At 36.4% G+C, this 115,343-nt stretch carries 66 protein-coding genes, 4 tRNA genes and 1 pseudogene (2 of these 71 only partly in view); 40 read left to right on the top strand and 31 right to left on the bottom strand.

Annotation, left to right across the window (positions count from 1 at the left end):
• On the top strand, window positions 1-1,282 hold the 3' portion of the coding sequence (gene porW / locus AC3HD6_RS07775) for a type IX secretion system periplasmic lipoprotein PorW/SprE (RefSeq protein ID WP_488895824.1). It extends 1,313 nt beyond the left edge of the window; the window shows 1,282 of its 2,595 coding nt (coding positions 1,314-2,595); its start codon lies off the left edge, out of view; it ends in the stop codon at window positions 1,280-1,282.
• A gap of 66 nt (window positions 1,283-1,348) precedes the next feature.
• Here the strand turns inward: porW and tsaB are convergent, their stop codons facing one another.
• From tsaB to rpiB, 8 genes and pseudogenes are all read right to left on the bottom strand, one after another.
• Entirely contained in the window at window positions 1,349-2,023 is a 675-nt protein-coding gene (tsaB, locus tag AC3HD6_RS07770) for a tRNA (adenosine(37)-N6)-threonylcarbamoyltransferase complex dimerization subunit type 1 TsaB (protein WP_488895823.1), read from the bottom strand.
• 85 nt (window positions 2,024-2,108) lie between these two features.
• A complete protein-coding gene (locus AC3HD6_RS07765) occupies window positions 2,109-2,858 on the bottom strand; it encodes an SDR family NAD(P)-dependent oxidoreductase (protein WP_488895822.1) in 750 nt (249 codons plus the stop codon).
• 123 nt (window positions 2,859-2,981) lie between these two features.
• Window positions 2,982-3,353 carry a YraN family protein gene (locus tag AC3HD6_RS07760; protein ID WP_488895821.1) on the bottom strand — a complete coding sequence of 124 codons (372 nt, stop codon included), beginning with the start codon at window positions 3,351-3,353 and terminating at the stop codon, window positions 2,982-2,984.
• Window positions 3,354-3,392: 39 nt separating this feature from the next.
• Complete coding sequence (locus tag AC3HD6_RS07755) at window positions 3,393-4,322, bottom strand: S66 peptidase family protein (protein ID WP_488895820.1); 930 nt, start codon at window positions 4,320-4,322, stop codon at window positions 3,393-3,395.
• Window positions 4,319-5,005: a LysE family translocator gene (locus AC3HD6_RS07750; RefSeq protein ID WP_068941197.1), complete on the bottom strand. Its 687-nt coding sequence runs from the start codon at window positions 5,003-5,005 to the stop codon at window positions 4,319-4,321. Before AC3HD6_RS07750 ends, AC3HD6_RS07755 begins: the two co-directional genes overlap by 4 nt.
• Window positions 5,006-5,244: 239 nt before the next feature.
• Entirely contained in the window at window positions 5,245-7,398 is a 2,154-nt protein-coding gene (rnr, locus tag AC3HD6_RS07745) for a ribonuclease R (protein WP_488895819.1), read from the bottom strand.
• A 637-nt stretch (window positions 7,399-8,035) separates the two neighbouring features.
• Window positions 8,036-8,287 (bottom strand): annotated as a pseudogene (locus tag AC3HD6_RS07740) (thrombospondin type 3 repeat-containing protein); the annotation flags it as partial.
• A 361-nt stretch (window positions 8,288-8,648) separates the two neighbouring features.
• Window positions 8,649-9,083 carry a ribose 5-phosphate isomerase B gene (gene rpiB / locus AC3HD6_RS07735; RefSeq protein WP_066695165.1) on the bottom strand — a complete coding sequence of 145 codons (435 nt, stop codon included), beginning with the start codon at window positions 9,081-9,083 and terminating at the stop codon, window positions 8,649-8,651.
• A 647-nt stretch (window positions 9,084-9,730) separates the two neighbouring features.
• On the opposite strand from rpiB, the gene AC3HD6_RS07730 reads away from it, so the two are divergent.
• Together AC3HD6_RS07730 and AC3HD6_RS07725 are read left to right on the top strand one after the other, a co-directional pair.
• Complete coding sequence (locus AC3HD6_RS07730; protein ID WP_488895818.1) at window positions 9,731-10,921, top strand: phosphoglycerate kinase; 1,191 nt, start codon at window positions 9,731-9,733, stop codon at window positions 10,919-10,921.
• 391 nt (window positions 10,922-11,312) lie between these two features.
• Window positions 11,313-13,211 (top strand): glycoside hydrolase family protein, encoded by a 1,899-nt coding sequence (locus AC3HD6_RS07725; RefSeq protein WP_488895817.1) that lies wholly within the window; start codon window positions 11,313-11,315, stop codon window positions 13,209-13,211.
• A gap of 929 nt (window positions 13,212-14,140) precedes the next feature.
• Here AC3HD6_RS07725 and AC3HD6_RS07720 read toward each other — a convergent pair.
• The 6 genes from AC3HD6_RS07720 to AC3HD6_RS07695 form a co-directional block, all read right to left on the bottom strand.
• Complete coding sequence (locus AC3HD6_RS07720) at window positions 14,141-14,962, bottom strand: class I SAM-dependent methyltransferase (RefSeq protein WP_488895816.1); 822 nt, start codon at window positions 14,960-14,962, stop codon at window positions 14,141-14,143.
• A gap of 260 nt (window positions 14,963-15,222) precedes the next feature.
• A complete protein-coding gene (gene mnmG / locus AC3HD6_RS07715; RefSeq protein ID WP_488895815.1) occupies window positions 15,223-17,085 on the bottom strand; it encodes a tRNA uridine-5-carboxymethylaminomethyl(34) synthesis enzyme MnmG in 1,863 nt (620 codons plus the stop codon).
• Between the two features lie 145 nt (window positions 17,086-17,230).
• A complete protein-coding gene (gene ybeY / locus AC3HD6_RS07710) occupies window positions 17,231-17,650 on the bottom strand; it encodes an rRNA maturation RNase YbeY (protein ID WP_488895814.1) in 420 nt (139 codons plus the stop codon).
• Window positions 17,651-17,654: 4 nt separating this feature from the next.
• Complete coding sequence (locus AC3HD6_RS07705) at window positions 17,655-19,811, bottom strand: patatin-like phospholipase family protein (protein WP_488895813.1); 2,157 nt, start codon at window positions 19,809-19,811, stop codon at window positions 17,655-17,657.
• A gap of 2 nt (window positions 19,812-19,813) precedes the next feature.
• Window positions 19,814-22,258: a bifunctional UDP-N-acetylmuramoyl-tripeptide:D-alanyl-D-alanine ligase/alanine racemase gene (locus AC3HD6_RS07700; protein WP_488895812.1), complete on the bottom strand. Its 2,445-nt coding sequence runs from the start codon at window positions 22,256-22,258 to the stop codon at window positions 19,814-19,816.
• A gap of 176 nt (window positions 22,259-22,434) precedes the next feature.
• A complete protein-coding gene (locus tag AC3HD6_RS07695; protein WP_068941178.1) occupies window positions 22,435-23,022 on the bottom strand; it encodes a thymidine kinase in 588 nt (195 codons plus the stop codon).
• A 61-nt stretch (window positions 23,023-23,083) separates the two neighbouring features.
• Between AC3HD6_RS07695 and AC3HD6_RS07690 the strand changes: the two genes are divergently transcribed.
• From AC3HD6_RS07690 to fabG, 4 genes are all read left to right on the top strand, one after another.
• Window positions 23,084-24,571, top strand: a complete 1,488-nt coding sequence (locus AC3HD6_RS07690) for a DUF8457 domain-containing protein (RefSeq protein WP_488895811.1) — start codon at window positions 23,084-23,086, stop codon at window positions 24,569-24,571.
• Window positions 24,572-24,573: 2 nt separating this feature from the next.
• Window positions 24,574-25,248: a 16S rRNA (cytidine(1402)-2'-O)-methyltransferase gene (gene rsmI / locus AC3HD6_RS07685; protein ID WP_488895810.1), complete on the top strand. Its 675-nt coding sequence runs from the start codon at window positions 24,574-24,576 to the stop codon at window positions 25,246-25,248.
• Window positions 25,249-25,294: 46 nt separating this feature from the next.
• Window positions 25,295-26,767 (top strand): WG repeat-containing protein, encoded by a 1,473-nt coding sequence (locus AC3HD6_RS07680; protein WP_488895809.1) that lies wholly within the window; start codon window positions 25,295-25,297, stop codon window positions 26,765-26,767.
• A gap of 171 nt (window positions 26,768-26,938) precedes the next feature.
• Entirely contained in the window at window positions 26,939-27,682 is a 744-nt protein-coding gene (gene fabG / locus AC3HD6_RS07675; RefSeq protein WP_068941170.1) for a 3-oxoacyl-[acyl-carrier-protein] reductase, read from the top strand.
• 78 nt (window positions 27,683-27,760) lie between these two features.
• Here fabG and AC3HD6_RS07670 read toward each other — a convergent pair whose 3' ends face one another.
• Window positions 27,761-28,801, bottom strand: a complete 1,041-nt coding sequence (locus tag AC3HD6_RS07670; RefSeq protein ID WP_488895808.1) for a GMP reductase — start codon at window positions 28,799-28,801, stop codon at window positions 27,761-27,763.
• A gap of 61 nt (window positions 28,802-28,862) precedes the next feature.
• On the opposite strand from AC3HD6_RS07670, the gene AC3HD6_RS07665 reads away from it, so the two are divergent.
• The 3 genes from AC3HD6_RS07665 to AC3HD6_RS07655 are packed head-to-tail and all read left to right on the top strand — an operon-like array spanning window position 28,863 to window position 31,260.
• A complete protein-coding gene (locus tag AC3HD6_RS07665; protein ID WP_488895807.1) occupies window positions 28,863-29,615 on the top strand; it encodes a prolipoprotein diacylglyceryl transferase in 753 nt (250 codons plus the stop codon).
• Window positions 29,612-29,839, top strand: coding sequence for a hypothetical protein (locus AC3HD6_RS07660; RefSeq protein ID WP_068941164.1), 228 nt, complete (start codon window positions 29,612-29,614; stop codon window positions 29,837-29,839). Before AC3HD6_RS07665 ends, AC3HD6_RS07660 begins: the two co-directional genes overlap by 4 nt.
• Window positions 29,840-29,856: 17 nt before the next feature.
• The gene (locus tag AC3HD6_RS07655; protein ID WP_488895806.1) at window positions 29,857-31,260 is read left to right on the top strand and encodes a radical SAM protein; all 1,404 of its coding nucleotides are present in this window, start codon (window positions 29,857-29,859) and stop codon (window positions 31,258-31,260) included.
• A 262-nt stretch (window positions 31,261-31,522) separates the two neighbouring features.
• On the opposite strand, the gene surE is transcribed toward AC3HD6_RS07655, so the two are convergent.
• Together surE and AC3HD6_RS07645 are read right to left on the bottom strand one after the other, a co-directional pair.
• Window positions 31,523-32,296 (bottom strand): 5'/3'-nucleotidase SurE, encoded by a 774-nt coding sequence (gene surE, locus AC3HD6_RS07650; RefSeq protein WP_488895805.1) that lies wholly within the window; start codon window positions 32,294-32,296, stop codon window positions 31,523-31,525.
• A 268-nt stretch (window positions 32,297-32,564) separates the two neighbouring features.
• The gene (locus AC3HD6_RS07645) at window positions 32,565-32,735 is read right to left on the bottom strand and encodes a lmo0937 family membrane protein (RefSeq protein WP_185246363.1); all 171 of its coding nucleotides are present in this window, start codon (window positions 32,733-32,735) and stop codon (window positions 32,565-32,567) included.
• Window positions 32,736-33,069: 334 nt separating this feature from the next.
• On the opposite strand from AC3HD6_RS07645, the gene AC3HD6_RS07640 reads away from it, so the two are divergent.
• Window positions 33,070-35,199 (top strand): carboxy terminal-processing peptidase, encoded by a 2,130-nt coding sequence (locus tag AC3HD6_RS07640; protein ID WP_488895804.1) that lies wholly within the window; start codon window positions 33,070-33,072, stop codon window positions 35,197-35,199.
• 55 nt (window positions 35,200-35,254) lie between these two features.
• Here AC3HD6_RS07640 and AC3HD6_RS07635 read toward each other — a convergent pair whose 3' ends face one another.
• Window positions 35,255-35,758 carry a superoxide dismutase family protein gene (locus AC3HD6_RS07635; RefSeq protein ID WP_488895803.1) on the bottom strand — a complete coding sequence of 168 codons (504 nt, stop codon included), beginning with the start codon at window positions 35,756-35,758 and terminating at the stop codon, window positions 35,255-35,257.
• Window positions 35,759-36,014: 256 nt separating this feature from the next.
• On the opposite strand from AC3HD6_RS07635, the gene AC3HD6_RS07630 reads away from it, so the two are divergent.
• From AC3HD6_RS07630 to AC3HD6_RS07590, 9 genes are all read left to right on the top strand, one after another.
• Window positions 36,015-36,653: a 4'-phosphopantetheinyl transferase family protein gene (locus AC3HD6_RS07630; protein ID WP_488895802.1), complete on the top strand. Its 639-nt coding sequence runs from the start codon at window positions 36,015-36,017 to the stop codon at window positions 36,651-36,653.
• Window positions 36,654-36,838: 185 nt separating this feature from the next.
• Complete coding sequence (locus tag AC3HD6_RS07625; protein ID WP_488895801.1) at window positions 36,839-37,405, top strand: hypothetical protein; 567 nt, start codon at window positions 36,839-36,841, stop codon at window positions 37,403-37,405.
• Between the two features lie 214 nt (window positions 37,406-37,619).
• Window positions 37,620-39,389: a fibrobacter succinogenes major paralogous domain-containing protein gene (locus AC3HD6_RS07620; RefSeq protein ID WP_488895800.1), complete on the top strand. Its 1,770-nt coding sequence runs from the start codon at window positions 37,620-37,622 to the stop codon at window positions 39,387-39,389.
• Between the two features lie 430 nt (window positions 39,390-39,819).
• Entirely contained in the window at window positions 39,820-84,051 is a 44,232-nt protein-coding gene (locus AC3HD6_RS07615; RefSeq protein ID WP_488895799.1) for a non-ribosomal peptide synthase/polyketide synthase, read from the top strand.
• A 59-nt stretch (window positions 84,052-84,110) separates the two neighbouring features.
• Window positions 84,111-84,833, top strand: coding sequence for a thioesterase II family protein (locus tag AC3HD6_RS07610; RefSeq protein WP_488895798.1), 723 nt, complete (start codon window positions 84,111-84,113; stop codon window positions 84,831-84,833).
• 29 nt (window positions 84,834-84,862) lie between these two features.
• Entirely contained in the window at window positions 84,863-86,077 is a 1,215-nt protein-coding gene (locus tag AC3HD6_RS07605) for a TCR/Tet family MFS transporter (RefSeq protein WP_488895797.1), read from the top strand.
• A 66-nt stretch (window positions 86,078-86,143) separates the two neighbouring features.
• Window positions 86,144-87,046 carry an AraC family transcriptional regulator gene (locus AC3HD6_RS07600; RefSeq protein WP_488895796.1) on the top strand — a complete coding sequence of 301 codons (903 nt, stop codon included), beginning with the start codon at window positions 86,144-86,146 and terminating at the stop codon, window positions 87,044-87,046.
• A 263-nt stretch (window positions 87,047-87,309) separates the two neighbouring features.
• Complete coding sequence (locus AC3HD6_RS07595; RefSeq protein WP_488895795.1) at window positions 87,310-89,556, top strand: TonB-dependent receptor; 2,247 nt, start codon at window positions 87,310-87,312, stop codon at window positions 89,554-89,556.
• A gap of 49 nt (window positions 89,557-89,605) precedes the next feature.
• Window positions 89,606-90,265 carry a hypothetical protein gene (locus AC3HD6_RS07590; protein ID WP_488895794.1) on the top strand — a complete coding sequence of 220 codons (660 nt, stop codon included), beginning with the start codon at window positions 89,606-89,608 and terminating at the stop codon, window positions 90,263-90,265.
• 141 nt (window positions 90,266-90,406) lie between these two features.
• Here the strand turns inward: AC3HD6_RS07590 and AC3HD6_RS07585 are convergent, their stop codons facing one another.
• Window positions 90,407-90,568, bottom strand: coding sequence for a hypothetical protein (locus tag AC3HD6_RS07585; protein WP_167386963.1), 162 nt, complete (start codon window positions 90,566-90,568; stop codon window positions 90,407-90,409).
• 304 nt (window positions 90,569-90,872) lie between these two features.
• On the opposite strand from AC3HD6_RS07585, the gene AC3HD6_RS07580 reads away from it, so the two are divergent.
• The 6 genes from AC3HD6_RS07580 to AC3HD6_RS07555 all read left to right on the top strand — a co-directional run bounded on the left by AC3HD6_RS07580 (window position 90,873) and on the right by AC3HD6_RS07555 (window position 94,797).
• Window positions 90,873-92,204 carry a 2TM domain-containing protein gene (locus AC3HD6_RS07580; RefSeq protein ID WP_488895793.1) on the top strand — a complete coding sequence of 444 codons (1,332 nt, stop codon included), beginning with the start codon at window positions 90,873-90,875 and terminating at the stop codon, window positions 92,202-92,204.
• Window positions 92,191-92,499, top strand: a complete 309-nt coding sequence (locus AC3HD6_RS07575) for a 2TM domain-containing protein (RefSeq protein WP_488895792.1) — start codon at window positions 92,191-92,193, stop codon at window positions 92,497-92,499. Before AC3HD6_RS07580 ends, AC3HD6_RS07575 begins: the two co-directional genes overlap by 14 nt.
• Window positions 92,500-92,565: 66 nt before the next feature.
• A complete protein-coding gene (locus AC3HD6_RS07570; protein WP_488895791.1) occupies window positions 92,566-93,135 on the top strand; it encodes a methyltransferase family protein in 570 nt (189 codons plus the stop codon).
• Window positions 93,136-93,411: 276 nt separating this feature from the next.
• Window positions 93,412-93,705, top strand: a complete 294-nt coding sequence (locus AC3HD6_RS07565) for a 2TM domain-containing protein (RefSeq protein WP_488895790.1) — start codon at window positions 93,412-93,414, stop codon at window positions 93,703-93,705.
• Between the two features lie 18 nt (window positions 93,706-93,723).
• The gene (locus tag AC3HD6_RS07560) at window positions 93,724-93,996 is read left to right on the top strand and encodes a 2TM domain-containing protein (RefSeq protein WP_488895789.1); all 273 of its coding nucleotides are present in this window, start codon (window positions 93,724-93,726) and stop codon (window positions 93,994-93,996) included.
• A gap of 57 nt (window positions 93,997-94,053) precedes the next feature.
• Window positions 94,054-94,797 (top strand): LytR/AlgR family response regulator transcription factor, encoded by a 744-nt coding sequence (locus AC3HD6_RS07555; protein WP_488895788.1) that lies wholly within the window; start codon window positions 94,054-94,056, stop codon window positions 94,795-94,797.
• 95 nt (window positions 94,798-94,892) lie between these two features.
• On the opposite strand, the gene AC3HD6_RS07550 is transcribed toward AC3HD6_RS07555, so the two are convergent.
• From AC3HD6_RS07550 to AC3HD6_RS07540, 3 genes are all read right to left on the bottom strand, one after another.
• Window positions 94,893-96,128, bottom strand: a complete 1,236-nt coding sequence (locus tag AC3HD6_RS07550; RefSeq protein ID WP_488895787.1) for a DUF6051 family protein — start codon at window positions 96,126-96,128, stop codon at window positions 94,893-94,895.
• 159 nt (window positions 96,129-96,287) lie between these two features.
• Window positions 96,288-96,494, bottom strand: a complete 207-nt coding sequence (locus tag AC3HD6_RS07545) for a hypothetical protein (RefSeq protein ID WP_488895786.1) — start codon at window positions 96,492-96,494, stop codon at window positions 96,288-96,290.
• 109 nt (window positions 96,495-96,603) lie between these two features.
• Window positions 96,604-97,500 carry a hypothetical protein gene (locus AC3HD6_RS07540; RefSeq protein ID WP_488895785.1) on the bottom strand — a complete coding sequence of 299 codons (897 nt, stop codon included), beginning with the start codon at window positions 97,498-97,500 and terminating at the stop codon, window positions 96,604-96,606.
• A 114-nt stretch (window positions 97,501-97,614) separates the two neighbouring features.
• On the opposite strand from AC3HD6_RS07540, the gene AC3HD6_RS07535 reads away from it, so the two are divergent.
• Together AC3HD6_RS07535 and AC3HD6_RS07530 are read left to right on the top strand one after the other, a co-directional pair.
• Complete coding sequence (locus AC3HD6_RS07535) at window positions 97,615-98,367, top strand: glycine-rich domain-containing protein (RefSeq protein ID WP_488895784.1); 753 nt, start codon at window positions 97,615-97,617, stop codon at window positions 98,365-98,367.
• A gap of 27 nt (window positions 98,368-98,394) precedes the next feature.
• The gene (locus AC3HD6_RS07530; protein ID WP_488895783.1) at window positions 98,395-98,748 is read left to right on the top strand and encodes a hypothetical protein; all 354 of its coding nucleotides are present in this window, start codon (window positions 98,395-98,397) and stop codon (window positions 98,746-98,748) included.
• 87 nt (window positions 98,749-98,835) lie between these two features.
• Here the strand turns inward: AC3HD6_RS07530 and mnmA are convergent, their stop codons facing one another.
• Complete coding sequence (mnmA, locus tag AC3HD6_RS07525; protein ID WP_488895782.1) at window positions 98,836-100,023, bottom strand: tRNA 2-thiouridine(34) synthase MnmA; 1,188 nt, start codon at window positions 100,021-100,023, stop codon at window positions 98,836-98,838.
• Window positions 100,024-100,229: 206 nt separating this feature from the next.
• Between mnmA and AC3HD6_RS07520 the strand changes: the two genes are divergently transcribed.
• A complete protein-coding gene (locus AC3HD6_RS07520; protein ID WP_488895781.1) occupies window positions 100,230-100,757 on the top strand; it encodes a hypothetical protein in 528 nt (175 codons plus the stop codon).
• A gap of 274 nt (window positions 100,758-101,031) precedes the next feature.
• On the opposite strand, the gene AC3HD6_RS07515 is transcribed toward AC3HD6_RS07520, so the two are convergent.
• Window positions 101,032-103,575, bottom strand: a complete 2,544-nt coding sequence (locus AC3HD6_RS07515) for an ATP-dependent Clp protease ATP-binding subunit (RefSeq protein WP_488895780.1) — start codon at window positions 103,573-103,575, stop codon at window positions 101,032-101,034.
• 151 nt (window positions 103,576-103,726) lie between these two features.
• Here AC3HD6_RS07515 and AC3HD6_RS07510 point away from each other — a divergent pair, with 151 nt between their 5' ends.
• The 5 genes from AC3HD6_RS07510 (at window position 103,727) to AC3HD6_RS07490 (ending at window position 107,456) form a co-directional block, all read left to right on the top strand.
• Entirely contained in the window at window positions 103,727-103,951 is a 225-nt protein-coding gene (locus AC3HD6_RS07510) for a uroporphyrinogen decarboxylase (protein WP_068941119.1), read from the top strand.
• Window positions 103,951-105,063 (top strand): glycosyltransferase, encoded by a 1,113-nt coding sequence (locus AC3HD6_RS07505; protein ID WP_488895779.1) that lies wholly within the window; start codon window positions 103,951-103,953, stop codon window positions 105,061-105,063. Before AC3HD6_RS07510 ends, AC3HD6_RS07505 begins: the two co-directional genes overlap by 1 nt.
• Window positions 105,064-105,164: 101 nt before the next feature.
• Window positions 105,165-105,584: a SufE family protein gene (locus tag AC3HD6_RS07500; RefSeq protein ID WP_068941115.1), complete on the top strand. Its 420-nt coding sequence runs from the start codon at window positions 105,165-105,167 to the stop codon at window positions 105,582-105,584.
• Window positions 105,585-105,586: 2 nt separating this feature from the next.
• Entirely contained in the window at window positions 105,587-106,552 is a 966-nt protein-coding gene (locus AC3HD6_RS07495; RefSeq protein WP_488895778.1) for a glycosyltransferase family 9 protein, read from the top strand.
• Between the two features lie 4 nt (window positions 106,553-106,556).
• On the top strand, window positions 106,557-107,456 hold the full coding sequence (locus tag AC3HD6_RS07490) for a glycosyltransferase family 2 protein (RefSeq protein WP_488895777.1): 900 nt from the start codon (window positions 106,557-106,559) through the stop codon (window positions 107,454-107,456).
• Window positions 107,457-107,562: 106 nt separating this feature from the next.
• Here AC3HD6_RS07490 and AC3HD6_RS07485 read toward each other — a convergent pair.
• The 5 genes from AC3HD6_RS07485 to AC3HD6_RS07465 form a co-directional block, all read right to left on the bottom strand.
• Window positions 107,563-107,637: transfer RNA gene (locus AC3HD6_RS07485), tRNA-Val, on the bottom strand.
• Window positions 107,638-107,669: 32 nt separating this feature from the next.
• Window positions 107,670-107,744: transfer RNA gene (locus AC3HD6_RS07480), tRNA-Val, on the bottom strand.
• A 33-nt stretch (window positions 107,745-107,777) separates the two neighbouring features.
• Window positions 107,778-107,852, bottom strand: a tRNA-Val gene (locus AC3HD6_RS07475).
• A 33-nt stretch (window positions 107,853-107,885) separates the two neighbouring features.
• Window positions 107,886-107,960, bottom strand: a tRNA-Val gene (locus AC3HD6_RS07470).
• A 49-nt stretch (window positions 107,961-108,009) separates the two neighbouring features.
• The gene (locus tag AC3HD6_RS07465) at window positions 108,010-109,254 is read right to left on the bottom strand and encodes a bifunctional folylpolyglutamate synthase/dihydrofolate synthase (protein ID WP_488895776.1); all 1,245 of its coding nucleotides are present in this window, start codon (window positions 109,252-109,254) and stop codon (window positions 108,010-108,012) included.
• 185 nt (window positions 109,255-109,439) lie between these two features.
• Here AC3HD6_RS07465 and AC3HD6_RS07460 point away from each other — a divergent pair, with 185 nt between their 5' ends.
• The 5 genes from AC3HD6_RS07460 to AC3HD6_RS07440 are packed head-to-tail and all read left to right on the top strand — an operon-like array spanning window position 109,440 to window position 113,642.
• Window positions 109,440-110,765 (top strand): TolC family protein, encoded by a 1,326-nt coding sequence (locus tag AC3HD6_RS07460; protein WP_488895775.1) that lies wholly within the window; start codon window positions 109,440-109,442, stop codon window positions 110,763-110,765.
• A gap of 1 nt (window position 110,766) precedes the next feature.
• Window positions 110,767-111,357, top strand: a complete 591-nt coding sequence (locus AC3HD6_RS07455; RefSeq protein WP_488895774.1) for a SprT-like domain-containing protein — start codon at window positions 110,767-110,769, stop codon at window positions 111,355-111,357.
• A 2-nt stretch (window positions 111,358-111,359) separates the two neighbouring features.
• A complete protein-coding gene (locus AC3HD6_RS07450; RefSeq protein WP_488895773.1) occupies window positions 111,360-112,442 on the top strand; it encodes a mannose-1-phosphate guanylyltransferase in 1,083 nt (360 codons plus the stop codon).
• A gap of 32 nt (window positions 112,443-112,474) precedes the next feature.
• Window positions 112,475-113,140: a hypothetical protein gene (locus AC3HD6_RS07445; protein ID WP_488895772.1), complete on the top strand. Its 666-nt coding sequence runs from the start codon at window positions 112,475-112,477 to the stop codon at window positions 113,138-113,140.
• On the top strand, window positions 113,109-113,642 hold the full coding sequence (locus AC3HD6_RS07440) for a GNAT family N-acetyltransferase (RefSeq protein ID WP_488895771.1): 534 nt from the start codon (window positions 113,109-113,111) through the stop codon (window positions 113,640-113,642). Before AC3HD6_RS07445 ends, AC3HD6_RS07440 begins: the two co-directional genes overlap by 32 nt.
• Before the next feature lie 68 nt (window positions 113,643-113,710).
• Here the strand turns inward: AC3HD6_RS07440 and bcp are convergent, their stop codons facing one another.
• Window positions 113,711-114,160, bottom strand: coding sequence for a thioredoxin-dependent thiol peroxidase (bcp, locus tag AC3HD6_RS07435; RefSeq protein WP_488895770.1), 450 nt, complete (start codon window positions 114,158-114,160; stop codon window positions 113,711-113,713).
• A 33-nt stretch (window positions 114,161-114,193) separates the two neighbouring features.
• Between bcp and AC3HD6_RS07430 the strand changes: the two genes are divergently transcribed.
• Window positions 114,194-114,814, top strand: coding sequence for an endonuclease III domain-containing protein (locus tag AC3HD6_RS07430; RefSeq protein ID WP_068941102.1), 621 nt, complete (start codon window positions 114,194-114,196; stop codon window positions 114,812-114,814).
• A gap of 196 nt (window positions 114,815-115,010) precedes the next feature.
• Here the strand turns inward: AC3HD6_RS07430 and AC3HD6_RS07425 are convergent, their stop codons facing one another.
• Window positions 115,011-115,343 carry the 3' portion of a DinB family protein gene (locus AC3HD6_RS07425; protein ID WP_488895769.1) on the bottom strand. 114 nt of this gene lie beyond the right edge of the window, so the window shows 333 of its 447 coding nt (coding positions 115-447); the start codon falls outside the window, past its right edge; the stop codon is at window positions 115,011-115,013.

Genomic DNA, 115,343 nt, shown 5'->3' with positions numbered 1-115,343 from the left:
CTATTATCTGATCAAAAAGAATGACAGTATTCTTTCTTTAGCTAAGATGGATAATGCTCAAAGAACAGACTTTTTCACAAAATATATTGCTAAACTAAAGATCAAAGAAGAGAAAGAGGAACAGGAAAGAAGACGTGCAGAACGAAACAAAGGATTTGATACCGGAGATTATAATGCGAATTCTATTTTTGCCAATAATAACTCTAATTCTTTTGAAGATTTTGGGGTTACTACAAAAGGTTTTTATTTCAACAATACCGGAACAGTAAGCAAGGGAACTTCTTCATTTAAGCAGGTATGGGGTGAAAGAGCGCTTTCTGACAACTGGCGTTTTTCTAAAAAAATGGCTTCTATTGAAGATATGAAAAGTGAAGCGCTTGGGGTAACCGCTGCTCCTAATCCGAGACGTTTTGAACCGGCTTATTATATTGAGCAAATTCCAACCAATCAGGAAAAACTGGGACAGCTTAAAAAGGATAGAGATACCGCCTCTCTAGGATTGGGTATTATGTATCAGAACTATTTTACCAATACTCCCCTTGCCACCAAAACGCTGTATGATCTTGTAGATGTAAAACCGGAAGAAAAGGTAATGCTTCAGGCTTTGTATGAGATTTTTGCTATGAATTATGAGAAAACTCCTCAGTCTGCTGAAAGAGCCAAACAAATTCTATTAACTGATTATCCTTACACTTCCTACGCTGAATTTGCAAGAAACCCTAAAAACAATTCATTCGTAAAATCAACTGAGGATGTTGAAAATGAATACAAGAAAGCCTATGCTTTATACGAGTCTGAAAAGTTTACGGAAAGTAAGGAAGTCATTGATCAAACTATTCAGAAGTATCCGAAAGATGCACTGGTACCTAAATTATACCTCCTAAATGCTTTTAATACAGGAAAATCCAGTGGAAAAGAAGTAATGATCTTACAGCTTGAACAAATTGCTTTAAATTACGCTAAAACTCCGGAAGGGATAAGGGCTAAAGAAATGCTGAATTATCTGAAAAGTGATCTCAGCTTCCAGGCTACTGACAATAAAGGAAACTCGATCTCTCAACAGCCTGGCACTCCTACCCAACCGACCGTTAAAAGCAAGAATATTCCGCAAAATGCGCCTGGACAGCTCAATAGCCAAGGAAACTTAAATGTTACTCAGGAAATAAAACAGGATTCATTCCCACCGGGAAATAATAATATGAATAATCCTCCTCAACAACAAAAAACAGACAAACCTAAGGCAAGAAACAGGAATGTTCCTGACGGGCCACAAAAACAATAAACAAAAAAGCGAAGATGTATTCTTCGCTTTTTTTATGTAAATTATCTTTTTCAGAGGAAATAGAATCTATGATCCTCTTTTCTTTACCCCATGGAAGTCTTTAAGATAAAAGGGCTCAAAATAAGCCATGTCTTCAAATTCTTTGTTTTCTATTTTCTTAAGTGTCTTTTTAATCAGGTATTGGGCAGACGGATAAATATCTTCTCTAAAATCTGCATCTGGCAGATTTAAAATATCTTTAGCTTTCTTAGCTCCATCTCCTACAAAGACTACTTTTTTACCTTTAAATTCTTCAAAAGAATTTTCATCCAGGATCTTTGCTTCCGTTGCAGAAATTTCTTTTCCCGTAAAACCGTCATAAACGGCCGTATATACCTCCATTCTCCTTGCATCGATCAATGGCACTATCAATTCATAGTTTTGCCCTAAAACAGGCTCTAACATGCTTTCAAGAGAATTAACGGCAATAAACGGAATTTTCAGCCCATAACAGAAGCCTTTTGCAGAGGCAGCCCCAATTCTTAATCCGGTATAAGAACCCGGTCCTTTACCCAGAGAAACTGCTTCAATATCCTGCAGTGATATACCTGCCCCTTCTAAAGCCCATTCTACATAAGTATGAAGACTTTCAGACTGCTTATAGTTTTCAGAAACTTCTTCGCACAGACACAGCAGCTTTTCGTTATCTGATATGGCAACTGAACAGTTTTTAGACGATGTTTCGAGATATAGAATTTTCATTTTCTTATTTTACGCTAAAATATAATCTTGCGGAAAAGCAAAATCATTTTAAAATTTTCCACAAATTTAGTCCTTTATTTTGACACTATTTTTTATAGATTGTTCTTGGTTCAGCCTGAGCGCTTGGATAGATACACATATCGGCAATGGTAACATGTTTTGGAGCATTTACACAGTATGCAATTGCATCAGCAATATCTTCAGCTTTTAATGCCTCATATCCTGCATAAACCGTTGCAGCCTTTTCGCTGTCTCCTTTGAATCTTACCAATGAAAAATCTGTTTCTACAGCTCCAGGTTGGATGTTTGTTACTTTAATCCCGAATTCAGTAAGCTCTAATCTCATTCCTTCAGAAATAACATCTACTGCTTTTTTGGTAGCACAGTACACTACTCCATTTGCATAGGTTTGTCTTGCTGCCACAGAACTGATGTTCACAATATGACCTAAATTTTTAGTTTTCATTCCAGGGATAATCATTTTGGAAACATAAAGAAGTCCTTTTACATTCCCATCAATCATCGAATCCCAGTCGTCAGTCTTTCCTGATGACAATGGATCTAACCCGTGTGCATTCCCGGCATTATTAATCAGAACATCAATATCTTTCCATTCTTCGGGCAACGAATTAACCGCAGTTTCCACCTCTTGAAGATTCCTCACATCAAACTTTAAACTAAATATTTCGGTATATTGAGATAGTTCGTCATTTAAAGATTTAAGTACATCTTCTCTCCTCCCACAAACGATAATTCTGTTTCCTTGTTTTGCCAGAAGCTCTGCGGTGGATTTACCAATACCGGAAGTAGCTCCGGTGATGAATATTGTTTTCATACAACTGATTATTATTTTAAAGCAACAATACATCAGTCTAGCAATATATCAATGTCTGATCTTTATTATTGCATTGATAGGTCGCTAAACTGATACATTATTTATTGTTATTTTTTTATTTGATTAATTGGCATCCAAAGCCTCGAAAGCATCACTTATATGATCAATAATTAAGTTCTTCTTTTCATCAGGCAAAACAGAAATAATATCAAATCTCACCTCATTCTGCTTATTGAATTCTTCCAAATAATGGTTTGCTGCCAAGACAATAGACTTGATTTTTGTTTTGGTTACTGCTTCCTGAGGCAGAATGAAAAAATCGGTAGATCTTGCCTTAACTTCAACGATGATAATCAGGTCATCTTTTTCAGCAATAATATCAATCTCTGCTTTCTGAAATCTGAAGTTTCTGGCCAGGATTTTATATCCGTTTTTTTGAAGATAACCGGCAGCCATATCTTCAGCTATTTTTCCAAAGTCATTATGATCTGCCATAATCCAATTTTTAATAAATGAATAGGAGAGTGATCCTCCTTAAAATTCAATCTTAACCTTAGTACCAACTTTTACTTTAACCGTTCCCCCAATTAAAAGAGGTCGATTGTCTTTGATGTGTCCGTTTGGAAAACCAAATACGGTAGTGAATTTGTATTTCGAAATTCTATCTGAGATCAATTTATAGGCAAATTCATCAAAGCTGGCTTCATACTCCTTATTGTCTTTTTCATCACCCATATTAGTCATTCCACCTATGATAAGCCCTTTGATCTTGTTGAAAACTCCTGCCAGTTCCAGGCTCATGATCATACGATCCAGTGCATAGAAGTTTTCCCCGATATCTTCAATGAACAAAATTTTATCCTTAAAGTCAAAAGAATACTTGGTCCCCAATAGGGCGTAGATAAGGGCTAAATTCCCTCCAATCAATTCTCCTTCAATATTCCCTTTTCTATTTAATCGGTGAGATTTTAAGCTATATTTAGGTGTTTTTCCTTTTAAAATATCAAAGATCAGATCGTAGCTTTCATCAGTAACTCCAAAACTGGATGTTTTGATGGTCTGCCCGTGAATGGAAGCAAAGCCTTTTTTCAATAGATAGCTTTGTATAACGGTATTATCAGAATATCCGATATACCATTTCGGATTTTCTGTGAAGTTTTTCAAATTTAAATGCTGAATCAGATGCTGGCATCCGTAGCCGCCTCTTGAAGCCCAGACTGCCCCAATCTCTTTATCATTTAAAGCCCAGTTGATATCTTTTATTCTTTCCTTTTCTGTTCCGGCGTAATTATAACCGTTTGAAAATTTGGTGTAAAGATGTTCGCCTAAAACAGGTTCGAATCCTTTACTTTTAATTAATTTTATTCCCTTTTCAAGTTGTGCAGCATCTACAGCTCCAGCAGGGGAAATAACAGCTATTTTAGCTCCTTTTTTAAGAGCTTTTGGAAAGATAATTTTTTTCATTTTGTTTGTTGATATTTTACTTCTTTTTTCTCAGCTTCTTCGAGTTGTCTGTCAAACTGATTGAACTTCTTAAAGCTCTGCAGGAAGATAAAGAAACTGAAAACAATAAGAATCACTCCTACAACTCTTCTGATCCTATTGGCCAGCTTTTGGGTAAGTTTATCGTGAAACTGCTTAGCTAAAAATATCTTGGCAAGGTCAATGCCCAGATAAGTTCCTATTACAATGCTTATATATAAAATAAAACTGCTGGTGTCCGGATATTGATTCCTTACGGAAATTACCGTTACCAGCCAGAAAAGGATGACTCCAACATTTAAAAGATTAAAGAAAAAACCATTGAAAAAAGTCTTAATATAATTTTGACTAATAATCTTCTCTTCACCAGGCATGTGCATTTTGGTTTTCGTTACCAGCATTACAATTCCGTAAATAAAAATCAGGATGGAAGTGATCCTGTAAAAGCCCGGATGCTTATCTATTAGGGTGACAATATCTGCACTGGCATAATAAGCTGCTACAATACACAATAAATCTGCAGTGATAACGCCAAGATCCAATGATAGGGCATGCTTTGGCCCTCTTGAGAAACTGGTCTCTATTAACAGGAAGAAAATAGGTCCTATAAAAACCAGACTCAACATGAATCCTAAAACAATAGCAGATAGTACAAGTTCAAGCATTAAGTGGTGTTTTAAAATGAAAAAGATTTCATTTCGTTTTATACAAAGTTATACTTTATGATTTAATTATTCAATAAAGATGTGATATATCAACTTTTATTTTGGCTGCTATTTTGGACATGGTTTTTAGAAAGGAAGCTGGAAGCGGGGAGAAGGAAGTTGTAATAGTATGAAAAAATAAAGAGGTTATTCCATTTCGGAACAACCTCTTTATTTTTGTTATTTTTTTGATTGCTTTATTACTCAACAATCTTAAAGTCCAATTGTTTCTGGATCAGATTCGCTTTTACTACTTTGATCTGAACCTGGTCTCCCAGCTGATATTTATTTCCGTGTCTCACTCCGTATACAGCATGTGTTTTGGCATCATACATATAAGAATCGTCTACTAAATCTCTTAATTTGATAAGGCCTTCAGCACCGTTTTCAGGAATTTCTACCCAGAATCCAAATTCTGCCACTCCGGAAATAACTCCAGTGAAAGTTTCACCAAGATGTTTTTCCATAAATTTCACCTGCATATACTTGATAGAATCCCTTTCTGCATCAGCTGCTAATCTTTCCATAGAACTGCAGTGTTTTGCTTTTTCTTCCAATTCTGGTCTGCTTGGAGATTTTCCTCCATCCAGATAATGTTGGAGAAGGCGGTGGGCAAGCAAATCCGGATAACGACGGATAGGAGAGGTGAAGTGGCTATAATACGCAAATCCAAGGCCGTAGTGTCCGATAGGTTCCGTAGAATATACCGCCTTACTCATACTTCTCATCGCAAGGGTTTCAATCATATTTTCTTCTCCTTTTCCTTTTACATCATGAAGGAGTTTATTCAAAGATTCTGCAACCTTTTTGGTATTAGCTAAATTCATCTTATACCCGAATGTAGAAACGAAGTCTCTTAATGATTCCAGCTTGGCAGGATCCGGATCATCGTGAACCCTGTAGATGAAAGTATTATTAGTAATTTCTCCTTTTCTTGTTAAAGAAATAAATTCAGATACTTTTTTATTAGCCAGAAGCATGAATTCCTCAATCAGGTGATTGGAGTCTTTACTGATTTTAAAGTAAACCCCAACTGGCTCATTATTTTCATCCAGGTTGAATCTTACTTCACTTCTGTCAAAAGTAATGGCTCCGTTTTTAATACGATCATTACGCATGATTTTTGCTAGCTTATCAAGAGTATTGATCTCTTCAGCCAAATCTCCCTGGCCTGTTTCAATACGTTCCTGAGCTTCTTCATAGGTAAATCTTCTGTCTGAATGAATTACTGTTCTTCCAAACCATTGCTTCTGGATTTCAGCCTGATCATTCAGCTCAAAAACTGCTGAGAAGGTATATTTATCTTCGTGTGGACGAAGGGAACAAACATCATTACTTAACACTTCAGGAAGCATCGGTACTACTCTGTCTACTAAATACACTGAAGTGGCTCTCTGATACGCTTCATCATCAAGGATTGTTCCCGGGACTACATAATGCGATACATCGGCAATATGAACTCCTATTTCCCAGTTTCCGTTTTCCAGCTTTCTTATGGATAGAGCATCATCAAAATCTTTAGCATCTTTAGGGTCGATAGTAAACGTACAGATATTACGCATATCCCAACGTTTTGCTACTTCTTCATCAGTGATGCTTCTGTCTATTTTATCAGCATCTGCTTCCACTTCCTGTGGAAACTCATAAGGAAGACCATATTCTGCAAGAATAGAGTGGATCTCTGTTTCATGTTCTCCCGGAGCACCCAATACCTGTGTGATTTCTCCTTCAGGATTTTTATCTCCAGGTTTCCATTCTGTCATCTTTACAATGACCTTATCTCCATCCTCTGCATTATTGAATTTTCCCTTCGGAATAAAGATATCTGTATTGATTGATTTTTTATCACAAACCACAAATCCGAAATCCTTGTGAGCCACCTTCTGAAAAGTCCCCACAAATTCGGTTCTGTTTCGCTCTAAAACCTCCAAAACGGACCCTTCCAGCTTCTTTCCTTTATAATGATAAGTTATAATAAGAACCTTATCTCCCTGCAGGGCATCCTTTACATTTTTAGAATGAACAAAGACATCATCTTCTAATCCTTCTACATTTACATAAGCATTTCCGCTTTGGTTGAAATCAATAATTCCGGTTAGAGTTCCTGCAATTTTCAGGTTTACGATATACTTTCCTCTTTCTACTTCTTTAATCTTTTCAGATCCCTGAAGTTTATGCAGTGCCTGGATGACAAGTTCCCTTTGTCTTGGATTTTTATAATCTATTCCATCGGCAATCTGCTTATAATTATAAATTTTTGATGCATTCGCATTCATGAAACGAAGAATCAATCTTCCGATTTCCATCAGTTTCAAATCATTTTTATGACTTATATATTTTCTTTTTTTTGGCATTTTAATTTTTTTAATTAATTAAGTCGCTATATTCTGAAGGTGAAATTTCCTTAATTCCGGACTTCTTATATTCAAAATAATAGTCTTTATTATTTACCCAAACGCTAACTTTATTTTTATTCACTTTAATAGACAAAGCTATAAAATCTTTATCAGGACTTTGGATGTCTTCTATATTATGTATGTCTTTTGCAAAATTTCCTTTTGCGTTATATAAAACGATATTATCCAATTTCATTGTAGGGATTCCTTTGAAATCCACCAAAGATAACATCTTCCCATAGCTATCTCTATCAAAATAGCTGTTAGTTCTTGGTACTGGAATAATCGTTTTTTCAGGAAACAATTCAACCAGTTTTTTAAAATTCCTTTTATCCCAGAAAGCCCTGGTAATTAACTTATTTATGGCATTTATTGCAGAATAATCATGACCATCTGAACCACATCCTGGAAGAGCAATATCCCAAATAGTAATATATGCTACTTTATTATCTAATTTTTTATCTAGGATCTTTTTAAAAATAAGATCTGCTAGGGTATGATAGTTATTATTTTTAGTATCCGCTATAAAATCTTTTTCAATTTTTTTAATATCTTCTTTCGAATATGAAGGATAATTATGCCTTATAATAGCTTTACAACCATTATTTTCCGGAACTCCAGGAATAGTAGGACAACTATCATCCTTATCTAGGATCCCGTCACCATCTGAATCTGGCCAGGGGCAGCCATTATTTTCTAAGGGCCCCGCTACAGTAGGGCATGCATCTTCATTATCAAGTATGCCATCACTATCTGTATCCGGCCAGGGGCAGCCATTGTTTAGTTGTGGTCCTGATATCTCAGGGCATTGATCAAGATAAAATGGAACTCCATCATTATCCTTATCAGAAAGGCAGATCTTTTTACTGAACTCTTCCCTGCATTTTTTAAACGCATTACGATCAGTAATCTCTTGACCATGGAAGCTATTTATCATCAAAAATAACAGAGCAGATAATTTTATTCTCATCAAACCTTAATGTTTAATTTAATCTTGTTTTTTCTAAATCTACTTTATAACGGAAGCTTTAGTTTTGTATAAATTTACTACAAATCTGGAGAAGAAAAGAGAAAAACCTTCTATAAAAATATCTTTTAAATATTACAAAGGTTCAGGAGAAGTATAGAATTTAATTTCTATTGAACACTGCAAATGTACAAATAAAAAATAAATAAGGCCTGCAATCAAATTACAGGCCTCAGTATATTTAGCAAACAGCAATCTTATCAACTCTGTTCTGGTGTCTTCCACCTTCAAATTCTGTAGAAAGAAATTTGTCAACAATTTCAATCGCCAGTTCTTTGGATATAAACCTTGCCGGCATAGAAATCATGTTGGCATCATTATGCTGTCTTGCCAGTGTTGCAATCTCCGGCATCCAGCAAAGTGCGCATCTGATTTTCTGATGTTTGTTCGCAGTGATCTGAACCCCATTTCCGCTTCCACAGATCAAAATTCCCAGCTCGTTTTCTCCGTTTTCCACAGAGGTTGCCGCAGGGTGGACAAAGTCTGGATAATCCACACTGTTTGTGGAAAACGTTCCAAAATCCTGAACTTCAAACTTTTCTGAAAGGTAGTTCTTAACAATCTCCTTATATTCATAGCCTGCATGGTCCGCTGCGATAGCAATTTTTCTTTTCATAATACTCTTATTAAGCTTTTTTAGATTTTATTTCCTTACAAAGGTAAGAATAATAACAATTCGTGTTAGTAAACCGTGAGTTAATTGTGAAAAGGTATGTTAATAAGTGTGGAAAACTTTTTTCAACTTTCTATTTTCAAACCTGAATTTATTTCGTAATAGAAAATCTGTTCCAAACTTTTCCCCACAACTTTCCAGATCTTTTCTTCAGCTATCCCCAAGTTTTTCCATAATAAAATAACTAATAATGCCTTGTGGGTAAAGTTATCAACAATTGTGAATAAGTGTGTGAAAATGCATGTTTACAGAGATTTACATTGTGAGTTATTTATGAATTGAGTACCAGTTGAGTATTATCAACTTTATGCCTAAAACTTATCCCCGTTACTAACAATACATAACAACAACTACATTATTTTTTTTTATAAAGAGAAAAGATTTGTTGATTAATGGGTGATTGGGTTCGGGGAAAGTTTTTGAAAACTTTTATTTCGATCAATCTGTTGAAAAAGTTTAAAACCTTACATTTGTGAAACGAAAAATCAAAAAAGTTTATGGAATTGACTCTCCCGAAATTTGCTGGAATGTAACCTGGGCCAAGAGGGCGATTACCTTAAATTTGTTAAAAAATAAATTTAAAGATAAAAATGAAAACAATTAACGACTTCAATTTTAAAGATAAGAAAGCTCTTGTAAGAGTTGACTTCAATGTTCCACAGGATGACCAGTTGAATGTGACTGACAATACCAGAATTGTTGCGGTGAAACCAACCGTTGAAAAAATCCTTCAGGATGGTGGTTCTGTTATTTTAATGACACACCTTGGAAGACCGAAAGGAGAAGTGAAGGACGAGTTTTCTTTAAAACATATAATTGGTGAAGTTTCAACTGTTCTTGGAAAGGAAGTGAAATTCGTTGAAGAGTGCATTGGAGAGAAAGCTGAACAAGCTGCTGCTGATTTGAAGCCGGGTGAAATTTTATTATTGGAGAATGTTCGTTTCCATAATGAAGAAGAAAAGGGAGATGAAGGTTTCGCTGAAAAACTTTCTAAATTGGGTGATGCTTATGTAAACGATGCTTTCGGAACAGCACACAGAGCTCATGCTTCTACAGCTGTTATTGCAAAATTCTTTCCATCAACTAAATTCTTCGGTTTACTAATGGGTAAAGAGCTTCAGGCAATTGATAAAGTTTTGAAAAGTGGAGAGAAACCAGTGACTGCTATCTTAGGTGGATCTAAAGTTTCAACTAAAATTACTATTATAGAAAATATTCTTCCGGCAGTAGACAATCTGATTATTGGTGGTGGAATGGCTTTCACATTTATTAAGGCATTAGGAGGAAAAATCGGAAACTCGTTGGTTGAAGATGATAAGCTTCCTTTGGCTTTGGAAATTTTAGGAAAAGCTAAAGAACATAAAGTAAAAGTATATCTTCCTTCTGATGCGATCATCGCTGAAAGTTTCAGTAATGATGTTGAAAGAAAAGAAGTAGATATCTATGCTATCCCTGAAGGATGGATGGGATTGGATGCTGGTCACAAATCAAGAGATCAGTTTAATGATGTATTGTTAAATTCAAGAACAATTCTTTGGAATGGTCCGATTGGTGTTTTTGAAATGTCTCATTTTGCAGGGGGAACTATTGCTCTTGGTGATAGCATTGCTGAAGCAACAAGATTGGGAGCTTTCTCTTTAGTAGGAGGTGGTGATAGTGTTGCATTTGTGAAGCAATTTGGATATGCTGATAAAGTAAGTTATGTTTCTACAGGTGGTGGAGCAATGCTTGAAAGTCTTGAAGGACTTGAGCTTCCTGGTGTAGCTGCAATCAATAATTAATAGAGAATAAAATTCAATATTTCTAAGCCTGCTAATTATATTAGCAGGCTTTTTTGTTCTTTAAACTTCATTGAGAAATCCTTAATTGATCGAGTACTTTTTTGTTTCTTGATATAACTTATGGTTATATTAAATTGTGGCCTTTTGATTTAGTGTTAGTTACGTTTTAATGCCCGTTAATAAAGAAAAATTTACACTTTTATATATTAATAAATAAGAGAAATTAGAAGGATTTATTCATATTCTTTCATCTACCACTTATGGAATATTTGGTTTGATTTTTATAATTTTTGGAATGTTGAATAATTAGGTTTTGGAATGAAAAAAATTTTTTTTACGTCAAGTTTTGACGCTGGCAGGGAATACATTTGCTATACTAAATTACAATTTTATGATGTATACAAATGAGTTTTTTACGGTAGGAAATACGGCTCCCAATGATGATCTTGTTCAGCTAATTGATAGCTTTACGGGAGAGAGTGTCAATTTTAAAAAAGTAAGTACGTGGATTGATGAAACCTTACTTGTTCCTAATGATTCCAGGGTGTTAAATGATGAAATTATTTACCGCTCGAGGGGGAATGATTATTATGCGAATACAGTAGTTTTTTCTACAAAAAGAGTCTATGTAACGACTTTTGGTGCAAAGTCTTCATATACTGTAGATCAAAGACCTGCTATTCAGAAGGCCTTTGATATTACTTCTCAACTAGGCTTGAAGCTTGTTTTTCCCAGTGGACATTATCTTGTTAATTCTTATACTGATAATGTAGCTACACGAATACACTCGAATATTTTTGAATTAAGATCTTACTTAGATATAGAATTCGAGGACTACAGTATTCTAAAAGTTGGGGCATACTTTGATGATAAACCTTTCTTATTATTTTCTGGGCTAAATGCTAAAGAAGTTATTGATTTTATGCCTATTTACAATATTACACTGAAAGGTAGGGGAATAATTGATTTTAATGGTCAGTTTTCGCAAATGAGAACCTCTTATATGCGTAGAATTGGGTTTGAGGGAGGAAATTGTACAAATGTTGATATTGATGGATTGTATTGGACAAATGGTGATTTATCTAATTGTATAGGAGTAGGCTGGGTAGGAAATGGAAATAAAGCAACCATTCAAAACTGTATTTTTGAAGATCTTGCTAAAAGTGTTGAAACAATTAATTACGATCATTCCACTATTTATGGAAATGCTAATTTTTTATCAGTTCACAATAATACTTTTATCGGAAATGAACAAATGAGATTAATTGGATGTGCATGTGAGATCCATGCTAGTAATAGTTCTTTTTCAAATAATAAGGTTTATAATTATACGAGAATGAATTTTGTTGCTGGAATTGGAACGGAGAAAGGAAATATTACTAATATTTCAATTTCAGATAATATTGCTGAAATTGTTAATTCCGGAGTCTATATCTGGCCGGATAAAAACTGTACTATATCAAACGTATTAATTACTTCTAACAATATTAAACACATTCATGTACAGGGAAAAAATAATATGTTGTATAATGGAGGTCAGGCTTTATTTATTGTCCAAGGAAAAGGTGGAAATTGTAAAAGAATTATAGTGAAAGGCAATACATCGCATATTCTTTATACTGAAGGTGATTATTCGAGAGTTGCAGCCGCTATTTTAGCTGATACAGAGTCTCTTGAAATTACTGATAACAATTTTATTGGTCATTATTCGGGAATTTTATTTGATTGGGACCAAGATGAGGAAATTAAAAAGCATAATAATTATTCTTTTGTAAAAATTTCAGGGAACAATATTACAGCAGCTTCTCAATTAGTAAAGATGGTTGCTGAAAAAGTTAATTATTGTCTAATTGCCAATAATTCAACGGTTCTTGAGCATAATGCAATGACAGATCTTATTAAGATTGAAAGCCCTAGCATCCAATCAACAACTGTGAGAGATAATATTTATATCTCCAATCAACCAAAAGTTGAATTTACACCATCTGCAGTATTTTTGGCGGACCCATCCAATAAGGCTAAATACGTTGTATCTCTTGTGAACACTCCTGTGCCTGGTATTAATGCTGGTGCATCAGTTTTAATCAGCGCTGTGCTTTCTGGTAGTCATAAGAGGGTAGGAGGGATGTATACTATCCAGCCAACATATCCTTTTCCGGAACTTTTCTTTAATGCACATACTTTTGGTGCTGGTGGAACAGGGGATATAAAATTTAAAGTTGATAATATGACTTCTTCTGTTTTCTCAGGGAATCCAGATTTAGTTAGTAACCTGATTATTAATTTATAATAAAAAAGACCGGAGATCATCCGGTCTTTTTTATTGTACTATATTTTGCTTTCATTCATGTTATAAATGTGGTATTGTATTTTATTGTTTATCAATTATTAAACCTATTTATTTTGTTTTATTTTGATTGTTTTCTTTGTATTTTATCAATATTTTTTTGTAGCATTATTTTTTTTATTGCGTAGTGTTTATTTTGTGTTATTTTCTATTGTAAATCAAAAGATTAACTTGTTATTATTCTTTTTTTTCGTATTCTATTGATTTAAGTTTTGTAGACTGGTTTTAATACTTGATTCTATTGTTTAGTTTTTGTAAGCATTCAATTTTTTGATGAAATAATTTGAGTTCAATTTATTTTCATTTTTCCCGTATTCTTTAAATATTAAAATCACATGTTAATTTTTCATGGGAATTATTTTTTTAGGCATTTTATTTTTTGTCAAATATGGTTGGCTTTTTCTGCTTACTATAATTTGGAATTGAAGCCTTAAGGAAATAAAATATAAGATAAAATTTTTTTAACTCAAAATTTGGCTTTTAGAAAAGGGTTAAAAATTTAAAAACTAAAATTTTCCGAGTATTTATATATTAAATAAAATTGAGCTCTTAAATGAGGTGTTTTTGTTAGAATTTTGATTTTGAAACTAAATTTTTCTCTTTTCTGGACCAATTTCTATCTTTTTTAGGTTTTATGCAAAATCTTTTGATGATTGAGTATTTTCAAAAAATTCAGTTTACTAAAGTGGAGTAGGGGAGTAAAAAAAAATAACAGTGCAAATTTGAAATCAATTTTTTAAAATAAATTGAGATTAGTATATGGTCTATCCTTTTCAAAAATTAAAACTCAGAGTAAAATTCCCTGAGTTTTTAAGTTTTATAAAGCAAAATCCTGAAAATTAGCCTTCAGAAATGGCTTAAAAATCGATTATCTATCTTTTTTCGATAATATATATCAAACTTGAAAATTCGTTCGAAAAAGAGGCTTTTATGTTCGAAATTGTTCCGTAGATACTTGCTTTTAGCCAAAATAGGGGGGATTTTTTATATTTTTCGCTTAACATAGAGATGTAGTACGAGTCGAGGATCAAAGGTTTGATCTTTCTCATTTTCCAATCTGGTTTTTTAGAAATCAGATTTTCCATTCCGTTTTTAGAAAAATGATAGATGTGTCTTGGTACATCATAGGCGGCCCAATATTCTTTATAGTGTTTGGCATCATAAGAAGTAGGATTGGGAACAGCAATAATAAGAAGTCCTTTATCCTTTAATTTCGAATTAAAGATATTGAGCATTTCATCCTGGTTTTCTATATGCTCAAATACATGCCATAAGGTAATTGCATCCAGACTTTTGTCCTCTAGCTTTTGAATATCGTCAAGAATTTTCGCTTTTGTAATTTTCTCCTGTGCTGCTTTTCTTGCATCTGCATCAGGTTCAAAACCGAATGTTTCGAAATCATTTTCTATATACTTTACAAATTCTCCGGCACCGCATCCATAGTCTAATACTTTTGATCCCTGTTGAATTCTTTCAACAAGAATATTTTTTTTGTACCGTAGATTAAAAGACTGCAGAAATTTATATAGTTTTTCTTTCAGGCTTCCGGAATCCTGGTGATGGGAAATGTAGTCTTCACTTTCATAATATCTGGAAATATTGGATGGAATAGGGGAGGTTTTGTAAACTCCTTTGGTTTCTGTTTCTTTAATTTCAAATATTTCCTGTGAAAGAAAATGATCTTTTATTTTCATTGAATTTGCTATCTGTTATATTTTAATAAATAGTAAGTCTGTATCAATTAAGATTCTATACTGTCATTTGTAGATTTAAACATCCTTCCGGAAGGAAGAGAAGAATCTATTCTGTGAGCAAAGTTAGAACTGACAAGAGCTATAAAAGAGTATATATTAACTTAAAAAATTAAGATATTCATCAACTTTTTTACAAGCTTAATAAATACCTTAATTTTCGTTTTTATTGTAAGAAATGTTTCACGTGAAACATTTTTATTTTAACGTCCTAAATACACTAGTAAAACATTAATATCAGCTGGGGAAACCCCGCTTATTCTTCCTGCCTGTGCAATGGTTTTAGGGCGTACATTAGACATCTTCTGTTTTGCTTCTGCAGAAAGGCTTGAAAGCTTCGTATAATCAAAATCTTCAGGGATTTTAATGTTTTCCAGACGATTTAATTTAGCTACATTCTCTTTTTCCTTTTCAATATACCCTTTATATTTGATATTGATCTCTGCCTGTTCTCTTACCTCGTCATTGTATTGAGTAGAAGTTTCTTTAATAAAATCAATACCATCAAGTTTATCTAAAGTCATATTAGGTCTTGTAAGTATTTGAGCGGCTCTGTAAGCTTGATCTACAGGGCTGCTTTCTATTGATTCTAAAATAGGGTTAATAACACCTGGTTTTAAAGAAGTTTCGCGTAAAAACTCTTCAAGTCGCTGACTTTCAGTTATTTTAGTCTCTACTTTTCTTAATCTATCTTCTTTTGCTAATCCAAGATGATATGCTTTTTCAGTTAATCTGATATCTGCGTTATCTTGTCTCAATAGAAGTCTGTACTCGGCACGTGAAGTAAACATTCTGTAGGGTTCTTCAGTTCCTTTTGTAATGAGGTCATCAATAAGTACTCCGATATAAGCTTCATCTCTGTTCAGGATAAATTCATCTTTTTCATGAACTTTGTTGTGGGCATTGATTCCGGCAATCAGACCTTGACCTGCTGCTTCTTCATATCCTGTAGTTCCATTGATTTGTCCTGCGAAATATAAATTGTCAATCAATTTTGTTTCTAAGGTATGTTTCAATTGGGTAGGAGGGAAGTAGTCATATTCAATAGCGTATCCCGGACGGAAAACTTTTACATTTTCAAATCCCGGAATATGTTTCATTGCTTTGATCTGTACATCCTCAGGAAGAGAAGAACTAAATCCGTTTACATAGATCTCAACAGTTTTCCATCCTTCCGGTTCTACGAAAAGCTGGTGTCGGTTTCTTTCTGCAAAACGATTGATTTTATCTTCAATACTTGGGCAGTATCTTGGACCTAAACTTTGAATGGTTCCATTGAACATTGGACTTCTATCAAAACCTTCACGAAGAATATCATGAACAGTTTCGTTAGTATATACAATATGGCAACTTAATTGTTTGGTTAATTTCGGAGTATCAAGATAGCTGAACTTTTGAGGATTTTCATCTCCTCTCTGTTCTTCCATTTTTGAATAATCCAAACTTCTTCCATCAACTCTTGGTGGAGTACCGGTTTTCATTCTTCCAGCTTCGAAGCCTAAACTTACCAATTGTTCGGTGATCCCAAATGCTCTTGGTTCACCCATTCTTCCGCCACCTAGTTGTTTGTCTCCAACGTGAATTAATCCGTTCAAAAAAGTTCCGTTGGTAAGAACTACAGATTTTGCTTTAATCTCAATTCCTAAAGAAGTAATGACTCCGGTTACTTTATTATTTTCAACAACTAGTTGTTTCACCATATCCTGAAAGAAATCAAGATTGGGAGTATTCTCTAAAGCCAGTCGCCATTCTTCGGCAAAAAGCATTCTGTCATTCTGGGTTCTCGGGGACCACATGGCAGGACCTTTTGAAAGATTCAGCATTTTGAATTGGATGGCAGATTTGTCTGCTACGATTCCGGAGTATCCACCCATTGCATCAATCTCTCTTACGATCTGACCTTTTGCGATTCCACCCATTGCGGGGTTGCAACTCATCTGTCCGATGGTCTGCATATTCATTGTAACCAATAGTGTTTTTGAACCCAGGTTAGCTGCCGCTGCTGCCGCTTCACATCCTGCATGTCCTGCACCTACTACGATTACATCATATATTTCTGAAATCATTTTTTATCTCGCTGTTTAAGCTTAAACCTTAACTTTAATCACTAATGTTTCACGTGAAACATTTTTGGAGAATGCACTCTAGGTAAATGTATATTGTTGCTAGAATTGAGTACTTTAGATATCGGACTTTAAGTGATTATTTAATTTAATCTTTTAAATCCTTATACTTCGATAAGTACAAATCTTCCATTCTCCGCATCTCTTTTTCCTCTTCTTCCGTCTTGTCTTTATAGCCAATAAGGTGTAAAATTCCATGGGCTAAAACCCTTCTTAATTCATCTTCATAATCTCGGGAAAGGGTAGAGGCGTTATCAGAAATGCGTTGCAAAGATACGAAAATCTCAGCGCTTATTGTCTTCCCTTTTACATAATCAAAAGTGATGATATCGGTATAATAATCATGCTGTAAATAGTCCTGATTAATCTTCAAAAGATATTCATCATCACAGAATATGTAGTTGATTTCTCCTAGTTTTTTTCCTTCTGAAAGAATCAAATCTTCCAGCCATCGTTTGTAATCTATATCTACCGACTCTGGTAAATTTTCGTAAAAGAATTGTATCATTGTATTAAAACCAGTGTCCTAAAATAACACTGAATATGCCTTTTTGATTGTTTTTTAGTGAGTGGCTGAAGTTCACTTTAATCTGCCCGAAAGGAGATTTATATCCAGCCGTAATGCCAAGCGAGCTATAATTTACTTTAACTGCATCTTCAAATTTAATATCGTTGGAAAGGTTGGCAAAGCTAAAATTTCCACTGATAAAATAGTTTTTATTAAACTTAAACTGAAGGTCATTAGATGCCAAAATTACGTTATTCGTATGTAATTGGGCAAAGTAAAAACCTCCAAAACGTTTGAAGTTGATAATATTTTGTTCGAAGATTCCTCCCAGTCTGTATTGATAATAGGGTGGAAGATTTTCACCAAGAGTAATCCCACCGAATAAATTAAGACGATAAGTAAATTGTTTTCCCAACGGAATATTAATCTTTAAATCTGCCTTTATCTGAACGATTCTTTTTTCAACCTCAGATTTTAAAAGGTCAACAACCTTTCCTTCGGCCATAAAATAGACTCCTTTGGTTGGAAATTCCTTGTCATCCTGTGTATCGGTCTTCAGGAATACATAAGGATTTAAAAACCGGCTGTAACGCCTGTTATCACCATTAATTTCAGCTTTGAAATAGTCATGGCTTATACCACCACCAATAGCGTATTTATCCTTCCATACAGACTGTATATAAGCCTCGTTTCTTACCCATTCCCATTTGTCGATGATATTATTATCTGCATTTTTTAGATCAAAACTCATTCCGGAAGAGTAAATACCAAATCCAGGAATATAACCGTTATCAATAAAATAATTTAGATAATATCTTAATTTATCACCTACCACTACATCTACTGAAAGGTTAGAATTTTTAAATAAAAGCCTCTTTGCCGAATAATTCAAAAGTAAACCTGTTTTAAAGACTTCATCATAATGCAATCCAAATTTTAAGAAATGGCGGGCATCATCTTCAGTAACATAAAGCTTTAAATAATTGGCATCATTTTCTTGAACAATATCATAGTTAATGAACTTATAATTGTTGGTGGCAACAAGTTTGTCAACCATTTTATTAATGCTTCCATAAGTTTGTAAAGAGGGTAGTCGAAGTCCCATTTTTCCTAAAGTATAGTTTTTCCCATAGATTTTACTTCCTTCTATAGAAATGCTGTCTATCTTATATACATTGGAATATATAGGGTTTATACGTTGTCTGAGACGGTCAAATTGACGTTTGGGAAGTTGGTCTAATACCTGGGAGTATTTCAAACCTTCCACATAGCCGCTGTCAAGAATTTTTTTCTTCTCGTCGTAGCTTGTAGCAGACATCCCTTTAAGGTTAGGTTTAATGTTGATGTCTGTATATTTATATTGTTTTCTGGTATCTCTTTTGATTCCGAAATCAATGACCTGATTCAGAATAGATATGATATTGTTTAAATCTTCTCTTTTGGATAGATCCTGGTTCAGATCCACACCAATAACGATGTCAATTCCTCGGTCCTTTAAAGGCTTTGAAGGATAGTTTACCGTCATCGCTCCATCAATATATATACTGTCACCAATTTTAACTGGATCCATTAAAGAAGGAAATGCAGAACTGGCCATAATAGACTGTACAAGATCTCCCTTTTCAAAGATTTGCATATTACCACTTTCAAGATTGGTAGCAACGCATAAAAAAGGAATAGGCATCTTAGAAAAATCTTCAATATTGGAAACATTTTTAAAAAGTTCCTTTAATAGATAAACATTTCTTTGCCCGGTACTGATGGAAGAAGGAAGTGTAATTTTCCCATTTTTTAAAGGGATAGATAAAAGATATTTGTCTACAGATTTATTGAAAAAACTGGCTTCCTGTCTGGATTTCGGATCCATAATCAAAGAATAGAAATCTGTATCCATTACGATTTTTTCTATTTCTTTTCCAGAATATCCGGATGCATACAGGCCACCTACAATGGCACCCATACTGGTTCCGGCAATATAATCCACTTTTACTCCTAATGAATCTAATACTTTAAGCACTCCTACATGTGAAAAACCTTTGGCACCACCACCGGCAAGCGATAGTCCTATTTTAGGGTTCTTCGGAATCACCAGGTTTTTCTTTACCTGTGACTGGATCCATAATAATGGGAATATGAAAAGAAGAATCAGGAGCTTTCTCATAGTTAATCTTTTATATAAATCCGTTTCACCCGAGGCGAAATGGATGTTAATACTTCATAGGTTATCGTTTTGCAGTAGCCTGCGAATTCTTTTAAACTTGGTTTTGCATTAAAGACGGTTACCATATCACCTTCCTTTACATTGGGAACATTTTCTACGTTAATCATCATCATATCCATGCAGATATTTCCAACAATGGGTGCCAACGTTTTATTCACTCCTAAGCTTCCAATCTGGTTTCCGATTAATCTTGGAATACCATCAGCGTATCCCACAGGGACTGTGGCAATCCTGGTAGGATGATCAGCCTTAAATCTTCTGCTGTATCCAACAGATTCACCGTCTTCAACCATTGATATCTGTGAAATTACGGTTTTAAAACTTACCACAGACTGTAATTGTTTCTGAATTTCAGAATCAGGAGATTCTCCAAGCATTCCGATACCAATTCTTACCATATCATACTGATGATCCGTATAGCTTGTAATTCCTGAAGAATTTAAAATATGACGAAGAGGAGTATAGCCTAGTTTTTCGATCAGATAGCTGGAGTTTTTATCAAATACCTTGAATTGATTCATGGTAAATTCTCTTTCTTCAGGGATATCAGAAGAAGATAAATGACTGAACATACTCTGAACTTTAAGATTCTTTTCACTTAAAGTTTCACTCAACTGATCCAGTTCAAAATCTTTAAATCCAAGACGATGCATTCCTGTCTCAAGCTTAATATGAATAGGATATTTTTTATCATATCCGGATTTTTGGATCGCTTCATAGAAAAGTTCCAAAACCCTGAAGCTATAAATCTCAGGTTCCAGGTTATATTCTATGATAGTTTGATAACTGTGCTGCTCAGGGTTCATCACTATAATAGGAGTGGTGATCCCTTTTTTACGAAGTTCAACACCCTCATCGGCAAAAGCTACTCCTAAATAATCAATGTGGTGGTGTTGTAGAAATTCTGAAATTTCATAACTCCCCAAACCATAAGCATTGGCTTTTACCATAGCCATCATTTTGGTTGTTGGCTTCAGAAGTGATTTATGGTAATTGATATTATGAAGAATAGCATTCAGATTTATTTCTAAAACAGTATCATGCTTTCTGAGTTCCAGAATATCTTTGAGCTTTTCAATTTCAAATTTTCTGGCTCCTTTCAGAAGAATAATCTGATTTTCAATTTCAGAAAGATGTTTGCTTTCGATCAACTCTTTGGTATCAATGAAAGTATATGTTTTAGATTTAAATAATTCACTAAATTTTGATATTTCATCGCCAATCAGAAATACAGAATCAAAATTTTGCTCATTTACCAATTCTGAAACTTCTTCATATAATTCTTGGGAATTGGTATTCACCCCTACGATGTCTGTTAAGACCATAGATTTTTTAGGTTTATTATATTCCTTCAAAAATTGCAGGGCAGTTTTCAGGGAATCGAGATCAAGGTTGAAAGAATCGTTGATGACAATATTACCCTTAATTCCTTCGATCGCTTCAAGCCTCATTTCGACGGCTTTTAAAAGGTTGATTTTTTCGACGATCTTTTTATTTTCGACCTGTAAGACCTTAAGGACTGAGATAAGCGCCGTAGCATTGGTTAACGTCGATTCGTCCCTTTGGTGAGCCGGAAAACTGATTTCTTCGCCAAAATAATCAACAATGATGTTTTCATCCTTCGTATTTTTTTTGATGAAGACTTGATTTTCTTTTTTAAACCCGTAAGAGATTAATTTTTTATCAGCGTATAATTTTTTAATTTTTTGATCTACCAGAGAATGGTCTCCGTTATAAATGATGATCTCAGAATCTTTGAAAAGTTTAATCTTTTCATCAATCAGTTCTTCTTCGGAAGAGAAGTTGGCCGCATGAGCATTTCCAATATGTGTTAATAATCCGATTTGAGGATGGAAAATATTTTCCAGTTTTTCCATTTCATTCGGATGAGAAATTCCAACTTCAAAAATTCCCAGTTCGTGAGAATCGTTAATTTGAAGAAGAGAAAGAGGTAGTCCAATCTGAGAATTAAAACTCTTCGGACTTTTTACGGTTGGGAATTCATTCCACAGACATTGGTATAACCATTCCTTTAAAATGGTTTTACCATTACTTCCTGTGATTCCAATAGATCGTAAATGAGAATTTTCAAAATGATATTTGGCTAATTGCTGCAGGAAATCTACAGAATTTTTAACAATAATCCAGGTTATATTTTCAAACTGTGGATATTGATGTTCAGAAATAATGACATTGATTCCTCTGTCTATGGCAGCTTCAATGAATTTTTCACCAGAATTTTTATGGGTATTGATCGCAATAAACGCAGTATTCTTAATTGAATAAATAATCCTGCTGTCATAGGCTATATTTTTAACCATTAAACTCTTGTCTCCAATAACCTCTGCATTGGTGATCCCTGCAATTTGTTGTACTGTATAGTTCATTGATACCCTTTCTGCTTTATTGTAAGGTGAAATTGCAAAAAGGTAAAATTGCAAAGAGGCTGGAAGAGCTCATGTAAGCAGATCTCCTTTTGGAATTTTACAAAATTGCTTTTTCGTTTTTCATTTATATTATATGAAGTGAATATATTTTATGGTTTGTCTTTTATTGATATCCGTTACTTCCTTTTTGAAAGTACTTCATCAATAAAAACACGGCGGCTTACGGCTTCATAGCTTTCAGTCTCACCCAGCTCTACCAGATTATCTCCTTGAGAAGTTCTCATAGAGTAATTGGCAAGATTTCCTGTTCTCTTGCAAATAGCATGCACTTTTGTGACATATTCTGCAGTAGCCATCAAATTGGGCATGGGCCCGAAAGGACGTCCCAGAAAATCCATATCTAATCCTGCAATAACAACTCTTATACCACTGTTAGCAAGCTGATTGGCAACATCCACAATGCTTTCATCAAAAAACTGAGCTTCGTCAATGGCTACTACATCACAATTGGAAGCCAACAGAAGAATCTCATTAGGATTTTCTACTGCGGTACTGCGGATTTTATTCTGATTATGAGAAACAACATCCTCTTCAGAATACCGGATATCCAGTTTCGGTTTAAAAATTTCCACATTCTGTCCTGCCATTTCTGCTCTACGTAATCTTCGAATCAACTCCTCGGTTTTACCCGAAAACATAGAGCCACAAATCACTTCCATCCAACCACTTTGTTTGGAATGATTAATTGTATTTTCTAAAAACATTTGTTAAATTAGCCGTATATTTTCAACATCAAAAGTAAGCAATTTTAATAAGAATCTTATCATGCAAAATATCCAAGATTTAAAGGAAAAGATTTTATTTGAGGCCAAGAATATCATTGATAATCTTGATAAAATAAATAATGTAGACGAATTACTTTCCAAGCAAGATCTTGTAGATGAGCTTGCCAACAGGATTTCTTTTTTGAAACTACTGGAAAAAAACATTGAATATTTCATAGCAGATGATCCTGTTATGCATTCTGATAATCATTCGGTTTCTTTTGTTTCCGGAGACCTGGATCATCATGATTCCGGCAATGAGGTAACGGAAGAAGAAGCCATATTTAATAATGAGCTGAACGAGATTGATGAGCATGAAAATGACAGTTTTATCAGTGGATCAGCGGATGAAGAAGAGATATTTAATAACCAGCTGAATGAAATTGTTGAAAATGAATTTCATGAGAATATCATCAGTTTTGTGGCAGAAAATAACGAAGAAAGAGTGGTTGGAAATGTTCAGATTCCTGTTGTATCTGAAGATGTAACAGAAGAAGAAGCTATTTTCAATAATCAATTGAATGAAATTGAGGAAAATGAACATTCAATTGCCCATGAAGATGTGTTAAATTTTGTAGATGAAGAGAAAATTCTTGCGGATGCAAAACCAGATTCAGATGAAGATATCAATGAAGATATGTTTGATGATGAAGTGACAGAGGAAGAAGCTATCTTTAATAATCAGCTGAATGAAATGGATGCTGATGATGATGAAATTGAAGGTAAAAAAGAGGTAGATTTTGCAGAAGTAAATGGTACCAATGAAAATAAGGTCAGAGAAACCATACCAAGTATTTTCGATACAGAAATGCTGGATGACGAAATACTGATTGAGGAGAATGAAGAGCAGTTTGTAGCCTCCAATATCTCTTTAGAACAGGGAGAGCTGGCCAACGAAACTTCCAATGTTGAAAACATTGTGAATGAGATTAAAAATGATCATTCTGTGGAAGAAAGACAGCAAGAAAATGTTCTCGCTGAAGTATATGACAGAAGAAAAATTGTTGAAATAGATAAACCTGTTCCCGAAGAAACAGAGAGACACCCTTCTGATGAGAGTTTTGAAAACCTAGACGAATATCATCAGGAGAAAAAAATAAAATTAGCCAATATCAAAGGATTGAAAGCTGTTCAATCCCTGTTTGATGATGATCCGCTGGAAAGAGAGCTTCCAAAAGAAACACAGCCTGAGCCCATAAAAGAAGATACGGGAAGTATTCTGAAATCTAACATTCCTACTAACTTTATGGAGGCTGATAAACCCAAAACAGAGTTTAAACTGGATTTGAATGACAGAATTGCTTTTTCAAAAATGTTATTTGAAGGAAGCCAGACCGATCTGAATGATACGGTAGCACAGTTGAATCATTTCAAAACACTGGAGGAAGCAAAAGAATATCTGAGCGATTTGTACTACGAAAGGAAATGGAGCAAAGTGGATGAATATGCACAGAGACTTTGGATATTGGTGGAAAATAAATTCTTATAATTTTGAGCGGAATCCTATATTTTGTTCCCACACCCGTTGGGAACCTGGAAGATATGACTTTCAGGGCAGTGAATGTCCTTAAAGATGTAGATTATATTTTATGTGAAGATACCAGAACTTCCGGAATACTTTTAAAACACTTTGAAATATCCAAGCCTTTAAAATCGTATCATTTACATAATGAACATCAGGCAACGGAGAAAGTAATAACGGACCTTAAAAACGGTCAGAATATCGCAATTATTACTGATGCAGGAACTCCAGGAATTTCAGACCCGGGGTATTTATTGGCAAAAGCAGGAGCAGATAACGATATTGAAATGATCTGTCTTCCTGGTGCAACAGCTTTAATTCCGGCTTTGGTAGTTTCAGGACTTCCGAATAACGAATTTTTATTTGCCGGATTTTTACCACAAAAGAAAGGAAGGCAAACCAAGCTGAAACAGCTTGCTGAGGAAAAGAAAACCATTGTATTGTACGAAAGTCCACACAAGATCAATACGACACTGGAACAGATAAAAGAGTTCTTTGGCGAAAACACCAGGGCAAGTTTAAGCCGTGAAATCTCTAAGAAATTTGAAGAAACTAAACGTGGAACAATCAATGAATTAATTGAATTTTCCAAGAGTAAGACTTTAAAAGGAGAGATTGTTCTTATTGTCAATAATTCTATTTAATTCTTCATTGAAAAAACTAATTTTTGTATTGTGTTCTACAGTTTGTATGGCACAAACGAACCAATACACTAAGGTTCTTCTTTCCAAAAAAACAGGGAAGGAGGTAAATTCATATTCCGAAGGTTTCGGAATTGTCTACGATCCTGTTTCCAAAAAACAAGGTATTGTAGATTCCAAAGGAAATATAACCTTTGAATTATCTTATAAAGGTGGTATTTCCCACATTTTTAAAAACAGGTTTATTCTTTATTCTGAGCAAGGAAACAGAAGAAAATCAGCAATTATTGATGAAAAGGGAAATGAGCTCGTTCCTCTTGATGATCAGGATTTCAATACACCCTGGTGGAGTAAGGAAAGAATTATTGCTTCCAAACAGGGAAAAGAAGCTGTTTACGATTATAATGGAAAGCTTATTATTCCAGATTCAGACAAAATTCGTTTTGCTGGAAAAGATGCTTTTTTTGTTTCAAAAGATAAAAAATGGTTCCTCTATGACTTTAATGGAAAGCAGCTTAGTGATAGGGAGTTTAAAGATGATTATAGCTTTGAAAATGAAAAAGCGCTGATCATTAACGAAGAAAATCAAAGTGAGATTATTGGCAAAAATGGTCAAACTTTGCATAAATTTTCAAGGAATGTGGTAGATATGAATGCTTATCCTTACCTAATTACTCAAAACAAAGCTACCGGAAAATATGGACTGATTGATGCTGAAGATAATATCATTACAGATGAAATTTACAGTGATATCACTCCGGAATATTTTGGAAATAGAGAATATATTTATCTTAGAAAAAGCAACAAAACGAATGTTTTTTATAAGAAGGATCAGAAGCTTTATCCTAGTAATTTTAAGTATTTGTACCCGCTGTCTAACAATCTTTTTAGGGGTTCAAGTGATAAGTCGGATCAATCAAGTATTGTAGACTTGCAAGGCAATATTATTATTCCTCAAGAATATGACATCATTAAAAGTTTTACAATCTCAGGAAAAGATCTTATTTATCTAAAAAATGAAAATGAAGAAAAGCTCTTAGATAAAGATTTGCAGAATATTTTAAATGCAGGAGATCAGATTGTTGGCTTCTATCCTGACAATATAATCATCAGAAGAGGTGATCTGTATTACCGATTTTCGGTAACCAATAAGTCTGCTTCAGAACTTAAAGGAGTGAAACAGATAAAGATCCAGGATGTTGGATACTTTACTATTCTGAATGAGTATTCAAAGCCGCTTGTTTGTATGAACAATAATAATCTTTATGGTATTTTGGGCGCTAAGGGTACGGAAATTGTTCCATTTATCTACGAAGATATTATAGCTTTTGAAAACTTTGAAAATGAAATCGTTATAAAAAAAGAAGGTAAATACGGGGTTTTAAATTTTCAGAATGAACCTTTAACGGAAATCATTTATGATAAATATATCTGGATGAAAGAAGTACTAAAATTAAGTAAAGATAGAAGAACAGACTTAATTTATTTCACCAGATTTAGAAATGAAGGTGCAGAATTATAGCAGTAATCATAGAAATTTAGCAAAAAAGTTCAGTATTTTGATGTTTTCAATGTCTTGAATAACAATTTATAATATCTTTGCAAACCGATTAATTCTGAAAAAGAATTATGATACTAAGTAAGTCAGCTTTCAGTAGCTGAATGAGTTATAAAAAAATAATCGTCAAGAGATATGAAATTATTAGAAGGAAAGGTAGCACTAATTACCGGAGCTACAAGAGGAATCGGGAAGGGTATTGCTGAAATGTATGCTCAACAGGGAGCAAAAGTAGCATTCACTTATGCCGGTTCTGTAGACAAAGCAAAAGAATTAGAAGCAGCTTTAAGTTCTGTAACCCAAATTAAAGGGTATCAGTCTGACGCATCAGATTATGATGCCGCTCAAAAATTGGTAGAGGAAGTAATGGCGGAGTTTGGGCAGATTGATATTTTGGTAAACAATGCAGGGATTACAAAAGATAACTTGCTATTGAGAATGTCAAAAGAAGATTGGGATAAAGTAATCAAAGTAAACCTGGACTCTGTATTTAACCTTACAAAAGCGGTAATTAAACCGATGATGAAGGCAAAATCCGGATCTATTATCAATATGACTTCTGTAGTTGGAGTAAAAGGAAATGCAGGACAAGCGAATTATGCAGCTTCTAAGGCAGGGGTAATCGGGTTTACAAAATCAGTGGCACTAGAATTAGGTTCTAGAAATATCAGATGTAACGCTATTGCACCAGGATTCATTGAAACTGAAATGACAGCAGTGCTGGATGAGAAAACAGTTCAGGGATGGAGAGACGGAGTTCCTTTGAAAAGAGGAGGGCAGCCGGAAGATATCGCTAATGCTTGTGTATTCTTCGGAAGTGATATGTCATCATACGTTACAGGTCAGACGTTAAACGTAGACGGTGGAATGTTGATGTAAAAATACAAAGAGGCTATACAAAATGTGTAGCCTCTTTTTTATTACTGAAAGGTTCTAATAAATCTGTTGAAGAAAAAATTATCCGTTAAAGACTTGATTTTCCTGTTCCTGAACCCTGATAAAAGTTGTTCTTTTGGAAAGTTCTTTAAGTTTAGATGCTCCTACATAAGTACATGTGGAACGTACCCCTCCTAAAATATCCTTCACGGTTTCAGCAACGGGTCCTTTATAAGCTACTTTTACAGTTTTTCCTTCTGAAGCACGGTACTCAGCAACACCTCCTGAATGCTTATCCATTGCCGTTTTTGAACTCATACCATAGAATAAACGGTATTTTTTCCCATTTTCTTCAATCATTTCACCACCACTTTCATCGTGGCCGGCAAACATCCCGCCAAGCATTACAAAATCTGCTCCGCCGCCAAAAGCTTTGGCAACATCTCCGGGAACTTTACAGCCTCCGTCTGCAATGATGTGGCCTCCTAAACCATGTGCAGCATCAGCACATTCGATGATCGCAGATAATTGAGGATAGCCAACTCCGGTTTTTACACGGGTTGTACATACTGAACCAGGCCCAATACCCACTTTGATGATATCTGCACCTACTAAAAGAAGTTCTTCCACCATTTCACCGGTTACTACATTTCCGGCAATAATGATCTTATCAGGGAAATTAGTCCTTGCGGTCTTCACAAACTGGACGAAATGCTCAGAATAACCATTGGCAACATCTATACAGAGAAACTGGATTTTTGGATGCTTTTCCAGGATCAATCTGATTTTTTCTTCATCCGCTTTTCCTGTCCCAGTACTTAACGCAATATATTGATGAATACTTTCAGGCTGGCTTTGCAGAAACTGATCCCATTCTTCAGGAGTGTAATGTTTATGTATTGCTGTGATGATCTTATCTTTAGCCAGTTCTACAGCCATTTCAAAAGTTCCTACGGTATCCATATTGGCAGCAATAACAGGAACCCCATTCCATCTTTTTTGAGTATGTTTAAAAATAAATTCTCTTTCAAGATTTACTTCTGAACGGGATTTCAAAGTTGAACGCTTAGGGCGGAACATTACATCCTTAAACCCTAATTTTATGTCATATTCTATACGCATTTTGTAATTATTTGTCAGAATAAAGGTAGTAAATAATCTTAAATGGATTATTTTTGAAGCGATGGATTTTCCTGTAACTTTTCATATTTTCGGTACAACAATTCTTGCCCATCCTCTCTTTGAGGCAGTTGGAATGTTTTTGGGTATGCGGTATTATTTTTACCTTAAAAGAAAATCTAAAGAAAAGCTGCCTTTTAATACATCTGCTGCTGTTCTGATTGGGGCAACAGCCGGAGCGTTACTAGGTTCCAAACTCATTGGAAATCTGGAAAACCCTTTTACCTTATTTGAAAATTTCAGTTTTCAGAAATTTTGGTCCAGCAATACCATTGTTGGAGGACTGGCTTTTGGATTATTAGGAGTAGAATTGGCTAAAAAAATGGTGAGCCACAAAGAAAGTACAGGTGATTTAATTGTTTTTCCTTTAATGCTGGCTATAATTATTGGAAGAATTGGCTGTTTTCTTACAGGAATTCATGAAGAAACTTATGGTATTCCTACAGATTCAGTCTTTGGAATGCATTTGGGAGATCAATATCTCAGACATCCGGTTGCCTTGTATGAAATTGGTTTTTTAGTCATTCTATGGGGAGTTCTTAAATACATTCAGAAGGATGTAAAATATTCTTCCGGGTTTCTTTTTCAGATCTTTATGCTAAGTTATTTTACCTTTAGATTCTTATTAGACTTTATTAAACCAAGAATTGAAATTATAGGAAACCTTGGGACAATTCAATTTGTATGTATTTGTGTAATTATTTACTACATTTATACTATTAAAAATATCCAAACCACTTTAAAATATTCAAAATGAAATCATTAACACTTTTGGAAGTTGGCGATCTTACAGGATTGGTAGTCATGATCGTTGGTATGATTATTATAGGTGCTTTGTTTTTTTCTATTATTGTTACATTTATTGTGAAGTTGGTTTATGAAAGTAAAGATAACAGGAAATTCAGCCGAAAACAGTTTATACAGACCTTTGTGATTTGTTTATTGGTCTGTGGCCTGATCAGTGGATATATCTGTGGATAAGCATTAAAAAATCAAGTATGCCAGTAAGAAACTATACCTATTACGATTATACAATCAGTCTTTGTCCCGAATGCCTGAAAAGAGTAGGCGCAAAGATTATTATTGAGGATGAAGCTGTTTTCATGACCAAAAGATGTCCTGATCATGGTTTTTTCAAAACAAAGATTGCTTCAGATGTCCAATATTATAAAAATATAAGAAACTATAATAAGGCTTCGGAAATGCCGCTTCATTTCGGAACGGATGTGGAATATGGATGTCCTTATGACTGTGGTCTTTGTGTAGATCACGAGCAGCACAGTTGTCTTTCAATTGTGGAAGTAACGGATCGTTGTAATCTGACCTGTCCCACCTGCTATGCAATGTCTTCCCCACATTATGGAAGTCACAGAACTTTGGAGGAGATTGAAGCGATGTTTGACGTAATTGTTAAAAATGAAGGAGAGCCTGATGTTGTTCAGATCAGTGGCGGAGAACCTACCATCCATCCTGAGTTTTTCAAAATTATGGATATTGCTAAATCAAAACCCATTAAACATTTAATGTTGAATACCAATGGGATAAGAATAGCCAATGACCCTGGTTTTGCAGAAAAACTGGCGACTTATGCTCCTGAATTTGAAGTATACCTTCAGTTTGACTCGTTTAAACCAGAAGTTCTGGAAGATTTCAGAGGGAAAGATCTTACTTCTGTAAGAATGAAAGCCTTGGAGAAGCTCAATGAGCTCAATCTCTCAACCACTTTGGTGATTGTTCTTCAAAAAGATAAAAATATCGATGAGATCGGAAAGATCATAGAATTTGCTTTAAAACAGAAATGTGTAAGAGGAATTACCTTCCAGCCTGTAGAAATTGCAGGAAGGAACAGAGAAGATTCTGCTCATGAAAAAATTACATTAACGGAAGTAAGACAGGAAATTTTGAATCAATTTCCACTTTTGAACGCCGATGATATTATTCCTGTTCCATGTAATCCGGATGCTTTGGCAATGGGATATATTTTAAAACTCCAGGACGAAATCATCCCTTTAACCCGATATATCAACCCAGCTGATCTTTTAAATAATGAATCCAAAAATACCATTGTGTACGAACAGGATACAGGGCTTCATATGCAGTTACTTGATATCTTCAGTACTGGTATTTCTGTAGATAAGGTAAAACCTAAGGTTAATCAGTTACTTTGTTGTCTGCCGGAAGTATGTGCTCCGAATCTGGATTATGATAATCTGTTTAGAATTATCATAATGAACTTCATGGATGCCCATGATTTTGATGTAAGAGCAGTGAAAAAATCCTGTGTTCATATCGTTAATAAAGACCTGAAATTAATTCCGTTTGAAACCATGAATCTTTTCTACCGCGATGATAAGAAAAGCTATCTGGAAGAACTTAGAAAAGAAGATAAAGTATTATTTTAAAAACAATAATAAATTTATTCTTAATTAATCTCTACATTTTTAAGCACAAACATCTGTGCTCATCTGCGAAAATCTGTGGTTAATCAAATAATTTAATTTTCCCACAGATGGCACTGATTTTCACAGATGATTATGTATAAGTTATTCTGAATAACCAAAAATCTGCGTTATCTGTTCAATCTGCGAGAAATAAAAAACAAAAAGCGTGAAATCAAATTTCACGCTTTTTCTATCTTTAAATAATCGTATTATTTAGATTCTTTTACTGAGTCAAAGCCATTACTTCCTCCAATGTCTTCATGTATTCATACGCTGTAAGATCAAATTTTACAGGCACAATCGAAATATATCCGTTTGCTAAAGCTGTTTCATCAGCATCTTCAGAATCATCCATATTGTTGAAGTAGCCTGTCAGCCAATAGTATTTTTTTCCGTGTGGGTTGATTCTCTCATCGAAGCTTTCCTCCCATTTAGCATGAGCTTGCTTACAAACCTTTATTCCTTTTATCTCAGATGCAGGAAGCTTCGGGATGTTCACATTCAAAACAATACCTTTAGGCATTGGGTTTTCAAGAGTTCTTCGTACAATGTTTTGAATAAACTCTTTAGCCTGAGTAAAATCTGCTTCCCAGCTGAAATCCAATAGTGAGAATCCTATGGCAGGAATTCCTTCTACACCTGCTTCTACAGCAGCAGACATTGTTCCTGAATAAATTACATTAATGGATGAATTGGCACCGTGGTTAATTCCTGAAACTACAATATCAGGTCTTCTTTTAAGGATTTTATCCAATGCCATTTTTACACAATCCACAGGCGTTCCACTGCAGGAATAATCTGTTTGGGGACCATCAAGAGTAACCTCTTCATAGCTAAGCGTAGAATTAATGGTAATGGCGTGGCCTTTACCACTTTGAGGAGAATTAGGGGCTACTACCACTACTTCTCCGATTTCGTTCATAAAACTGATCAAATTTCTGATACCCGGAGCTGTAATTCCATCATCATTAGTCACCAGAATAAGCGGTCTTTCCATATATTATCTTAATTTTTATACAAATGCAGTACAGTTTGTTCATTTTAGAATTGAACAAAAAGAATTTTCAACACATCAAATGTAGTTAAAAATAAGACGCCATAAAATAACAAGACTATCATTCACTGATTAGTGTAAGCAATAAACATCTTGTATTTTAGGAAGGAAAGAAATCTGGATACCAGAAAAGAGAGCGTATTGAGAAATTAAAGTAACTATACAATTTTAGTATAAATTATAGTCTTCCCAAGAATATTTACCATTTAAATTAGTCCAGCGGTTTTCTTCCGGTAATGATATTATAAAGAATAACAATAATAGCAATGACGAGCAAAACATGTATTAAATAACCTGTGCTGATTCCGGGTACAATCCCCAGCATTCCCAGTAACCATACAACGATACAAATGACTGCAACTAACCATAATAGACTTCTCATGACATTATATTTTAAAGTTATTTAATCAATTATCAGCATATTTTATGCCTTTATGACTTGAAACTAACTTTTGTGGTATATGTTTATGAATTTTTATGATATTTTTTTGATCTTTATATTTTTAGAAATGAAACAAATAGTGCTTATACGCTTTGTATTTTATAATACAGAGGTCTTTTGAAAATAAAACATACAGATTTCATTGAATAAAAAATCTTAAAACTGTACGATATTTATAAATAAGGTATTAAATTTGATCGTTTGTAACAGTCTGCAAATTATTGCTACTTATTACAATACTTATTTTCAAAAAATTAATAAATAAAGACAGTTTATGTGGAAAAATTTCAAACTGAATAAATTTTTACTACTGATTCCATTAACCAGTCTAATGTTTTGCTTCAACTCGCCCAAGAACGATGATGAAAAGATGCAGACAATAATGGTGAGCGTAAAAAACACTCTTTCTTACCTGCATTATAGTCCGAAGCCTATCAATGATGCCTATTCAAAAGATGTCTATAAGCACTATTTCGAATTGGTAGATCCTGCCAAAAGATATTTCTTACAGTCTGATATGGATGAATTCAGCAAGCATGAAACAAAGCTTGATGATTATATCAACCAAGGAGATCTAAGTTTCTATAAGCTTACAATCGACAGACTTTATCAAAGGGTAGATGAAATTGATAAAATTACTCAGGATATTTTCAGCAAGCCTATTAATCTTCAGGAAGATGAAACGCTTACTCTGGAACCGAAACTTAAAAAAGTACCTGATAATAAACAGGAACAATATAATGAGTGGAAAAAATTCATCAAATACAACATTCTTCAGGAAGTTGAATCGATGAATAGTAAAGAAGAAGCCCAGAAAGAGAAAAAAGATTCTGTTCAGAAGTATAAATTAAATGATACAATCAAGCTTAAAGTTCTTACTCAGGATGAGAAGATCAAAAAAGCTACAGATGAGGTGAAAGATCTTGTAAAAGAAACCTTTACCCGATTCAAAAAGAGAAAGAAAATGGATTGGTTCACGGTGTATATGAATGCTTATACTGAGGTATTCGATCCGCATACCAACTATTATTCTCCAAAAGATAAAGAAGATTTTGATACTCAGTTTACCGGAAAAGTAATTGGTATCGGAGCATTGATCCAGGAGAAAAAAGGAAACCTTTATCTTGGAGCGCTTACCATTGGTGCTCCTGCGTGGAAGTCTAAACAGCTTTCAGAAGGAGATAAGATCCTGAAGGTAAAATCAAAACCAAAAGATGATGCAGTCAATGTAGTAGGAATGCTTTCTGATGAAGCTGTAAGATTAATCAGAGGTGAAAAAGGAACTCCTGTTACCTTAACTGTTCAGAAAAAAGACGGAACTATCAAGGATGTAACGATGATTCGTGAAGAAGTTGCCATTGAAGATACTTTTGCAAGAAGTATTGTCGTAAATGCTCCGAATGGTAAGAAATATGGGTTTATCAACCTTCCAAGTTTTAACGCTGATTTTGAAAATTCAAAAGGAAGAAATGCTTCTGATGATATCAAAAATGAGATTGTTAAACTTAAATCTCAAAACATTGAAGGAATCATTCTTGACCTTAGAAACAATGGTGGTGGATCATTAACAGAAGTAGGGGATATTATGGGGCTTTTCATGGATGCCGGACCTTATGTACAGGTGAAGGATGGAAATGGAAAAATACAGACGCTAAAGAACAAATATGAGACACCAATCTGGACAGGTCCGCTTGTAATTATGCAAAACGAACTTTCTGCTTCAGCATCAGAAATTCTTGCAGGAGTAATGCAGGATTATGGAAGAGCTATGGTAATAGGATCACCGCAGTCTTTCGGAAAAGGAACAGTTCAGACTTTTGTTGATCTGAACAGATTCCTGAATACGGAAGATGATTTTGGTTCTTTAAAATTGACCATTCAGAAGTTCTATAGAATTACAGGTGAATCTACACAAAGAAAAGGGATTGTTTCTGATATTCAGATGAAAGATTTCTTTACCTATGCAGAAGTAGGAGAACGATATGATGACTTTGCCCTGGCTTGGGATAAAATTCCGGCTACAAAATTTGAGAAACTCAACTACTTTAATATCCAGGCTCTTGAAAAAGCAAGTGCAGACAGAATGGCTAAGAATAAGAATTACCAACTTCTGTTAGAATCAGCTCAATGGAGAGAAAAATTGGATAAAGAGGAAAACATTACTTTGAATATCAATAAATTCAATGAAGTAATGAAACACAGAAAATCTCAAATCGAAAAATTCAAAGTGTTGACTAAATTCGAGAATGGATTGCAGTTTATCATGTATCCAAGCGAGATCGAAAGAGAGAAAAAAGATGAAGCTTTCAAAAAGAAATCTGAAATGTGGATCAAGAATCTGAAAAAAGATCTTTACCTGCAGGAAGCAATGAATATTGTATCAGATATGGGAGTAAAATCATAAACATAAAAAAACCGATAATGAAAATTATCGGTTTTTTTATTGTGTAAATGCATGATTACTTAATTTCGACACATCCCACTCTTCCTCCGGCATTCCCAGTTGGCTGAGTATGGAAATCATCAGCGGCAGCATGTACAATCAGTCCTTTTCCAATGATGTTTTTGGATTCATCTGTACAGCCAAGACACCATTTATCTGTGTTGAAGGTTAAAACCGCAGTTCCGTTCTGATCAGCTACCAAATTTCCTATATCGCCCATGTGGAAATGCTCAGCACCCCATTTTCCATGATCATTCTTGGATGGATTCCAGTGTCCGCCTGTAGAAGTTCCGTCTGCTGCAGAGCAATCTCCTTTTTCATGAATGTGTACTGCATGAATTCCAGGAGTAAGATTCGTTACATTCAGTTTCATGATTACCTCATTTCCCTGTTGGGTAAACTTAGCTGTTCCTCCTGTTTGTGTTTCGCTTTTGGCATTTACGGCGTACGTTTTTGTAGTTCCGCATGAAACAGCCAAAAATGCAAATCCTGCCAATAATGCTAGTGTTTGTACTTTCATTTTTAAATGATTTATAGTGATAATTATGTTAAAATTAAAAAAGATTTTCCAAAACGCTTTATGATTTCAGTCTTTTTTCTGAAAGAATATTTTACACAAAGTTTTATTGGTCCCTATTTAACCTCATAATGTGGATGTTCAAAGTTCGAATAGTTTGAAGCTAAAAGAACCATTAAAAATGTTTATTTTTATCTCTTGACAAGATGAGTCATAATATATTTTAAAAGGAATACAATACATTTGAAGAACATCAGAAATGGTTATTTTATATGCGTTTATCAATGAAGAAAAACATCAGTCTATTGTAGACAGGTATCTAAACTCTTTTCCGGAAGATTTTCAACAGGATATTCTACAATACAGAAGATGGCAGGATGCTCAGCTTTCTCTTTTGGGCAGGGTACTTTTACGATGGGGATTGAGTTCACATTATCAAATTAATGAGGTACATATCGAACGTTCATTGGATCATAAGCCTTATTTAAAAGACCAGTCTCTTTATTTCAATATATCTCATTCCAAAGAACTTGCCGTTTGTGCTATTGCAGAATTTCCTATAGGAATTGATGTAGAATTTAGAGATCCAAAAATTAATTATCTGGACTTCCAATATCAAATGACAGAACATGAATTTCTTAAAATTGACTCTTCTGAAGATCGGATTAAGGCTTTTTTTTCCTATTGGACTCAAAAAGAGGCGGTGATGAAAGCTCACGGAGGAGGAATGATGATTCCTCTGGATTCTTTTGAAATTATAAATGATGAGTGTAAAATTGATAGTATAAAATTCTTCACCAGAGATATTTTTATTGACAAAAATTATCAGAGCTGCATAGCTTCACATGATAAAATACTTAAAAACGTGGTACCACATTTTTTGATTCCTAAAGTTTGAGTTAATTGATTTAAGCACCCTTTAGTTCCTTTTATTTAGATGAATTTCAATTATTTATATTGAAATATAAAATCATCACTTAGTGATTAAGTTTGCAATTTTCATTGTTTTTTTTTTGAAAATTCATTTTTAACATATATCTTTACTGAGAGAAAAAAATTATTAAACACTAAGACTTTATACAAATGAAGAAAAATGTATTATGGCTGATTACCTGCTGTTTCAGTGTGCTTTCCTTTGCACAGGTAGGAATTAAGAAAGAAAATCCCAATCTCAGCGCAGATCTTGAACTGGGATCCACCAACAAAACATTACTTTTAAACAGAGTTCCCAACACAGCCGCTGTTGCTAATCCGGTTAATGGTATGATGATCTATGACCTATCCGAAGAATGTGTAAAAGCATATCAGGCGGATAAATGGTCTAAATGTCTTGGAAAAGGATTAAGTGGAAAAATGGCTTTTGCTGGCCCAGTTTCATTATCTTGTTCTTCCGCGGCAGTTTCTCCAAATCCTGTCGCAGGGCAGGCTTTTAAGGGTACACTGACCATTCCTTATACAGGCGGAGACGGAGGAAGTTATCAGGCACAATCTATTCAAGCCAATGGTTTGACTGCAAGTTTACCTGCAGGAAATTTTGCCTTAGGAAATGGAAGCTTACAGTATTCTATTACCGGAACCCCTGATAAGACCGGAAATATTACATTTAATGCAAATATTGCAGGAAATGCCTGTGTGGTTGTCACTAAGTAAAGAATAAAAATTCTTCAGGCAGCTATTTTCAAATCATTGTAATATTAAATTATCTACAGTCATCATTCCTTGATTTCAATACAAGGAAAACTATATTGCATCTATACAAGGACTTTAAAATCTGCTTGCAGGGTATTCATTCTTTATTTTCATAACAACTTTAATGAAAAATATTTATATAGACTTATTTATTAAACCACAACAAAAATTCAAAATGAAAAAAAAGTTATTATTACCTATTTACATCAGTATTAGCTCTTTTTCCCTTGCACAGGTTGGGATTAATCAACCCAATCCAAATTTAAGTGCTGATCTTGAACTGGGATCAACCAATAAGAGTTTATTACTAAACAGAATACCTAATACAGGAGTGATCAACAATCCTGTAAATGGGATGCTTATTTATGATGTATCAGAGCAATGTGTAAAGGCCTTTCAGGGCGGAGCATGGTCACAGTGTTTCTGGAAAGAGAATCCTGCCTTTACTTTAAACTGCGGAGCCGCTACATTTGCTCCAAATCCAGCAACTCAGGGACAATCTTATACAGGAATTCTGACAATTCCTTATACAGGCGGCGACGGAAGTGCATATGCTGCACAAACCTTCCAGTCCAATGGCTTAACGGCTACATTAGCGGCAGGTACTTTTGCTGTAGGAAATGGAACATTGCAGCTATCAGTCAATGGATTTCCCATTAGTTCAGGAAGTGCAACGTTCAATATTACAGTGAAAGGAAGTTCGTGTCCAGCTATTACACTTCCAGTAAACCCGGGAACTCCTATAATCCCATCCAACATCACAATAGAAGGGAGATACTTTATTGCCTCTGTTTTTGATCAGGATTATTCACCATTTACTACGCCTACTGGGCCTGCTACTACTGCAAGACCTGTGGCTGCTGACGGAATCGCTGAAACATTGGTTGATCTGCAAGGTATAATTCCTACCTCAGGGCTTACTGTTAATATTCCTGCAACAGCAACCGGAAGTGGAACGATTGGTGCATGGAGCCAAACAATTAATATTCCTGCGAATCTTACAGAAGACGGGATTTCAAGAAATATTACTCTTTCATGGAACTCTCAGTCATACAATACAACTACAAAATCAATTACTGCAACTCTGAAATCTGAAGTTGGAACATTAAATGCCCGTAAACTAGACGTAAATGCTGGTATTGGAAATGATTTTCTTGGAGTATTATTAGGGAAATTCTTACTTCCTAACTCGGGAGCTCAAAAGGGCTATGAAGTTCGTATCATAGCAGCTATTCCGGATAGAATGTTTAATGAACCTGATGCTCAAGGAAACTTCAATCATAATTTCCTTTACCTTCCAATTCAAGCTGAGGATAATAACGTATGGTTGAACCATAATTTAGGGGCAGATTATACTAACGTGAATGATCCTAATTTTAACTTAGGGAAAAGACCAACTTCAGCAACTGATTTCCGCGCTTATGGTTCATTATTCCAATGGGGAAGAAGACCAGATGGGCATGACTTGATCAAATGGACATCTTCTAGCTCAGGATCAGGTGTGTACGGAACAACGAGTACTAGAGCAGATATTCCTGCTAACCCATTATTTATAACAGCAGGTGGAGACTGGAGAACAGATGCGGGTACAAGTACAACGTTATGGCAAAATAGTACATCAACGAATAATCCTTGCCCTATTGGATTTAAAGTTCCATCGCAGTCACAAATGCAAAGCTATTTAAGTTCAGCTAGTATGAACAATGGAATTACTAGTGCTGCAGCAAGTAAATTAGGACTTACAGCAGCGGGAACCCGAGTTTCTTCATCAGGAGACATATCCCCTGTTACCACAGGAACATCTGGACTTTATTGGACTAGCACTGCCGGATCAATATCCAGTCCATCAGCATTTGCATTACAAATAGCTCAATTTGGAGCTCCTTCGGCAACCTTTGGAGCGAGCAAAGCACAAGGTGTATCTGTTCGTTGTATTAAAGAGTAAAAGTATCATTGAAATACCATTATTTAATAGTGACCAGCATAATGCTGGTTACTATTAAATAATTATTAAATAACCAATAAAAAATAAAAAAACACCTTCTTAAAATATTATTTTTGAATAAGAAAAATACGCTTAATAGATAAAAAAATATCTTTTTTAATGAGTCAGGATTCTTCAGGAAATCATATGAATATTTGATTTAAATGCACCTGGAAATGCAATCTATACTCCCTTTCATTTAAACATTCACTCTTATATGTAAAGCTTGTTATAAAACAGGCTCCGGTTATTCTCTTTTGTAAAATCAAAGGACTGGCTGCTGCTTAGTGATCTTCTGAAATACTTGTTCAGAAAGGCTTTAAAGCAAAAAGAGTGAATAAAAACCGTACCTAAACCTAACCTAACCTACCGTCCTTCGGGATATATTGCTATGAAGCTAACACCTTATCAATCGACCTTTTATAATGAATGGATCCTGAATCCATCAAGAAGCGACTATAATATTATCTTTGATCAGTCTATGTCCGGATACGTAGATATCCATAGACTGAATTCAAGTTTAGTCCGATTTGTTAACAATAATTTACTATTGAACAGTAATGTTGTAAGTGAGTCAGAAAATTTGGTTTGGAAGCCCAGACCTTTGCTTTCTGAACATGCTCAAATACTAACATTTATTGCTGAGGAACCTAGTCCTGAAGAAGTTTTACAGCTTGCTTTGCAGCCTTTTGATTTAGAGAAAGAACAATTGGCAAGGTTTTATGCCATCAAGCTGAATAATGGAGGCTACAGGATTATTCATATATTTTCCCATATTCTTGTTGATGGCCTGAGTGCAAACAGTATCTATGCTGAGCTAAGTACTTTTTACAATGACTTAAGCTATGTAAATCCTATAAGCCTTGTAGAGCAGGAAATACGATACGAAAAACTGAGAAATCAGCTTGAAGAGATATTGGCAAAAGGGAAAACAGAAATGTCAGATTTCTGGAAGTCCGGATTGGAGGAAGTTGAAAATATTGGGTTTAAATTTTTACAAACCACAGATTCTCTTCTCCTAAACCCTCAGGAAAAAGAACAGATCCTGATTAATCCGGTAAGTGAACTTCGTTTTCATTTTCCTGAATCAGTATCCCTTAAAGTAAGACAACTGATATCAAAATATAAACTGACGCCTTATACTTATGGACAATTGGTTTTTGCCGTTTTACTTCATAGAATTTCAGGAGTTAATAACCTGGTTATCAATTATCCTGTTGGGATTACAGAGGGGCAGGATTTTATCTTTGGAGCCCATATTAATACGATTTTAAAAGGATACAGATTCGAGCCAAAATCGTCTCTGCAGGATCTTATCCATCAAAATATAGAATACACCAATCAATTAAAAACGAGTAAGGCCAGATATCTGCCAATTGAGGAACTTATCAGCTATGCTCCAACCTCAAATATACTGGAATTCGGATTTGTTCAAACCAGTCTTAAAGATGTGGTTATTCATTACGAAGGAGCCAGTAATGTGATCATTAATAGTGATCTGAATGTTGACTTGGTTGGGAAATTGTCATTTGAGCAGGAAGTAAGAGATGGTCAGATTAATTATAAGGTTCGTTATGCGAATCAAAAGCTTGATGCTGAATTAATATCTAATTTTGTAGAGATTTATGAGAGGTTATTTATTGAAATATTGGAGGATTTATTGGATGGAAATGCTAATAAACCGATTTCTCAATACAAGCTCTTAAATGAAAATTCCTATCAGAAAACAACAGAAAGCTGGAATACGATTGATTGGGACTATCAGAATAGTAAAACCATTCATAAAGCCTTTGAAGATCAGGTTATAAAAACTCCTGAGAATACTGCATTAGTTTATCAGGATGTTAAAATCACCTACCAGGAGCTTAATGAGCGTTCAAACCGTTTAGCTAATTATTTAATCAACACTTTTGATCTTAAACCTGATGAATTTATTCCATTATGTCTGGAAAGATCAGAAAATATGTTAATTGCAATTTTAGCTGTATTGAAAGCTGGTGCAGCATATGTTCCTATGGACCCTTCATATCCTGTAGACAGAATTGAGTATATCCTCAAAGATACGGGAGCCAGAATTATTCTTGCAGAAGATAGCACTATAGAGAAGATTAATCATCTTTCTGTACAATATTTATCTTTAAATGATTCCAACTTCAGAGTTCTGATGGATTCATACGAGTCATCAAATCCTGTAATGGATGTTTCTCCTGATCGTTTAGCTTATGTGATTTACACTAGTGGAACTACAGGACTTCCAAAAGGGGTAATGGTAGAGCACCAGAACGTTATGAATGTAGTGGAGAAGGTAAGGGAGGCATATGGCTTTTCTGAAGGAGAAAAAATAACAGCCTATACCTCTTATGTTTTCGACGTTTCCGTATCTGAATTTTTTAATGCCTTGCTATACGGAAATGAACTTCATGTATTGGACGAAGCGACAAAGAAAGATGCCGATCTGATAAGCAGATATTTGCTAGATAATGAGATTGCTTATACTTATTTACCTCCGGTAATGTTATCTGTTTTACCAAGAGTAGATTACCCTTCAGTGAAAGGGTTCCTGTACGCAGGAGAACCCTGTGATTATGAAACAGGAAAATATTGGTCGGAAAAAAAGGAGCTTTATAATCTGTATGGTCCTACGGAAGCAACTATTTATGCGATTTACAAAAAGATAAAACATGGAGATGTTCATGTTATCGGTAAACCTGTAGAAAACAGTTCTGGATATATTCTGGATGGATGCCAACAGTTATCACCAGTAGGAGCTGTTGGTGAGTTGTATCTTGGGGGAGTAGGCATTGCAAGAGGCTATCTGAACCGCCCTGATCTTACTGAAGAACGTTTTATAAAAAATCCTTTCCAAACGAAAATCCAAAAGCAAAAAGGAGTAAACGGAAAATTATATAAAACCGGGGACCTGGTACGATGGCTTCCTGATGGGAATATAGAATACATTGGCAGAAACGATTTCCAGGTAAAAATCCGTGGTTACAGGATAGAATTGGGAGAAATTGAAGAAAGATTATCTCAGCACCCTGCTATAAAACAATCTGTAGTTCTTGCCAAAGAAAACAGTACTGGAATGAAATATCTGGCCGGGTATTATGTATCTGAAGAAGAACTGAATGCAGAAATGCTGACAGAATATTTATCAGAAACATTGCCTGAATATATGGTGCCAAGTGTTTTTGTTCAACTTACAGCTTTGCCATTAACCATCAATGGAAAATTAGACAGGAAGCAGCTGCCTGAGCCTGAATTCAGCGGAGAAAGAGAATATACTGGCCCTGAAAATGAATTACAGGAAAAATTATGTCAGATTTATAGTCAGATTTTAGGAATTGAATCTGGAAGCATTGGGATTCATGATGATTTCTTCCGCCTTGGAGGAAATAGTATTATGGCTATTAAACTTATCAGTAAAATTAAACAAGAGCTGGAAATTCCAATCAATGTATCCATGGTATTTGGACATAAAACAGTGGCGTCATTATCGCATGTACTTGATAAAAACAATGATGTTTCTGAGCCAATAATCATCAATGCAATACCTGTTTCTCAACCTGAAGAACAACGTTTGTCTTTTGCACAGGAAAGACTTTGGTTCATAGAGTCTTATGAAGGAAGCAGCAGTGTTTATAATGTTCCAATGGTGTTTACACTGGGAAAAAATGTTTCCCAGAAACTTCTTCAGCAGACTTTTGATCTGTTGATGCAGCGTCATGAAGTACTGCGAAGTATTATTCTTACCACAGAAGATGGGGTAGGATATCAGAAGGTAACCGATCAAAAGCTTAAGATTCATTTCGGGAAGGTTGAAACCAGAACAGAACTTGATCAGACGATAGACTATGTAGCCAATAAAGTTTTCCGACTGGATCAGGAACTTCCGATAAATGCTTCTGTTTTCAGAATGAAAGATGATGATTATTTATCTGTTGTTATTCATCATATTGCTTTTGATGGATGGTCAACAGAAGTCTTCATCAATGAATTCAATACCATTTACCAGGCTCTTATTGAAGGTGAAAAACCTGAACTTCCAGTATTACCTATTCAATACAAAGACTTTGCCCTATGGCAGAGAAATTATCTTTCCGGGGAAATACTTAAGGAGCAGGTATCGTATTGGAAAAACAAATTGGAAGGATTCCAAACCCTGGATCTTCCTTTGGACTTTAAAAGACCAGCCCATGTTTCATATACCGGGGCTACAATATATTTTGATCTTCCGGAGCAGCTTGCTTCAGAATTACAAAAACTTTCAAAAGATCTGGAAGTAAGTTTATACAGCGTGATGCTGAGTGGATATTATCTGATGCTGTCCGCTTATTCAGGCCAGGATGATATTATTGTGGGAAGCCCAGTTGCCAACCGTCACCATGCAGGTCTTGAAAATATCATCGGATTCTTTGTTAATACCTTTGCTTTAAGAGAAACAATAGACCCTGAGCAGCAGATAAAAGATTTCATTGTGCAGGTTTCAGAGTCTATCACCAATGCTCAGTCTCATCAGGATCTTCCTTTCGAAAAGCTGGTAGAGGAAATGGGAGTAGAGCAGGATAATTCAAGAAACCCTATTTTCCAGGTGATGTTTGGTATTCAGAGTTTTGAAGAAAAAGTTTCTCATATAAATAATAATACTGTACTACTTCCTTTTGATGGAGATATAGATTATAAATCTGCCAAATTTGATGTAACGATGATGATTGATGTTCACGGAGACAATATCCGGGGAATCTTCAATTATGCAGTAGCTCTTTTCAAAAACGAGACCATCATCCGTATGAAAGAGACCTATATGCTGATCCTGAAACAATTGGCTGAAATAGGAAGTGTAACCTCAAAAAATAATACAATTAAGAACCTTCAGCTTCTAAATGATGAACATTATCAGAAGATTACGAAGGACGGGAACGCCAAGGAACACGATTTTCCAGAAGGATATACGATTCACAGGTTATTCGAAGAACAGGCAGCAAAGACACCCGATGCCACTGCATTGGTATATCAGAATATCAGATTGTCTTATCAGGAACTCAATGAGCGTGCCAATCGTCTGGCTAACCATCTTATTGCTGCATATAACGTGAAGCCTGATGATTTGATCCCTATGTGTTTAGATCGTTCAGAAAATATGCTTGTTGCCATTTTGGGCGTTTTAAAAGCTGGAGCTGCTTATGTTCCTATGGATCCTCAATATCCGTCAGATAGAATCCAGCATATTCTTCAAGATACTCAAGCAAAAGTAGTTCTTACAGAAGAAAAATTGAAAGATAAAATAGACTCAGAGAATGCCCATATTCTATCCTTAAATGATCCTGTATTTCAGGCAATTATTGAGGAAATCTCTTCTCAGAATCCTGTTACAAAAGTTACCCCTGAGAATCTTTCGTATATAATTTATACCAGCGGAACTACAGGGATGCCTAAGGGGGTAATGATTGAACACCAGAATGTCGTAAACGTAGTTTCACAGATCAGAGATGCCTATGGTTTCAGTGAAGGAGAAAAAATAACAGCCTATACCTCTTACGTTTTTGATGTATCAGTATCAGAATTTTTTAATGCCCTGTTATATGGAAACGAGCTGCATATCCTTGATGAAGCCATTAAAAAAGATGCCGATTCCATAAGTCAATACCTTTTAGAAAACGATATTGCTTATGCTTATCTGCCGCCGGTGATGCTTTCAGTATTACCAAAAATAAAATATCCTTCTCTGAAAGGAATGTTGTATGCCGGAGAACCTTGTGATTATGAAACCGGGAAATACTGGTCAGAATATACCCGTTTATACAACCTTTACGGACCAACAGAAGCAACTATTTATGCCACCTATAAACAGGTTGAACATGGCGATGTACATCTTATCGGCCGTCCTGTTAATAATACTTCAGCCTATGTATTGGATGCCTATTACCGTCCCGTTCCAATAGGGGCTATAGGTGAACTTTATCTTGGCGGAAACGGAATTGCAAGAGGATATCTGAACAGACCGGATCTTACTTCCGATCGTTTTATTGTTAACCCTTTCCAGACTCCGATACAGAAAATCAGAGGAAAAAACGGAATAATTTATAAAACCGGAGACTTGGTACGCCTTCATCCGGATGGAAATATTGAGTATATCGGCAGGAATGACTTCCAGGTAAAAATCCGTGGTTATAGAATTGAATTAGGTGAAATTGAAAACAGGCTGCAGGAATATACAGGCATAAAGCAGGCGGTGATTCTTGCCAAAGAAAATAAAGCAGGAATGAAGGTTCTTGTCGGATATTATGTATCTGACGAAGTGTTAGATGAAACTCATCTTTCAACATTTTTATCAGAAACATTGCCGGAATATATGATTCCTGCTGCTTATGTACAGCTTGATACCCTTCCGTTAACCATTAACGGGAAATTAGACAGAAGAGCCCTTCCGGAACCAGAATTTACCGGAATCAAAAAATATACAGCTCCACAAACAGAACTTCAGGAAAAACTTTGCCGTATTTATGGGGAAATATTAGGGCTTGATGCTGATGAAATCAGTATTCATGATGATTTCTTCCGTCTCGGAGGAAACAGTATCATGGCGATAAAGCTGATCAGTAAAATTAAAAATTATCTGGATCTCCGTATTCAGGTAACGTCTGTATTTAATCATAAAACCATTGCTTCTCTTGCCTCTTTTCTGGAAACAGAATTCCAGGAAGAAAACATACATATAGAGCCTGTAATGGTTTCCTCTCCTGAAGATCAGCGCTTATCTTTTGCCCAGGAAAGGCTTTGGTTTATTGAGGCCTATGAGGGTGGAAGCAGTGCTTATAATATTCCTATGGTACTCACTTTGAGCCCGGATGTACAGTTGGAAGCACTTCAGAAAGCCCTGGAAATAGTCATTCTGCGCCACGAAGTCCTTCGGTCTGTAATTAAAACAACAGCAGAAGGAATAGGATATCAGGTTGTTACAGATGCTATACCAGAATTCAAAATGGTAGAAATTAGCACAGAAAAAGAGCTGGAAACGGCTATCAATACTGTGGCCAATAAAATATTCCGTCTGGAAGAAGAACTTCCTTTGGATATAACTCTTTTCAGACTGAAAAATCAATATTATTTATCTATAGTAGTCCATCATATCGCATTTGACGGATGGTCTGTAGATATTGTGTTGAAGGAAATTCAGGCCGTGTATGAAGCCCTGATTAACAAAATCCCTCATCAACTTCCTGATCTTGCTGTTCAGTATAAAGATTTTGCCCTTTGGCAAAGAAATTACCTGAAAGGAGAAATTCTGGATAAGCAGATTAATTATTGGAAAGGGATATTAGAAGACTTTGAATCTCTTAATTTACCTTTAGATTTCAAACGTCCGGCTCAGATTTCTTATGAAGGGGCTGCCATTTACTTTGATTTGTCTTTAGAAGTAGCTTCAGGGTTAAGGGCGATTTCCAAAGACCTTGGAGTAAGTTTGTATAGTGTGATGCTGGGTGGATACTATTTAATGCTTTCTGCTTATTCAGGTCAGGATGATATTATTGTAGGGAGCCCAATCTCCAATCGCCATCATGCAGGTCTTGAAGATATTGTTGGTTTCTTTGTGAATACACTGGCACTGAGAGGAAATGTGAATTCCGGACAGAATTTTAAAAACTTTATTCTTCAGGTATCCCAATCTGTAGCAGAAGCGCAGTCGCATCAGGATCTTCCATTTGAAAAATTGGTGGAAGAATTGGGCGTAGAGCAGGATATGTCCCGTCATCCGGTATTTCAGGTGATGTTTGGCGTTCAAAGCTTTGGTAGGGAAACCGGAAAAGATTCTGTATTCTCTCTTTTTGAAGGCGAAATAGATTATCAGGCAGCGAAATTTGACCTTACCACAATGATTGATGATGGAGAGGAAAAGATAAGAGGAATGTTTAATTATGCCGTTTCTCTTTTCAGTAAGAATACTATTTTGAGGATGAAAGATACCTATGTTCTGCTGTTGGAACAAATCGCAGCAATAGGGACTGAAAATGCAGAGAATATTAAAATCAACGATTTCCAATTCCTTAAAGCGACAGATTATAAAACAGTTATTGAAAACTGGAACAATACGGTTTCTGAATATCCATTTGATAAAACCATTCATCAGCTTTTTGAAGATCAGGTGGTAAAAACTCCGGATCATACAGTTTTAGTATATCAGGATATTCAACTTTCCTATCAGGAATTAAACGAAAAGGCAAACCAATTGGCCAATGATCTGATCGGAAAATATACTATTCAACCAGATGAAATTATTCCCCTATGTTTGGACCGTTCCGAAAATATGTTGATTGCGATGCTGGGAGTTCTGAAATCCGGAGGAGCCTATGTGCCGATTGATCCTTCATATCCTTCAGACAGAATCAGGCATATTATAAAAGACACCAAGGCCAGATTGGTGATAGGTCAGGAGAGTACAATTGAAAAATTAAAAGATCAAAATGCTGAATATATTTCTTTGGATGAGGTTCAATATAAGGCACAATTAGAGATTGCAGATTCAAATAACCCTGTTACGGAAACAAAGTCTGGAAATTTAGCGTATGTGATCTATACCAGCGGAACAACAGGACTTCCGAAAGGAGTAATGGTAGAACATAGAGGAGTTTCAAACCTTGTGACCCAATTTGCAGAAAAGCTGGAGTTAAATACCAGAGAAGATACCACGAAAAATTGTCTTTGGTATGCCAATTATGTCTTTGATGCGCATGTTGCAGAACTTTTCCCTGTTATTACCCATGGTCATAGCATTTATCTGCTGGATAAAGAAAAACAAACGGATATTGCAGCATTACAGCACTATATCCGTGAAAATGATATCAGGATTGCAACAATCCCTCCGGTACTTCTTACCAAAGATTATATTTTACCACTGGAGAAACTTATGGTTGCCGGAGATGTTACCAACCCTCAATTGATGGCCCTTTATCAGGCTCAGGGAATAGATATTATTAATGCTTATGGCCCTACAGAAGGAACAGTTTGTGCCACCCTTCATTACTATAAAGAAGACAACAATCCACTGAATATAGGAAAGCCTATCGGAAATATGACTTCTTATGTTTTGGATGATAAGCTACGTCCGGTTCCTGTTGGAGCAATAGGTGAGCTTTATATTGGTGGAGCAGGCATTACCAGAGGATATCTGAACCGTCCGGAGCTTACAGAAGAACGTTTTATGATCAATCCTTTCCAAAGTAGAGCTGAAAAAGCAGAAGGTAAAAATGGACGATTATATAAAACAGGGGATTTGGTACGCTGGCTTTCTAATGGAGAGCTTGAATATCTGGGAAGAAATGATTTCCAGGTGAAAATCCGTGGTTATAGAATTGAATTAGGAGAAATTGAAAATACATTAGTTCGTTATACGGGCATCCGCCAGACAGCAGTGCTGGCTAAAGAAAATAATGCCGGTTTGAAATATCTGGCCGGATATTATGTTGCTGATTCAGCAATAGATTCTCAGCTTCTTTCGGAATATGTATCAGAATCTTTACCAGAGTATATGGTTCCCGGAGCCTTTGTTCACTTAGAATCCTTACCGCTTACAATTAACGGAAAACTGGATAAAAAACAGCTGCCTGAACCTGAATTTACAGGAAGTAAAGACTATATTGCTCCAGAGACTGAACTTCAATCCAGATTATGCCAGATTTATAGCAGTGTATTGGGAATTGATGCCGGAACAATCAGTATTCACGATGATTTCTTCAAATTAGGAGGGGATAGTATTATCAGTATCCAGCTGGTAGGAAGAATCAGGCAACAGCTTGATGTAAAAGTAAGTGTGAAAGAGATTTTCACATCCAGAACGCCGGCGGTATTGTCCTTACTTATTGAAGAAAATAAAAAGAACGAACAAACACAAATTGTAGCAGAACAAGGACTCCTTACAGGAGAAGTTTCCTTACTTCCTGTTCAGGAATGGTTCTTTAGCCAGAAAGAGCAAGGATATCTTGCAGACTTCAACCATTGGAATCAGGCTTTCCTTGTGAATGTTCCTGAACTTGATAAAGAATTACTCGAAGAATCTATCAGACATTTGATAGAAAGACATGATGCATTCAGATTAAAATTTGAAAAAAGCAATACGGGGTATATTCAATCGTATGGAAATACTCAAATCTTCGCGTCTATCAAACAACTGGACGCTTCCACTCTGAATAAAGATGAACTATCAAAAATACTTACAGAATGGCAATCCGGGTTTGATATTGAGCAAGGCCCATTGTATCATGTAGGTTACATCTATGGATATAATGATGGAAGTGCCAGACTTTATTTTGCTTTTCATCATTTGATTATTGATGCGGTAAGCTGGAGGATTATTACAGAAGATATAAAGAATATTTATCAGGCCCTTGAAAAAGGAGATAGAGAAAAAGTACTTTCTCATAAGAAAGGAAGCAGTTATCGCCAATGGACAGAAGCCGTAAAACAATATCAAATATCAGATCCGGAATCCAGAGCACAGGAATTATTATTCTGGAATGCTGCTGCAGATACCGTATCAGATCAAAATGATACATTGAGTAGGTTGGTAGGAGAAGAATATCATTATGGGCATCTGACTCTCAGCAAAGAAATGACAGGTTTGTTGATTAGAAATATCCATCAGGCATATCATACACAGATTAATGATCTTCTTCTCGCAGCATTATCCCTTACTCTTTCTGATCTTACAGGAGAAGAAAGTCATTCTGTACTGTTAGAGAGTCATGGACGTGAAGAGGTATTTGAGAGTCTTGATATCACAGAGACAGTAGGTTGGTTTACAGCAATGTATCCATTGCTATTGAATAAAGGTAAGGATCTGTTTGATACCATTGTCCTGATAAAAGAGTCTTTACGAAAAATTCCTAATAAAGGAATCGGCTATGGAAGCCTGATTGGTTATACCGGTAATGCTCTTCCTAAGATCAGTTTTAATTATCTGGGGCAGTTGGATCAGGAAGATACCACAGGTGGGAAAAGTTGGTTTATTACTGCGGAAGATAGCGGGTTAGGTATTGGAGGTACAAACCGTGACAGCCACTATATCAGCATCAATGGAGCTGTTGTGGATGGGCAATTACGCTTTGAAGTATCCGGATATCTTTCAGAGCATCAGATCCATGCAGTTTCTTCTCAGTTTAAAGATCATCTGGAATCTATTATAACAAGACTTTCGGAAGAAAGTAAAAGCTATCTTACACCATCCGATGTAGACTATATTGTAGACCAGAAACAGCTTTCTATGATCCAGGAGAAAGGTGAAATAGAAGGGGTATATCTGGCAAACAGCTTACAGGAAGGGTTTGTTTACCATGCATTAAATCAAGGTGATAAAGATGATGCTTACAGAGTACAGTTAATCTGGGAATACCATTCTGAAATCAATAGAGATGATCTTAAAAAATCCTGGGAGCTTATCCAGAAGTCCTATCCCACATTACGAGTTCGATTTGACTGGAATGGGGAAATTGTTCAGGTGATTGATAAAGAAGGAGATTTGGATTGGCGTTATCAGGATATCAGTACTTTAGATGATCAATCTCAGGAGATATTCATCCGCGAACTTACTCAAAAAGATCGTTTTGAGATCTATGATCTTTCGAAAGGAAGCCTGTTCAGGGTATATCTTTTCAAGAGAGGAGAAAAGCATTACAGCTGCTTACTAAGCAATCACCACGCTATTTTGGATGGGTGGAGTATGCCTGTACTCTTAAACAGTGTACATGATGCTTATATGAGCCTGATTAAGAATGATATTCCGGTGATATCTGTTGACCATGCCTATGCGTTGACTCAGCAATATCTACAGTCTCATAAAACAGGAAGTACATCATTCTGGAAGTCGTACATGAGCTTATTAGAAGATCATGAAGATCTAAGCAGTCTGATCAAAGAAGAAGAGCGACATATTGATCTGGGAGCTTATCGCCATATACAGAATCATCAGCACATCAATTTACCGATAGAAGGAGAAAAGTACCACCGTTTGAAGAAATTTACTAAAGCGCAAGGTTTTACTGTAAATGCGGTGCTGCAGTATTTATGGCATAAACAGCTTAGTATTTATAGTGGATTGAACAGCAGTGTTGTAGGAACTACGGTATCGGGCAGAAACCTGCCAATAGATGGAATTGAGACTTCAGCAGGTTTATATATCAATACATTACCACTGATTGTGAATCATGGAGAAGGAAAGGTTACGGAACATATTATGGAGGTTCAGAACAGAATTTCTGAACTTAATACACACAGTAATATTAACCTTGCAGACCTTCACCACGATGGACGCAGAATTTTCAGCAGCTTATTTGTGTATGAAAATTATCCTGTTCCTAAGGGTGGAGAAAAGAATGAATTAGGCTTTGAGTTTAGAGATTCAGTAGAAAAATTAGATTATCCATTGGGGGTTGTAGCCTATGAACGTGAAGATAAAGTATCATTAATCCTGAATTATGATGGTTATTTATTCGAACAGGAAATGATGTCCCAGTTGATTATAGGGATGGAGACCATTCTTTCTCAGCTTCTGGATAACCCGGAAATGATGTCTGAAAAGCTCTCTTACCTTACCAAGGCAGAATTTAAAAAGATAACAGAAGATTGGAATAATACATGGTATGATTTCCCATCTGAGAAAACCATCCATGAACTTTTTGAAAAACAGGTTGCAAAAACTCCAGATCATATAGCCCTGATATTTCAGGATAGAAAACTTTTATATAGTGAGCTGAATGCGCTCTCAAACCGTCTGGCTCATTATCTTATCAGTACATATAATCTTCAGCCTGACGAATTAGTACCCTTATGTTTAGAACGTTCGGAGAATATGATCATTGCTATTTTGGCAGTATGGAAAGCAGGAGCAGCTTATGTTCCTATGGACCCTTCCTATCCTGCTGATAGAATAAAACATATTCTGACAGATACAGGTGCAAGGGTAGTCCTTGCCCAGGAAAGCACAGGGAATCAGGTGCAAGTGGTTGAAAATGTAAATGTTGTATCTCTTGATAATATTCTATTTAAAGATGCTATTGAGGGAATGCCTGCGGGAAATCCTACTATCAATATAAACTCGGGCAATCTTGCCTATGCCATTTATACGAGTGGAACAACAGGGCTTCCAAAAGGGGTAATGGTAGAGCATAAAAATGTAGTGAACCTTGTCTCTGACCTGTATTCCCGTTATGGTCTGGATGATCAGGATGTTATTCTTCAATTTGCCAACTATGTATTTGACCCATCCGTAGAGCAGATGTTATTGGCTCTTCTGAATGGAAATAGTATGCTTCTTAGTGAAGAGAAAAGCTATTTAAATGAAGAAGCATTCATAAAAATGCTTAATGATCATAAAGTTTCCTATATCAATCTTACTCCTTCGGTGTTGCAGAATATTGATATCACACAAGTGAAAACAATGCGTAAACTGGCTTCAGGAGGAGAAGCTTTGACTGTAGATCTTTATAATAAATTAAAAGAGGAACATTTCAACTTTCTTAATTGTTATGGTCCCACTGAAGTTACCGTTACCTCAATTGTTAATAATAATAGAAGAGCAAACAGTATAGGACGCCCTATTGGTAATACAAGCGTTTATGTATTAGATGCTCAGTTCCGTCCTGTACCTGTTGGAGCCGCAGGAGAACTTTATATTGGAGGATCAGGGGTTTCCAGAGGGTATCTGAACAGACCCGATCTTACAGATGAGCGTTTTATTTTCAACCCTTTTCAAACTGCAGCGCAAAATAATAAAAACGGGAAATTATATAAAACCGGAGATCTTGTTCGTTGGCTTCCGGACGGAAATATAGAATATATCGGAAGAAATGATTTCCAGGTAAAAATCCGTGGTTATCGTATTGAACTGGAAGAAATAGAAAACAGGCTGCTTCAACATCCGGAAATCCGTCAGGTGGCCGTTTTAGCTAAAGAAAATAATGCAGGGATGAAATATCTTGCAGGATATTATGTGGCTGACTCAGCCATTGATTCACATCTGCTTTCAGAATTTTTATCAGAGACTTTACCTGAATACATGATTCCCGCAGCATTTGTACATCTTACTGAACTTCCGATTTCTATCAATGGTAAGCTCGATAGAAAACAGCTGCCTGAACCTACATTTATAGGGATGGACACCTATACTGCTCCAGTCAATGAACTCCAGCAGAAACTCGCTGAAGTCTATGCAGGAGTTTTAGGATTGGATAGCAGCCGAATCAGTATTCATGACGATTTCTTCAGATTAGGAGGAAATAGTATTATGGCCATCAAACTGATCAGTAAAATTAAGCAAGTATTGGAGGTAAGGGTAGAAGTGGCAACCATTTTCAGTCATAAAACAGTGGCTTCTTTGTCTGAAGTTGTAAGCAACGAAACACACACTGAAGAGCAGGCTGTCATTACTCCTGCAAAAGTAAATTCTCCGGAAGAACAAAGATTATCATTTGCCCAGGAAAGACTTTGGTTTATTGAAACCTACGAAGGTGGAAGCAGTGCCTACAATATCCCAATGGCAGCAATTCTGGATGAAAAAACAGATATTTCAGTATTGCAGAAAGCATTTGAAAAAGTAATTAAACGTCATGAAATCCTTCGTTCCGTGATTAAAACAACAGAAGATGGAGCCGGTTATCAGCAGGTTACAGATCATCTGCCTGAATGGAATATGACGGAAGTAAGCACAAGAGAAGATTTAGATGAAGCGCTTAACAAATGTGCTAATAAAATCTTCCGACTTGAGGTAGAAATTCCTATTGAAACTAATATTTTCAAGTTTGAAAACAAACATTATCTGTCAGCAGTAATTCATCATATTGCTTTTGACGGGTGGTCTACCGATATATTTCTGAAAGAGATCCAGACGATCTATAAAGCACTTCTTAATAACGAAAAAGCGGAAGAACTTTCTGACGTACAGATTCAGTACAAAGACTATGCTTTATGGCAGCGTGAATATCTTTCAGGACAACGTCTTGAACAGCAGATCAATTATTGGAAAGATCAGCTTGAGGATTTCCAAAACCTGGATCTTCCGACCGATTTCAGAAGACCTTCTCAAATTTCTTACGAAGGAGAAAACCTATATTTCAGCTTGGATGAAGAACAAAGTGAAAAGCTGAGAGCTTTATCCAAAAATCTTGGAATAAGCCTGTATTCTGTAATGCTGGGCGGATATTATCTGATGCTTTCAGCATATTCAGGGCAGGATGATATTGTGGTAGGAAGCCCTATCGCCAACCGTCATCATGCAGGACTGGAAGATATTATCGGATTTTTTGTCAACACATTGGCATTGAGAGAGAAACTGGATGCTAAGCAAAATCTTAAAGACTTCCTTCTTCAGGTTTCAAAATCAGTGACCGATGCTCAATCTCATCAGGACCTGCCGTTTGAAAAATTAGTAGAAGAACTTGGAGTAGAACAGGATACCTCGAGACACCCTGTTTTCCAGGTGATGTTTGGGCTTCAGAACTTCGGTGGTGATGCTTTATCTCAAAATAACCAGGACAGGCTGTTTTATCCTTTTGATGGAGAAATAGATTATCAAGTGGCTAAATTCGATCTGACGACAATGATTGATGATGGCGGAGAGGAAATTAAAGGAATGTTCAACTATGCTAAAGCCATTTTCTCTAAAGAAACGGTGGGGAATATGATCCGGTCCTATGAATTTTTACTGGAGCAAATGACAAAAGATGAAGATCAAAGAAAAGTTACCCTTTCTGATTTAAACCTTGTTACTCATGATCAGTATAAAAAATTAACAGAAGATTGGAATGCAACCTATACAGCATATCCATCAGAAGTAACAATCCATCAACTTTTTGAAAATCAGGTGAAAAATACTCCTGATCAGACAGCATTGGTGTATCAGAATACCAAATTTTCTTATAAGGAGTTGAATGAAAAAGCTAATCAACTGGCTCATTATCTGATCGAAAATTATTCACTTCAACCAGATGATTTGGTACCAGTATGCCTTGAAAGGTCAGAAAATATATTGATCGCTATTCTTGCTATCTTAAAATCTGGAGCAGCTTATGTTCCGATGGATCCTTCCTATCCTTCAGACAGAATACAGCATATTTTGAATGATACTCAGGCAAAACTGGTGATCGGACAAGAAAGTACAGCAGGAAAACTGGAAAATGCATCTGTTGAGGTTCTTGCTTTAGATGATATCAGTCTTAAAGCAAAACTTGAAATAACATCAACTGAAAATCCTGTTGTACAGGTTAATGCAGATAATCTTGCTTATGTGATCTACACCAGTGGAACCACAGGATTGCCAAAAGGAGTAATGATTGAACATTCAGGAGTGATAAACCTCATTGAATCAATGATAAAAGCTCACCGACTTCAAGAATATCAGGAGGTAGGATGCTACTCAAACTATGTATTTGATGCCTTTGTGTATGAAGCATTTCCGGTACTCTGTAATGGAAATACGTTGTGGCTGTACAGCAATGATCTCAGAACATCCGTAGGAGAACTTAATGATTATATTAAAAATAATAACATTGAAGTTTCATTTATTCCGCCTGTTCTGCTAAGAGAAGTTGTAGAACATGGAACGAGTCTGAAACTCATATTTGCCGGCGGAGAAAGCTTCGCTGCTTTAGATAAAAATATTGACGATATTATCTTTGTAAATGAATATGGTCCTACAGAAGGAACAGTCTGTGCAACACTGCATTATTATAAAGGAGATAGAAATCCGTTGAACATCGGTGGCCCAATTGAAAACACCTATGCATATGTTCTTGATGAGCAAAATCGCCTGGCTCCTGTTGGGGCTGTAGGGGAACTGTATATTGGAGGAGCTGGGATCGCAAGAGGGTATCTGAACCGTCCTGAATTAACCGAAGAACGATTCGTCTCAAATCCTTTCCAAACAATTATTCAGAAAGAAAGAGAAGAGAACAGCCGTTTATACAAAACCGGAGATTTAGTGCGCTGGTTACCGAATGGAGAATTGGAATATGTAGGAAGAAACGACTTCCAGGTGAAAATCCGTGGCCATCGTATTGAATTAGGGGAAATTGAAAATTCCTTATTAGAATATTCCGATATTCGCCAGGGGGTTGTATTGGTGAAAGAAAACAAATCCGGACTGAAATATCTGGCAGCTTACTATGTTTCTGATTCAGTTATAGATTCAGAATTGCTTATAGAATATCTATCAGTGTCTCTTCCTGAATACATGGTTCCCGGTGTGTTTGTGCATTTAACAGCTTTACCGGTAACAATCAATGGAAAACTAGACCGAAAAGCTTTGCCCGAACCTGATTTTACAGGCAGCAAAGAATACACAGCTCCGGAAACAAACCTTCAGAAGCAGCTTTGCCAGATTTATGGTGAAGTTCTTGGAGTAGATGCGGACACGATCAGTATTCATGATGACTTCTTCAGGCTGGGCGGAAACAGTATTATGGCCATCAAGCTTATCAGTAAGATTAAACAGGTTTTACAGATACAGGTAGAAGTTTCCAAAATATTCAATTACAAGACCATTGCTTTATTATCAATGGTGTTATCAGAAGATACCCATGGCAGTGAGCAGGTGATGATTACCCCTGTCAAAGTAAATTCTCCTGAAGAACAGAGCTTATCTTTTGCTCAGGAAAGACTTTGGTTTATTGAAAATTATGAAGGTGGAACCAGTGCTTATAATATTCCAATGGTCTTTCTTCTGGATGAAAAAACAGATATTATGGTCCTTTGTAAATCATTGGATGCTATTGTAATGCGTCATGAAGTGCTTCGTTCAGTCATTCGTATGACCGATGAAGGAAAAGGCTGGCAGGTGGTTATGGATGATATTCCTGTTATTCATCAATATGAGGTGAAAACAATGCAGGAACTGGAAGAAAAAGTGAGCTATGCAGCCAACAAGATTTTCCGCTTAGAAGAAGAACTGCCTGTAGATATCAAAATCTTTAAGTTTGAAGAAAATTACTATTTATCAGTTGTAATTCACCATATCGCATTTGACGGATGGTCTACAGATGTCTTCTTAAAAGAATTAATCAGTATTTACAATACCATTAAAGAAGGTAAACCACATGAATTACCTGCATTAAAGATCCAATACAAGGATTTTGCATTATGGCAGCGCAATTATCTTACCGGAGAAAGGCTAGAACAGCAAATTGGTTACTGGAAAAATAAACTTGGAGGATTCCAGAATCTGGATCTGGCAACAGATTTCAAGAGACCGGCTCAGATATCCTATGAAGGAGAAAATATCTATTTCAGCCTTAATGAGGAGCAGACTCAAAAGTTAAAAAATCTCTCAAAAGATCTTGGAGTAAGTCTTTACAGTATTGTATTGGGTGGTTATTACCTTATGCTTTCTGCCTATTCCGGGCAGGATGATATTATTGTAGGAAGCCCTATTGCAAACCGTCACCATGCAGGTCTTGAAGAGATGATCGGATTCTTTGTCAATACACTGGCACTCAGAGAAACTATTGATCCGAATCAGCAGATAAAAGACTTTATTTTACAGGTCGCCCAATCAGTAACAGAAGCTCAGTCCTATCAGGATCTTCCTTTTGAAAAATTAGTGGAAGAACTTGGAGTAGAGAAAGATACTTCCCGACATCCGGTATTCCAGGTAATGTTTGGTCTTCAGAGCTTTGGGGAAGAAGTTTCTCAGCCAGAAAACAAAACAACATTATTGTATCCTTTCAATGGAAATGTTGATTACCAGGTAGCTAAGTTTGACTTAACAACTATGATTAACGATATCGGCCATAGTTTACAGGGAATGTTCAACTATGCGAAATCTGTTTTCTCAAAAGAAACCGTTCAGAATATGCTGAATACGTATCTTTTCCTGCTTGGTCAGATCGCAGAAATCAATGATACAGAAAGGCTTGCTATATCCGAATTGGATTTGATTTCTGAAGAACAAAATGAAGCTGTTTCTAAGCTATGGTCTTCCGGAGTTGACTATCCAAGTGATACTACCATTCATCAATTATTTGAAACCCAGGTTAAGAGAACACCAGATCATATAGCTATTGTATATCAGGACGTAAGACTCTCTTACCGTGATCTTAATGAGCGTTCCAACCGTTTGGCGAATTATCTTATCAAAACATATGATATTCAACCGGATGATCTTATTCCTTTATGTCTGGAGCGTTCCGAAGAAATGCTTGTGGCTATTCTGGCTGTGCTAAAATCCGGTGGAGCTTACGTACCAATGGATCCGTCATATCCAGCAGATAGAATCAAACATATTCTTACCGATACAGGCGCAAAAATTGTTATTACCCAAGGTGGTTCTGAGCTTAATGTTCTTGAAGCCTGTGGAGAGACAACTTCTATGCTTATACTGAACGATCCGGAACTGGAAACTGTTCTTGAAAATAGCAGCATTGAAAATCCTGTTACTTCCGTAGCATCTCATCATCTGGCGTATGTAATCTACACCAGTGGAACGACAGGAATGCCAAAAGGAGTACTACAGGAACACCGCAACGTAGCTCGTTTGTTCAGTGCTACAGATCATTGGTATCAGTTCAATGACAAAGACGTTTGGAGCTTATTCCATTCCTATGTATTTGACTTTAGTGTATGGGAAATCTGGGGAGCGCTGTTCTATGGCGGAAAATTATTAGTTCCATCCTCTGAACAAACCAAAGACACCAATTTATTCTTCAGCTTATGTTTAGAAGAAGGCTTAACGGTGCTTAATCAAACCCCAACTGCCTTCTACCATTTTATTGATACCGCCCTTCAGAGAGACGACCTATTAAGCAGTCTTCGCTATGTGATCTTTGGTGGAGAAGCTTTAAATCTGGCTTCTTTAAAACCTTGGTATGATCGTTATTCTGGATCACCAACACTGATTAACATGTATGGAATTACTGAGACCACCGTCCATGTAACCTACAAGAAATTAAGTGCGGAAGACTTGGATAAAGCCTCATTAATTGGGGAGAATATTCCGGATCAGGGTATGTATATACTTGATAAACATCTTCGTGCCGTTCCGGTAGGAGCAGTAGGAGAATTGTATGTAGGCGGAGCGGGAATTGCCAGAGGCTATCTGAACCGTGAAGAGCTTACTGCCGAACGTTTCATCAGCAATCCTTTCCAGACCTTGGAAGAGAAGAATCAAGGAATGAACGGAATCCTGTACAAAACAGGAGATTTGGTACGCTATCTTGCCGATGGCGAGCTGGAATACATCGGAAGAAATGACTTCCAGGTGAAGATCCGTGGCTATAGAATCGAATTAGGAGAAATAGAAAACAGACTTCAGGAATATCCGGAAGTAAAACAAGCTGTGGTTCTGGCCAAAGAAAACAAAGCCGGACTGAAATACCTTGTTGGATATTATGTCTCAGAAAAAGCGAATGAAGTAAGTGATCTTACCGCGTTCTTATCAGAGGTATTACCAGAATATATGGTTCCTGCAGCGTTTGTTCACTTAACCTCATTACCACTGACCATCAACGGTAAATTAGACAGAAAAGCATTACCGGAGCCTGAGTTTACCGGAGGCAGGGAATACACGGCCCCTGAAACCGAATTACAGGAGAAATTATGTCAGATCTATGGAGAAGTCCTTGGATTAGACGCCTCTGGTATTGGTATCCATGATGATTTCTTCAGATTAGGAGGTGACAGTATTATCAGTATTCAGCTTGTCAGCAGAATCAGACAAAGACTTGATATAAGAGTAAGTGTTAAAGATATTTTTACCACCAGATCAGTTCTGAAACTTTCCGACTTAATGGAAAGCAAGGCCAAAGAAGAGCAAACTCAGATTGTGACAGAACAGGGTCAGCTTACCGGAAGTTTGTCCTTCCTTCCTATTCAGGAATGGTTCTTTAATTTGGTTGAGGAAGGGTATGTAGGAGATCTTAATCACTGGAACCAATCTTTCCTGATTACCGTTCCTGAGCTTACTACAGAAGTACTGAAACAAAGTATAAAGCTGTTGTTTGAAAAGCATGATGCCTTCAGAATCTATTATCCAAAAGAAAATAATACATACACTCAACAGTACGGAATAGAATATATACCGGAAATTAAAGATCTTGATATTTCAGGAATGTCATCAGAAGAAATTTCCAACGTATTCACAGATTGGCAGTCTCATTTTGATATTGTAAACGGACCTTTATTCCAGGTTGGATATGCTCACGGATACGAAGACGGAAGTGCAAGAATCTTCTTTGCATTACACCACTTAATTATTGATGCTGTAAGCTGGAGAATCATTACAGAAGATCTGAAAAATATATATCAGACACTGGAAAAAGGAAATCAGCCTGAAACCTATGTAAAAGGAAGCAGCTACCGCCAATGGACTGAGGCTGTAAAAGGATATCTTCTTGATAACCCTGAAGCCAGAATCAAAGAACTTGCTTACTGGACTCATACTGCAGGAAATGTTGCGAAAAACAATGATATTTTAACTGAAGTATCTTCTGAGGAGTATCATTTTGCTAATCTTAGTCTTGAAGAAAGCTATACAGAGAAGCTGATTAGAGAGATTCATCATGTCTATCATACACAGATTAATGATATCTTGTTATCTGCGCTTGCTTCTGCACTTTCAGACCTTACCGGAACATCAGGACATACCGTTCTTCTGGAAGGGCACGGCCGTGAAGAGGTATTCAATAACCTGGATATTACAGAAACAGTGGGATGGTTTACTTCCATGTATCCATTGTTGCTGCAAACCGGAAAAGACGTAAAAGATACTGTTGTTTTAACCAAAGAATCGTTGAGAAGCATTCCAAACAATGGAATTGGATATGGCAGTCTTGTTGGATATACTGAACAGGCACTTCCAAAAATCAGCTTCAACTATCTTGGGCAGCTTGACCAGGAAGAAAGTACAGGAGAGAAAACCTGGTATATTTCTGGAGAAAACAGTGGAAACTCCATGGGTGATAGAAACCGTGACAGCTATATCATTAGTGTCAACGGAGCCATTGCCGACGGGCAGCTTCGCTTTGGAATCTCAGGATATCTTTCACAGGATCAGGTTAATCTGGTTACCCAAAAATTTAAAGAGTATATAAAACAAATTGTTGATGAATTAACAGCAGAACAAAAAACGTGGTTAACTCCATCAGATACAGAAAATATCGTTGGAAAAGATCAGCTGATGTATATTCAGGAATCCGGAGCTGTAGAAGGAGTATATCTGGCCAACAGCTTACAGGAAGGATTTGTATATCATGCATTGAATCAGGGAGATACTGATGATGCCTATCGTGTACAATTGGTATGGGATTATCGCTCAGAAATGAATCTTGAGCAATTGAAAAATGCATGGATATATACTCAAAATCAGCTTCCTACATTAAGATTGAGGTTTGATTGGAGTGAAGAAATTGTTCAGATCATTGACAAAAAAGGAAGTCTTGACTGGCGTTATCACGATCTGAGTGAAATGAACAAAGATCAACAGGAAGATTTGATTTCTGAAATGACTCATAAAGACCGTTTTGAAGTATATGATCTTGCAAAAGGAAGTCTTTTCAGAATATACCTGTTCAAACGTTCAGAACAGCATTACACCTGTCTTTTCAGTAATCATCACGCCATTCTTGATGGGTGGAGTATGCCAATATTCCTGACGCTTATTCATGAGGCTTATTTAAAATTAATTAAAAATCAGGAACTTTCTCCGGCACCGGATGAAGCGTATGCAGAAGCCCAAAAGTATCTTCAGAACCATAAAGATGCTAATGCTGATTTCTGGAAAGACTATATGGGACTTCTCGAAGATCGTGAAGATATCAGTGGCTGGATTAAAGAATCTAAGAAACAGATTGATCTTTCAGAATACAAACAGATTGTAGATCACCGCTCGATAAAAATGTCGATTGTGGGTAAACAATACGAGCAATTGAAGAAGTTTACAGCAAAGAACGGATTTACCATCAATGCTGTCCTTCAATATCTATGGCATAAACAATTAGCGATTTACAGCGGAACACAGTCTACGGTGGTAGGAACTACAGTTTCCGGAAGAAGTATACCGGTAGATGGTATTGAATCATCAGTTGGTTTGTATATCAATACCTTACCACTGATTGTGAGCCATACGGAAGGTAAAGTAGCCGATATTATTTCAGAAATTCAGAACAGAATCAGTGAGCTCAATACCCATAGTAGTGTAAACCTGGCAAGCCTTCAGCATGACGGACGTAGAATTTTCAGCAGCTTATTTGTGTACGAAAATTACCCGGCACCGAAAGGAGATGAGGATAATGAATTATCATTTGTCTTCAAAGGTTCAGTAGAGCGTCTGGATTATCCGTTGGGAATAGTAGCTTATGAAGCGAGTGATGAGATTTGGCTGAATATCAGCTACGAAGGATATTTGTTTGAGGAAGCCATGATTCAGCAATTAATCGATGGAATGAACACTGTTTTGGATCAGATCCTTGAAGACTCAGAAATTTCATCCGAGCAGTTATCTTATCTTACTAAGGAAGAATATAAAACGGTTTCCAAATTATGGTCTTCTGGAGTTGACTATTCAAGTGATACCACCATTCATCAATTATTTGAAACCCAGGTTAAGAGAACGCCAGATCATACGGCAATCGTTTATCAGGATGTAAGATTATCCTATCGTGAGCTTAATGAACGTTCCAACCGTTTGGCGAACTACCTTATCAAAACGTATGATATTCAGCCAGATGATCTTATCCCTTTATGTCTGGAGCGTTCAGAAGAAATGCTTGTAGCTATTCTGGCTGTGCTAAAATCCGGTGGAGCTTACGTACCAATGGATCCGTCATATCCAGCAGATAGAATTAAACATATTCTTACCGATACAGGCGCAAAAATTGTTATTACCCAAGGTGGTTCTGAGCTTAATGTTCTTGAAGCCTGCGGAGAGACAACTTCTATACTTATACTGAACGATCCGGAGCTGGAAACAGTTCTTGAAAATAACAGTATTGAAAATCCTGTTACTTCCGTAGCTTCCAATCATCTGGCGTATGTAATCTACACCAGTGGAACGACAGGAATGCCAAAAGGAGTACTACAGGAACACCGTAATGTAGCCCGTTTGTTCAGTGCTACTGATCATTGGTATCAGTTTAATGACAAAGACGTTTGGAGCTTATTTCATTCCTATGTATTTGACTTTAGTGTATGGGAAATCTGGGGAGCTTTATTCTACGGTGGAAAGCTATTAGTTCCATCCTCTGAACAAACCAAAGACACCAATTTATTCTTCAGCTTATGTTTAGAAGAAGGCTTAACGGTGCTTAACCAAACCCCAACTGCCTTCTACCAGTTTATCGATACAGCACTTCAAAGAGAAGAACAGTTAAGCAATCTTCGCTATGTGATCTTTGGTGGAGAAGCTTTAAATCTGGCCTCTTTAAAACCTTGGTATGAGCGTTATCATTCTTCTCCAACACTGATTAACATGTATGGAATTACTGAGACCACCGTCCATGTAACCTACAAGAAATTGAGTGCAGAGGATCTTGATAAAGCCTCATTGATCGGGGAGAATATTCCGGATCAGGGCATGTATATCCTGGATAAACATCTTCGTGCCGTTCCGGTCGGAGCAGTAGGAGAATTGTATGTAGGTGGATCGGGAATAGCCAGAGGCTATCTGAACCGTGAAGAACTCACCGCAGAACGTTTCATCAGCAATCCTTTCCAGACTTTGGAAGAGAAAGAGCAGGGAAGCAACGGAATCCTGTACAAAACCGGAGATTTGGTACGCTATCTTGCTGATGGCGAACTGGAATACATCGGAAGAAATGACTTCCAGGTGAAAATCAGAGGCTACAGAATCGAATTAGGAGAAATAGAAAATAGACTTCAGGAATATCCGGAAGTAAAACAAGCTGTGGTTCTGGCCAAAGAAAACAAAGCTGGACTGAAATACCTTGTTGGATATTATGTCTCAGAAAAAGCGAATGAAGTAAGTGATCTTACCGCGTTCTTATCAGAGGTATTACCAGAATATATGGTTCCTGCAGCGTTTGTTCATTTAACCTCATTACCACTGACCATCAATGGTAAATTAGACAGAAGAGCATTACCAGAACCTGAATTTACCGGAGTCAGGGAATACACAGCCCCCGAAACCGAATTACAGGAGAAATTATGTCAGATCTATGGAGAAGTCCTTGGATTAGACGCCTCTGGTATTGGTATTCATGATGATTTCTTCAGTCTTGGAGGAAACAGTATTATGGCCATCAAATTAATCAGCTCCATCAAACGAACTCTGGACATGCAGGTTGGGGTAGCTGTGATGTTTGGGCATAAAACAGTAGCCTCACTTTCAGAAGCATTAAATGATCAAAATAATATTGATGAACAGGTTACCATTATACCAGTAAAAGTAAATACCCCTGAAGAGCAAAAATTATCTTTTGCACAGGAAAGACTTTGGTTTATTGAAACTTATGAAGGAGGAAGCAGTGCCTATAACATCCCTATGACCGTTCGTCTGAACGAAAAAACAGATCTTTCAGTAATAGGAAAGGCACTCGAAACCATTGTAATACGACATGAAGTATTACGAACCATTATCCGTTCAACAGACGAAGGAAAAGGATATCAGTTGATTCTTGACCAGGTTCCAGCTATTCATTTACACGAGGTAAATACAAAAGAGGAGCTGGACAGAGAAATCAACAGAGTTTCCAATAAAATCTTCCGTCTGGATGAAGAACTTCCTATAGAAATTAGCATTTTTAGGTTAGGAGACCACCATCATTTGTCAGTTGTGATTCATCACATTGCATTTGATGGTTGGTCAACGGATATTTTCTTAAAAGAAATACAAACAATTTACAATGCCCTTACCAAGGGTGAAGAACCTCAACTTCCTGAAGTTAAGGTACAATATAAAGACTTTGCATTATGGCAGAGAGATTACCTTTCCGGAGAAAGACTTGACCGTCAGGTAGAGTACTGGAAAACAAAACTGGATGATTTCCAGACCTTAAATCTACCTGTAGATTATAAGAGACCCAACCAGGTTTCTTATGATGGAGAAACCATCCATTTTGTACTGTCTTCGAAACTGGCTCAGGATCTGAGAAAAACATCTAAATATCTTGGAGTGAGTTTATACAGTGTGATGCTTGGAGGGTATTATCTGATGCTGTCTGCTTATTCCGGTCAGGATGATATCGTAGTAGGAAGCCCTATTGCCAACAGACATCATGCAGGTCTTGAGGATATGATAGGGTTCTTCGTGAACACATTAGCCTTAAGAGAAACCATTGATACAGAGCAAAACCTTAAAGATTTTATTCTTCAGATCGCTCAGTCGGTAATTGAGGCACAGTCTCATCAGGACCTGCCGTTCGAAAAGCTGGTTGAAGAACTAGGTGTAGAACAGGATATGTCCCGTCATCCGGTATTTCAGGTGATGTTTGGTCTTCAGAGCTTTGGTAGAAGTACTGATAATGCAGATGTGCTGTTCCATCCTTATGAAGGAGATACGGATTATGATGTGGCTAAGTTTGATTTGTCTACTATGATTGATGATGGAGAAGAAACCATCCAGGGAATGTTCAATTATGCCAAGGCAATTTTCGCAAGAGAAACAGTGAGTAATATGATTGATTCTTATCTGTATCTGCTTGAACAGGCCTTTGGTAATAATGTGACCCTGGAAACAACCAAACTATCTGATCTTCGTTTAATAACAGAAGATACTGGTAAAAAAATGATGGAAGAATGGAATGCAACAGAAGTATTTTATCCTTCTGATATCACCATTCACAAATTATTCGAAAAACAGGTTGCGAAAACTCCGAATCAGATTGCAGTAGTGTATCAGGACGTAAGACTGTCTTACCGTGAGCTTAATGAATGTGCTAACCGTTTGGCGAACCATCTTATTGAAACTTATGGTCTTCAGCCGGATGATATTGTTCCATTATGTCTGAACCGTTCTGAGCAAATGCTTATTGCCATCCTGGCGGTATTAAAATCCGGAGCAGCTTATGTACCGATGGATCCTTCATATCCTGCAGACAGAATAGAACATATTCTTAAGGATACGGCAGCAAAAATTATTCTCGCAGAAGAAAATACATCAGAAAAAGTAAAAAATACATCAGTAGAATTTATTTCACTGGATACAATTACTTTCCAGGCTATTCTTGAAACAGTATCTTCAGAAAATCCTGTGACAGAAGTGAAACCTGAGAATCTGGCTTATGTAATTTATACCAGCGGTACTACAGGACTTCCAAAAGGAGTAATGATTGAACATAAAAGTGTAGCCAACTTAATAGAGCAGGAAGCTAAAGAATTTGGTCTGAAATCAGACTCTGTTCATAAAAACTGCCTGTGGTATGCTAACTATGTATTCGATGCGCACGTTTGGGAATTATATCCATCCATTACCCATGGGCACAGCATTTACATCCTGGAAAAAGATAAACAAACGGATCTTACTGCTTTACAGGAGTATATACATGAAAATAATATCAGTATTGCGACCATACCACCGGTACTTCTCACAAAAGACCATATTCTTCCATTAGAAATAATGGTGGTGGCAGGAGATGTTACCAATCCTCAGGTAATGAAGCTTTATAAAGAACAGGGAGTAGATCTTATCAATGCCTATGGACCTACAGAAAGTACCGTATGTGCTACTTTACACCATTACAACGAAGATGGCAATCCAGTGAATATCGGAGGTGCTATTGGGAATATGACGGTGTATGTTCTGGATGATTATCAACGTCCTGTACCTGTAGGAGCAGCCGGAGAGCTTTATGTTGGCGGAGCGGGTATTGCCAGAGGCTATCTGAATCGTCCTGAACTTACAGAAGAACGTTTTATTTCCAATCCTTTCCAAACTTCGGAACAACTCGTAAAAGGAGAGAATGGAAGGTTGTATAAAACCGGAGACTTGGTACGCTGGTTACCAAACGGAGAACTGGAGTATATCGGAAGAAACGACTTCCAGGTGAAAATCCGTGGCTATCGTATCGAATTAGGAGAGATTGAAAATACCTTACTAAGCTATCCGGGTATCCGACAGGTTGCGGTCATAGCCAAAGAAAATAAATCAGGAATTAAATATCTGGCCGGATATTATGTTTCTGATGCAATGATTGATTCAGTGCTGCTTTCGGAATATCTGTCTGAAACTCTTCCTGAATATATGGTTCCCGGAGCTTTTGTTCATTTAACAGCTTTACCATTAACCATCAATGGAAAACTGGATAAAAGAGCTTTACCGGAACCTGATTTCACCGGAAACAAAGAATATTCTGCTCCAGAAACGGAACTTCAGAAGAGTCTTGTTGAAATTTATGGAGAAGTACTGGGAATCAATGCCGGAAGTATCAGTATTCATGATGATTTCTTCAGATTAGGAGGGGATAGTATCATCAGCATTCAGCTGGTAGGAAAAATAAAACAACGTTTGGAGGTAAGGCTAAGCGTGAAAGAAATATTTTCCTCAAGAACTGCAGCAGCATTGGCGGTTCTGATGGAAGAGAAAAAATCAGGAGCTGAGGTTGAGATTCTTACAGAACAAGGAATCCTTACAGGTGAAGTTCCGCTTCTCCCTGTTCAGGAATGGTTCTTTAGTGAGAAAGAAAAGGGATACCTGGCGGATTCAAACCACTGGAATCAGGCATTCTTGATTAATGTTCCGGAACTGGATCGCAGTCTTTTAGAAAAAAGCATTGAACTTCTGATTGAAAAACATGATGCTTTCAGATTATATTATCCTCTTGAAAATGGAAATTATAGTCAGTATTATGGAGATCAGAATAGAGGGGCAAAAATCAATTATCTTGATGTTTCCAAAGTAAGTCAGAAAGAACTTTCTGAAATATTCACTACATGGCAGGAGCAGTTTGATATTGAAAAAGGACCACTTTACAATATCGGCTATATCACCGGATATCAGGATAAAACAGCAAGGATCTTCTTTGCTTTCCATCACCTTGTTATTGATACGGTGAGTTGGAGAATTATTCTTGAAGACCTCAGAAACATCTATCAGGCGATTGAAAAAGGAGAAAATTATCAGATTAAGAAAAGTAGCAGCTACCGCCAATGGGTACAAGCTATTAAAAATTATAAATATGAAGATCCAGAATCCAGAGATAAAGAACTGGCCTATTGGAGCGGCATAACCTCTGATGTAGATCAAAGCAATCAGATCCTTGAGGAAATTTCCGGTACCGAATACCATCATGATATCCTTCTTTTGGATCAGAATACTACAGAAAAACTGATTAGAGGAAGCCATCACGTATACCATACGGAAATCAATGATCTGCTGTTGGCAGCATTGTCATCAGCACTTACAGATTTCACTGGAGCATCCAGACATGCTATTGTATTGGAAGGACATGGCCGCGAAGACGTATTCACTAATCTGGATATTACGGAAACGGTAGGCTGGTTTACTTCCATGTATCCACTATTATTGGAAACAGGAAGAAGTGCGAGTGACACAGTGATATTGACCAAAGAAGCCTTAAGAGAAATTCCGGATCACGGTATTGGGTATGGAGGCCTTGTTGGCTATACTAATCACGAACTTCCGAAGATTGGATTCAATTATCTTGGACAGCTAGACCAGGAAGACCATTCTGGTGAAAAAACATGGTCTATTGCAGCAGAAGATACCGGTCTTTCAATAGGAAAAAGGAACAAAGACAGTCATATTATCAGTATTAATGGTGGAGTATTAAAAGGACAGCTTCGTTTCAGCCTTTCAGGATATCTTACTCAACAACAGGTAGAGCAGCTTGCACAATCTTTTAAAGAGCAGATTATTCATGTGGTTGAAGAACTTTCTCAAAATACCCGCAGCTTCCTTACCCGTTCGGATATTGATTATATTATAGAGGATAAACAACTCTTATCAGTTCAGGAATCGGCAGAGGTTGAGAAAATATATCTGGCAAACAGTCTTCAGGAAGGGTTTGTATATCATGCATTGAACCAGGGAGATACAGATGATGCCTATCGTGTACAATTGGTATGGGATTATCTTTCTGACATGAATGTGGAGGCCCTTAAAGAAGCATGGGCTTACACCCAGCAACAATTTCCGGCTCTGAGACTTAGATTTGACTGGAATGGAGAAATCATCCAGATTATTGATGAAAAAGGAAGCTTAGACTGGCGTTATCAGGATCTGAGTACCATGAATGAAGAAGAGCAAGAGAAATGGATTAGAGAAGCTACTCAAAAAGACCGTTTTGAAGTATATGATTTATCAAAAGGAGGATTATTCAGAGTATATTTGTTTAAACGTTCTGATAAGCATTATACCTGTCTTTTCAGTAACCATCACGCAGTGTTGGATGGCTGGAGTATGCCTATCATACTGACCAGTATCCACGATATCTACCTGAAACTTACTAAAAAACAGGATCTGAATATTGTCACAGATCATGCTTATATAAAAACTCAGGAATACCTTCAGCAGCATAAAGAGGGCAGCCGAAGCTTCTGGAATACTTATATGAACCTTCTCGAAGACCGTGAAGACCTTAGCTGCCTGCTTAAAGAATCCCAAAAACATATTGATTTGGGAACTTATCGTCAGATTAAAGATCATCAGGCTGTAAAAATGACAATCATTGAAGAGGAATATCAGCAACTGAAAAAATTTACCACTGAAAATGGTCTGACGATTAATGCTGTATTGCAATATCTATGGCATAATCAATTAAGTGTATACGGAGGCGTTGAAACTACCATAGTGGGAACAACCGTATCCGGACGAAGCCTTCCTGTAGATGACATAGAATCTTCAGCGGGTCTCTTTATCAATACACTTCCATTAATTGTACAGCATACTGAAGGCAAAGTGGTGGATATTATTTCTGATATTCAACAGCGAATCAGTGAGCTGAATACCCATAGTGATGTAAACCTTGCAGAACTTCATCAGGATGCAAGACGTATTTTCAGCAGCTTATTTGTGTACGAAAACTATCCGGTACCACAAGGAGGAGATGATAACAATGAATTAGGATTTGTTTTCAAAGATTCTGTTGAAAAACTGGATTATCCATTAGGAATAATGGCATTTGAGCAAGGAGAAAGTGTAACCCTGAAGATCAATTATGAAGGTGTTCTTTTTGAACAGCATACGATGGAGCAGCTGATTGATGGAATGAAAACAGTTCTTGCCCAAATCCTTGAAAACTGGACAATTACTTCCGATGAATTCTCATATATTTCTGATAATCAGCTTAAATTAATGGAAGGATGGAATGCTGTAGAATCAGATTATCCTTCTGATAAAAACATTCATCAGTTATTTGAAGAACAGGTGCTGAAAACTCCGGAAAATATAGCATTAGTTTATCAGGATGTTGTCTTAACATACAGAGAACTGAACGACAGATCAAACCGTCTGGCAAACTATCTGATCCAAACCTATGATCTTCAGTCGGATGAATTAGTTCCATTATGCCTGGAGCGCTCAGAAAATATGCTGATTGCCATTTTAGCAGTTTTAAAATCCGGAGCAGCCTATGTTCCAATGGATCCTTCTTTTCCTGTGGAAAGAATAGAACACATTCTTCAGGACACTGGGGCAAGACTGATTTTAGGCCAGGAAAGCACAGTAGAAAAGCTGGAAAATGTGGGTAAAGATGTGATTTCTTTAGATGAGATTACCTTTAAAGCAATGCTTGAAACCTTTGATGCTAAGACCCCTGCTACTAATACTCAACCAGGAAATTTAGCATACGTTATTTTCACCAGTGGAACTACCGGATTACCTAAAGGTGTAATGGTTGAACACAGAAATGTGGCCAACTTGATTCATCAGGAAGCTAAAGAATTCGGATTGCTGGGAACTGCTCAAAAGAACTGTTTATGGTATGCCAATTATGTATTTGATGCTCATGTTTGGGAATTGTATCCATCTATTACCCATGGACACAGTATTTACATTTTGGAAAAGGAACTTCAGACCGATTTAGCTGCTTTAAAAGACTATATCGAAGCCAATAACGTCAGTGTAGCAACAATTCCACCTGTACTTTTAACTAAAGAATATATTTTACCGTTAGAGATCCTTGTTGTTGCCGGAGACGTTACCAATCCTCAGGTGATGGCGATGTACAAAGAACATGGAGTAGACCTTATCAACGCTTACGGACCAACAGAAACTACCGTATGTGCCACGCTTCACCACTATAACGAAGATGAAAATCCGGTAAATATCGGTGGACCAATCGGAAATATGACCGTTTATGTATTGGATAATCATCATCGTATTGTTCCTGTAGGAGCGGTAGGAGAGCTATACATTGGCGGAGCAGGAATTGCAAGAGGCTATCTGAACAGAACAGATCTTACAGAAGAACGTTTCATTGCAAACCCTTTCCAGACTGAAGATCAGAAAACGAAAAGTGAAAACGGACGTTTATACAAAACCGGAGATTTAGTCCGTTGGTTATCCAATGGAGAGCTTGAATACATTGGAAGAAATGACTTCCAGGTGAAGATCCGTGGCTATAGAATTGAGCTTGGTGAAATTGAAAATCAATTGCTGGGTTATCCTGAAATCAGTCAGGTGGCTGTTTTAGCCAAAGAAAATAAGACTGGGTTGAAATATCTTGCAGGGTATTATGTGTCTGATACAGCCATAGATTCATCCTTACTGTCAGAATATCTGTCAGAATCACTCCCTGAATACATGGTTCCGGGAATCTACATTCATTTAACCTCTTTGCCGCTGACAATCAATGGTAAACTGGATAAAAAAGCGTTGCCAGAACCTGAGTTTACCGGAAGCACCCATTATGTTGCTCCTGAAAATGAATTACAGGAAAAACTATGCAAGGTGTACGGTGATGTATTAGGAATTAACTATGGAATGATCAGTATTCATGATGATTTCTTCAGATTGGGAGGAAACAGTATCATGGCTGTTAAGCTTATCAGTAAAATCAGACAGGATCTGGATCTACAGGTTAACGTAGGAATGGTATTTAACCATAAAACCGTGGCCTCTCTTTCCAATGTTTTAGCTCAGGAAAATAATAATGATAAACAAATAGAGCTTGTTCCAATCAAGGTTAATTCCCCTGAAGAGCAAAGATTATCCTTTGCTCAGGAAAGGCTTTGGTTTATAGAATCCTATGAAGGCGGAAGCAGTGCCTATAACATTCCTATCGTTACAAGATTAGATGACAGCATTCAGATCAATCTGTTTGAGGAATCTTTGAGAACGGTGATAATGCGACACGATATACTTCGGTCCATGATTCATACTACAGAAAATGGAGTAGGATATCAGAAAGTTACATGTCTTGTCCCTGAAATTAAAGTTTCAGAAGTGAAGAATGAGGAAGAATTAGAAAGTTCTATCAATAAATGTGTGAACAAAGTCTTCAGATTAGATGAAGAACTTCCTGTAGAAATCAATATGTTCAGATTGGAAGGGCAGGTTTATTTGGCTGTTGTGGTTCATCATATTGCTTTCGACGGATGGTCTACCGATGTTTTCCTAAAAGAAGTAGCCTCTGTTTATTACGCTCTTGTTGAAGGAAAAGAACCGGAACTTTCCCCTGTAAAAATTCAATACAAAGACTTTGCATTGTGGCAGCGTAATTACCTTTCAGGAGAACGCCTTGGTACTCAGATTGGGTATTGGAAGAATAAACTGGATGATTTCCAGAATCTGGACTTACCTTCAGATTTCAAGAGACCAGCTCAACTATCTTATGAAGGAGAAAATCTGTATTTCCACCTGAATAAAGAACAGGGAGAAAGACTTAGAGCTCTTTCCCAAAAACTGGGCGTAAGTCTTTACAGCCTTATGTTAGGAGGCTATTATCTGATGCTGTCTGCTTATTCCGGTCAGGATGATATTGTGGTGGGAAGCCCAATTGCTAACCGTCATCATGCAGGTCTTGAAGATATCATCGGTTTCTTTGTCAATACACTGGCATTAAGAGAGAAAGTAGATCCTGCACAGAATATCAGTGATTTTATTCTTCAGGTCTCAAAATCAGTCAATGAAGCCCAGTCTCATCAGGATCTTCCATTTGAAAAACTTGTGGATGAACTTGGTGTGGAGCAGGATACTTCAAGACACCCTGTTTTCCAGGTAATGTTTGGTCTTCAAAGTGTTGATAAAGAAGTGAAAGCAGTTGAAGGAGAAGTATTATTCCATTCTTTTGCCGGAGAAGTAGATTATAAAGCAGCCAAATTTGATTTGACAACAATGATTGACGATGACGGAGAAAACATCCGCATCATGTTCAATTATGCCAAAGCTTTGTTCAGAGAGGAAACCATTACCCGAATGGCAGGTTCTTATCAGCTTCTCTTAGATCAGATCATAGAGAACAATCCGGATAATACGCTAATCAGCAGCCTTTCATTGATATCAGAAGAAGAAACACTTCAGATAGAGCATTGGAATGCCACCCAGGAAGATTATCCGTCAGAAATGACCATTCACAAGATGTTTGAATATCAGGCTGAGAAAAACCCTGATACCATAGCTTTGGTGTATAATGATGTTAAACTTTCATATCGTGAACTGAATGAACGATCAAACCGTTTAGCAAATCATTTGATTCATCAGTACCAGCTTCAACCTGATGATCTGGTACCGCTATGCCTTGAAAGATCCGAAAATATGCTGATTGCCATCCTTGCCGTATTAAAAGCAGGAGCTGCTTATGTACCAATGGACCCATCATATCCGGCGGACAGAATAGGACATATTTTAGAAGATACCCAGGCAAAACTGGTCATTGCACAGGAAAGTACAATAGAGAAATTACAGAATATAGAAGTCATTTCACTCGATGAAGTTACCCTTAAAGCAACGCTTGAGACAGAAGTAATTAATAATCCTGTTACAGAAGTGAATTCAGGAAACCTTGCTTATGTAATTTACACCAGTGGAACCACAGGACTTCCAAAAGGAGTAATGATTGAACATGCTGGAGTAATAAACCTCATCAGATCAATGATTAAGGCACACCGACTTGAAGAATATCAGGAAGTAGGATGCTATTCCAATTATGTATTTGATGCCTTTGTATATGAAGCCTTCCCTGTATTGTGCAATGGAAATACCCTGTGGTTATACAGCAATGAGCTTAGAACCTCAGTGAATGAACTTAATGATTATATTAAAACCAACGCTATTCAAGTTTCCTTTATTCCACCAGTTCTGTTAAGAGAAATCGTGGAAAATGGTACGAGTTTAAAACTCATCTTCGCAGGAGGAGAAAGCTTCCCGGCATTGGATAAAAATATTGAAAACATTACCCTTGTTAACGAATATGGCCCAACAGAAGGAACCGTATGTGTTACCCTTCATGAGTACAAAGAAGATAAAAACCCACTGAATATTGGTGGAGCGATTGCGAATACAACCTTGTATGTTCTGGATGCTCAATACCGTCCTGTACCTGTAGGAGCGGTAGGAGAATTGTTTATCGGTGGAGCAGGTATTGCCAGAGGGTATCTGAACAGACCTGAACTTACTGAAGAACGTTTTATGGCTAATCCATTCCAGACTGCACAAGAGAAAGAACGAAATGAAAACAGCCGTTTATACAGAACAGGGGATTTAGTTCGCTGGCTGCCAAACGGAGAACTGGAATACAGAGGAAGAAACGACTTCCAGGTGAAGATCCGAGGTCATAGAATTGAATTAGGAGAGATTGAAAATACTTTGCTTCAGTTTGAAGGCATCCGCCAGACAGCAGTTTTAGCTAAAGAAAATAAATCAGGATTAAAATACCTGGCTGCTTACTATATCTCTGATTCAGCAATTGATACTAATCTTCTTTCTGAATTTGTATCAGAAACTCTTCCTGAATATATGGTGCCCGGTGCCTTTGTTCACTTGGCTGAGCTTCCGCTTACGATTAACGGAAAACTAGACAGAAGAGCATTACCGGAACCTGAATTTACAGCAGGTAAAGATTATGTAGCTGCCGAAACAGAACTTCAGTCTGCACTTTGCCAGATCTATGGCGATGTGCTTGGTCTTTTTCCGGAGACGATCAGTATTCATGATGATTTCTTCAGATTAGGTGGGGACAGTATTATCAGTATTCAGTTGGTAGGAAAGATCCGCCAACAGTTAGAAGTAAGATTAAGTGTAAAAGAAGTCTTTACAGCGCGAACTGTAGCTTCATTATCTCAGCTTATAGAAGATAAAAAACATGGCAGTGAAGCCACTATCCTTACCGAACAGGGAATTCTTACCGGAGAAGTACCACTTCTTCCGGTGCAGGAATGGTTCTTTGAACAAAAAGAATCAGGTTATCTTACAGAATTCAATCACTGGAACCAGGCGTTCTTAATCAATGTTCCTGAACTTGACAAAGTTCTTTTTGAACAGGCCGTAGAGCAATTGTTAACGAAGCATGATGCATTCAGGTTAGGATATACAGGACATACACAAGAATATAAAACAGGTCAAACTGCTCCTGAAATTAAGTATCTTGATGTTTCCGGCTTAAATGCTGAAGAACTAGCTGATATATTCACAGATTGGCAGTCGCATTTTGATATTGAAAAAGGTCCATTGTATCAGATTGGATATATCAATGGTTATCAGGACAAAAGTGCAAGAGTATTCTTTGCGTTCCATCACATCATTATTGATGCGGTGAGCTGGAGAATCCTTACCGAAGACCTGAAAAATATCTATCAGACCCTTGAAAAAGGAGAGAATTATCCGATTCAGAAAGGAAGCAGCTACCGCCAATGGGTAAAAGCTATCGGAACCTATAAAAAAGACAACCCGGAATCCAGAGATCAGGAAACCACCTATTGGAATCATATCGCTGATACAGTTGAGGAAAGCAATTCAACACTATCTCAACTGATTACTGAAGGTTATCACCATGGTCATCTTCAGTTGGATAAAGAATCTACAGGAAACCTTATTCGTGGAGTACATCACGTATATCACACCCAGATCAATGATTTGTTATTGTCTGCTTTAGCTTCAGCTCTTACTAAAGTTACCGGAGATCAGCGTCATGCTATTCTATTGGAAGGGCACGGACGTGAAGAAGTATTCAGCCAGTTAGACATTACCGAAACAATGGGTTGGTTTACCACCATGTATCCGGTGCAGTTGGAAACAGGAAAATCAGTAAAAGAGACTGTTGTTCTCACCAAAGAATCTTTAAGGAGTATTCCAAATAATGGAATTGGATATGGTAGCCTGATAGGATACATCAACCGTGAATTACCGAAGATCATCTTCAATTACCTAGGTCAGCTTGACCAGGATGATACATCCGGAGATAAAACGTGGTTCATTGCGGCTGAAAACAGTGGTGCCGGAGTGGGAGCTTCCAACCGAGACAGCCATTTTGTAAACATTAATGGTGCTGTAGTTGACGGGCAGCTTAGATTTGGAATCTCAGGATACCTTTCTGATGAAAAGATCACCCTTTTAGCCGATAGTTTTAAACAGAACCTTGAAGCCATTATCAAGAACCTTTCAGAAGAAAACAGAAGCTATCTTACAGTATCAGATGTAGACTATATAGTAGAAAACGCTCAGCTTTCAGCCGTTCAGGAGAAAGGAGAAATAGAAGGCGTATATCTTGCGAACAGCTTACAGGAAGGCTTCGTGTACCATGCCCTGAATCAGGGAGAAAAAGATGATGCCTACAGAGTACAGCTGATGTGGGATTATCAGGCTAAAATCAATACAGAAAAGCTTAAAAAATCCTGGGAATTAACTCAGACGCAGTATCCATCTCTAAGAATCCGGTTTGATTGGAATGGAGAAATTGTACAGGTAATTGACAAAGAAGGTCAGCTAGACTGGCGATACGAAGATATCAGTGTGATGTCTGAAAAAGCCCAGGAAGATTTGATCCAGAAAATTACAGATAACGATCGTCTGGAAGGATATGATCTTTCTAAAGGAAATCTTTTCAGAGTGTATCTTTTCAAACGAAGCGAAGAATATTACAGCTGTCTGTTCAGTAATCACCATGCTATTCTGGACGGGTGGAGTATGCCTGTTATCATGAATAGTGTTCATGATGCCTATCTGCACCAGCTTCATGGTCAGGAGCCAACTTTATTGACGGATTCTGCATATGCAGCAAGTCAGAAATATTTACAGGCTAATAAACAGGCAGGGCGCAGCTTCTGGAATCAGTATATGACCCTTCTTGAAGACCAGGAAGACCTGAAAAGTCTTGTAAAAGAAGACCAGAGACAGATAGATTTAGGAACTTACCGCCATATTAAAGACCACCAGAAAGTAACAATGCTGGTGAGCGGAGACCAATACAATAGTCTGAAAGATCTTACAAAAGCTCATGGATTAACAGTAAATGCAGTAATGCAATACTTATGGCACAGTCAGTTAAAACTGTATAGCGGATTGCAGACCACAGTAGTAGGAACAACCGTTTCAGGAAGAAACTTACCTGTTGATGGTATAGAATCCTCAGCCGGATTGTATATCAATACTCTGCCATTAATTGTAAGTCATGAAGAAGGAAGTGTGGTAGATCGCATTATGGAAATCCAGAACAGAATCAGTGAACTAAATTCTCATAGCGATATTAGCCTTGCAGAGCTTCACCATGATGGGCGCCGTATTTTCAGCAGCTTATTTGTATATGAAAATTATCCGGTACCAAAAGGAGGCGGAAATAATGAGCTAGGTTTTACCTTCAGAGATTCCGTTGAAAAACTGGATTATCCACTTAGCATAATGGCTTCTGAACAAGGAGATCGTGTGACGCTGAAGATCAACTATGAAGGCTTTATTTTTGAATCAACAATGATGGAGCAGCTTGTAAAAGGAATGGAATTGATGTTGGATCAGATCGTAAAAGATCCTGATATAAACTCAAATAACACTTCATATATTGTTGATAATCATGTTGATTTGTTGAGTTCCTGGAATAATACTGAAGACTTAACAATCTCATATAATACAACCCTTCATCAGCGATTTGAAGAGCAGGCGGCCAAAACACCGGATCATACTGCATTGGTTTATAAAGATATCCGATTATCTTATAAAGAGTTGAATGACAGATCAAACCGCCTGGCAAACTATCTGATTCAAAACTATGATATTCAGCCGGATGATCTTGTTCCGCTATGTTTGGAACGTTCAGAAAATATGATGATTGCTATTTTAGCAGTATTAAAATCAGGAGCAGCTTATGTTCCAATGGATCCTTCCTATCCAACGGAAAGAATAGAGCACATTCTTACAGATACGAATACCAAAATCATCATAAGTGAAGAAAATACAAAAGATAAAGTACAGGTACTGGACAAAGCTGAGGTGATTTCCTTAGAAGATGTGAATCTACAGCTGGCTGTTGATGGAATGTCATCAAAAAATCCGATTACTTCGGTAACTCCGGAAAACCTAGCCTATGTAATCTACACCAGTGGAACCACTGGACTTCCAAAAGGAGTCATGATTGAGCATAGAAATGCAGTTAATGTAGTAAATCAGGTAAGAGAAGCCTATGGTTTCAGTGAAGGTAAAAAGATAACTGCTTATACCTCATATGTTTTTGATGTTTCAGTGTCTGAATTCTTCAATACATTATTGTTCGGAAATGAACTTCATCTATTGGATGAAGAAACGAAAAAAGATGCAGATTCTATAAGCAGATACCTGTTAACCAATGAAATTGATTACGCGTATTTACCACCTGTAATGCTTTCCGTATTGCCACGTATAGAATACACGGATCTTAAAGGATTACTGTATGCAGGAGAACCTTGTGATTATGAAACAGGTAAATACTGGTCAGAATATACTCAACTTTATAACCTGTATGGCCCAACTGAAGCAACGATCTATGCAACGTATAAAAAAGTAGAACATGGCGATGTACAGCTTATAGGCCGCCCTGTACGAAATTCTATAGCCTATATTTTGGATGGTTATGGTCGTTTACTTCCTGTAGGAGCCATTGGAGAACTTTATCTTGGTGGAGCAGGCATTGCCAGGGGTTATCTGAACAGAGAAGACCTTACAAAAGAAAGATTTGTTGATAATCCTTATCAGACTGAAGAGCAGAAGAAAACCGGTGAAAACTCACGTTTATACAAAACCGGAGATTTGGTTCGCTATTTAGCGGATGGAAACATAGAATACATTGGCCGTAATGACTTCCAGGTGAAGATTCGAGGATATAGAATAGAGCTGGGAGAAATAGAAAACAGACTTTCCCAATATCCGCAAATAAAACAATCTGTGGTACTGGCTAAGGATAATACGAATGGAATGAAATACCTTGCCGGCTACTATGTTTCAGATACTGCATTAGAGATAGAAAAGCTCACTGCATTTTTATCAGAAACATTGCCGGAATATATGATTCCTTCTGTTTTTATTCATTTAAAATCATTGCCATTAACCATCAATGGTAAGCTAGATAGAAAACTATTACCTGAACCTGAATTTACGGGCGGAAATGAATATACCGCTCCAATGAATGACCTTCAGGAAAAGCTTTGTACGATTTATGGAGAAGTATTAGGAATCAACCCGGAATATATCAGTATTCATGATGATTTCTTCAGATTAGGCGGAAACAGTATTATGGCCATTAAGCTTATTGGTAAAATTAAACAGGAGCTAGGATTACAGGCTAATGTGTCAATGGTATTCAACCATAAGACCGTTGCTTTATTGGAAGGAGCATTAACAACCGGAGAGATTGCTGCCGAGGGAATTGAAATACTTCCTGTTGAGGTTAGCTCACCGGAAGAACAAAGATTATCCTTTGCTCAGGAAAGGCTTTGGTTTATAGAATCTTATGAAGGGGGAAGCAGTGCTTATAATATTCCAATGACCGTTACTTTGAATACAAAAACGGATATTAAGGCTTTAGTTAAGGCTTTGGAGACAGTAATTCAACGTCATGAAGTCCTTCGCACGTTCATTATGACAACAGAAAATGGAGTAGGTTATCAGGTAGTAACCGATCTTCTTCCGGAAATCAGAGTAATAGAGGCAGAAAACAGGGACGAGTTAGAAGAATTAGTAAATAAAGCTGCGCATAAAGTATTTCGTTTGGAAGAAGAAATCCCTGTAGATATCAACATTTTCAGATTAGATAATACCAATTATCTTTCAGTGGTTATTCATCACATTGCTTTTGATGGATGGTCTACCGATATATTCCTGAAAGAAGTATCTGAAACCTACCAGGCAATGGCAGCAGGACAACAACCTAAGCTTCCGAAATTAACAATCCAATACAAGGATTTTGCATTATGGCAGCGTAAATATCTTTCAGGAGAACGCCTTGACCGTCAGATTAACTATTGGAAAACAAAGCTGGATGACCATCAGAGCTTAGATCTTCCGGTCGATTTCCACAGGCCTGCTGAAATTTCCTATGAAGGAGATACCCTCGGATTCAATATTCCAAAAGACATCGCCTTTGGATTAAAAGAAGTATCTAAAAACCTTGGGGTAAGTTTATACAATGTGATGCTGAGTGGTTACTATCTTGCTCTTTCTGCCTATTCAGGTCAGGATGATATCATAGTGGGAAGTCCAATGGCCAACCGTCATTATGCAGGCCTTGAAAACCTTATCGGATTCTTTGTCAATACATTGGTGTTGAGGGAAAAGATTGATCCTAAGCAAGAGATCAGAGACTTTATTCTGCAGGTGTCAAAATCCGTAACAGAAGCACAATCTCATCAGGATCTTCCATTTGAAAAACTGGTAGAAGAATTGGGAGTTGAGCAGGATACTTCAAGACATCCGGTATTTCAGGTGATGTTTGGACTTCAGACCAGCAATGGAGGTGAGGCTGCAAATCAAAGTGAAGAAGCTATTTTCCAACCTTTTGATGGTGATATAGACTATCAGGCTGCGAAATTTGATTTGACTACGATGATTAATGAAAGCCCTTACGGAATTCAGATGTCCTTCAACTATGCAACATCTTTATTTAAAAAAGAAACCATAGACCGTATTGCTGACACGTATCAATATCTGTTGAGCCAGATTGTAGAATTTGGAGTGTCCAATGTTAAAAATCTGAAAATAGGAGAAATGTCCCTGTTGTCAGAAACAGAAAATAAGCAGATCACAGAAGGATTGAATGATAACAGAAAAGCATATCAGGATAAAAACACCATTCATCAGCAGTTTGAAGCTCAGGTTTCTAAAACACCTGATGCTCCAGCTTTGGTATATCAGGATGTTAGATTATCTTATAAAGAACTGAATGATAGAGCTAATCAATTGGCCAATTACCTTATCAAAGAATACCAGCTTCAGCCGGATGATTTGGTTCCGCTATGCCTTGAACGTTCTGAAGAGATGTTGATAGCCATTCTTGCCGTATTAAAAACCGGAGCAGCTTATGTTCCGATGGATCCTTCATACCCTGCAGAAAGAATCATCCATATTCTAAAAGATACAGCAGCTGAGGTTATTCTTACTCATGAAGAAGTAAAACATAAATTAAATGAGATTTCTTTGGATGTAAATCTGGTTTCATTGAACAGCAGAGAATTGGTTGATAAGCTGGCAGCAACAGATCATCATAATCCTGTTACTCAGGTATCCTCAGATAATTTAGCCTATGTGATTTACACCAGTGGAACCACAGGACTTCCAAAAGGAGTAATGATTGAACATACAGGAGTTATCAATCTGATAGATACCATGACGGAAGTTCATCAGCTTGAAAAATATCAGAATGTAGGCGTGTACTCCAATTATGTGTTTGACGCCCTTGTATACGAGATATTCCCGTCTTTATGCAACGGAAATACCCTTTGGTTGTACAGCAATGATTTGAGAACCTCAGTAAATGATCTTAATGATTATATCAAAGCAAATGCAGTAGAAGTTTCCTTTATTCCACCAGTCCTGTTGAAGGAAATCGTGGATAATGGAACAAGCTTGCAACTGATTCATGCAGGAGGAGAAAGCTTCCCGGCTTTAGATAAAAATATTGAGAACATTACCCTTGTCAATGAATATGGACCAACGGAAGGAACAGTATGTGCCACACTTCATAACTACAAGGAAGATAAAAATCCATTGAACATTGGAAAAGCGATTGCGAATACAAGTTTATATGTTCTTGATAACCAATATCGCCCTGTTCCAACAGGAGCAGTAGGTGAGCTATACATTGGTGGAGCTGGTATCGCCAGAGGATATCTGAACAGACCTGAACTTACAGAGGAACGCTTTATGGCAAATCCATTCCAAACGGAAGATCAGAAAGAAAGAGGAGAAAACAGCCGTTTGTACAAAACAGGAGATTTGGTACGCAGATTAGCCAATGGAGACCTTGAATATATGGGAAGAAATGATTTCCAGGTGAAAATCCGTGGTCATAGAATTGAGTTAGGTGAAATTGAGAACACGTTGCTAAGTTATGAAGGTATTCGTCAGGCTGCCGTATTGGTAAAAGAAAATAAAGGTGGAATAAAATATCTGGTTGGATATTATGTATCTGATCCTGTAATTGATCCACAGCAGCTTTCAGAATTCCTGATGGAAACTCTTCCGGACTATATGATCCCGAATGTTTTTGTTCATCTTGAACAGCTTCCTTTAACCATTAACGGCAAATTGGATAGAAGACAGCTTCCTGAACCTGAATTTACAAGGATCTCAGAATATGCCGCTCCTGTAAATGAATTACAGAGACAATTAGCAGCAATTTATGGTGAAGTTTTGGGTATTGATCCTCAAAGTATAAGCATTCATGATGATTTCTTCAGATTAGGAGGAAACAGTATTATGGTGATTAAGCTGATAAGCAGAATAAGAGCTTTATTGGATATTCAAATCAAAATCCTGGATATTTTCAAAGAAAGAACCATCAGCAAATTATCGGTAATTTTTGGCAGAAATGACAAAGAATATAAAACGGTTTCAACGTTGGGCGGGATTAATAACCAACCTAATATTTTCCTTATTCATCCTGGAAATGGAGGGAGCGAAGTATATCAGTCTCTTGCGGAACAGCTTAAATCAGATTATGACTGCTATGGAGTAGACTCTTATAATCTGTACCATGAAGAGAAAATTGATAACCTTAGCAGGCTGGCCAATTATTATTTGGAACACATGGATGTAATACAAAAACAGACCCAACAGGAAGAATACATTTTGCTGGGCTGGTCTTTAGGTGGAAATATTGCCTTGGAAATAGCTGCTGAACTGGAAAAAAGAGGACATCAGAAAATTAAAGTCTATTTGCTGGATACGATTCTGTATGCATCAGATCAGACATTAATAGATTTCCTTTCATTCCCTACAGATGAAGAACTAAGCAATAGGCTGGCCGTACCGATTGGTGACAGTTATTTTATAGCCACCAAAAACTTTATGTCAGCTGAATTTATGATTGCTAAGGAACCTATTTCGCATAATCTGAACTCAACCCAGGTTGTATTATTGAAAGCAATGCAGAGCGGAGATACATTCAATGAATCATTTAATAACCACATTAAAAATTCAATGTATAATAATATAGACTCGATCGTGGAAAACAGAGATTTACTTTCTGTGTATCCTATTGAAGCTTCGCATCAGATGATGTTGGAGAAAGAAGAGCAGATCCTGGATATCATTAATCAAACCGTTGGAAAATAAAAAAGACATGGGAGATCTCGGTCTCCCATACTTTCATGTAAAAACGAAAAGAAAAACCTATGAACATAACAGCATCATCCAAACCACAGATATTTTTATTACACTATGCCGGCGGGGACAGAAATTCCTTTCGCCCTTTAATAGAAGAATTACAATCGCAATTTCAGATAGAAACACCGGAACTCCCGGGAAGAGGAGACCGAATGACAGAATCCCCTTTAAAAGATAAACAGGAGGCCATAGCAGACGTATTGAACCAGATAAAACGTACCCGGCAGAAAGATGTTCCTTATTTAATTTATGGTCACAGCATGGGAGCCATATTAGGATTTGAAATTTGCTATGCAATGGAAAAAGAGAACGATGCTCCCGTACATTTTGTAGCTACAGGATATCCGGGACCAGGAATAAAAGAGACTCCGCCTATTGCAGATCTTCCCAAAACAGAATTCTTCGCTGAAGTAAGAAAACTGGGCGGAATTTCCGATGAGGTAATGCAGTATGAAGAACTATTAGACTTCTTTGAGCCCTTATTGAGAGGAGATTTCGGACTTCTGGAGAATAAAAATAACCAGACCCCTGATATAAAAATACAGACTCCAATCTATGCGGTAATGGGTAAAAGTGAAAAATATGCACTGAATATAAGAAACTGGGCCAATTATACAGAAGCAGCATGTGAATGTCAGATTGTGAATGGAAATCATTTCTTTATCAATCAGAATTTCAATTATCTGTCACAGGTGATCAAGAATCTAATGAGTGCAACAACAGCTAAATAGCTCTATTCACTACTAACGAACGAAATGTTATGGCTAAAGAAAAAAATTACGCATTAGTTTTTATTTACATCACCATTCTGATTGATATCATCGGAATAGGGATTGTTGCTCCCGTATTACCCACTCTTATTTTAAAATTATCAAAAGGAGATTTAAGTGCAACAACACAATATATAGGATGGTTTATATCCATATATGCTTTCATACAGTTTATATTTGCCCCTATCCTGGGAAGCCTTAGCGATCGGTATGGACGTCGCCCCTTATTGCTATGGTCTCTGTTGGGACTAGGAATAGATTATATCATTCTTGCGATGGCACCTAATCTCATTTGGCTTTTTGTAGGAAGAATAATTGCTGGAGTTATGGGGTCCAGTATGACTACAGCAACAGCATATGTAGCAGATGTAAGCACTCCTGAAAAAAAGAGTCAGAATTTTGGAATGATAAGTGCTGTCGCAGGGCTGGGTTTAATTATTGGTCCTGTAATTGGAGGTGTATTGGGACAGTATGGTGAACGGATTCCTTTCTATGCTGCTGCTGGATTGAGTATTATCAATTTTATGTATGGCGTTTTTGTTTTACCTGAATCGCTGAAAAAGAGCAACCGGAGACCATTCTCCTGGAAAACAGCCAATCCTATTGGTGCAATGAGAAGTATTAAGAAAGAAATACTGGCACCATCCCTGATCTTTGCATTTGTATTTATTGCTTTGGCAGGACACGCCATGCAGAGTACATGGAATGTATACGGAATGGAAAAATTTAATTGGAAGGCAGATATGATCGGATATTCATTAGGCTTTTTTGGTGTTTTAATGGTCATAACCCAGGGATTGCTCATTGGATTATTTATTAATAAACTGGGACAGAAGAAATCAATAATGATTTGTTTGATCATTTACTGTGTCAGCCTGTTTTTGTTTAGTCTCATCAATCAGTCATGGATGGCTTTTGTGGTTATGATTCCCTATGCATTGGGAGGAATGGCTACTCCTATACTTCAAAGCCTGATATCATCAAAAGTTCCTGATAACAAACAGGGCCTGTTACAAGGAGGTTTATCCAGCATTGGAAGTATTACCGCGGTTTTTGGCCCTTTATTAATGACTAATATATTTGCTTATTTTACATCAGGATATGCTCCTTTCATCTTCAGTGGAGCTCCGTTTGTCCTGGCTTCTGTTTTAGCAATGATAGGAAGTGTTTTTGTATATGCCGCCCTAAAAAATGAGAAGTCCTGAAAATAGCAATAAAAAACAATTAATTACTGTTTCAGATTGATACCTTTGTTCATCAACAGTTTTGAATTGGAAGAGTATAAAAAACGGATTGTAAAGACCATACAATATATTGACGCGAACCTTGACGCTGATCTCTCACTGGAAAAAATTGCAGAGATCAGTGCCTATTCGCCGTTTCATTTTCACAGAATATTCAAACTGGTTACAGGAGAAACCCTCCAAAATTATATTATCAGGAAAAAAATAGAAAAAAGTGCTTTTTTCCTGGCAGTAAAGAAGGATGTGGAAATTAAAGAAATCTATCTTGATCTTGGATTTTCAAATCATTCTGTTTTCAGCAAAACCTTTAAAAAATATTACGGATTGCCCCCTTCTGAATTTCGCAGAACAGCCCCCGAAGCATTTCACAAGATTTTACAAACTCAAAGCAAGAACGGACAAATTGATACGGTTTTCAGCCAATACATTTGCACTATTGAAAACCTGTTAAATTGGACCACAATGAATTTAAAAATCGAAGTAAAAGAAATGCCGGAAATGAACCTGGCAGCAGTAATGAGCCTTGGTATTGCCGGGGTAGAGCCTTCTTATAATGTGTTAATAGAGTGGGCGAAAAATAAGCATCTCTTTCCCAGAGAAAATGTAAAAATGATCTCCGTGTATCATGATAGCTTTAAAGTAACGCCTCCGGATAAGGTAAGAATTCATGCCTGCATGCTGTTGGATGAAAAATTGGAAGAGCCAACAGGAGAAGTGTTTTCAGAAACCATAGAAGCCGGGAAATTTATCGTAGGAAGCGGGGAAGTTACGCTTAACGATTTTGAGCAATGCTGGGTTTCCTTATTTTTATGGATGAATGAACATCAATATTCTACAAGAAGAACTTTCCCGTTTGAGATTTATCATTCCAACTTTAAAGAGCATCCGAAAGGAAAAATGATCGTGGATTTCTGTATCCCGATTCAGTAATTAATTTTAGGCAGAAAGCTCAAAGCTGGAAGCAGGGAGATAGAAGAAGGAAGTCGTGAAGGTCATAAAGAATAAGCATCTGCCTTTCAAAGGCAATTGATTTGAAAGTGAACATCAGTGGCTATAACTAAAAGCAACTTCCAGCCTCCTTCCTTCCAGCTTCTCGCTCTTTTTACCATTCAGTAACAAAAGTATGCCCTTCAGTAATAATTTTTTTACAAGAGGGCATTTTCATATTACTTTTGATTCAGAAATTAATAATCATGAAAACACAAGGACATAAAATACTTTTTCTGATAGCATTGATTGCTTCCATAATGGGATATTCACAGGTGAAGATATCAGGAAAAGTTTCCTTTAAAAACAAAGGAGTAAGTGAAGTAAATGTCACGCTGAAAGATACCTATGACGGGACAACTACAGATGCTCAGGGTAATTTTTCTTTTGAAACTTCAGAAAAAGGAGAGCATAAAATAACATTTACCCATCCGAAATATGAAGATATAGAAAGAACTGTTTTGATTGAAAATCAGGATGTTTCTTTGAATGTTGACCTTAAAGAGCAGATCAGCGAGATTGATGCAGTAGTAGTTTCTGCGGGGTCTATTGAAGCAAGTGATAAGAAAAGAGCAACAGCATTGCTTTCTCCTATAGATATTTATACCACAGCAGGAGCTGACGGGCAGATTTCTTCAGCTTTAACCTACCTTCCCGGAGTACAGAAAGTGGGCGGAACTGAAGGTCTTTTTATCAGAGGTGGTACAGGAACAGAGTCTAAAATTTTTATGGATGGAAGTCTTATCAATAATTATTTTTCTAATTCTGTTCCGGGAATTGCAGGAAGAGACCAGTTCAATACCTCACTTTTCAAAGGAAATATATTTTCAAGCGGCGGATATTCTGCATTGTATGGGCAGGCTCTTTCAGGAGTCTTGATGTTGGAAAGTGTGGATTTGCCGGATCAGAGTTCTTACACTTTAGGCGTTTCACCTATTTTTCTGAGTGCTGGGTTTCAGAAGCTTGGAGATAATAAAAATTATTCCTACGGAGCTACAGCAGGATATTCTATTTTAAGTCTGATGCAGAAAGTTTTTAATTTTAATACAGATTTTGTTGAAGCACCCCAGGGACTTAATGGAGATTTGAATTTCAGATTTAAAACAAAATCAGGAGGTTTTTTCAAATATTATGGGATGTTCAACTCCAATAAAATGGGAGTAAGATCAGAAAGTCTTGAACCCGGATATGATTTCAGCCTGGTAAAGCTTAACGGTAAAAATACTTTTCATAATCTCTCTTTTAAGCAGAAATTTGGAAAATATCTTTTGAATGTAGGCGGTTCTTACTCTTACAACATATCAGATCTTCATTTTTCTACAGAAACTAATGATGTTGAATCCAACAGAAACCAGCTTCTTACAAACGGAAATTATTTGAATTTCAAAGCAGTTCTTGAAAGAAAAATCAATAGAATCAGCGCTCTTAGAGGAGGATTTGAGTTGAATAATACGGATGAAAACCTGAACTTTGAAGCGGTACAGAAACATTATAAAGATTTGATTTCTTCTGCCTTTCTTGAAACAGATCTGGGGTTCAGTAATGCACTGTCAGCGAAAATAGGAGTAAGAGCAGAGCACTCTTCTTTTTTAGGAAAGAATAATATTGCCCCACGTTTTGCCATTGCTTACCGTCTGGCAAAAGACTGGACGACTTCCTTAGCTTATGGTCTTTTTTATCAGAATCCGGAAAGTAAATATATCAATGGGCCTGCAGATCTTGGTTTCCAAAAATCTCAGCATTATATTTTTCAGGTTCAGAGGGCTTCGGAAGGTAGAACACTTCGTTTTGAGGCATTTTATAAAAAATATGACCAGCTGATTAAAACATTTAATGGTAATCAGGATAAAGAACAAAATCAGCAGATTCAGAGTGCTTTAAACAACAGTGGATACGGATATGCAAAAGGAATAGAATTTTTCTGGAGAGACAATAAAAAAACATTTGAGAATATAGATTATTGGATTAGCTACTCATACCTGGATTCTAAAAGAGACTTTCTTAATTATCCGGTAAGCATGCAGCCAGGCTTTGCAGCAGAACACACCCTATCTGCAGTGGCAAAGAGATTTATTCCGGAATGGAAGCTTGGGGTAAACTTATCATATACCTACGCCAAAGGACGTCCTTATTATGATATTGCCTCAACGTTTGAGAATGGGAAAGCAATTAATTATACTAGAAATGAAGGACGATTAAAAGATTATAATGCTTTGAATTTCAGCATTAATTATCTTCCGAATATAGGTAAAAAAGAGGCAAAAGCCTTTCCGGTATTCGTATTGAGTATCAGCAATATTTTAGGATCAAAGAATGTATACGGCTATAATTTCTCTACAGACGGATCCAGAAGTTCTGCAATCGTTCCGCCAGTTAATACATTTGTGTTCATTGGAGCATTTATAAGTTTTGGAGTAGATAAAACGGATGATGCCATCAATAATAATTTATAAAAACATACCTTAGGGTCAATAAACATACTAACTTTTAATATTTGATATCATGAAAAAATACCTTTTAAGCTTTGCTTTAGTTCTGGTGAGTTTAACGGCTTTTGCTCAAGCTGATTACGAAAAAATAATGGCTGAAAAAATTGCAAAAATAGAATCCTGTAAGACCCCAGAAGATTTTCAGAACTTGTCTAATGATTTCCAGAGAATAGGAAGTAAAGAAAGTACACAGTGGCTTCCTCCATATTACGCAGCATTATCCCAGATTCAAAAAGGAAGGGTGATGATGAGAAATGGAAATGTGCAGGATCTGGATGGGGTTGCTGAACAGGCAGAAAAATATTTGGGAACAGCTCAGAGCCTTGCAGGAGCTGATAATGCCGAGATCCGATTGTTGAAAAAAATGGCATATTCACTTAGAATGATGGTCAATCCACAGCAACGTTTTATGACAGATGGTGCAAGAGCTTCTGAAGAATTGAGCAGAGCAGAAAAATTAGACCCTGCCAATCCTAGAATTGCTCTTATTAAAGCAGAAGACGTTTATTTTACCCCTGAACAATACGGCGGAAGTAAAAGCAAAGGGATAGAAATGTTTAAAGATGCACTCGCAAAATTTAATGCTTATAAACCTAAAACAGCCTTAGACCCAAACTGGGGTAGAGGAGAAGCTGAGTATTTTATAAGTTTACCGGCAGAAAGTAAAAAATAATCTCATAGAGATCATTCATCATCCTTATCTAAAAAGAAAAAGTACCATCATCATGGTACTTTTTCTTTTTTATATAAAAACTAAGCTTATTCACACAAATTTCAGTCTTTTAAACTAAAATTAGTGGTAATCGTTCGAGTGTTAGCATGCAAAAACGGAGCATCTTCCAAACTGATTTCTGCACATATTCCATCCGCATCCATCATCCTCAAACGGGTCTTTTGGAAGTAAACCGCCTCCAACTCTCTTTTGCTCGTCTCTTGTAAGTTTTTTTAACGCTTTGAACTTAATTTGTTTTTTCATTTTAGTTTGTTTTTTGATAGTTCCTACTCTTTAAGCTTTTCGGATAACGCTGTTTGTTATTTCCCTAAATTAGGATAAATATTGTAATTGACAAAATTATTTTCATTAAAATGTTTATTTTTTAATGAATAGTTTTTAAAATATGTTGTTTTGGTGCTGAATTACTAATTTTATATTAACCCTCCAAGGCAGTTCTATTCAATCTTGTATGCCTATACCATTCAGTAATTAAAACTAACCCTTCGGTAAGAAATAATTTTTGATACCTTTAATAAAAGCTATTTTTGAATCAAGAAAACTCGTCATGAAACGTAAGGATATTATAACCATGTTTTGGGTCTCATTCATAGTCTCTATGTTTTTCTTTTTTGCTTTTACAGGAGAGAAAAACCTGGAAAACTTTGTATTGACTATATTTATTTCTCTGCTATATACTTTTGTATTAGGAGGCGGAAACGGATTGCTGAACAGCGTCCTTAACAAAAAATTTCCCTGGTCTGAAGAAACATCCAAAAGAGCGGTGATCAGTATTATCTCCGTTATTATTGTGAATATTATATTAGTCTATTTTTGTAATTATATCAATTTTGTATTGATTCAGAACGCGGCTACTACAGAAGAATACTTTTCAGGGAAATACAACTTTGCCAACTGGTTTACCATCAATATTGCCCTGCTTATTTCTGCTTTTCTTCATGCAAAGAATTTTATGCAGGAACTGAAGAAAACTTCCAGGAAAGAGGTGGTGGAGCAAAAGCTTATTGCAAAATCAGCCAATGCACAATTTGAAAGTTTAAAAAACCAGCTGGACCCTCATTTCCTTTTTAATTCTTTAAATGTTTTAAGCTCATTAATTGATGAAAATCCTAATCAGGCACAGAAGTTTACGGCTTCAATGTCAAAGATTTACCGATATGTACTTGAACAGAAAGATAAAGAACTGGTGACAGTGGAAGATGAAATAGAATTTGCCAAAACCTATTGCGATCTTTTAAAAACACGATTCGAAGACAGTGTTGATTTTATTTTTGATGTGAAGCAGGAAGACTACCGGAAGTATGTTGTGCCTTTATCACTGCAGCTTCTGTTGGAAAACTGCATCAAACACAATTTTGCTACATCATCAAAGCCTTTGGTTATTAGAATTTTTTCGGAAAATGATATCCTTTGCATTGAAAACAATTTACAGATAAGAGAGCAGATCAAAGAAAGCTCAGGTATCGGATTGGCAAATATTGTACAGCGGTATTCGCTGCTTACAAAAAGGAATGTATTCATTGAAAAATCTGACGATTATTTTAAAGTAAAACTTCCAATGCTGGTTAATAAACCTAATATAGTCAGTGAAAAGCAGGATGATGATCTTAAAGCTTATAAGAAAGCTCAGAAAAGGATGAAAGAGATCAAAGATTTCTATATGAATCTGATTTCTTACTGTATTGTAATTCCTTTTTTGATCTTCATTAATCTTTTCACCAAAAGTTCATTTCACTGGTTCTGGTTTCCGGTGTTTGGATGGGGAATTGGGCTGGCTACTCATGCCTTTCAGGTATTTGGAGTGGGAGAATCCTGGCAGGAAAAGAAAATTCGTGAAATTATGAACAACCAAAAAAATAATAACGATGGAAAGTTTTGATGAAAATGATATTCAATATCAGAAAGCAAAAAGATATGTTGAGAAATTGAGAGGCTTTTATGCACATTTATTTGTGTATATCGCCATTAATGTGATGATTGTTTTTTACAATTATTCCCATCTAAAACCTGGGGAGAGCTATTTTGAATTTAAAAATTTCTTTACACTCACATTCTGGGGCATCGGACTATTAGCTCATGCCGCAACTGTTTTCTTGTCAAAAAGCGGTTATCTGCACAATTGGGAAGAAAAAAAAATTCAGGAACTGATGAAAAAAGAGAAGAAAGATTTGTAAGAAAAGCGTAAGCTCTCCTTATTTTTCCTTGAATTTTGAATTGAAAACCTTTTAAATTGTATCAAAATGAAAGCTTTACAAATTTTCTTCGTAATATCTATGATGGCGTGGTTTCTCAGTGAGTTTCTGTATAAAAATATGCTGAAATCTGGTAAAGATGATAGAAAAGGAAAGGATAAATCTACCCTTAATATTCTATGGCTAGCCATCCCTTTTTCTATTGCAGCGGCAGTAACAGCTTCCAATCTATCCACTCTGCCAATGACTCATGAAAGTTGGATCATGTACTTAGGAGAAGCATTTATTCTTATCGGAATTATTTTCAGATTTGTTATTATAAGGTCCTTGGGAAAATATTTTACAGTAGACGTTACCATTAAAGAAGATCATAAGATCAAAAAAGAAGGCTTTTATAAATATTTAAGACATCCATCATATGCCTTTTCCATGCTGACCTCTTTGGGCCTTGGATTATACCTTAATAATTGGCTGTCTCTGATCTTAGCCTTTGTACCTCCGTTTTTAGCCTTTGCCTATAGAATCAAAATTGAAGAACAGGTTCTCATAGAACAATTTGGAGAAGAATATATTCAATACAGAAAAGTCACAAAGAAACTCATCCCATTTATCTACTAACTTTATTAAAAATCCGTTTATAAGGGCACATAGCATATAGGATTCCTAAATAAGTGTTTGCTGAAAATCAGTATGTCTTTACCTTTTCCAACAAGCAGGATCAGAGAATTTTTGATTTTCTGTACCCATTCAATTTCATAAAATTCATTACTCCTTTATTTTTTACCATTCGGAAAGCATAATCTACCGTTCAGTCATATAAAATTGATTGGAGGGTCTTTTCCACCATACCTTTGAATCAAGAAAAAGACAAATTAACCTTTAAAAAATAAAAAAATGGAAACTTTTAGTAAAGACACAACCGCTTATGAAAGAGCATCAAGAAGAGTAAAAGAATTAAAAGAATTCTACGGAAACCTTACCTCCTTTTGTATTGTAATCCCTTTTCTTGCCTTTTTAAATCTTATGACAGCCCCTGGTTATTTATGGTTTTTATGGCCAATGCTGGGATGGGGAATCGGTATCACATTTCACGCTGTAAATGTATTTGGTATCGGGAAAAGTTGGGAAGAGAAGAAGATTAAAGAATTGATGGAAGAAGAGAAAGGAAAAACTAAAACATTATCATAACTTAAAAAATAATATATCATGGATTACAACAGAGCATACGACAGAGTTAAGCAATTGAAAAAATTTTATAAACACCTGATGTGGTTTGGAATTATATCAGTAATTATTATCGGAAATGATTGGTTTAATGATGAAATGCGTTACCAAATATTTGGCGGACACTTGTTTTTAGGGATTTGGGCACTAATTCTGATGATGAAAGGCATTTCTTTATTTATTTTTAATGATGAATGGGAAAAGGAAACTATCGAAAAAGAAGTGGGAAAAAATAAAAAAACGATAGATTATTAAATCTGATTATTTTACCTAATTTTATTTTCCAATTTTATAACTAAAACTATTAGCTTAATGATCAAGACCGTTATTATCGAAGACGAAAAGCCTGCTTCAAGGAAATTAGAAAGAATGTTAAGTTTTTTTCCTGATATTGAAGTAGTTGCTAAAATAGAATCTGTAGAAGAAGGTATTGCCTGGTTTTCTGAAAATGAACATCCGCAGCTGATTTTTTCTGATATTGTTCTTGGAGACGGGCTGTCATTCGATATCTTTGAAAAAGCTCCTACCAAAGGGTTTATCATTTATACAACAGCATTTGATCAGTATACCTTAAAAGCCTTTAAATTAAATAGTATAGACTACCTGTTGAAACCTATTCTTGAAGAAGATCTTGCAGGAGCTATTGAGAAATTCAAGTCTTTTCTTCCTTCCAATAGTGACATTGGATCGCAGGATATTAAGCAGTTGATAAGAAAAGAAAAGTCTATTCTGTCAAGAGTTTTAGTGAAAATTGGGTACAATTTGAAAATTGTTCAGACCCAGGAAATAACTTGTTTTTTTAGTGAGAATAAGATTGTCTATCTTCAGACAGAAGAGCGTTCTTATCCATCAGATTTTACATTGGATGAACTGGATGATATATTGGATCACAAAAAGTTTTTCCGTGTTAACAGGCAGTTTATTATCAATTCAGATTATATCAAAAACATTCATACCTCACCTTATTACAAAGTAGACCTCGAATTTCAGCCCCAGGAAGAAATTACCGTAAGCCGGGACCGTGTCAAAGACTTCAAAGACTGGCTTGTAAGCTAAAATAATCGGATAGCAACCGAAGTTTATCCTCATCACCAAAAAACATAACTATGGATCTCATTCTTTTACTCTTCAGACTTCTCCTCTCCATTTTCTCATCCTGATGACTGAGAATAAAAATCACTGGCAGACTTTGTAAACTGATGAAAAGCTTCCGTTATTTCAGTCTTGTGTTTATGAGTTAATGGAAAAGGAACCATGTGGGAATAATCAAAAGGGAAATCCTTTATTTCAACCTCTACATTGATATTCCTGTAGCCGCCCTGCAATGTATTTAGGGCTTCTATAGGAGGAGCTACAGCATCTTTTTCTAAGACATAAGCTTTTAGTTGAGACTGGATCTCTTGAATTCGTTCCTCCCTTTCTTTCTGGAAGTAATTATACCTAAGCATCTTTTTGAACCAGCTTTCCTGAGGATGAAGTTCATCATCCTGATAATGCTTCAGCCTATGGTCAAACTTAAAATCAGAGCTTAGTAATTCTGTAAAAACAGACTGCATTTTAACCGTAGCCTGAGAATCCATAATGTACTTGGAGATAGGAAACATCCGGTCAATAGTCATTCCACCACAAAAACAAAAAACTTTGGACTGGGAAAAAAAATGATGTGGATCAGCCATTTTAATAATCATGGAAAGAAATGAGCCTATTGAATATCCAAACAGATCCAGGCTGGCATCCGGAGCGATGCTTTTAATCTTACCGTCTTTAATTTCCTTCACTACCTCAATAATATCCGAATAGGTTTGTAATCCTGACCAAAAAACACGTTGTGGATGAGCTTCCAATCTGGAACTTGTCGCGGCATTTACATAAGAAAAATGAGTGTTTTCAGGATATCTTTCCTTTCTGAATTTCACGATTTCTGTCATTTCATGGCGGTCACTCCAAATCGTTTCTGCACGATCCATATGGAAAGCAATAGGGAACAATAAAACTGCTTTACGGCTTTTCTGAGCCAATTCATAGGCCCATGGAAGATATTTATCCCATTTCTTTTCATTCAGTCCATGAAAAAAGATAATGCAGCCATCGGCAGTTGTAACATCAGCCCTTTTGAGAAGGTGATATTCAAATTTTTTATTGCATTCAATATCAAAATCCTTACTATCTATGGATGGGTGATTGTAGTGCAAGTAGGCATTTTGATTGATCTTCAGAGGATGATGATGTTTAGGGCAATTCAGATTTTCAGAACCATAAAGAAGATCCGAAACCTTAGACTCAAAAGGAATGGATTCAATAGTTAGATTCAAATCTTTTATTTCCATAATCTCTTTTCTGGAATCAAAATGACTTTTCAAAACTTCATACAATTCATAATATTCCATAACAAAAGTTTTGAGGGTTTATAATTAGAACTATTAAATTATGGAATTATTGCCGTAAATAATTGAATATTAAAGGTTAAAAGTATTCCAAACATAAGATATCTAAAGATAAACCCGGAACAAATTGCTCCGGATATATATGATGATAGCTGTAGATGTCTATATTTTATTTTTCTCATCAGTTTTGGTTCCGTATTTATGAACCATCACTGAAGTAAGGGCTGCCAGAATAATGCAAATAAAAAGATCTGATTTTTCCGGATGATAGATTGCCTGATAAATAGTATAGCCTAAAAGCATAGATACGATAAAAATCAAAACACTATTGGCTGAAGCATGCTGATTGTTGGAAGTAGATGTTTTCATGATGATATTTTTTATTATTCTTTACTCAGTAAGTATGACAACTTAGCATACGTTACAGAAAAATTTTAAAAAATAAAAAATACCTTTTCTGTACTCACTTTGAACCCGATTACCTATAATCAATCCTATTAGATTCCGTATCCTCAAGCTGTTTAAGAATCGATTCCGGAATTTCATCACTGTCAATAGGAAAACTGATAGAATCCGAAATAAAGCTCTTTCGGTCTGCTTTCCGGAAGATTTCAAATAAAGCAATAGGTTCCTGATTGAAGCTGATGCAGGTGCTGATGAAGTGAAGTTCATGAAGCTTGTAATCCGGATTTTTGAGCTTTTCTTTACTGTCTTTGATCCTGGATATAAAATGCCTTTGACGGATAAAAGTATTGCTGTTCATGATGATAAAAACGTAATCAGAATAAGCGGTTACTTTTCCGAAATACTTATGGTGATCGCCGCCGCTCCTTTCTATAAAATATTCTCCGGTGGTTTCAGCCTTATAGATTTCCATCGCAGAGCGCCATATTCTGTCTTCCCGGGCCTGTGTAGGGTTTTCCGGAAGATTTCTGTTATAAGAATACCAACAGCCCACAAGACGGTCTAAAAGAGCTGTATTTTGGTTTACATTATTCATATCAATCTTAAGATCATTAAAGTTGAAGGCTTCCGTATTAGAATTGATAAAGTCAATATAATTGGAGTACCCTAAAACTTTGACAATCAAACTTAATTTAGCAAGATTGGGACGACTTAAAACAGCATTTTCATTCTGGTTGAATTTTTTCAGTTTGTTGATTATCAGATGCTCGTATAGATAATTCGTTCCCAAAAGTTCAGGATTCTTTTTGATTTCCCTTTCAGAATGTTCACTGACAATAAGATCATTAAGCTCCGCACAGATATAGGACCATTCGGTTTTAGTAACATCTTCCCAATGATTTTTCTTTAAAAATTGCCTGCTTAGAAAATTCATGAGTTTCTCAAGATGCAGAATATCTTCCTTTTTCATAGTGTGATTTTGTAAGACTAATTTAAGATTTTTATCAAACCAAATAAGATTTTTGAAAGACTTTTATATTGTAAAATCCATTGATATTTACATAGAAAAACAAAAGAAAAAACAATGGAAACAAAAATGATATTAAAAGATGAGTCCCTTTGGAACAGAATTCAGGGATTCTCACTGGATGCTTCCGATGCTGCTTTTCCTTTTTCGAAAAAACTGGCAAAAGAAGAAAACTGGAGTCTGGATTTTACCAGAAAAGCGATAGAAGAGTATAAAAAATTTGTCTATCTCTGCTGTATCCTTCCAAAAGGAGCTTCCCCAAGCGAAATTGTAGATAAAGTCTGGCATATGCATTTGATTTATACACAGAATTATTGGGAAGAATTTTGTCCGAATATTTTAAAAAGATCCCTGCATCACCATCCTTCAAAGGGAGGAAGTACTGAAAAGCTTAAACACAATAATTGGTTTACAGAAACCTTGAAAAGCTACAAAGAAATTTTTCAGTCTGAAGCTCCTCAGGATATTTGGATGAACGGAAACACTGCCGGAAAGACAAAAAGGCAATGGAGAATATGGAAATTAATTCCATTTCTGCTTTTAATCTTAATGTTGAGTTCCTGCCTTGGAGAAGTACTAATTACCATTGGGTCCATTTTTCTTTCCTTCGCAGGAATTTTCATTTTTGGAGCGATCATAGCTTTTATTAGGCAGATTAAAGATATTCAGGTTGAAAATAAACAAAATTCCGGTTCAGATAGTGGGGGAAATAGTAGTAGTTGCAGTGGCGGAAGCAGTTGTAGTGGGGGAAGTAGCTGTGGTGGCGGATGCGGCGGCGGATGTGGTGGCTGCGGGGGGTGTGGCGGATAAAAAAGAATCATAAAATAATAATGAATCATGAAAAAGCTAATCATCCATTCTATACCTGTGGCAATAAGTTGTATATGGCTTGCCGCTGAATGTAAGACATTCAATCCGATTACATTAAAAGGGGCGGAGTTTTTAAAATTCTATCTGATTCTGGTTTTTGGATTTTATCTCTCCGTTTTTATTCTAAAATCATTTGGAGAAAAAGTTTCACAGATCACCTTTTATTTCCTAATATTTATTGGAGGTTTGGGAATTGTTAAACTGATCCGGGGAATTATGTTGGGGAAACCAATAGGATTCTTAATAATGATCTTAATTCTGGAACTGATTGTAATGCTCTTGCTGATGGTATCTGTCCCCAGGAAAGAGTTCAAAAAATAATACCAAAACAAACCCGAAACAAAAATGCTTCGGGCTTTATATATCATTAAAGACTGATCTTAATGTTGTCTGACTTTATAATTTGCGTTAAGAAATCACGCCACTTCCAATCAGCTCTTCATCAATATACCATGAAGCAAACTGTCCTTCAGCAATAGCAGATTGCGGCTCTTCAAATTCAACATAAAAAGCATCTTTAAACTGGTAAAGAGTAGCTTTCTGTAAAGGCTGCCTGTATCTGAATCTGGCCATTACTTCCATAGATTCTCCATTTTGAAGCTTCAGGTCCTCACGAACCCAGTGAAGTTCAGAATTATCTATTTTTAAAGCCTTTTTATACAGTCCAGGGAAATGATTTCCTTCTCCAACAAAAAGAATATTGTTTTCCATATCTCTAGAAACAATGAAACAGCTTTCTTTGTGGCCGCCAATTCCTAATCCTTTACTTTGTCCGATCGTGAAAAACTGAGCGCCCTGGTGCTTTCCAATTACTTTTCCGTCAGCTTTTTTATAGTTGATCTTTCTTGATAAGAAATTAAGTTCTTCTTCCTTCGTAAAAAATTCTGGAGTTTCTTCGGTAAATAAAGGCGAATCTTTGAAAATCTCTACGATTTCTCCTTCATTGGGTTTCAATTGCTGCTGTAAAAACTGAGGAAGACTTACTTTTCCAATAAAACATAACCCCTGAGAATCCTTTTTATCGGCAGTTACTAACCCGATTTCCTTAGCAATTTCCCTTACCTGAGGTTTGGTAAGTTCACCAATAGGGAATAAAGCTTTTGATAATTGATCCTGGCTTAGCTGGCAAAGAAAATAAGACTGATCCTTATTATTATCCTTTCCTGCTAAAAGATGGAAAATTTCCTTTCCGTTTTCATCAATAGTAGAATCTACTCTGGCATAATGTCCTGTAGCTACCTTATCAGCACCTAAAGACATTGCGGTTTTCATAAAAACATCGAATTTTACTTCTCGGTTACACAAGACATCAGGATTCGGAGTTCTTCCTTTCTGATATTCATCGAACATATAATCAACGATGCGTTCTTTATAAAGTTCACTCATATCAATCACCTGGAAAGGAATTCCAAGTTTTTGAGCCACCATAAGAGCATCATTACTGTCCTCAATCCATGGACATTCATCTTCTAATGTTACCGAAGCATCATTCCAGTTTCTCATAAACAAAGCCACTACTTCATGACCCTGCTGTTGTAGCAAATGTGCTGTAACACTTGAATCTACACCTCCGGAGAGGCCTACTACTACTTTCATTGTATTTCAATTTTACGAAACTCTTAACGGGAGTTCTTAGTTTGACCCGGCAAAAATACAACTAAATAAATTCGTAAAAAAACCATAATTTTAAACATTGATAAAAACGATGTTAATATAAAACACTATTAATAGAGTTTTTTGAATGGTAAGCACAGATGAAAATGTGTTTATTTATACCTTAGAACAAAATAAAATATTTAAATATGAAAAAGTTTATTATTTCCATGATGCTGATGGTTTCAGGACTCTCATTTTCTCAGGTTTCAATAGGCGCTCCGGTGCAGGAAAGCAATAAATGGACCTTTGGTGGGGGAATAGGCCTTGGGTTTGGAAGCAACAGTTCATTCTATCTGCAAGCTTCTCCAAGAGTAGGATACCGTCTTACTGAAGACTTGGAAGCAGGAGCGGTGGGAAGTGTTTCCTGGCAGACTTCCGATTATTATAGATCTACTATGTTTGGAATAGGTCCCTTTGTCAACTATTATATTGCCCGCTCATTTTATTTAAGTGGCAATTTCCAGCACTATTTCATTAATTATAATGATAAATATTACGATTATAAGTACAACAGAGAAGAAAATGCCTTGTATTTAGGGGGAGGATACATGCAAAGAATCGGCAATAATTCTTTTATGCAGATCGGGTTGATGTACAACGTCCTTTGGAAGGAGCGTTCAAGTGTATTCTCTAATGGTTTAGTCCCGAATATCGGATTTGTGGTAGGCCTTTAATCACAGCATCTATTGAAAAATGAGAAAACTCAGCGGTATTCAATTTTATTGAAGATAAAATCGTTACGCCTTAAAAACGCATCATATATAAGAACCTTTTGCTCCTTAGCGTTTTTCAACAATATTTGTCGTATTTAAATATAATTTTACAGATTACGCAGATGATTTAAAAACATCAAAATGTAAATTTAATAGATAACTTTAGTCAAAACCTATAAAAGCAAAAAGCACCAGGAAATTCCCGGTGCTTTTTTATTGAAATTAAATTATTTATTTAAGATTGAGAAGATTTCTCAGCAGCTGAAGACTTCTTAGACTTTGAAGTTTTTCCGCCTACTAAACCGTCTTTTGCTTCATTAAGCTCAAGAACTACAGTTTCACCTTCATTCAGTTGTTTATTGACAAGCATTTCTGCCAATAAATCCTCAATATACTTCTGGATAGCTCTCTTCAGTGGTCTTGCCCCGAAGTCTTTATCCCATCCTTTTTCAGAAATAAAGTCTTTCGCTTCTTCAGTTAATTCTACTTTATAGCCTAATTTTTCAAGTCTGCCATACAATTTGTTCAGTTCAATATCAATGATTTTCTTGATATCATCCTGTACAAGAGAGTTGAAGATCACAATATCATCAATTCTGTTTAAGAATTCCGGAGCAAATGCTTTTTTAAGTGCATTTTCAATCGTGCTTCTCGCTCTGGAGTCTGAAGTTGTTTTCTTAGCTGAAGTTCCAAATCCTACACCATCTCCGAAATCTTTAAGATCTCGGGTTCCGATATTGGAAGTAAGGATAATGATCGTATTTCTAAAGTCAATTTTTCTACCTAAGCTATCTGTAACGTGTCCTTCATCAAGAATCTGTAACAGAATATTGAATACATCCGGGTGAGCTTTTTCAATTTCATCCAAAAGAACCACAGCATAAGGTTTTCTTCTTACTGCTTCAGTCAATTGACCACCTTCTTCATATCCAACGTATCCTGGAGGCGCTCCAACCAATCTCGAAACGGCAAATTTCTCCATGTATTCACTCATATCAATTCGGATCAGAGACTCATCGGATTCAAAAAGTTCTCTAGCCATTACCTTGGCCAGCTCCGTTTTACCAACCCCTGTTGTACCAAGGAAGATAAAGGTACCGATTGGACGGTTTGGATCTTTAAGACCTGCTCTGTTTCTTTGAATAGCTTTCACTACTTTTTTCACAGCGTCTTCCTGTCCAATAACTTTTCCGTTCAGTTTCTCATCCATCTGAGCTAATTTATCAAGCTCATTCTTGCCCACTTTCGTTACAGGAACTCCACTCATCATAGAAACCACTTCTGCAACATTCTCTTCTGTTACGGTTTCTTTTTTCTCTTTTACGTCCTTATCCCATTTTTCCTGAGCAGCATTCAGCTCCATCTGAAGACGTTCCTCTTCATCCTTAAGCTTTCTGGCTTCAAGATAATCCTGTGCTTTTACAGCTTTTTGTTTCAGTTCTTTAATCTCTTCGATTTTCTTTTCAAAATCAATGATTTCAGTCGGAACTTTCATATTCTTGATGTACACTCTTGACCCTGCTTCATCCATAGCATCAATAGCTTTGTCTGGTAAGAAACGGTCTGTAATATATCTCGATGTCAAATTGACACACGCTGCAATCGCTTCAGGGGTATAAATTACATTGTGGTGCTCTTCATACTTATCCTTAATCTGATTCAAGATCTGAATGGTTTCATCAATAGAAGTAGGTTCCACCATTACTTTCTGGAATCTTCTTTCTAAAGCACCATCTTTTTCGATATACTGACGGTATTCATCCAAAGTAGTTGCTCCGATGCATTGAATTTCACCTCTTGCCAATGCCGGTTTGAACATATTGGAGGCATCTAAACTTCCAGTAGAACTTCCTGCACCTACAATCGTATGAAGCTCATCAATAAATAAGATGACATCTCTGTTTTTCTCCAGTTCAGTCATGATGGCTTTCATTCTTTCTTCAAACTGGCCACGGTATTTAGTTCCTGCCACTAAGCTGGCAAGGTCTAATGTAATGACACGTTTTCCGTAAAGAACTCTTGATACTTTTTTCTGTTGAATTCTTAAAGCCAGCCCTTCCGCAATCGCAGATTTACCCACTCCGGGTTCTCCAATAAGAAGCGGATTGTTTTTCTTCCTGCGGGATAAGATCTGAGATACTCTCTCAATTTCTTTTTCACGTCCGATTACCGGGTCCAGTTTTCCATCTCTGGCTAAAGACGTTAAGTCTCTACCAAAGTTGTCCAATGTAGGGGTTTTGCTTTTTGCTGAGCCTAAGTTTCCTGTAGGCTTTCTCATTTGCTCGAATTCCTCTCTTTCGTCATCGTCATCATAAGCACTCATTTGTGGTGACTGCCCGGAATTTTTAAGCATAGTCTGGTACTCTCTTGAAACACCTTCATAATCGATGTCATAAGCTCCCAAAATATTTGAAGTAGGGTCCTCATATTTATATAGAATACCTAAAAGCAGGTGAACGGTATTAATTTCATTGCTTTTGTATTGTCGGCATTCTAGCTCTGCACGTTTAATAGCATGATCTGCCATTTTGGTGAAAGAAATATTGGTAACCTCCTCAGAAATAGGATTAAGACTTGCTGTATTTAGAGTTTCAATTTTTCTTCTGATTTGTGTTAAATCCGCATTGAGGTTTTGAAGGATTTCTTTAGCAGAGTTTTCCGTTTTTATAATACCTAAAAGTAGATGTTCTGTATTAAGAAATTCACTTTTCAGCCTCTTAGCTTCGCTTTTGCTTTGTTTGAACACTTGGCTCAAACCTTGTGAAAACTTATAATCCATAATATATCTCATTAGAATAAAGGCAACATTACCATTTATCCATTATCTAAATTACAAATATTTTACCAAAAATCAATTAATGACTTTATGTCATGAAAAATTTTATTATCTTATTGAAAATGATTAAGTTTGTTATCTTTAAAATTTCCCAATGAATCCTGAAATTATCACTTACGTCGGATACTCAGCCTCAGTTTTTATCGTATTGAGTTTCATACTGAAAGATGTAAGAAAAATCAGAATTGTTAATATGATCGGTTGTGCCTGTTTTGTCATTTATGGTTTCTTTAGCGGACCATTATGGCCGGTTATTATCCCGAACGGACTTATTTGCTTTATTCAGATCTATCATTTACTGCTTGGAAAAAAAGCGTAATGAAGAAAAAAATAATCACATCAGCCTTCAGTAATTTGTATACTGACCAGCGTATTGAGAAAGTATGCCGTACTTTATATGAAAGCGGATATGAGATTGAGCTGATAGGCAATGACTGGAACGGAGCAGAAGAAATGCAGCGTCCTTATCCATTCTCAAGAATCCATTTAGTTTCAAAAAGTCTGAAAACAGCTTACTTTGAATTTAACTGGAAGCTGTACCATGTGCTTAAAAAAAGGGCGGATCAAAATACAATTCTTCATGCCAACGATATTGACGCGTTGTACCCCAATTATCTTATTGCCCAAAAATTAAATATTCCATTGGTTTTTGATAGTCATGAAATTTTTTCAGAAATGCCTGCTGTTCAAGGCAAAATGTCACAAAAATTATGGCGTTATGTAGAAAAGTCTGTCATTCCGAAGCTGACATGGATGATTACGGCGAGTGGAAGTTATGCCAAATGGTTTCAAAAAAAATATGGAATAAGTGCTGTAGTAGTACAAAATGCGCCCAGAAGGTTGGACTTTAGTGGTGAAATTCCTGAAAATAATCCTAAAATATTGCTGTACCAAGGCGCTATCAATCCATTCAGAGGAATTGATAAAGTGATTCTTGCCATGCATCATATGGATCATGTGAAACTGAAAATTGCTGGAGATGGTCCGAGAAAAAAAGAATACGAGGAATTGGTAATGAAAGAAAAACTTCAGCATAAAGTTGAGTTTCTTGGAAAATTAAAGCCGGAAGATTTAAGAACAATTACCATCGCTGCAGATTGTGGGATGAGTATTGAAGAAAACGGCGGAGACAGTTACCTGTATTCCTTACCTAATAAAGTGTTAGACTGTATTCAGGCCAGAGTTCCTTTGATCTTGTCGCATCTTCCTGAGCTTGAAAATATTAAAAATCAGTTTGATATAGGTGAATTAATCGAAGATCATCAACCTGAAAATATTGCTGCTGCTGTAAAGAAAGTTTTAGCCAAGGGAAGAAAAAATTATTTGCCAGAACTTGAAGAAGCCTCTAAAATGCTTTGTTGGGAAAACGAAGAAATAAAGCTGCTGCAGGTTTTCCAGAACGCTTCTAATACATTAGGGTTTAAGCAATAGACTATTCTGGATGGCATCATATTTCTAATATTAGCTTATCACTTACCAACTTAGGCCTAAAGCATAATTTACTATCTTTGCACAAAGAAATTGGATTTAAAATGACCATTAAAGAAAAACAGCAGGAAATAATCGACGAATTTGCGTTTCTTGACGATTGGGAGCAGAAATATGAGTACATCATTGATCTTGGAAAAGAACTGAAAGGACTCCCGGAAGATAAGAAAACAGAAGACAATCTCATCAAAGGTTGTCAGAGTAAAGTTTGGATAGATGCTGAATTTAAGGAGGGTAAACTATTCTTTAATGCCGATTCTGATGGAATTTTACCCAAAGGTATTGTTTCTCTTTTGGTGAGTATTTACAGCGGCCATAGTACACAGGAAATCTTAGATTCTGATTTTGAATTTATCTCAGAGATCGGATTACAGGAATTTCTTTCACCATCCAGAGCTAATGGGTTGATGGCCATGACGAAACAGATCAAATTTTACGCAGTTGCTTACCAGCTGAAATCATAATTGTGACCAGAATTTTAGCATATCGTTTTTCTGCATTTGGAGATGTTGCTATGACAGTTCCTGTTTTTAAGGAGTTTCTAGAGCAAAATCCAGATGTGGAGATTATCATGGTTTCCAGAAAGAACTTTGAAGCTTTGTTTGCAGGCATTCCTAATGTTATATTTAAAGGAATAAATGTGGATGATTACAAAGGATTATTTGGATTGAGAAGGCTGGGGAATGAATTGATCAAAGAATTCAAACCAGATTATATTGCCAACCTTCATGATGTGATCAGAACCAAAATTTTGGACAGAATCTACAGGCGAAAAGGATTAAAAGTCTTTAAAATAAATAAAGGAAAAGAAGAAAAAGAACATCTCACCGATGTCTGGAATCTGGATAAAGTTCAATTGAAAAAGACAGTGGAACGTTATGCCGATGTTTTCCGGGAAATGGGTTTTAAAGTGGAGCTTTCCCATAAACTCAGACCTGTTTCAGAACATAAGTCAGGAATTGGTTTTGCCCCTTTTGCTCAGCATAAAGGGAAGATGCTGCCTTTGGAAAAGTCATTTGAGCTGGCCAGACTTTTGGCTCAGAAACATACCATATATTTTTTTGGTGGTGGGAAAAAGGAAACAGAAACCCTTGAATCCTGGGAAAGTCAGATTCCAAATACAAAAAGTCTTTCAGGAAAATTAAGCCTGACCGAAGAGCTTCAGAAAATTTCTGAGCTGGAAGTAATGATCTCTATGGATTCTGCCAATATGCATTTGGCAAGTCTTATGGGAACCCGATGTGTTTCCATATGGTGTGCAACACACCCTTACGCGGGATTTTTAGGATTTGGGCAGAGTGAAGATGATGTAGTGCAGGTAAAAGACCTTTCCTGCAGGCCTTGTTCCGTTTTTGGAGATAAAGAGTGTTACAGGGGAGACTGGGCTTGCCTTGAAGAATTTAGTATTCAGAAAGTTGTTGAGAAAATCTGATATCATGAAACTTTCGGTATGCATTCCTGTCTATAATTTTGATGTCCGTGAATTGGTTTTTGATTTAAAAAAAGAAATTAATCACCAGCATATTGATGTTGAAATTATATTGATAGATGACGCTTCGAAAGATGAATGTAAGCAGGCCAACAAAGAGATTCAGAATCTTGTACACCAATTTATTTTTCTTGAAAAAAATATAGGCCGCTCACAGATCCGTAATCTGTTTTTACAATATGCAGAGGGAGAGTATCTTTTGTTCCTGGATTGCGATGGGAAAATTGTAGACAGGGATTTCTTAAAAAAATATACACAATTTTTACAGAAGAATCCGGACACTCAGATTATGTATGGAGGTCGGAATGTGGTAGAGGCAGCAGCAGATTCTGATCATTATTTACGATGGAAGTTTGCCGTTGAGAGAGAAAACCTTCCTGTAGAATTACGTAAAGAAAAACCATATTTAAGTTTTCAGACCAACAATTTTGTAATTCGTAAAGAGGTTCTGAATAAAGTAGGGTTCAATCCTGATTTTCAGAAATATGGATATGAAGATCTTCTTTTTGCCATGGATTTAAAAGTTGGAAATATAAAGATAGATCATATTGATAATCCTATTCTTAATAATGATTTGGAAAGCAATATTGTTTATCTGGAGAAAGTAGAAGAGTCTGTGGAAAGTTTGTCTAATATGCTTAAAGATGAGACGCTGAGTTCAAAATTGGCAGAAGTGAAACTCGTTAAATTATATAGTGTACTTAAGAATACACCTTTTAAAACTGTTTTTAACCTTTTATTCAATATAGGAGAGAGAAGTATCAAAAGAAAGCTCTCTGAAGGGAATGTGAATCTTCGTTATCTGGATATATATAAGCTTGGACTCCTTTTCAGGAAGATGAAATGAATAAAGGATTAGACAGTGACAGAATATTTATTATTTGATTTATCTCGCTGGTTTTGTGAATGTATTATAAATAAAAAAATCTCCCAGAAATCTGAGAGATTTTTTGTGGGTCCTGAGGGATTCGAACCCCCGACCCTCTGGGTGTAAACCAGATGCTCTGAACCAACTGAGCTAAGAACCCGAATTTTTTTTAAAGGTTTCGTTTCCTTTCTGTGGGTCCTGAGGGATTCGAACCCCCGACCCTCTGGGTGTAAACCAGATGCTCTGAACCAACTGAGCTAAGAACCCGAATTTTTTTTAAAGGTTTCGTTTCCTTTTTTGTGGGTCCTGAGGGATTCGAACCCCCGACCCTCTGGGTGTAAACCAGATGCTCTGAACCAACTGAGCTAAGAACCCGAATTTTTTTTAAAGGTTTCGTTTCCTTTTTTGTGGGTCCTGAGGGATTCGAACCCCCGACCCTCTGGGTGTAAACCAGATGCTCTGAACCAACTGAGCTAAGAACCCTCTAGACTTTTTTATTGTTTTCTCGTTTAGAGTGGTGCAAATATACAACTTATTCTTTAAACTCTAAATTTTTTTCTAAAAAATCTCCAACAACAAAGTTGCTTCCGCCAATAAAAATCATTTCTTCGTTTGTACATCGTTCTTTTGCAGATAGATACGCTTCCTGTACAGAATTAAAAATTTTATAAAAAATTTTCGCCTCCTTAAGCAAATATTCATAATCTTCGGGATGTCTTCCCCTATTGATGGATGGTTTGGCAAAATAAAACTCAGAATTTTCAGGAAGCAAATTCATTACTTCATCTATTTTTTTATCATTAACGAACCCCAAAATGATATGCTTGTGCTTGTCAATAGAATTTAATTGTGAAAAAACATACTCCAGACCCGCCTGATTATGCCCGGTATCACAAATAGTCAAAGGATCTTTTGAGAATTCAAACCAACGGCCAATGAATCCTGTATTTTGATGAACATTCAATAGACCGTTCTCAAGGTCCTTATCAGTAATAGTAACCTGTAGTTTTCTTAATTCTTCAACAATCGCTAAAACGACACGGAGATTCTTTTGCTGATAATTTCCTTTCAGATCAGAAGTAAGATCAGTACGGATTAGAGTAGCATCTATAAATGGAGCCTCTTCCTTAATTGCTTTTTCTCTGATGATTGATTTTACCATTTCATTTTCATCGCCTGAAATGATTGGAGTATTCTTTTTGATAATCCCTGCTTTCTCACCTGCAATTTCTTCAATAGTATCTCCCAATATATTCTGATGATCAAGCTGGACATTGGTAATCGCAGAAACTAATGGATTTATAATATTGGTAGAATCAAGTCTGCCGCCTAATCCAACTTCAATAATTGCGTAATCTACCTTTTGCTGATAGAAATATTCAAAAGCCATAATAGTGGTAAACTCAAAAAATGAAGGCCGGATATCTTCCGGAATATTTCTAAGTTTTTGAATAAAATCAAAGACAAACTCTTTATTACAATTTTGGCCATTTACTTTAATACGTTCTGTAAAATCGATAAGATGGGGAGAATTATATAAGCCTACTTTATAACCTGCTTCTTGAAGGATGGAGGCAAGCATATTGCTCGAAGATCCTTTTCCATTGGTTCCGCCAATGTGGATGCACTTTATTTTTTCCTGTGGGTTTCCAAAGTAAGCACAAAGTTTGGTAATATTGTCAAGTCCTGGTTTATAAGCCTTTTGTCCATCTATCTGGTAGTTGGGCATTTGTACGAAAAGCCAGTCGATAGCTTCCTGATATTGTTCGTTTGTCATGATACAAAATTCTCAAAAGTTTTATTAAAATGAAACTATTTTTTTCAATCTGTAACTTTTTTATATTTACTTCGTCTAATAGGGAAAAATCTTAATATGAAATCGTCATGATTTGCCAATACAAATACTGATGAAGATGATACGATTCCATATGACCATTAAAAACAAATAAACATCTACATAATATGAAAAAAGTTTGGATTATCGTTTTGGGATTAGGCTGTCTGAGTTTAAGTGCTCAGAAGAAATGGTCCTTAAAAGAATGTGTAAGCTATGCAGTGGAGCATAATCTTCAGGTTATCCAAAATCAATATACCAAGCAGAATCAGGATTATAATCTTAAAGCCGCCCGAAAAGAATATTTGCCTTCTGTATCGGGGAGTTTTATGAACGGAGTGAGTTTCGGTCAGGCATCATTGGGAGCAGGAAGTTTCAGAAATGATAGATTTAATAATAGTGTAGGAGTGAGTGCAGATGTTTTGGTTTATAACAATGGAAGGCTCGAAAAAAATGTAAGAAAGCTGCAGTTTGATGTAGAGGCAAGCCAATACGATATTGAAGCCATTAAAAATGATATTTCTGTACAGATTGCGCAACAATATTTAACTGCTCTATTGAATAAAGAGATTGTTAAGATTTCTCAAAGTGCTGTAGAAAATGCAAAAAAGCAGTATGACAGAGCTAAAATAACAACCCAGGTTGGAACTACGGCTCAGACTGTTCTTGCAGAAGCTGAAGCCGCTCTGGCTAGAGAAAAACAAAATCTTAAGACAGCTGAAGTTAATGTAGGACGAGCATTATTTGCTATTGTTCAGCTTCTACAGCTTCCGGATTATAAAGATTTTGATGTGGAAAATGTGGATGTTCCTGAAGGGCTGGATTCGCAGCTGGTACCTGTTGACGAGGTTCTTACTAAAGCTTATGATTCACAGCCACAGATAAAAGCTGCTGAAAGCAGAATAAGATCAGCCGAAGCCCAAACAGAAGTAAGTAAAACAGCCTTTTGGCCTACATTAACGGCAAGTGCAGGTCTTTCTACCTTCTATAATAATATATTGAATGGAGGCCCTGTAAGCAGTAATCAAGATGGATTTTTTAAACAATATAAAGATCAGTTCGGGCAAAATGTAGGATTGTCATTGAATATCCCTATTTTTAATAAAGGAAAAACAAAATTACAGGTTGAGCAATCCAAACTGAATGAAAGTGTTAGCAAGATTACCCTTGAACAACAAAAACAGACGGTAAGACAAAATGTACAAAAAGCTCAGTTTGATGCCGATGCCAATTATGAATCATATTTAGCAGCTGTAGAAGCAGAAAAGAGCTCTAAACTAGCCCTGGATTTTGCAGATAAAAGCTATGCTGCGGGGAAAACAACCATTTACGACGTTAATGTTGCAAGAAATAATTATGCAAATGCACAGGGATCAGTAGCACAGGCGAAATATAATTATCTTTTCAGCCTTAAATTATTGAATTTCTATGCAGGAATTCCACTAAGTTTGTAAAATGTCTATCCAATCATTAGAAAAATATTTACCACAAAACACACTTAAGTATCTGAGAGTTTGGTTTTCGGATTATTATATTCATATAAAAGTCACAAGGAACAGAAATTCTAAACTGGGAGATTATAGAAAACTTCCGGATAATTCTCATGAAATTACGGTAAACTCTACGCTTACCCCACAACTTTTTTTCTTTGTGCTTACCCACGAGCTGGCACACCTTATCGCTTTTGAAAAATACGGAAGGCGAATCTCACCTCATGGTAATGAATGGAAAGAAACTTTCAAAAATATGCTGCTTGAAAGCCTTGAAATTTACGATGAAGATCTGAAGCCTATTATTGTAAAATTTTCAAAATCACCAAAGGCAAATTTTATGGCAAGCCCTGATCTTGTAAGATATTTTCACACTGAAAAACAAGATGATAGGCTCCACTTTATTGAACAGCTTCAAAAGGGAGAATTTTTTATATATCGCAACGAAAAGTATTTATTAGAAGGTCTGATTAAAAAAAACTATCTTTGTAAGAACCTGGCTACGGGAAGGAAGTATTCTTTCAAACCTTTGGCGAGGGTAGAAAAATGTAGCTAAGAATGTTAAAATCAGATAGATACTGCGTGATAATGGCGGGAGGAATCGGTAGTAGATTCTGGCCTATGAGTACGCAGAAATTTCCAAAACAGTTTCAGGATATTTTAGGAACAGGGCGTACCATGATTCAGCAAACTTATGACAGAATCAGTAAAGTAATCCCTAAAGAACATATATTCGTTATTACCAATAAAGAGTATGTAGCACTTTCCCATCAGCAGCTTCCGGAAATTCCGGAAGAGAATATCGTAGGAGAACCTCTGATGAAAAATACAGCAGCCTGTAATCTTTACATGGCTAATAAAATTGCTGAAATTAACCCCAATGCGACTATGATCGTCCTTCCGGCAGATCATCTTATTTTGAAAGAAGATGTATTTCTGGAAAAAGTAATGCTTGCATTTGATCTTGCTTCTAAACATGATTATCTGGTAACATTAGGTATAACACCTACAAGGCCTGATACAGGATATGGATACATCCAATTCGTAGAAAAGAAAAATTCAGAATATTTTAAAGTAAAGACATTTACTGAAAAACCAATTCTCGAAATCGCACAAAGCTTTTTGGAGAGCGGGGATTTCCTTTGGAATGCGGGAATTTTTATTTGGAATATCAAAAGTATTCACCATGCCTTCGAGATGTATCTTCCTGAAATGACACAGCATTTTATGGCTTGCGAATACAATTCTGAAAAAGAAAATAACTGTATAGAAATCATTTATCCAAAAGTTCAGAAAATTTCTATTGATAACGGAATTTTAGAGAAAGCCAAAAATGTATATGTGATACCGTCAGATCTTGGCTGGAGTGACCTTGGAACCTGGACGTCTGTCTATGAAAATACAGAAAAGGATAAGGATGGGAATGCTGTGAAAATGAAGCATTTACTTACTTATAATTCGAAAGGAAACATCATTCGTTTAAAAAATAATAATAAGGCAGTTATTATTGATGGCCTTGAAAACTATATTGTGGTAGATACAGATAAGGCTCTGCTTATTTGCCCTAGAGATAATGACCAATTAATCAAGGATTATGTTCTGGATCTGAAAAATTTCAAGAAAGGAGATAAATTTATGTAGTAATTGGTATCTTTTATGCTTATTTTTAGGCTATGATTAAATTTACACTCCGATTTACAACTTTAGTACTTTTATTTTTTACGATTCTTGGCTATGCTCAGGAGAAGAAAAAGTTTTCGAGTATCCCTAATGTATTGCAGAGAATTGAACCTGATGAAAAGGTAGACTCCTGGATTTTAGTATACAACAGCTATGGAAAAGGAGAGGAGATTAAGGTTTCAGGTGGAAAAATAAGTTATACCCCCCAATTTACTGGGTTTAATCTGTTCCCCAGCGAAGACAGCTTTTATTATATAGTTTATTCTTCAGGAGGAAAAATTAATTATATTCTTGATACAGAAGCTTTAAAGAAATTTGTAGGAAAAATTGATAATGCTCAGGAAGCAGCTATCATATTAGCTTCCGATGGATATATGGTGGATGAGGAATTCAAAGATCTTGCAGGGAACTATCATGAAGATCAAAAGAATTATTATCTGGATCTTGGAAAACTAACCTCACAAGAGTGCCCTTATCAGAAAACACATTATACATTAACAGTAAATAAATCGACTGGTCTTGTATCGAATGTAAAGGATAACGGAACTTATATTGAGCTTTACAATAAAAAATGTGCTAATAACCCAAGACTTTTAAAGGTCGAGAAAAAAGAAGAACCAAAGAAAGATGAGCCTAAAAAAACATCCAAGAGCAGATAATACCTATGAAACTGAGCGATTAATACTTCGCCCGATGTCTGCTGAAGACAGAGATTTTATTTTTGAACTTTATAACAGACCTAAATTTGTTCAATATATCGGTAACCGAAACGTGAACAACGTTGAAGATGCCGAGAACTATATTCTAAACAGATTTGCCCCGCAGATCGAAAGACTGGGATTCGGAAACTATCTTTTAATAACCAAAGAAACCAACGAAAAAATAGGTGCTGTAGGGATTTTTGAAAGAGAAGGACTTGATGTGGTTGATATAGGATATTCTTTACTGGAAGAATTTGAAGGAAAGGGGTATGCGTATGAAGCGGCACAAAAAGTGAAATCAATCGGGATGGACGAATTTAAGTTGTCAAAAATATCAGCAATCATTTCAAAAGATAATCTTTCATCACAAAAACTGATTGAAAAATTAGGACTGAAGTTTAAAAAACATGTTACTCTTCCAGGAGAAACTGAAGAATTGAATTATTACGAAACAGAATAAGATCAAACATTACAATAAAAAAATCCACAAAAAATTTTTGTGGATTTTTCTTTTATCAGTACTTATGATTATCCTTCTAAGATTTGTTCAGCAGCAGTTTTTGAAGTTACTTTTTCAATAACTCTTGTGCAAATTCCGTTTTCATCAAAAATAAATGTGGTTCTTACAATACCCATATAGGTTTTACCAAACGTCTTTTTTTCCTGCCAAACCCCAAACTTTTCAATAATATCACGGTTTTCATCCGCAATAAGATCATAAGGGAAAGCAAATTTACTATGGAAGTTTTTTTGTTTTTTTATAGAATCTCCACTTACTCCTAATAGCTGATATCCTGCTTTTTCAAGCTTTGAATGATTATCACTCAGATTACACGCTTCTACAGTGCATGTTGGAGTGCTTGCTTGAGGGTAAAAGAAAACAACGAGCTTCTTCCCGATTAATTTTGATGAAGATATTGCTTCTCCATCCTGATTTGTTCCTTCAAATTGAGGTAATTTATCTCCAACTTTCAGCATAATGATTTATTTTTGTTCAAATTTAAGGGTAAAATGACAAAAAAGCAAAGAGCTGAGCTCGTTCAGATTGAACTGGATAAATTGTATCCTACAACGCCTATTCCTTTGGATCATACTGATCCCTATACCTTAATGGTGGCTGTTGCCCTTTCTGCACAGACAACAGATAAAAAGGTGAATGAAGTTACCCCAAACCTTTTCGAGGTAGCCGGAACACCACAGAGAATGGCAAGACTGGAAGAGTTTCAGATTAAGGAGCTAATTAAAGAAATAGGATTATCCAATACCAAAGCCAAAAACTTAAAGAGAATGGCTGAACTTTTACTGGAAAGACATGATGGTATTGTTCCGCAGACTTACGAAGAATTAGAGGCGCTTCCGGGCGTTGGTCATAAAACGGCGTCCGTCGTAATGAGCCAGGGTTTCGGGTTTCCTGCCTTTCCGGTAGATACCCATATTCACCGACTGATGACGCAGTGGAAACTTACTTCCGGTAAAAATGTGGTGGAAACAGAGAAGGATGCAAAGAAACTATTCCCGGAAGAAGTATGGAATAAGCTTCATCTTCAGATTATTTTCTATGGCAGAGAATATTCTCCGGCAAGAGGAAAAGGAGAGAAGGACTTTATTACCAAAATGATGTTTGAGAAGTAAAAATCCTGATGTTGTACGAAACAAAAATTGAGGACTGTCTCAAAAGTCAACTCATTTGGCTTTTGTCATTCTGACGAAGGAAGAATCTCTTTGGTAACCAATTATTTGAGATTCTTCATTACATTTCGTTCAGAATGACACTTTTGACAACCTCTGGATTTTGCATAGTAAAAAGACAGGGTAGTTTAAGTAGTGGCTAGAGATCCAATAATCGTCTATGATAATTAATCTGTCCTAAATGATAATCCAAATGGGAGAGAAGGTGGATGAGAAAATAACCTGTTGTCATTTTATCTTCAAAAACAACAAGAGGATATTCTTTTTCCATTTCAGTTTCCGGAAGTTGACTTAAAACGGAATCAATCATAGCTGCTGTAGCTTCAATTTTCTCAATAAGTTCGGTTCTCGGAATATTTTTTAGTGAGAATTCAAGGTCACGATGTCTTACATAACCTGTATTTCCCAGTTGTGTCCCAATGAAATGATTGAGATTTCCTATAAGATGAAGGCAAAGGTTTCCTGCAGAATT

The organism is Chryseobacterium sp. II3a (assembly GCF_057815135.1).
The sequence above is the reverse complement of the archived record's forward strand: the minus strand, read 5'-3'. Positions and strand labels throughout refer to the sequence as shown.

Bases quoted from the DNA above. Each gene is read 5' to 3' on its own strand.
- tsaB (WP_488895823.1), bottom strand. From the start codon at position 2,023: ATGAAAATTCTATATCTCGAAACATCGTCTAAAAACTGTTCAGTTGCC.
- AC3HD6_RS07765 (WP_488895822.1), bottom strand. From the start codon at position 2,858: ATGAAAACAATATTCATCACCGGAGCTACTTCCGGTATTGGTAAATCC.
- AC3HD6_RS07760 (WP_488895821.1), bottom strand. From the start codon at position 3,353: ATGGCAGATCATAATGACTTTGGAAAAATAGCTGAAGATATGGCTGCC.
- AC3HD6_RS07755 (WP_488895820.1), bottom strand. From the start codon at position 4,322: ATGAAAAAAATTATCTTTCCAAAAGCTCTTAAAAAAGGAGCTAAAATA.
- AC3HD6_RS07750 (WP_068941197.1), bottom strand. From the start codon at position 5,005: ATGCTTGAACTTGTACTATCTGCTATTGTTTTAGGATTCATGTTGAGT.
- rnr (WP_488895819.1), bottom strand. From the start codon at position 7,398: ATGCCAAAAAAAAGAAAATATATAAGTCATAAAAATGATTTGAAACTG.
- rpiB (WP_066695165.1), bottom strand. From the start codon at position 9,083: ATGAAAAGAAAAATTGCTATCGCAGCGGACCATGCAGGCTATGAATAT.
- AC3HD6_RS07730 (WP_488895818.1), top strand. From the start codon at position 9,731: ATGAAAACAATTAACGACTTCAATTTTAAAGATAAGAAAGCTCTTGTA.
- AC3HD6_RS07725 (WP_488895817.1), top strand. From the start codon at position 11,313: ATGATGTATACAAATGAGTTTTTTACGGTAGGAAATACGGCTCCCAAT.
- AC3HD6_RS07720 (WP_488895816.1), bottom strand. From the start codon at position 14,962: ATGAAAATAAAAGATCATTTTCTTTCACAGGAAATATTTGAAATTAAA.
- mnmG (WP_488895815.1), bottom strand. From the start codon at position 17,085: ATGATTTCAGAAATATATGATGTAATCGTAGTAGGTGCAGGACATGCA.
- ybeY (WP_488895814.1), bottom strand. From the start codon at position 17,650: ATGATACAATTCTTTTACGAAAATTTACCAGAGTCGGTAGATATAGAT.
- AC3HD6_RS07705 (WP_488895813.1), bottom strand. From the start codon at position 19,811: ATGAGAAAGCTCCTGATTCTTCTTTTCATATTCCCATTATTATGGATC.
- AC3HD6_RS07700 (WP_488895812.1), bottom strand. From the start codon at position 22,258: ATGAACTATACAGTACAACAAATTGCAGGGATCACCAATGCAGAGGTT.
- AC3HD6_RS07695 (WP_068941178.1), bottom strand. From the start codon at position 23,022: ATGTTTTTAGAAAATACAATTAATCATTCCAAACAAAGTGGTTGGATG.
- AC3HD6_RS07690 (WP_488895811.1), top strand. From the start codon at position 23,084: ATGCAAAATATCCAAGATTTAAAGGAAAAGATTTTATTTGAGGCCAAG.
- AC3HD6_RS07680 (WP_488895809.1), top strand. From the start codon at position 25,295: ATGGCACAAACGAACCAATACACTAAGGTTCTTCTTTCCAAAAAAACA.
- fabG (WP_068941170.1), top strand. From the start codon at position 26,939: ATGAAATTATTAGAAGGAAAGGTAGCACTAATTACCGGAGCTACAAGA.
- AC3HD6_RS07670 (WP_488895808.1), bottom strand. From the start codon at position 28,801: ATGCGTATAGAATATGACATAAAATTAGGGTTTAAGGATGTAATGTTC.
- AC3HD6_RS07665 (WP_488895807.1), top strand. From the start codon at position 28,863: ATGGATTTTCCTGTAACTTTTCATATTTTCGGTACAACAATTCTTGCC.
- AC3HD6_RS07660 (WP_068941164.1), top strand. From the start codon at position 29,612: ATGAAATCATTAACACTTTTGGAAGTTGGCGATCTTACAGGATTGGTA.
- AC3HD6_RS07655 (WP_488895806.1), top strand. From the start codon at position 29,857: ATGCCAGTAAGAAACTATACCTATTACGATTATACAATCAGTCTTTGT.
- surE (WP_488895805.1), bottom strand. From the start codon at position 32,296: ATGGAAAGACCGCTTATTCTGGTGACTAATGATGATGGAATTACAGCT.
- AC3HD6_RS07645 (WP_185246363.1), bottom strand. From the start codon at position 32,735: ATGAGAAGTCTATTATGGTTAGTTGCAGTCATTTGTATCGTTGTATGG.
- AC3HD6_RS07640 (WP_488895804.1), top strand. From the start codon at position 33,070: ATGTGGAAAAATTTCAAACTGAATAAATTTTTACTACTGATTCCATTA.
- AC3HD6_RS07635 (WP_488895803.1), bottom strand. From the start codon at position 35,758: ATGAAAGTACAAACACTAGCATTATTGGCAGGATTTGCATTTTTGGCT.
- AC3HD6_RS07630 (WP_488895802.1), top strand. From the start codon at position 36,015: ATGGTTATTTTATATGCGTTTATCAATGAAGAAAAACATCAGTCTATT.
- AC3HD6_RS07625 (WP_488895801.1), top strand. From the start codon at position 36,839: ATGAAGAAAAATGTATTATGGCTGATTACCTGCTGTTTCAGTGTGCTT.
- AC3HD6_RS07620 (WP_488895800.1), top strand. From the start codon at position 37,620: ATGAAAAAAAAGTTATTATTACCTATTTACATCAGTATTAGCTCTTTT.
- AC3HD6_RS07615 (WP_488895799.1), top strand. From the start codon at position 39,820: ATGAAGCTAACACCTTATCAATCGACCTTTTATAATGAATGGATCCTG.
- AC3HD6_RS07610 (WP_488895798.1), top strand. From the start codon at position 84,111: ATGAACATAACAGCATCATCCAAACCACAGATATTTTTATTACACTAT.
- AC3HD6_RS07605 (WP_488895797.1), top strand. From the start codon at position 84,863: ATGGCTAAAGAAAAAAATTACGCATTAGTTTTTATTTACATCACCATT.
- AC3HD6_RS07595 (WP_488895795.1), top strand. From the start codon at position 87,310: ATGAAAACACAAGGACATAAAATACTTTTTCTGATAGCATTGATTGCT.
- AC3HD6_RS07590 (WP_488895794.1), top strand. From the start codon at position 89,606: ATGAAAAAATACCTTTTAAGCTTTGCTTTAGTTCTGGTGAGTTTAACG.
- AC3HD6_RS07585 (WP_167386963.1), bottom strand. From the start codon at position 90,568: ATGAAAAAACAAATTAAGTTCAAAGCGTTAAAAAAACTTACAAGAGAC.
- AC3HD6_RS07580 (WP_488895793.1), top strand. From the start codon at position 90,873: ATGAAACGTAAGGATATTATAACCATGTTTTGGGTCTCATTCATAGTC.
- AC3HD6_RS07575 (WP_488895792.1), top strand. From the start codon at position 92,191: ATGGAAAGTTTTGATGAAAATGATATTCAATATCAGAAAGCAAAAAGA.
- AC3HD6_RS07570 (WP_488895791.1), top strand. From the start codon at position 92,566: ATGAAAGCTTTACAAATTTTCTTCGTAATATCTATGATGGCGTGGTTT.
- AC3HD6_RS07565 (WP_488895790.1), top strand. From the start codon at position 93,412: ATGGAAACTTTTAGTAAAGACACAACCGCTTATGAAAGAGCATCAAGA.
- AC3HD6_RS07560 (WP_488895789.1), top strand. From the start codon at position 93,724: ATGGATTACAACAGAGCATACGACAGAGTTAAGCAATTGAAAAAATTT.
- AC3HD6_RS07555 (WP_488895788.1), top strand. From the start codon at position 94,054: ATGATCAAGACCGTTATTATCGAAGACGAAAAGCCTGCTTCAAGGAAA.
- AC3HD6_RS07550 (WP_488895787.1), bottom strand. From the start codon at position 96,128: ATGGAATATTATGAATTGTATGAAGTTTTGAAAAGTCATTTTGATTCC.
- AC3HD6_RS07545 (WP_488895786.1), bottom strand. From the start codon at position 96,494: ATGAAAACATCTACTTCCAACAATCAGCATGCTTCAGCCAATAGTGTT.
- AC3HD6_RS07540 (WP_488895785.1), bottom strand. From the start codon at position 97,500: ATGAAAAAGGAAGATATTCTGCATCTTGAGAAACTCATGAATTTTCTA.
- AC3HD6_RS07535 (WP_488895784.1), top strand. From the start codon at position 97,615: ATGGAAACAAAAATGATATTAAAAGATGAGTCCCTTTGGAACAGAATT.
- AC3HD6_RS07530 (WP_488895783.1), top strand. From the start codon at position 98,395: ATGAAAAAGCTAATCATCCATTCTATACCTGTGGCAATAAGTTGTATA.
- mnmA (WP_488895782.1), bottom strand. From the start codon at position 100,023: ATGAAAGTAGTAGTAGGCCTCTCCGGAGGTGTAGATTCAAGTGTTACA.
- AC3HD6_RS07520 (WP_488895781.1), top strand. From the start codon at position 100,230: ATGAAAAAGTTTATTATTTCCATGATGCTGATGGTTTCAGGACTCTCA.
- AC3HD6_RS07515 (WP_488895780.1), bottom strand. From the start codon at position 103,575: ATGGATTATAAGTTTTCACAAGGTTTGAGCCAAGTGTTCAAACAAAGC.
- AC3HD6_RS07510 (WP_068941119.1), top strand. From the start codon at position 103,727: ATGAATCCTGAAATTATCACTTACGTCGGATACTCAGCCTCAGTTTTT.
- AC3HD6_RS07505 (WP_488895779.1), top strand. From the start codon at position 103,951: ATGAAGAAAAAAATAATCACATCAGCCTTCAGTAATTTGTATACTGAC.
- AC3HD6_RS07500 (WP_068941115.1), top strand. From the start codon at position 105,165: ATGACCATTAAAGAAAAACAGCAGGAAATAATCGACGAATTTGCGTTT.
- AC3HD6_RS07490 (WP_488895777.1), top strand. From the start codon at position 106,557: ATGAAACTTTCGGTATGCATTCCTGTCTATAATTTTGATGTCCGTGAA.
- AC3HD6_RS07465 (WP_488895776.1), bottom strand. From the start codon at position 109,254: ATGACAAACGAACAATATCAGGAAGCTATCGACTGGCTTTTCGTACAA.
- AC3HD6_RS07460 (WP_488895775.1), top strand. From the start codon at position 109,440: ATGAAAAAAGTTTGGATTATCGTTTTGGGATTAGGCTGTCTGAGTTTA.
- AC3HD6_RS07455 (WP_488895774.1), top strand. From the start codon at position 110,767: ATGTCTATCCAATCATTAGAAAAATATTTACCACAAAACACACTTAAG.
- AC3HD6_RS07450 (WP_488895773.1), top strand. From the start codon at position 111,360: ATGTTAAAATCAGATAGATACTGCGTGATAATGGCGGGAGGAATCGGT.
- AC3HD6_RS07445 (WP_488895772.1), top strand. From the start codon at position 112,475: ATGATTAAATTTACACTCCGATTTACAACTTTAGTACTTTTATTTTTT.
- AC3HD6_RS07440 (WP_488895771.1), top strand. From the start codon at position 113,109: ATGAGCCTAAAAAAACATCCAAGAGCAGATAATACCTATGAAACTGAG.
- bcp (WP_488895770.1), bottom strand. From the start codon at position 114,160: ATGCTGAAAGTTGGAGATAAATTACCTCAATTTGAAGGAACAAATCAG.
- AC3HD6_RS07430 (WP_068941102.1), top strand. From the start codon at position 114,194: ATGACAAAAAAGCAAAGAGCTGAGCTCGTTCAGATTGAACTGGATAAA.